119 protein-coding genes, 4 tRNA genes and 1 riboswitch (2 of these 124 only partly in view) are annotated in these 114,249 nt (G+C 52.6%); of the genes, 96 read left to right on the top strand and 27 right to left on the bottom strand.

What is annotated here, in order from left to right:
• A protein-coding gene (locus ABD920_RS12125; protein ID WP_345159329.1) for an acyl-CoA dehydrogenase family protein crosses the window boundary here: on the bottom strand, positions 1-641 show its 5' portion. Its footprint begins 499 nt before the window's first position; 641 of the gene's 1,140 nt are visible here — the first part of the coding sequence; it begins with the start codon at positions 639-641; its stop codon lies off the left edge, out of view.
• 442 nt (positions 642-1,083) lie between these two features.
• On the opposite strand from ABD920_RS12125, the gene ABD920_RS12120 reads away from it, so the two are divergent.
• The 15 genes from ABD920_RS12120 to ABD920_RS12050 all read left to right on the top strand — a co-directional run bounded on the left by ABD920_RS12120 (position 1,084) and on the right by ABD920_RS12050 (position 17,476).
• Positions 1,084-1,830 (top strand): tyrosine-protein phosphatase, encoded by a 747-nt coding sequence (locus ABD920_RS12120; protein ID WP_345159327.1) that lies wholly within the window; start codon positions 1,084-1,086, stop codon positions 1,828-1,830.
• A gap of 32 nt (positions 1,831-1,862) precedes the next feature.
• Positions 1,863-2,855 (top strand): NAD-dependent epimerase/dehydratase family protein, encoded by a 993-nt coding sequence (locus ABD920_RS12115; protein ID WP_345159325.1) that lies wholly within the window; start codon positions 1,863-1,865, stop codon positions 2,853-2,855.
• A gap of 67 nt (positions 2,856-2,922) precedes the next feature.
• The gene (locus ABD920_RS12110) at positions 2,923-4,323 is read left to right on the top strand and encodes a tetratricopeptide repeat protein (protein WP_345159321.1); all 1,401 of its coding nucleotides are present in this window, start codon (positions 2,923-2,925) and stop codon (positions 4,321-4,323) included.
• Between the two features lie 6 nt (positions 4,324-4,329).
• Positions 4,330-5,112 (top strand): phosphosulfolactate synthase, encoded by a 783-nt coding sequence (locus tag ABD920_RS12105; protein ID WP_345159320.1) that lies wholly within the window; start codon positions 4,330-4,332, stop codon positions 5,110-5,112.
• A 90-nt stretch (positions 5,113-5,202) separates the two neighbouring features.
• Positions 5,203-6,147: a polyprenyl-phosphate transporter gene (locus ABD920_RS12100; protein ID WP_345159319.1), complete on the top strand. Its 945-nt coding sequence runs from the start codon at positions 5,203-5,205 to the stop codon at positions 6,145-6,147.
• Positions 6,148-6,152: 5 nt separating this feature from the next.
• Positions 6,153-6,887 carry a shikimate dehydrogenase family protein gene (locus tag ABD920_RS12095; protein WP_345159317.1) on the top strand — a complete coding sequence of 245 codons (735 nt, stop codon included), beginning with the start codon at positions 6,153-6,155 and terminating at the stop codon, positions 6,885-6,887.
• A 217-nt stretch (positions 6,888-7,104) separates the two neighbouring features.
• Positions 7,105-7,506, top strand: a complete 402-nt coding sequence (locus ABD920_RS12090) for a YkvA family protein (protein ID WP_345159316.1) — start codon at positions 7,105-7,107, stop codon at positions 7,504-7,506.
• Positions 7,507-7,851: 345 nt separating this feature from the next.
• Positions 7,852-8,430 carry an RNA polymerase sigma factor gene (locus ABD920_RS12085; protein WP_345159314.1) on the top strand — a complete coding sequence of 193 codons (579 nt, stop codon included), beginning with the start codon at positions 7,852-7,854 and terminating at the stop codon, positions 8,428-8,430.
• A complete protein-coding gene (locus ABD920_RS12080; RefSeq protein WP_345159313.1) occupies positions 8,414-10,144 on the top strand; it encodes an outer membrane beta-barrel protein in 1,731 nt (576 codons plus the stop codon). Before ABD920_RS12085 ends, ABD920_RS12080 begins: the two co-directional genes overlap by 17 nt.
• A gap of 323 nt (positions 10,145-10,467) precedes the next feature.
• Positions 10,468-10,854, top strand: coding sequence for a hypothetical protein (locus ABD920_RS12075; protein WP_345159311.1), 387 nt, complete (start codon positions 10,468-10,470; stop codon positions 10,852-10,854).
• 522 nt (positions 10,855-11,376) lie between these two features.
• Positions 11,377-12,741, top strand: a complete 1,365-nt coding sequence (locus tag ABD920_RS12070; RefSeq protein WP_345159309.1) for a DUF4270 family protein — start codon at positions 11,377-11,379, stop codon at positions 12,739-12,741.
• Positions 12,742-12,753: 12 nt separating this feature from the next.
• Entirely contained in the window at positions 12,754-13,785 is a 1,032-nt protein-coding gene (locus ABD920_RS12065; protein WP_345159307.1) for a Kelch repeat-containing protein, read from the top strand.
• A 173-nt stretch (positions 13,786-13,958) separates the two neighbouring features.
• On the top strand, positions 13,959-15,986 hold the full coding sequence (uvrB, locus tag ABD920_RS12060) for an excinuclease ABC subunit UvrB (protein WP_345159305.1): 2,028 nt from the start codon (positions 13,959-13,961) through the stop codon (positions 15,984-15,986).
• Positions 15,987-16,214: 228 nt separating this feature from the next.
• Positions 16,215-16,748, top strand: a complete 534-nt coding sequence (locus ABD920_RS12055; RefSeq protein ID WP_345159304.1) for a GNAT family N-acetyltransferase — start codon at positions 16,215-16,217, stop codon at positions 16,746-16,748.
• 194 nt (positions 16,749-16,942) lie between these two features.
• Entirely contained in the window at positions 16,943-17,476 is a 534-nt protein-coding gene (locus ABD920_RS12050) for a hypothetical protein (RefSeq protein ID WP_345159302.1), read from the top strand.
• 110 nt (positions 17,477-17,586) lie between these two features.
• Here ABD920_RS12050 and ABD920_RS12045 read toward each other — a convergent pair whose 3' ends face one another.
• The 3 genes from ABD920_RS12045 to ABD920_RS12035 are packed head-to-tail and all read right to left on the bottom strand — an operon-like array spanning position 17,587 to position 20,506.
• The gene (locus ABD920_RS12045) at positions 17,587-18,264 is read right to left on the bottom strand and encodes a TetR/AcrR family transcriptional regulator (RefSeq protein ID WP_345159301.1); all 678 of its coding nucleotides are present in this window, start codon (positions 18,262-18,264) and stop codon (positions 17,587-17,589) included.
• The gene (locus ABD920_RS12040) at positions 18,239-18,910 is read right to left on the bottom strand and encodes a carbonic anhydrase family protein (protein ID WP_345159299.1); all 672 of its coding nucleotides are present in this window, start codon (positions 18,908-18,910) and stop codon (positions 18,239-18,241) included. The genes ABD920_RS12045 and ABD920_RS12040 overlap by 26 nt, the downstream gene beginning before the upstream one ends.
• A 30-nt stretch (positions 18,911-18,940) precedes the next feature.
• On the bottom strand, positions 18,941-20,506 hold the full coding sequence (locus ABD920_RS12035; protein WP_345159298.1) for a SulP family inorganic anion transporter: 1,566 nt from the start codon (positions 20,504-20,506) through the stop codon (positions 18,941-18,943).
• Positions 20,507-20,962: 456 nt separating this feature from the next.
• Between ABD920_RS12035 and ABD920_RS12030 the strand changes: the two genes are divergently transcribed.
• On the top strand, positions 20,963-21,913 hold the full coding sequence (locus ABD920_RS12030) for an NmrA/HSCARG family protein (protein ID WP_345159297.1): 951 nt from the start codon (positions 20,963-20,965) through the stop codon (positions 21,911-21,913).
• A gap of 137 nt (positions 21,914-22,050) precedes the next feature.
• On the opposite strand, the gene ABD920_RS12025 is transcribed toward ABD920_RS12030, so the two are convergent.
• Positions 22,051-22,650 carry a DNA-3-methyladenine glycosylase gene (locus tag ABD920_RS12025; RefSeq protein ID WP_345159296.1) on the bottom strand — a complete coding sequence of 200 codons (600 nt, stop codon included), beginning with the start codon at positions 22,648-22,650 and terminating at the stop codon, positions 22,051-22,053.
• A 126-nt stretch (positions 22,651-22,776) separates the two neighbouring features.
• Positions 22,777-22,982: riboswitch (cobalamin riboswitch) on the top strand.
• A 103-nt stretch (positions 22,983-23,085) separates the two neighbouring features.
• On the opposite strand from ABD920_RS12025, the gene ABD920_RS12020 reads away from it, so the two are divergent.
• A complete protein-coding gene (locus ABD920_RS12020) occupies positions 23,086-25,005 on the top strand; it encodes a TonB-dependent receptor plug domain-containing protein (protein WP_345159295.1) in 1,920 nt (639 codons plus the stop codon).
• A 21-nt stretch (positions 25,006-25,026) separates the two neighbouring features.
• Positions 25,027-26,136 (top strand): YncE family protein, encoded by a 1,110-nt coding sequence (locus ABD920_RS12015; RefSeq protein WP_345159293.1) that lies wholly within the window; start codon positions 25,027-25,029, stop codon positions 26,134-26,136.
• 84 nt (positions 26,137-26,220) lie between these two features.
• Here ABD920_RS12015 and ABD920_RS12010 read toward each other — a convergent pair whose 3' ends face one another.
• Positions 26,221-26,496, bottom strand: a complete 276-nt coding sequence (locus tag ABD920_RS12010; protein ID WP_345159291.1) for a hypothetical protein — start codon at positions 26,494-26,496, stop codon at positions 26,221-26,223.
• Between the two features lie 168 nt (positions 26,497-26,664).
• Between ABD920_RS12010 and ABD920_RS12005 the strand changes: the two genes are divergently transcribed.
• The 4 genes from ABD920_RS12005 to ABD920_RS11990 all read left to right on the top strand — a co-directional run bounded on the left by ABD920_RS12005 (position 26,665) and on the right by ABD920_RS11990 (position 30,502).
• Complete coding sequence (locus ABD920_RS12005) at positions 26,665-26,838, top strand: hypothetical protein (RefSeq protein ID WP_345159288.1); 174 nt, start codon at positions 26,665-26,667, stop codon at positions 26,836-26,838.
• Positions 26,839-26,893: 55 nt separating this feature from the next.
• The gene (locus ABD920_RS12000) at positions 26,894-27,118 is read left to right on the top strand and encodes a DUF2798 domain-containing protein (RefSeq protein ID WP_345159287.1); all 225 of its coding nucleotides are present in this window, start codon (positions 26,894-26,896) and stop codon (positions 27,116-27,118) included.
• A 501-nt stretch (positions 27,119-27,619) separates the two neighbouring features.
• On the top strand, positions 27,620-29,824 hold the full coding sequence (locus tag ABD920_RS11995; protein ID WP_345159285.1) for a B12-binding domain-containing radical SAM protein: 2,205 nt from the start codon (positions 27,620-27,622) through the stop codon (positions 29,822-29,824).
• Positions 29,825-30,007: 183 nt separating this feature from the next.
• Complete coding sequence (locus tag ABD920_RS11990; RefSeq protein WP_345159283.1) at positions 30,008-30,502, top strand: nuclear transport factor 2 family protein; 495 nt, start codon at positions 30,008-30,010, stop codon at positions 30,500-30,502.
• Between the two features lie 351 nt (positions 30,503-30,853).
• On the opposite strand, the gene ABD920_RS11985 is transcribed toward ABD920_RS11990, so the two are convergent.
• The 5 genes from ABD920_RS11985 to ABD920_RS11965 all read right to left on the bottom strand — a co-directional run bounded on the left by ABD920_RS11985 (position 30,854) and on the right by ABD920_RS11965 (position 35,440).
• Entirely contained in the window at positions 30,854-31,774 is a 921-nt protein-coding gene (locus ABD920_RS11985) for an SMP-30/gluconolactonase/LRE family protein (protein ID WP_345159281.1), read from the bottom strand.
• Between the two features lie 292 nt (positions 31,775-32,066).
• The gene (locus ABD920_RS11980) at positions 32,067-32,474 is read right to left on the bottom strand and encodes a DUF1801 domain-containing protein (protein WP_345159279.1); all 408 of its coding nucleotides are present in this window, start codon (positions 32,472-32,474) and stop codon (positions 32,067-32,069) included.
• 120 nt (positions 32,475-32,594) lie between these two features.
• A complete protein-coding gene (locus ABD920_RS11975) occupies positions 32,595-33,674 on the bottom strand; it encodes a ligand-binding sensor domain-containing protein (protein WP_345159277.1) in 1,080 nt (359 codons plus the stop codon).
• A gap of 260 nt (positions 33,675-33,934) precedes the next feature.
• The gene (locus ABD920_RS11970; protein WP_345159275.1) at positions 33,935-34,120 is read right to left on the bottom strand and encodes a hypothetical protein; all 186 of its coding nucleotides are present in this window, start codon (positions 34,118-34,120) and stop codon (positions 33,935-33,937) included.
• Positions 34,121-34,252: 132 nt separating this feature from the next.
• On the bottom strand, positions 34,253-35,440 hold the full coding sequence (locus ABD920_RS11965) for a THUMP-like domain-containing protein (RefSeq protein WP_345159273.1): 1,188 nt from the start codon (positions 35,438-35,440) through the stop codon (positions 34,253-34,255).
• 184 nt (positions 35,441-35,624) lie between these two features.
• On the opposite strand from ABD920_RS11965, the gene ABD920_RS11960 reads away from it, so the two are divergent.
• Both ABD920_RS11960 and ahcY read left to right on the top strand, forming a co-directional pair.
• Positions 35,625-36,311 carry a DUF4397 domain-containing protein gene (locus tag ABD920_RS11960; protein WP_345159271.1) on the top strand — a complete coding sequence of 229 codons (687 nt, stop codon included), beginning with the start codon at positions 35,625-35,627 and terminating at the stop codon, positions 36,309-36,311.
• A gap of 124 nt (positions 36,312-36,435) precedes the next feature.
• The gene (ahcY, locus tag ABD920_RS11955) at positions 36,436-37,743 is read left to right on the top strand and encodes an adenosylhomocysteinase (RefSeq protein WP_345159269.1); all 1,308 of its coding nucleotides are present in this window, start codon (positions 36,436-36,438) and stop codon (positions 37,741-37,743) included.
• Between the two features lie 88 nt (positions 37,744-37,831).
• Here the strand turns inward: ahcY and ABD920_RS11950 are convergent, their stop codons facing one another.
• The 8 genes from ABD920_RS11950 to ABD920_RS11915 all read right to left on the bottom strand — a co-directional run bounded on the left by ABD920_RS11950 (position 37,832) and on the right by ABD920_RS11915 (position 48,029).
• Entirely contained in the window at positions 37,832-38,380 is a 549-nt protein-coding gene (locus tag ABD920_RS11950) for a hypothetical protein (protein WP_345159267.1), read from the bottom strand.
• A 27-nt stretch (positions 38,381-38,407) separates the two neighbouring features.
• Entirely contained in the window at positions 38,408-39,703 is a 1,296-nt protein-coding gene (locus ABD920_RS11945; protein ID WP_345159265.1) for a hypothetical protein, read from the bottom strand.
• Positions 39,704-39,710: 7 nt separating this feature from the next.
• Positions 39,711-40,292 carry a YceI family protein gene (locus tag ABD920_RS11940; protein WP_345159264.1) on the bottom strand — a complete coding sequence of 194 codons (582 nt, stop codon included), beginning with the start codon at positions 40,290-40,292 and terminating at the stop codon, positions 39,711-39,713.
• Between the two features lie 508 nt (positions 40,293-40,800).
• On the bottom strand, positions 40,801-41,556 hold the full coding sequence (locus tag ABD920_RS11935) for a LytR/AlgR family response regulator transcription factor (protein WP_345159262.1): 756 nt from the start codon (positions 41,554-41,556) through the stop codon (positions 40,801-40,803).
• A 29-nt stretch (positions 41,557-41,585) separates the two neighbouring features.
• A complete protein-coding gene (locus ABD920_RS11930; protein WP_345159261.1) occupies positions 41,586-44,552 on the bottom strand; it encodes a ligand-binding sensor domain-containing protein in 2,967 nt (988 codons plus the stop codon).
• A 137-nt stretch (positions 44,553-44,689) separates the two neighbouring features.
• A complete protein-coding gene (locus ABD920_RS11925; protein WP_345159259.1) occupies positions 44,690-45,784 on the bottom strand; it encodes a glycosyltransferase family 4 protein in 1,095 nt (364 codons plus the stop codon).
• A 1-nt stretch (position 45,785) separates the two neighbouring features.
• Positions 45,786-46,550, bottom strand: coding sequence for a glycosyltransferase family 2 protein (locus ABD920_RS11920; protein WP_345159257.1), 765 nt, complete (start codon positions 46,548-46,550; stop codon positions 45,786-45,788).
• A gap of 192 nt (positions 46,551-46,742) precedes the next feature.
• Positions 46,743-48,029 carry a citrate synthase gene (locus ABD920_RS11915; protein ID WP_345159256.1) on the bottom strand — a complete coding sequence of 429 codons (1,287 nt, stop codon included), beginning with the start codon at positions 48,027-48,029 and terminating at the stop codon, positions 46,743-46,745.
• Positions 48,030-48,570: 541 nt separating this feature from the next.
• Here ABD920_RS11915 and ABD920_RS11910 point away from each other — a divergent pair.
• The 5 genes from ABD920_RS11910 (at position 48,571) to ABD920_RS11890 (ending at position 51,711) form a co-directional block, all read left to right on the top strand.
• Complete coding sequence (locus ABD920_RS11910) at positions 48,571-49,164, top strand: sigma-70 family RNA polymerase sigma factor (protein WP_161889970.1); 594 nt, start codon at positions 48,571-48,573, stop codon at positions 49,162-49,164.
• Between the two features lie 24 nt (positions 49,165-49,188).
• On the top strand, positions 49,189-49,470 hold the full coding sequence (locus tag ABD920_RS11905) for an anti-sigma factor (protein WP_345159253.1): 282 nt from the start codon (positions 49,189-49,191) through the stop codon (positions 49,468-49,470).
• A gap of 8 nt (positions 49,471-49,478) precedes the next feature.
• Entirely contained in the window at positions 49,479-50,063 is a 585-nt protein-coding gene (gmk, locus tag ABD920_RS11900; RefSeq protein WP_345159251.1) for a guanylate kinase, read from the top strand.
• Positions 50,060-50,632, top strand: coding sequence for a nicotinate (nicotinamide) nucleotide adenylyltransferase (gene nadD / locus ABD920_RS11895; RefSeq protein WP_345159250.1), 573 nt, complete (start codon positions 50,060-50,062; stop codon positions 50,630-50,632). Before gmk ends, nadD begins: the two co-directional genes overlap by 4 nt.
• A gap of 302 nt (positions 50,633-50,934) precedes the next feature.
• Entirely contained in the window at positions 50,935-51,711 is a 777-nt protein-coding gene (locus ABD920_RS11890; RefSeq protein ID WP_345159249.1) for a hypothetical protein, read from the top strand.
• A gap of 125 nt (positions 51,712-51,836) precedes the next feature.
• Here the strand turns inward: ABD920_RS11890 and frr are convergent, their stop codons facing one another.
• The 3 genes from frr to ABD920_RS11875 all read right to left on the bottom strand — a co-directional run bounded on the left by frr (position 51,837) and on the right by ABD920_RS11875 (position 53,818).
• A complete protein-coding gene (frr, locus tag ABD920_RS11885) occupies positions 51,837-52,400 on the bottom strand; it encodes a ribosome recycling factor (protein WP_345159247.1) in 564 nt (187 codons plus the stop codon).
• Positions 52,401-52,453: 53 nt separating this feature from the next.
• Positions 52,454-53,236, bottom strand: a complete 783-nt coding sequence (gene pyrH, locus ABD920_RS11880; protein WP_345159245.1) for a UMP kinase — start codon at positions 53,234-53,236, stop codon at positions 52,454-52,456.
• Positions 53,237-53,320: 84 nt separating this feature from the next.
• Complete coding sequence (locus ABD920_RS11875) at positions 53,321-53,818, bottom strand: biotin/lipoyl-containing protein (RefSeq protein WP_345159243.1); 498 nt, start codon at positions 53,816-53,818, stop codon at positions 53,321-53,323.
• 85 nt (positions 53,819-53,903) lie between these two features.
• Between ABD920_RS11875 and ABD920_RS11870 the strand changes: the two genes are divergently transcribed.
• The 53 genes from ABD920_RS11870 (at position 53,904) to dnaK (ending at position 94,102) form a co-directional block, all read left to right on the top strand.
• Positions 53,904-56,450 carry a M1 family metallopeptidase gene (locus tag ABD920_RS11870; RefSeq protein ID WP_345159242.1) on the top strand — a complete coding sequence of 849 codons (2,547 nt, stop codon included), beginning with the start codon at positions 53,904-53,906 and terminating at the stop codon, positions 56,448-56,450.
• Positions 56,451-56,600: 150 nt separating this feature from the next.
• Positions 56,601-56,683: transfer RNA gene (locus tag ABD920_RS11865), tRNA-Tyr, on the top strand.
• A gap of 92 nt (positions 56,684-56,775) precedes the next feature.
• A tRNA-Gly gene (locus tag ABD920_RS11860) sits at positions 56,776-56,848 on the top strand.
• Between the two features lie 116 nt (positions 56,849-56,964).
• Positions 56,965-57,036: transfer RNA gene (locus tag ABD920_RS11855), tRNA-Thr, on the top strand.
• 72 nt (positions 57,037-57,108) lie between these two features.
• Entirely contained in the window at positions 57,109-58,296 is a 1,188-nt protein-coding gene (tuf, locus tag ABD920_RS11850) for an elongation factor Tu (RefSeq protein ID WP_345159240.1), read from the top strand.
• A gap of 111 nt (positions 58,297-58,407) precedes the next feature.
• Positions 58,408-58,480: transfer RNA gene (locus ABD920_RS11845), tRNA-Trp, on the top strand.
• Positions 58,481-58,510: 30 nt separating this feature from the next.
• A complete protein-coding gene (gene secE / locus ABD920_RS11840; protein WP_345159238.1) occupies positions 58,511-58,702 on the top strand; it encodes a preprotein translocase subunit SecE in 192 nt (63 codons plus the stop codon).
• A gap of 9 nt (positions 58,703-58,711) precedes the next feature.
• Positions 58,712-59,269 carry a transcription termination/antitermination protein NusG gene (nusG, locus tag ABD920_RS11835; protein ID WP_345159236.1) on the top strand — a complete coding sequence of 186 codons (558 nt, stop codon included), beginning with the start codon at positions 58,712-58,714 and terminating at the stop codon, positions 59,267-59,269.
• Between the two features lie 12 nt (positions 59,270-59,281).
• Positions 59,282-59,725: a 50S ribosomal protein L11 gene (rplK, locus tag ABD920_RS11830; protein WP_345159234.1), complete on the top strand. Its 444-nt coding sequence runs from the start codon at positions 59,282-59,284 to the stop codon at positions 59,723-59,725.
• A gap of 15 nt (positions 59,726-59,740) precedes the next feature.
• On the top strand, positions 59,741-60,433 hold the full coding sequence (rplA, locus tag ABD920_RS11825; protein ID WP_345159232.1) for a 50S ribosomal protein L1: 693 nt from the start codon (positions 59,741-59,743) through the stop codon (positions 60,431-60,433).
• Between the two features lie 4 nt (positions 60,434-60,437).
• Positions 60,438-60,962, top strand: coding sequence for a 50S ribosomal protein L10 (gene rplJ / locus ABD920_RS11820; RefSeq protein WP_345159231.1), 525 nt, complete (start codon positions 60,438-60,440; stop codon positions 60,960-60,962).
• Positions 60,963-61,005: 43 nt separating this feature from the next.
• A complete protein-coding gene (gene rplL, locus ABD920_RS11815; RefSeq protein WP_345159230.1) occupies positions 61,006-61,386 on the top strand; it encodes a 50S ribosomal protein L7/L12 in 381 nt (126 codons plus the stop codon).
• Between the two features lie 161 nt (positions 61,387-61,547).
• The gene (rpoB, locus tag ABD920_RS11810) at positions 61,548-65,420 is read left to right on the top strand and encodes a DNA-directed RNA polymerase subunit beta (RefSeq protein WP_345159228.1); all 3,873 of its coding nucleotides are present in this window, start codon (positions 61,548-61,550) and stop codon (positions 65,418-65,420) included.
• A gap of 105 nt (positions 65,421-65,525) precedes the next feature.
• Positions 65,526-69,839: a DNA-directed RNA polymerase subunit beta' gene (gene rpoC, locus ABD920_RS11805; protein WP_345159227.1), complete on the top strand. Its 4,314-nt coding sequence runs from the start codon at positions 65,526-65,528 to the stop codon at positions 69,837-69,839.
• A gap of 8 nt (positions 69,840-69,847) precedes the next feature.
• A complete protein-coding gene (locus tag ABD920_RS11800; RefSeq protein ID WP_345159225.1) occupies positions 69,848-70,165 on the top strand; it encodes a DUF3467 domain-containing protein in 318 nt (105 codons plus the stop codon).
• A 104-nt stretch (positions 70,166-70,269) separates the two neighbouring features.
• Positions 70,270-70,680 (top strand): 30S ribosomal protein S12, encoded by a 411-nt coding sequence (rpsL, locus tag ABD920_RS11795; RefSeq protein WP_345159223.1) that lies wholly within the window; start codon positions 70,270-70,272, stop codon positions 70,678-70,680.
• A gap of 19 nt (positions 70,681-70,699) precedes the next feature.
• Positions 70,700-71,167 (top strand): 30S ribosomal protein S7, encoded by a 468-nt coding sequence (gene rpsG, locus ABD920_RS11790; RefSeq protein ID WP_161889989.1) that lies wholly within the window; start codon positions 70,700-70,702, stop codon positions 71,165-71,167.
• Between the two features lie 2 nt (positions 71,168-71,169).
• A complete protein-coding gene (gene fusA, locus ABD920_RS11785; protein WP_345159220.1) occupies positions 71,170-73,272 on the top strand; it encodes an elongation factor G in 2,103 nt (700 codons plus the stop codon).
• Between the two features lie 10 nt (positions 73,273-73,282).
• Positions 73,283-73,588, top strand: a complete 306-nt coding sequence (gene rpsJ, locus ABD920_RS11780) for a 30S ribosomal protein S10 (RefSeq protein ID WP_007654312.1) — start codon at positions 73,283-73,285, stop codon at positions 73,586-73,588.
• A gap of 184 nt (positions 73,589-73,772) precedes the next feature.
• Entirely contained in the window at positions 73,773-74,390 is a 618-nt protein-coding gene (gene rplC / locus ABD920_RS11775; protein ID WP_345159215.1) for a 50S ribosomal protein L3, read from the top strand.
• A gap of 2 nt (positions 74,391-74,392) precedes the next feature.
• Positions 74,393-75,022 (top strand): 50S ribosomal protein L4, encoded by a 630-nt coding sequence (rplD, locus tag ABD920_RS11770; protein ID WP_345159214.1) that lies wholly within the window; start codon positions 74,393-74,395, stop codon positions 75,020-75,022.
• The gene (gene rplW, locus ABD920_RS11765) at positions 75,022-75,309 is read left to right on the top strand and encodes a 50S ribosomal protein L23 (protein ID WP_345159213.1); all 288 of its coding nucleotides are present in this window, start codon (positions 75,022-75,024) and stop codon (positions 75,307-75,309) included. The genes rplD and rplW overlap by 1 nt, the downstream gene beginning before the upstream one ends.
• A gap of 10 nt (positions 75,310-75,319) precedes the next feature.
• Positions 75,320-76,147 carry a 50S ribosomal protein L2 gene (rplB, locus tag ABD920_RS11760; RefSeq protein ID WP_345159212.1) on the top strand — a complete coding sequence of 276 codons (828 nt, stop codon included), beginning with the start codon at positions 75,320-75,322 and terminating at the stop codon, positions 76,145-76,147.
• Positions 76,148-76,426 carry a 30S ribosomal protein S19 gene (rpsS, locus tag ABD920_RS11755; RefSeq protein ID WP_345159211.1) on the top strand — a complete coding sequence of 93 codons (279 nt, stop codon included), beginning with the start codon at positions 76,148-76,150 and terminating at the stop codon, positions 76,424-76,426. It begins immediately after the preceding gene.
• Positions 76,427-76,428: 2 nt separating this feature from the next.
• A complete protein-coding gene (rplV, locus tag ABD920_RS11750) occupies positions 76,429-76,821 on the top strand; it encodes a 50S ribosomal protein L22 (protein WP_345159210.1) in 393 nt (130 codons plus the stop codon).
• A gap of 3 nt (positions 76,822-76,824) precedes the next feature.
• Entirely contained in the window at positions 76,825-77,619 is a 795-nt protein-coding gene (rpsC, locus tag ABD920_RS11745) for a 30S ribosomal protein S3 (RefSeq protein ID WP_345159209.1), read from the top strand.
• A gap of 31 nt (positions 77,620-77,650) precedes the next feature.
• Entirely contained in the window at positions 77,651-78,073 is a 423-nt protein-coding gene (gene rplP / locus ABD920_RS11740) for a 50S ribosomal protein L16 (protein WP_345159208.1), read from the top strand.
• A gap of 3 nt (positions 78,074-78,076) precedes the next feature.
• Positions 78,077-78,277 carry a 50S ribosomal protein L29 gene (gene rpmC, locus ABD920_RS11735; protein WP_345159206.1) on the top strand — a complete coding sequence of 67 codons (201 nt, stop codon included), beginning with the start codon at positions 78,077-78,079 and terminating at the stop codon, positions 78,275-78,277.
• A 14-nt stretch (positions 78,278-78,291) separates the two neighbouring features.
• Entirely contained in the window at positions 78,292-78,549 is a 258-nt protein-coding gene (rpsQ, locus tag ABD920_RS11730) for a 30S ribosomal protein S17 (RefSeq protein WP_345159205.1), read from the top strand.
• A gap of 1 nt (position 78,550) precedes the next feature.
• The gene (rplN, locus tag ABD920_RS11725; protein ID WP_161890001.1) at positions 78,551-78,919 is read left to right on the top strand and encodes a 50S ribosomal protein L14; all 369 of its coding nucleotides are present in this window, start codon (positions 78,551-78,553) and stop codon (positions 78,917-78,919) included.
• An 18-nt stretch (positions 78,920-78,937) separates the two neighbouring features.
• Positions 78,938-79,261 carry a 50S ribosomal protein L24 gene (gene rplX / locus ABD920_RS11720; protein WP_345159203.1) on the top strand — a complete coding sequence of 108 codons (324 nt, stop codon included), beginning with the start codon at positions 78,938-78,940 and terminating at the stop codon, positions 79,259-79,261.
• A 1-nt stretch (position 79,262) separates the two neighbouring features.
• A complete protein-coding gene (gene rplE / locus ABD920_RS11715) occupies positions 79,263-79,817 on the top strand; it encodes a 50S ribosomal protein L5 (RefSeq protein ID WP_345159201.1) in 555 nt (184 codons plus the stop codon).
• 4 nt (positions 79,818-79,821) lie between these two features.
• Positions 79,822-80,091 (top strand): 30S ribosomal protein S14, encoded by a 270-nt coding sequence (gene rpsN, locus ABD920_RS11710; protein ID WP_345159199.1) that lies wholly within the window; start codon positions 79,822-79,824, stop codon positions 80,089-80,091.
• A gap of 91 nt (positions 80,092-80,182) precedes the next feature.
• Positions 80,183-80,581, top strand: a complete 399-nt coding sequence (gene rpsH, locus ABD920_RS11705; RefSeq protein ID WP_345159198.1) for a 30S ribosomal protein S8 — start codon at positions 80,183-80,185, stop codon at positions 80,579-80,581.
• A 15-nt stretch (positions 80,582-80,596) separates the two neighbouring features.
• Positions 80,597-81,151 carry a 50S ribosomal protein L6 gene (gene rplF, locus ABD920_RS11700; protein ID WP_345159196.1) on the top strand — a complete coding sequence of 185 codons (555 nt, stop codon included), beginning with the start codon at positions 80,597-80,599 and terminating at the stop codon, positions 81,149-81,151.
• An 8-nt stretch (positions 81,152-81,159) separates the two neighbouring features.
• On the top strand, positions 81,160-81,507 hold the full coding sequence (rplR, locus tag ABD920_RS11695) for a 50S ribosomal protein L18 (protein ID WP_345159195.1): 348 nt from the start codon (positions 81,160-81,162) through the stop codon (positions 81,505-81,507).
• 5 nt (positions 81,508-81,512) lie between these two features.
• Positions 81,513-82,031, top strand: coding sequence for a 30S ribosomal protein S5 (rpsE, locus tag ABD920_RS11690; protein ID WP_345159194.1), 519 nt, complete (start codon positions 81,513-81,515; stop codon positions 82,029-82,031).
• A gap of 5 nt (positions 82,032-82,036) precedes the next feature.
• Positions 82,037-82,219: a 50S ribosomal protein L30 gene (rpmD, locus tag ABD920_RS11685; RefSeq protein WP_345159193.1), complete on the top strand. Its 183-nt coding sequence runs from the start codon at positions 82,037-82,039 to the stop codon at positions 82,217-82,219.
• On the top strand, positions 82,219-82,665 hold the full coding sequence (gene rplO / locus ABD920_RS11680; protein WP_345159192.1) for a 50S ribosomal protein L15: 447 nt from the start codon (positions 82,219-82,221) through the stop codon (positions 82,663-82,665). The genes rpmD and rplO overlap by 1 nt, the downstream gene beginning before the upstream one ends.
• 9 nt (positions 82,666-82,674) lie before the next feature.
• A complete protein-coding gene (gene secY / locus ABD920_RS11675; RefSeq protein ID WP_345159191.1) occupies positions 82,675-83,994 on the top strand; it encodes a preprotein translocase subunit SecY in 1,320 nt (439 codons plus the stop codon).
• A gap of 3 nt (positions 83,995-83,997) precedes the next feature.
• The gene (gene map / locus ABD920_RS11670; protein WP_345159190.1) at positions 83,998-84,771 is read left to right on the top strand and encodes a type I methionyl aminopeptidase; all 774 of its coding nucleotides are present in this window, start codon (positions 83,998-84,000) and stop codon (positions 84,769-84,771) included.
• The gene (gene infA, locus ABD920_RS11665) at positions 84,772-84,990 is read left to right on the top strand and encodes a translation initiation factor IF-1 (RefSeq protein WP_018476861.1); all 219 of its coding nucleotides are present in this window, start codon (positions 84,772-84,774) and stop codon (positions 84,988-84,990) included. It abuts the gene before it with no gap.
• Between the two features lie 5 nt (positions 84,991-84,995).
• Entirely contained in the window at positions 84,996-85,112 is a 117-nt protein-coding gene (gene rpmJ, locus ABD920_RS11660) for a 50S ribosomal protein L36 (protein ID WP_045688470.1), read from the top strand.
• A 10-nt stretch (positions 85,113-85,122) separates the two neighbouring features.
• Positions 85,123-85,500, top strand: a complete 378-nt coding sequence (rpsM, locus tag ABD920_RS11655) for a 30S ribosomal protein S13 (RefSeq protein ID WP_345159184.1) — start codon at positions 85,123-85,125, stop codon at positions 85,498-85,500.
• Positions 85,501-85,509: 9 nt separating this feature from the next.
• A complete protein-coding gene (gene rpsK / locus ABD920_RS11650; protein WP_345159183.1) occupies positions 85,510-85,902 on the top strand; it encodes a 30S ribosomal protein S11 in 393 nt (130 codons plus the stop codon).
• Positions 85,903-85,922: 20 nt separating this feature from the next.
• Entirely contained in the window at positions 85,923-86,528 is a 606-nt protein-coding gene (rpsD, locus tag ABD920_RS11645) for a 30S ribosomal protein S4 (protein ID WP_345159181.1), read from the top strand.
• A 34-nt stretch (positions 86,529-86,562) separates the two neighbouring features.
• Entirely contained in the window at positions 86,563-87,552 is a 990-nt protein-coding gene (locus ABD920_RS11640; RefSeq protein WP_345159179.1) for a DNA-directed RNA polymerase subunit alpha, read from the top strand.
• Positions 87,553-87,622: 70 nt separating this feature from the next.
• A complete protein-coding gene (gene rplQ / locus ABD920_RS11635) occupies positions 87,623-88,249 on the top strand; it encodes a 50S ribosomal protein L17 (RefSeq protein ID WP_345159177.1) in 627 nt (208 codons plus the stop codon).
• Between the two features lie 75 nt (positions 88,250-88,324).
• A complete protein-coding gene (carA, locus tag ABD920_RS11630) occupies positions 88,325-89,437 on the top strand; it encodes a glutamine-hydrolyzing carbamoyl-phosphate synthase small subunit (protein WP_345159176.1) in 1,113 nt (370 codons plus the stop codon).
• 21 nt (positions 89,438-89,458) lie between these two features.
• Positions 89,459-90,736, top strand: a complete 1,278-nt coding sequence (gene eno, locus ABD920_RS11625; protein ID WP_345159175.1) for a phosphopyruvate hydratase — start codon at positions 89,459-89,461, stop codon at positions 90,734-90,736.
• 92 nt (positions 90,737-90,828) lie between these two features.
• The gene (locus ABD920_RS11620) at positions 90,829-91,125 is read left to right on the top strand and encodes an FtsB family cell division protein (RefSeq protein ID WP_345159173.1); all 297 of its coding nucleotides are present in this window, start codon (positions 90,829-90,831) and stop codon (positions 91,123-91,125) included.
• 346 nt (positions 91,126-91,471) lie between these two features.
• Positions 91,472-91,969 (top strand): DinB family protein, encoded by a 498-nt coding sequence (locus ABD920_RS11615; protein WP_345159172.1) that lies wholly within the window; start codon positions 91,472-91,474, stop codon positions 91,967-91,969.
• A gap of 267 nt (positions 91,970-92,236) precedes the next feature.
• Positions 92,237-94,102 (top strand): molecular chaperone DnaK, encoded by a 1,866-nt coding sequence (gene dnaK / locus ABD920_RS11610; RefSeq protein WP_345159170.1) that lies wholly within the window; start codon positions 92,237-92,239, stop codon positions 94,100-94,102.
• A gap of 182 nt (positions 94,103-94,284) precedes the next feature.
• Here the strand turns inward: dnaK and ABD920_RS11605 are convergent, their stop codons facing one another.
• The 5 genes from ABD920_RS11605 to ABD920_RS11585 form a co-directional block, all read right to left on the bottom strand.
• Positions 94,285-94,623, bottom strand: a complete 339-nt coding sequence (locus ABD920_RS11605) for a hypothetical protein (protein WP_345159169.1) — start codon at positions 94,621-94,623, stop codon at positions 94,285-94,287.
• Between the two features lie 5 nt (positions 94,624-94,628).
• Complete coding sequence (locus ABD920_RS11600; protein ID WP_345159167.1) at positions 94,629-95,696, bottom strand: Ldh family oxidoreductase; 1,068 nt, start codon at positions 95,694-95,696, stop codon at positions 94,629-94,631.
• A gap of 438 nt (positions 95,697-96,134) precedes the next feature.
• Positions 96,135-97,079 (bottom strand): Ppx/GppA phosphatase family protein, encoded by a 945-nt coding sequence (locus tag ABD920_RS11595; RefSeq protein WP_345159166.1) that lies wholly within the window; start codon positions 97,077-97,079, stop codon positions 96,135-96,137.
• A 160-nt stretch (positions 97,080-97,239) separates the two neighbouring features.
• Positions 97,240-97,656, bottom strand: coding sequence for a hypothetical protein (locus tag ABD920_RS11590; RefSeq protein WP_345159165.1), 417 nt, complete (start codon positions 97,654-97,656; stop codon positions 97,240-97,242).
• A 360-nt stretch (positions 97,657-98,016) separates the two neighbouring features.
• Complete coding sequence (locus tag ABD920_RS11585; RefSeq protein ID WP_345159163.1) at positions 98,017-98,910, bottom strand: class I SAM-dependent methyltransferase; 894 nt, start codon at positions 98,908-98,910, stop codon at positions 98,017-98,019.
• Between the two features lie 106 nt (positions 98,911-99,016).
• On the opposite strand from ABD920_RS11585, the gene dapF reads away from it, so the two are divergent.
• From dapF to ABD920_RS11515, 14 genes are all read left to right on the top strand, one after another.
• A complete protein-coding gene (gene dapF, locus ABD920_RS11580; RefSeq protein ID WP_345159162.1) occupies positions 99,017-99,808 on the top strand; it encodes a diaminopimelate epimerase in 792 nt (263 codons plus the stop codon).
• Between the two features lie 60 nt (positions 99,809-99,868).
• Entirely contained in the window at positions 99,869-100,348 is a 480-nt protein-coding gene (locus ABD920_RS11575; protein ID WP_345159160.1) for a GNAT family N-acetyltransferase, read from the top strand.
• 36 nt (positions 100,349-100,384) lie between these two features.
• Positions 100,385-100,822, top strand: coding sequence for a GNAT family N-acetyltransferase (locus tag ABD920_RS11570; RefSeq protein WP_345159158.1), 438 nt, complete (start codon positions 100,385-100,387; stop codon positions 100,820-100,822).
• 345 nt (positions 100,823-101,167) lie between these two features.
• Positions 101,168-104,548, top strand: coding sequence for a preprotein translocase subunit SecA (gene secA, locus ABD920_RS11565; RefSeq protein ID WP_345159156.1), 3,381 nt, complete (start codon positions 101,168-101,170; stop codon positions 104,546-104,548).
• 115 nt (positions 104,549-104,663) lie between these two features.
• Positions 104,664-105,335 (top strand): deoxyribose-phosphate aldolase, encoded by a 672-nt coding sequence (deoC, locus tag ABD920_RS11560; RefSeq protein WP_345159155.1) that lies wholly within the window; start codon positions 104,664-104,666, stop codon positions 105,333-105,335.
• A complete protein-coding gene (locus ABD920_RS11555) occupies positions 105,319-105,837 on the top strand; it encodes a sporulation protein (protein ID WP_345159153.1) in 519 nt (172 codons plus the stop codon). Before deoC ends, ABD920_RS11555 begins: the two co-directional genes overlap by 17 nt.
• Before the next feature lie 335 nt (positions 105,838-106,172).
• Positions 106,173-107,366, top strand: a complete 1,194-nt coding sequence (locus ABD920_RS11550) for a M20 metallopeptidase family protein (RefSeq protein ID WP_345159152.1) — start codon at positions 106,173-106,175, stop codon at positions 107,364-107,366.
• A 10-nt stretch (positions 107,367-107,376) separates the two neighbouring features.
• Positions 107,377-107,997, top strand: a complete 621-nt coding sequence (locus ABD920_RS11545; RefSeq protein WP_345159150.1) for a hypothetical protein — start codon at positions 107,377-107,379, stop codon at positions 107,995-107,997.
• On the top strand, positions 107,994-108,788 hold the full coding sequence (locus tag ABD920_RS11540) for a DUF2490 domain-containing protein (protein ID WP_345159148.1): 795 nt from the start codon (positions 107,994-107,996) through the stop codon (positions 108,786-108,788). Before ABD920_RS11545 ends, ABD920_RS11540 begins: the two co-directional genes overlap by 4 nt.
• A 151-nt stretch (positions 108,789-108,939) precedes the next feature.
• Positions 108,940-109,461 (top strand): Hsp20/alpha crystallin family protein, encoded by a 522-nt coding sequence (locus ABD920_RS11535; protein ID WP_345159147.1) that lies wholly within the window; start codon positions 108,940-108,942, stop codon positions 109,459-109,461.
• Between the two features lie 173 nt (positions 109,462-109,634).
• Positions 109,635-111,134 carry a Do family serine endopeptidase gene (locus ABD920_RS11530; RefSeq protein WP_345159145.1) on the top strand — a complete coding sequence of 500 codons (1,500 nt, stop codon included), beginning with the start codon at positions 109,635-109,637 and terminating at the stop codon, positions 111,132-111,134.
• A gap of 221 nt (positions 111,135-111,355) precedes the next feature.
• Positions 111,356-112,933 carry an L-piperidine-6-carboxylate dehydrogenase gene (gene amaB / locus ABD920_RS11525; protein ID WP_345159144.1) on the top strand — a complete coding sequence of 526 codons (1,578 nt, stop codon included), beginning with the start codon at positions 111,356-111,358 and terminating at the stop codon, positions 112,931-112,933.
• A gap of 526 nt (positions 112,934-113,459) precedes the next feature.
• Positions 113,460-114,017: an RNA polymerase sigma factor gene (locus ABD920_RS11520; protein WP_345159143.1), complete on the top strand. Its 558-nt coding sequence runs from the start codon at positions 113,460-113,462 to the stop codon at positions 114,015-114,017.
• Between the two features lie 30 nt (positions 114,018-114,047).
• Positions 114,048-114,249 carry the start of a hypothetical protein gene (locus ABD920_RS11515; RefSeq protein WP_345159141.1) on the top strand. The gene runs 428 nt beyond the window's last position, so only the first 202 of its 630 coding nucleotides appear in the window; its start codon is at positions 114,048-114,050; the stop codon falls past the right edge of the window.

Here is a 114,249-nt window from a genome sequence, read left to right as displayed (position 1 = left end):
AATATCAGCTCCGTCGTTTCGGAGGCGCGCATGCCCAGCTTGTCTTCCTTGCGCCCTGCGCTGAAGCCCGGGGTGCCTTTCTCGATGATGAAGGCCGACATGCCGTGCGAGTCGCCCACCTCGCCGGTGCGCACAATCACCACCGCCACGTTGCCCGACTTGCCGTGCGTGATAAAGTTCTTGGCCCCGTTAATCACCCAGTCGTCCCCGTCCTGCACGGCCACGGTGCGCATATTGCCGGCATCGGAACCTGTGTTGGGCTCGGTTAGTCCCCAGGCGCCGATCCACTCGGCGGTCGCCAGTTTGGGGAGGTATTTCTGCTTCTGCTCCTCGTTGCCGAACTGCAGGATGTGCCCGGTACACAGCGAGTTGTGCGCCGCCATCGACAATCCGATGGAGCCATCGATCCTGGAAAGCTCGGCGATGGCGGTGACGTACTCCACGTAGCCAAAGCCCGACCCGCCATATGCCGTCGGTACCAGCACGCCCATCAAACCCAGCTCACCCAGCTTCTTGAACACCTCCACCGGGAACTCCTGGCTCTCGTCCCACTCCATCATCCGGGGCTTTATATGCTTTGCACCGAAATCACGGACCATGTCCGCAATCATGCGCTGGTTTTCAGTCGTTCTTAATTCCATTTATCTTTTTGAGTGTAGCGGGTGTATAAGGTAGTATCCTGTATAACGGCTTTGTAAACCCGTAGTTTACAAAGCTATGCAAAAGGCAGCCTATTTTGGTTAATTTTTTTGTAGAATCGCAAAATACTTCTTTTATATCATGATGATATTTATATATATGTAATATATGGGCGGTTTATTATCGATATGGCAAAATTATTGAAGCTTAGCTACTCGTATTGCTGTAGGGGATTCATATATGAAATTAGGGATTAATGCACGAGTGCAGCGGGTATCGATCAGAAAAGCGGAAGCCGCCTCTTTACAGGCTTAAAGTCCTTTTGCAGAGAGAAGGGCAAGTGTGATAAGGCTTTATTTTGACAGCGCCTTTAATTTCCGTTATTTTGAAGGTTGATTACCCCGTAGCAGTCGGTGTATTGCCACAGGTGCCAAAACGTTGCAGATGATACAGTTCTTTAAGAACCTTTTTGGAGATAGTGCGCCGCTGGAAGAGTCTTTCAGTGCCCTGGGCGTGGACATGCATTCGCATATCCTGCCTGGCATCGACGACGGCTCCGAAAGCCTGGAGCGCTCGCTGGAACTGGTGCAGGCCATGAAGGACTTCGGCTACCGCAAGCTCATCATGACGCCCCACATCATGAGCGACTTCTACAAGAACACCCCCGAAATCATCCGGGGCAAACTGGACCTGCTGCGGCAGGCGGTGCAGGAGGCCGGCATTGAGATAGAGCTTGGCTGCGCCGCGGAGTATTACCTGGACGAGGGATTCCTGGAGAAGCTGGAGAACAACGAGGAACTGCTGACCTTCGGGGACAAATACCTGCTGTTCGAAACCTCGTTCTTGAACGAGCCCCTGAACCTGCGGGAGGCCATCTTCATGATGCGCTCCAAAGGCTATAAACCGGTGCTGGCGCACCCCGAGCGGTATACTTATTTTTATGGGAAGTTCGATGCCCTGGCGGCGCTGCGGGAGCAGGGCGTGCTGTTTCAGCCTAACCTCAACTCCCTCACGGGCTACTACTCGCCGGGGGCCAAAGACTATGCCGAGCGCCTGATAGAAGAAGGCCTGGTGGATTTCCTGGGCTCTGACACACACGGCCTGAAACACACCGCCAGCCTGCAGAAGGTGTTGAGCAGCAAATACCTGAGCAAGGCGCTTGCGCTGCCGCTCCGCAACAACCTACTCTAAGCTATTACATCACCATCTATACATCCACCCATATGGTATTCGTAACTGGCGGCAGCGGCCTGATCGGTACATTTTTGATCCCGGCGCTGCTGCAGCGGGGGCACCCGGTAAAAGCGCTTTACCGGGGGCAGGTACCGGCTATACCGGGCAGCGAACAGGTGCAGTGGCTGGAGGGCGATGTGCTGGACCCCGTTTTTCTGCGGGAGGCGCTGCAGGGGGTAACCTATGTGTTCCATTGCGCGGGCGTGGTGTCGTACGCCCCGCAGGACGGGGAGCTGCTGAAGCAGGTGAATATTGACGGCACCGCCAACATCGTGGACGTATGCCTGGAGCACCCGGCCATCAAGCTGTGCCACGTGAGCTCCATCGCGGCGGTGGGGCGACCGAAAAATGCGGCTTTGATCACAGAAGACAGCAAGTGGGACCCCGCAGAGGAGCACTCCGCCTACGCCAGCTCTAAGTACTGGGGCGAACTGGAGGTGTGGCGCGGCGTGGCCGAGGGGCTGGATGCCGTGATCGTGAACCCTTCCATCATCCTTGGCCCCGCCGACTGGAACCGCAGCAGCACCCAGCTCTTTAAGTACGTTTACAGCGAGCGGCCTTTCTACACCGGGGGCAGTGCCAATTTTGTGGATGTGCGGGACGTGGTAGAGGCCATGTTGCGGCTCACCTTCTCGGATATTTCAGGAGAAAGATTTATATTGAATGCAGGCCTGCTCAGCTATCAGTCATTCTTTGAGCAGGCGGCCCGCTGCTTCGGCAAAAAAGCGCCCGGCACGCGGGTGCCGTCGCTGGTGGCCGAAGCAGTGTGGCGTTTTGAGCATGCCCGCGCCTGGCTTACCGGCGCCCGGCCGCTCATCACCAAAGACACGGCCCGGGTTTCGGCGAAGCGCCACGAATTCAGCAACAGCAAAATCTGTACGGCCCTCAACTTTTCATTCAGACCGGTCTCTGAATCAATTGAATGGGTTTGCGGGCAGCTGCAGCCGGCCGCCCTGGGCATGGCGGCCGGGCCCCGGGAATAAACTATTTGCCCCGTTAAAATGTAATAAAGCATAGGCTGTTTTTAGGGCAGCTTGTTGGATATCGGAGATGAAAGAGAACTTTGAAGAACATAGCGAGGAGTTGGAACTGATACAACGCTTCGAGCGCATGCTCGGCAGCAATGAGACGGTTTTCTTCGACCTGACGGATTTTGAATATATTATTGACCACTACACCGCTAATTTTGAATACAAGAAGGCGCTGGCTGCCTGCGACTCTGCCATTGCCCAGTACCCCTTCTCCACGGAACTGCAGATAGACAAGGCGCAGCTGCTGGCCATGGCAGGCAGCTTCGAGGATGCGCTTGTGCTGATAAACCGCGTGGCGGAGGTGGACCCGGAGAACGCGGACGTGCAGCTCACGCGCGGCATCATTTTCACGCAGCGCGGCGAGTTCCGGGAGGCCATCGACCACTTCAAGAAAGCGTTGGCCTACGCCTCCGACGACCGCGACGATATATTCTTCAACATCGGGCTGGCCTACCAGACGTGGGGCAAGTTCAGCTCGGCGGTTAAGTACTACAAAAAGTGCATCGAGCTGAACCCGGAGAACGAGGCCGCCATGCAGGAGGTGTTGTATTGCCTGGAGGTGACGAACACGATGAGTGAGAACGTGGCCTTTTTCCAGCAGTTCGTGGACAACGAGCCCTACTCTTCAGTGGCATGGTTCAACCTGGGTAACATGTTCAACAAGATGGGCGCCTACGACAAAGCGATTGCCGCCTACGACTACGCCACCATCATCGACCCGAAGTTCATCACGGCTTACAACAACATGGCCAATGCGCTGGTGTTCGTAGGCGACTACCCAAAGGCGATCGAGGCCTTTAATGCGATGGTGGAGCACAGTGCGCCCTCTGCCGAGGTATACTGCAACATTGGCGAGTGTTACGAGAAACTGCAGCAGTGGGACCTCTCGCGCCGCTACTACCAGAAATCCGTGGACATGGACCCGGAGATGGACGAGGCCTGGTTTGGCATCGGGATGATCCTGGATGCGCAGAACAAGTGGCACGAGGCGGTGCATTTCTTTAAGAAGGCGGTGGACCTGTACGACGACAGCGCCGACTACTGGGTGGCGCTGGCCGCCGCGGAGTACCATGTGGGGCATGTGGTGTCGGCGCTGGAGAGCTACGAGCGCGCCGCCGATATCCGGCCGGACGACAAGGACATCTACCTCAACTGGTCCATCATCCTATATGAGCAGGGCAATTTTGAGGAGGCGACCGATATTATATTAAACGCCATCGAGATTCAGCCGAAGGAGGCTGAGTTGTACTATAGGGCGTGTGCCTATATGCTTTCGGCAGGAAAATACCGCGAAGCTTACAATTATCTGGAAAATGCGTTAGTTTTGGACTTCGATAAGCACAAGCTGCTCTTCGAGTTCTTTCCTGAACTGGAGTCGCAGCGTGCGCTATCCCGGTTAATTGATCAGTATCGCAAATAAAAGTAAATGAATTATTCGCTGAACAGCATTCCAGAGCGTGCGCCAAAGCCACGCGAACGCGGTTATACCATGGCCATGGACAAGGGCCTGAGCATACGCGAGGTAGAAGACTTTATAGAAGTTGCCGGAGAGTACGTTGACATTGTGAAACTGGGCTGGGCTACCTCATACGTGGTGCCGAACCTGCAGCGGAAGCTGGATGTGTACCGGGCTGCCGGGATACCGGTTTACTTTGGAGGCACGCTTTTCGAGGCCTTTATCGTGCGCAACCAGTTTGAGGACTACCGTCGCGTGCTCGACAAATACGAGATGACATTTGCCGAGGTGTCGGACGGCTCGCTGGAAATGGAGCACGAGGTGAAGTGCAACTATATAAAAACGCTTTCGGAGCAGGTAACGGTGCTGTCGGAGGTTGGCTCCAAGGACGATCAGAAAATCATCCCGCCCTATATGTGGATTAGGCTGATGCAGGCAGAACTGGAGGCTGGTGCCTGGAAGGTGATCGGCGAGGCCCGCGAAGGCGGCAACGTCGGCCTGTTCCGCTCTACCGGCGAGGTGCGCAGCGGCTTGGTGGAAGAAATCCTCACCAAGATCCCCTTTGAGAAAATCCTGTGGGAGGCCCCGCAGAAATCACAGCAGGTGTGGTTTATCAAGTTGCTGGGCGCGAACGTGAACCTGGGCAACATTGCGCCGAGCGAGGTGATTCCGCTGGAGACAATCCGTTTGGGCCTGCGCGGCGATACCTTCAGCCATTTCCTGGATATGGAAAAGTCGAACCTGAAAGGTTAAACTTTAAATACAATAGCATAAATTGCCCGTCGGTATGGCCGCACGGGCAATTTTGCTTTTAGCCGCCATTCGTTTGCCGTTATCATCTGTATGCAAAGACGATCATTAAAAGAATACCTCTTGCTTTTCTCGAAGGGAGTGGGAATGGGCGCCGCCGATGTGGTGCCCGGCGTGTCGGGCGGGACAATTGCCTTTATCACAGGTATATATGAGGAGCTGCTGAGCTCTATCCGCTCCGTAAACGGCGAAGCCATCAGGCTGCTCCTGCGCTTCCGGTTAATTGACTTCTGGCGGCACATCAACGGCAGTTTCCTGGTCGTGCTGCTGTCAGGGATCATGTTCTCCATTATTTCGCTCTCGCGCGTTATCCTGTTCCTGCTCGAGAACTACCCGGAGTTGCTCTGGTCCTTTTTCTTCGGGTTGATCGTTGCCTCGGCCGTGGTGGTGGGCAAAAAAATACCGCGCTGGACAGTCGGCGTCGTGCTGTTCGGGCTGATTGGCGCGGCCATTGCCTACTATGTGACCGTGGCCACCCCCACGCAGACACCGGAGGCCTACTGGTTTATTTTCCTTTCCGGCGCCATCGCCATCTGCGCCATGATTTTGCCGGGTATCTCCGGCAGTTTCCTGCTGGTGCTGCTGGCCAAGTATGAGTTTATCCTGGGGGCGGTGAAAGAGCTGCGCATCAGCATTGTGGCCGTGTTCGGACTGGGCTGCCTGGTGGGCATCCTGGCTTTCTCGCACGTGCTGAACTGGGCGCTCAAAAATTATCACAACGCCACCGTGGCCCTGCTCACCGGCTTTATGGTCGGCTCGCTGAACAAGGTGTGGCCCTGGAAGCAAACCCTGGAGACCTACACCGACCGGCATGGCGAAGTGAAGCCGCTGGTGCAGGAAAACGTGCTGCCGGGCACCTACGAAACCCTCACCGGGCACGAGTCTTACCTGTTCTACGGCATTTTGCTGGCGATCTTCGGCTTCCTGCTCGTGTATCTCATCGACCACTTTACTGACGACGATTCCCCTAAAGTATAAACAGCATGCGCAAATTCGGACTTATCGGCAAAAAGCTCGGCCACTCGTTCTCCAAAAAGTATTTCACGGAAAAGTTTGAGCGCGAGGGGATCCAGGACGCCAGTTACGAACTATATGAACTGCCGGATGCGCGGGAACTGACGGCGCTGCTGCAACGGGAGCCGGAACTGGCGGGATTGAACGTGACGGTGCCGTACAAGCAGGACGTGCTGCCCCTGCTGGATGAACTGGACACAGCTGCCGCAAAAATCGGCGCCGTGAACACCATCCGGATAAGCGAAGGGAGAACGAAAGGCTTTAACACGGACTACATCGGGTTTAAGGAGTCTCTTGAGGCGTTTTATCCTCGGCAGGAGCGGGGGCAGGCACTGGTATTGGGCACAGGCGGGGCCGCTAAGGCAGTGTGGGCGGCGCTGAATGCCTTAAACATACCCTACAGGGCTGTGTCGCGCACCCCTGGTTCCAATGAACTAAGCTACGAGCAACTGACACCGGCGCTGCTGCAGGGCTATAACCTGGTTGTCAACACCACCCCCATCGGGATGCACCCGCACACGGCGGCGGCACCGCCGTTGCCTTACGGGGCGCTCTCCGCAGCGCACTACCTCTACGACCTGGTCTATAACCCGGAGGAGACGCAGTTCCTGAAAAACGGGGCGGCGGCGGGCGCCAAAACCTGCAACGGCCTGGGCATGCTGTACCGGCAGGCTGACGCCGCCTGGGAAATCTGGAACAGTTGACAGAGGCGTTATCTCGGTGCGGATACCGCTCCCATCTCACGTTTATATATAATTCACGTTTATATATAGCTTCAGGCCATAGCCGGGAAAGCAATATATAGCGTTCTTTCACGTTATTGCTTCTTGCCTGTGCGTGAGAATCATACCACAAAATTGATATAGTACAAGTAGTGTTGGGTTCGTCTTCGTTAAAAGTACAAAACAAAGCAGGCAAACCATGACACAGCTACACGCCCTGAAGCAGAAGACACACTCCATCAACACAGAGATATACGCCCTGTACCTTGCTTACCGCGACGGGCGCGTGGCCTGGTACGTGCGCGTGCTGCTGGCGCTTACCATTGGCTACGCCATCAGTCCGGTGGACCTTGTGCCGGATATGACGGCGGTATTCGGCTATATAGATGATGTGGTGATGGCGGCGGCGGGCCTGCGCATCTCCTACAAACTGCTGCTGAAGGCCGTACGGCAGGAGGCGAGGCTGCAGGCGTACGAGGAGATGGGTGCTTCCACCAGGGCATCAGCCGTCGCCGTGAAAGTGGTGGGCTATGCCTGGCTGTTGCTGGCTACCTTGCTGCTGGTGTTCGGCTATAAACTGCTGCACCTGCATATGCTCTAACAGGCAACCCTATTTAGCATTCTACATTGCAACCCTATATAAACAGCGAAGCTTCCCGAACCGGAGGCTTCGCTGCTTATATAGGGTTTCGCATAAAAGACCTGCAGTATATGGCTCGTGCACTGCCCCTCCATCAGGCAGCAATCCTAAATTTTCAGGGATTTAGGCTGCTCCGGCAACAGCTACAAATGCCTGAATCCTGTATATTTACCTGCCAAATGCCGATGCTTATTTGTACATCCATGCATTGGCAGGGAGTGGTATAAAATTATTTTCGCGCGCTTGCAACCAATTGGCTCAGGCTGGCATCATGTGAATGTGTAGGGCAAACTAAACAGGCAGTTTTTGAAGCTTTTTACAAAACCAAAGTCAGATGAGGACAAACTCATAGAGGGGTGCATCGCGGGCAAACGCGACATGCAGCAGCTCCTGTATGACCAGTACTCAAAGAAGATGATGGCGGTTTGCCTGCGGTATGCCCCTACCACGTTCGAGGCCGAAGACATGATGCAGGAGGCGTTCGTGAAAGTGTTCACCCATATCGGGAAGTTTAAGCGGGACTGCCCGCTCGAGTACTGGATACGCAAAATCATGGTGAACACCGCCCTGAAACACCTGCGCAGCAAGCAACTGCTCACGGTGTCGCACGAGGCCGATGAGGTAAACAACCTTGCCTCCGACAACTTCAGCCTGACAGGCTACTCTCTCGACGAACTGCTCAGCATGGTGCAGAGCCTGGCCCCCCGCTACCGGATGGTGTTTAACCTGTATGCCATCGAAGGCTACAACCATAAGGAGATCGGGGAGATGCTGGACATTTCGGAGGGAACGTCTAAGTCACAGTATTCACGTGCGAGGGCCATCCTGCAGAACATGATCGCCCGCCAGGAAAATAACTACAAGGAAAATGTCATCAGCAGCTAACGATAAGCGCGGCAAACTCGAAGACGAGTTCAGGAACCGCATGTACGATGCTGAGGCGTCTCCGTCTCAGCAGCTCTGGAGCCGTATAGACCACAGCCTGACGGTGCAGGAAAACGGCGAGTATAAGAAGCGCGCGGTGTTCTATCGCCAGCTGGCCGCCGCCTGCATCGCGCTGCTTTTAGTGGCGGGCGGTGTCGGTGCCTATTATTTCGGCAGCGCCCCTGCTTCGCGGCAGCCCTTGGCCACTGTGTCTCCTGCCCCTTCTGCCAGCACTACGCCAACTGAACAAAGCACCGCAACCAATCAAGCAGGAGCCACTAAACAGGCAAAACCTACTATCGCCGGTACAAAGGCCAATCAAACCAGGCAACAGGCAACGATACCAGATACGATAACAGCGCCTCAGGGAGCTTCTGTCGGCAATCAGCCTGTCGGGCCTGCCGCCATCGCAGTTGTCCCTGCCGCCGCTCTACGCGATAAGATTAGTACAAACGCCGCAAGCAAAGATATAGAAATAACGACCTCTGAGGCATCTGGCAGCAAGCCAGCCGCCGAGAACTCGCTGGCCCTGACAACACCGCAAGCAGCAAGCCCTGCTACCGGGGCTGCAGAAACACGGCTTTCCCTTTATAAACCGATTCGGAACACCATGGCTGCGCTGGGCGCAACCGGGGAAAAGCCTGCCTTCAACACCATGGCGCCCCGCTCGTCGCTTGCTGCCCCTGCGACTACCGAAAGCATTACTGACAATTTCGTGAAGCAGAACAAGCAGGTCATGGCGCGTGCAAAGCAGCAGGAGGAAGCCCGCAAGGCGCTGGCTGTAGCCGGCAACGAAGCCGTCGCTGCCGGCAGCAAGAAGTCAGCGAAAGAGAGTAGCGCGGAAAGAAGCCGCTGGTCGCTGGGCATGGCCTACGCGCCGAGCTACTTCGACCAGAACATCGGCATCCCGAACCAGATGATGGGCGCTTCCAGCAGGCAAAGCTTTATGCCGGGGGGGCCTTCTGCCACAGCCCTGTCGTCTTTATATATGGACCAGGCCCGCGAGGAATACGACGAGAACACTGACCCCGGTTTCTCCTATGGTGTGGAGGTGAAAACGAGTTTCAGGCTGGGCAAGAAAATTAAACTGCTGACAGGGCTGGGGTTCCTGCAAAACACGTCGCGCTCGAAATCAAGCTATGTGATCCAGCAGTTCTGGGGCAATGCGTACGCAGACGCCTACGACTCCAACGGGCCGACTTCGATCTTCCTGCCTTCTATCAGCACAAACTTCGCAACCGACTCGCTGGCGGTGGCCAAAACCCCGGAGTACAAGGTAAACCACCGCTACCGCTATCTTACCGTGCCGGTGGGCCTGCAGTACGAGGGCAATATGGGCAAAGACTGGTTCTGGTATGGCGGTGCAGGGGTTGCGGCCAACATCCTGCTGCAGACAACCATCCTTACCTCTGCATCGGAGGTGACGGACGTCGAGTATGATGTGAATGAGAACTCGCCTTTTCGCAAGCTGCAGTGGTCGGGCAACGTGTCGGCTGGGGTCGGCAAGCGACTGGCCAACCATCTGTCCGTGACGCTGGGGCCCGAGGTCAGGAGCTATTTCACGACGCTGCTGGCAGAGCCGGAGAACACGCAGGCACCGCAAGGCAAGCCCTACACCATCGGCGTGAACATGGCCGTGAACTACGAACTGGGCGCAGGCAAAAAAGCCCGGTAAATTTAAACCGCCTTGCAACCCTTCGGCCAGGGGGCGGGTCATCTAACCGAGCGTACATCAGAACCTAAACCTGCCGCCGCCATGAACACCTTACGCAATACTCTATATGTGCTGCTCGTGGTGCTGCGGCAGAACCTGTACGGGTGGTATGCGCTCCTGCTGCTGCTCGTGTTTGCCCTGCTGGCCTAAGTCGGCAGCAGCAACTTTACCCGGAATATTTTTCCCGCTCAAAATAAAGCTATGAAAAAACTGTCTTTCAGGAGGTGGTGCCCGAAGGGGTACCCTTCCCGGAGGCAGCAAAAAAGCAACCTGATCAGAATAGAATGAGAAGCTTCCTCTATATCGTGCTTGTTTACCTGTGCCTGTCGCTGCTGGTGGTGAGCTGCTCGGAGAGCAACGACCCCGCGCCGGCCTGTATGCAGGCCGAGGTAGTGGGGCCGGATGCCTGTCAGCCCGGCTGGTATGTTCTGAAGCTGCAGGACGATGCCAAAGTCACCGGTAACCAAAGCAACAGCTATATCGGGCAGCTGCACGGTGGCTATGTCACCACCAGCACGTTGCCCGGGGAGTACCGGCAGGCGGGGCGCCGCCTGAGCGTGTCGCTGGAAGTGGACGATGAGCCCACGCAGATCTGCACAGCCGTGAACGTGATATATCCCACCGTGCGGGTTGTGCGCGTGTGCGCAGCCGATGATACAGGCGGGATTTAGAGATTAGACCTGCAGTTTATGTTTAGTGATTTTGTTTGTTGATTAAGAATGGTTGATTTAGCAGAAGGCCTGTCAATATTTGGCAGGCTTTTCTGCTTAAAGTGCCCTGGTGCTCAGGGGCCATATAAAACGCCATGGGAATTAAGCCAGCGGGACAGGCGGCAGGCAAAAGCTTTGGCAAATTAGTCCTTCGTAAACTGCCTGTCAGCACCTCTATAAACCGCTGCACACTCCATAACCAAAGCGCTGCGGCAGGCGGGTGCAGGTGTACAATAATTGATGAAGAAAGAAGTTTACTATAGGACATTATCTTTCTGATAGCGAAAATATAGTGTTATATTTGCGGCTGATAAAAAATAGGCTTTTCATACTGCTTAGCAGAGGTTTTAGAATGCTTCTCATCTATATGCCACAGCGGTGAGCGGTGGCGCAGGTTAAGCGCCAAATCAGGTCCGCCGCATGAATCCTGTAATCAAACCCAAGGGAGAAACTGTATCAACAGTACGAAACAATATGCAATTTTTGAAAATTAAGACGCTTCTGCTAAATAAAGTTACGCTGTTCCTTTGCTGCTGCGTGGCACTTGCCTCCTGCGAAGACCCTAACGAACTGGGGCTGGGGCTTGTGGATGATAACATCGCCGGAAAGTACACTGACACCCTGACCGTGAACGTATCTACGGTGTTGCTCGACTCCGTCGCCACATCAGGCTCCGGCAACCTGCTGGCGGGGCAGTACACAAATCCGTACAGCGGCACGGCTTTGGCCAGCACGTTCTTCCAGGTTGGCCTGGGCAGCGCCGCCTGGACCGTGGCCGAGGACGCCGCTTTCGACTCCTTGGAGCTGATCCTGTCTTACTCCGGATACAGCTACGGCGACACCACCCAGGCGACAACATTTGAGGTGCACAGGCTCACCAGCGCCATGACGCCCCGCACGCTGTCCCCGTATTTCTTCAACGAGGAGCCGTACTCTTACCTGTACGCCGAGAATTCCCTCTACAACACGAGCAATACCGCCACATCCGCAGACTCGCTGAGTTCCTTCACCATCACGCCGCGGCCATTGAGCAAAGACACTTTTGCCATCGCGCTTTCTGATGAGTTGGGGCAGGAGTGGCTGAGCCTGAAGAAGGCAGGCGACACCCGGCTGACAGACGCTACCAGTTTTCTGAACTACTTCCAGGGCCTGAAGATCTCCAGCACCGCCGGAAGCGCAGTGGTGGGTTTCCCGGTAGCATCCGCCAAAGTAAGGCTTCACTATTCGGAGACAGTAGGCGGCACCAAGACCGCCAGAACAAGAGATTTTGCGACAGTTAACCCAAGCCTGCAGTACAACCAGTTCCTGACGAACCTCGAGGGTTCAGCACTGGAGGGGCTTGTGCGTGGAGGCGAGCCCGTGCCAGCCGATCAGACGGGGAACGTAAGCGTGATGCAGGGCGGCACCGGCCTGATGATCAAAATAGAGATTCCGTACCTGGCCAGCCTGAAAGGGCAGGTGCCGCCGGACCTCATCAACAGGGCGGTGTTAGTGGTAGAGCCGTTGAGCAATACCGCGCAGTACCCTTTCCCGGTGCCTCCGACGCTGGCCCTGTACAACACCAACAGCTCGAACGCGCCCCTTGCCCCGGTTATGTTTGACAGCCAAAACGCGCTGACAGCGGATTATGCGGAGCCTAACCAGCAGAACCCCAGCGGCCGGTATGACTTTAACCTGACCCCCTACATTGTGGAGCTGCTTCGGGACGAGAACCCGGGTAACCTGACGTTGCTCCTCGGCACCCCGTCCACAACCTATCGGCAGCAGGTAGGCAGGCTGGTAGTCGGCGGATCAGAAAACCAGCAGCAGAGCATCAAATTGAAAGTTTACTACACTACCATTAAATAAGGATTGCGGGCTATGAGAAAAATCTATATAAGCATGCGCCTGTTAACGAGCCTGTGTTTGCTGTTGACCATGTGCGTGTTTACAGCGTGTGACAGCGATAACGATGTTGATTTATTCAGTAACTGGACAGAAAAGTCTGATTTTGCGGGTGAGGCACGTACCGGTGCCGTTTCCTTTACCATCAACGGGAAAGCATATGTCGGTACGGGCTCTGACGGCGAGAACCGCCTGACCGACTTCTGGCAGTACAACGCCGAAGGGGACACCTGGACCAGGCTGGCCGACTTCCCGGGCGCGGCCCGAAGCGGGGCTGTGGGCTTTGCCGCAAACGGCAAAGGCTATATTGGCACCGGCTACGACGGCACCCAGAACCTGAAAGACTTCTGGGAATATGACCCGGCTACAGACACCTGGACGCAGCTGGCAGACTTCCCGGGCACGGCACGCTACGGGGCCGTGGCGCTGGCGCTGGAGGACAAAGGCTATATAGGGGCAGGCTTCGATGGGGCTTACCTGAAAGACTTCTGGCAGTATGACCCTGCTACGGGCGCGTGGGCTGCCAAAGCAGAACTGTCCGGTGCCAGACGCGTGAACGGCTATGCCTTTGTGATGAACGGGAAAGGCTATATTGGCGGCGGCCGCAACAATGGCATCCTGGAGGCTGACATTATGGAGTACAGCCCCGCCACGGACTCGTGGAAAAACTTCAGGAACCTGACAACAATTGCCCGCGATGGCGATATAGACGAAGATTTCCCTTCTCCGCGGGCGTATGCCTCTGCTTTTGTGCTGAACAACAAAGCCTACATCGTGGGAGGGTCCTTGACGGCGACTCCGTCTAACAGTGCCGCATTAAGCGATGTATGGGAGTTTGACCCTGCCACTGATACCTGGAACCTGGTCGATAGCTTTAACCAGGCTGCCAACAGGGAGAGCGGTGTCAGTTTTGTTATCGGCAACTTCGGGTACGTCGGCCTGGGCCGTAGCGGCGCAGTGCGGAAAGATGATTTGTGGCAATTTGACATTAGCAGGAGCGACGACTAAGCATTTTTAGTGTAGATACATAAACAGTAAAGCCTGCCCTTCCTGAGCAGGCTTTGCTGTTTTAAAGACAGGGTTTTCTGCTTTCGTAATCAGCTGTGAATAGTACAAAAGCGTAAACTTACTGCCCGCTTTTCGTGTTATAGTTTATCTTTACTTATCCGCAAAATCAACGAATGGATTTTCAGCTAACATCAGAATTCAAACCGACCGGCGACCAGCCAAAAGCGATACAACAACTTACCGAAGGCATCAACAACGGGGAGCCGGCGCAGGTGCTGCTGGGAGCCACCGGTACGGGCAAGACCTTCACCATGGCCAACGTGATCCAGAACGTGGGCAAGCCGACACTGGTGCTGTGCCACAACAAGACGCTGGCGGCGCAGCTATATGGGGAGTTCAAGCAGTTCTTCCCCAACAACGCCGTGGAGTATTTCATCTCATACTACGACTATTACCAGCCCGAGGCATATATAGCCTCTTCGGATGTGTTCATCGAGAAGGACCTGGCCATTAACGAGGAAATCGAGAAGCTGCGGCTGCACACCACCTCGGCGCTGCTCTCGGGCCGCCGCGACATCGTGGTGGTGGCGTCGGTGTCGTGCATATATGGTATCGGAAACCCGGAGGAGTTCGGGAAGAATATCCTGTACCTGGCACCGGGGCAGCGTTACAGCCGCAACAACCTCTTGTATACCTTTGTGCAGATCCTGTACAGCCGCACCGAGGCGGAGTTTACACGTGGAACATTCCGGGTGAAAGGCGACACGGTGGACATCTTCCCGGCCTACGCAGACTTTGCCTACCGCCTTTACTTCTTCGGAGACGAGTTGGAGCAGATCCACCGCATCGACCCGGCCTCCGGCAAAAAGCTGTCGGACGAGAAGGCGATCTCGCTGTACCCGGCCAACCTTTTCGTGACCGGGAAAGATACCCTGCAGCAGGCGATCAGCGAGATACAGTTCGACCTGGTGGCGCAGCACGAGTATTTCCTGAAGGAGGACCGGCCGGCAGAGGCCAAGCGCATCAAAGAGCGCACCGAGTTTGACCTGGAGATGATCCGCGAGTTGGGCTATTGCTCCGGCATCGAGAACTACTCCCGCTACTTCGACCGCCGCTCCCCCGGCACACGGCCGTTCTGCCTCCTGGACTATTTCCCGGACGACTATATGATGGTGATTGATGAGAGCCACGCCACGCTGCCGCAGGTGCGTGCCATGTGGGGCGGCGACCGCTCGCGCAAGGTGGCCCTGGTAGAATATGGCTTCCGTTTGCCCGCCGCCATGGACAACCGCCCCCTCACGTTTAACGAGTTCGAAAGCATGATGCGCCAGGTGGTATATGTAAGCGCCACCCCCGGCGATTATGAGATACAGAAATCGGAAGGCGTGGTGGTGGAGCAGATTATCCGCCCGACCGGTCTCCTGGACCCTGAGATTGAGGTACGGCCCAGCACCAACCAGGTAGATGACCTGCTGGAGGAGATAGACGAACGCGTGAAGGAAGGGGCAAGGGTGCTGGTGACCACGCTTACCAAGCGCATGGCCGAGGAACTCACCAAATACCTCGACCGCCTCCACATCAAAGCCAAGTACCTGCACTCGGAGGTGAAGACGCTGGACCGGGTGGAGATTCTGCGGGAGTTGCGGCTGGGTGTGATTGACGTACTGGTGGGCGTGAACCTGCTGCGCGAGGGCCTTGACCTGCCGGAGGTAAGCCTGGTGGCGATACTGGACGCTGACAAAGAAGGCTTCCTGCGCGACCAGCGCTCGCTGATTCAGACGATGGGCCGCGCCGCCCGAAACGAGAAAGGAAAAGTGATTATGTACGCCGACCGTATGACCGGTTCGATGCAGCGCGCTATCGACGAGACCACCCGCCGCCGCGCCACGCAGCTTGCCTACAATGTGGAACACGGCATTACGCCGCGCACCATCCTGAAATCGAATGAGGAGGTTTTTGAGCAGACCGCTGTAGCCGACGCCAGGAAGAAAGAAGTGAAGATGTACGCCGGTGCAGGAGAAGTGTCGTTAGCTGCCGAGCCCGTTATACAGCTGATGAAGCGCGATGAGCTGGAAAAGCTTATCAAATCAACAGAGAAGCAGATGGAGACCGCCGCCAAAGACCTGGACTTTTTGCAGGCGGCTAAGTACCGCGATGAGATTGCGGAACTGCGGAACCTGCTGAAGACGAAGCGGGAGTAACAGCAAAGCAAAGATGAACAAAGGCACCTGAGGTATATACCTGCAGGTGCCTTTGCTTTTTTAGGACTCGCGGTGTCCGCAGGTCCCGAGAGCGTCTGGTAGTCGTTCTAAGGATGCCTGCAGGGACTGCGCACGCTGCCAGGCCGGGAAGCTGGTGCGGGTTATATATAGCGCTATTGCGAAGGCGAGGCAGGAAGTGCCTATATTCGCGAAAAAAGCCATCACCTTATGACTTCTCCTGCTTCCGATACATTTTCTTTTCGTGCCGGCATTCCTGCCGATGCCGCCCTGCTCGCCGATTTGGGCTGGCGCACGTTCGAGGAGGCCTTTGGCGCTGCAAACAGTCCGGAGGATATGGCGGCATTCAGGCCCACTATGTACAGCGTGGAGCTTCAGGCCGCTGAACTAACCGATCCAGACACAACATTTATGATAGCGGAGGCGGCAGGAGAGGCCGTGGCCTATATAAAACTGAGAAGCGCGCCTGCGCCCGAGGCCATACAGGCAAAACGACCACTCCAGATCGACCGCTTCTATATAGCGCAGCAATGGACGGGGCAGGGTTTAGGCGACAGACTAATGCAGCTCTGCCTCCAGAAAGCGCAGCAACAGGAGCACGATGTGGTGTGGCTCACGGTGTGGGAGCACAACGAGCGGGCAAAGCGGTTTTACCAGAAGTACGGGTTCAGAGAGGTAGGGGAACTGGAATTTATATTAGGCCGGGACGTGCAGCGCGATTTATATATGCAGCGGGAGGTCTAAGCTATATAGCGCTTCGTGCCGCTGATAAATATAAATCGTAGCGAAATTATTGTGCCGGATAATCAGGGAAAGGTGAGCGGTTGGTTACTCGGATTTTATATATTGAGAATAATATATAAAATTCATAAATCTACTTCATATATAGGGCAGATAGGAGGAGTAGTTCCTGCTGTCCAGTTGTTAGACGCAACTAAATGAAATATATAAAACAGTTCTTTAGGGACTTTATAGCTTTACCTAAGCACCTTTTTTTTAGAAAGTACTTTCTTCTTCCGGTAAATGTTCTATTTGTTTGGATAACTATAGGAAATATTCTTGAAATGAATTATGGAGTAGATGATTTAAAAAAGATTACTGGGAAGGTTGAATATAACGAGGTAGTTACGACAAGGATTATCAATAAGCCTTTGTATAAGGGAAGAGAACAGGAGCTACGATTAAAGCTTCACAATTACCCTGAATACTATAGGCTTACTGATAATTTCTTTATTGGTGAAGTAGCCGGAAAGTTGATGATTGGAGACTCTGTAACTGTCTACTACAGAAGTTGGTTTCAAACCCTTTTAGGGTTTGGAAGGCAAACTGATATATATCAGGTAGAGTACCATGAGAAAACATTATTTGAGCTGAGTGACAGGCAACGAAATGCTAAAGGATTAGCATTAATAGGGGCAATGGCAACACTCTTATTCTTTCCTATTTATTTACACTATAAAAGAAATGAATAGTATTGTCTAACACTACCTATAGTGCATAAATGCACCATAGCAAAGACGTTGCCCACCATATATTACCACCCATATAACCAACAGCACAATAAATACCGCAGCGCATATTGCTAACTGATAGTTTTAAACACCAGCTCCGTCAGGAATGCTACCAACTGATCCTCTTTGCTGTCTGAGATGTTGGTGAGCGAGGGGAGGTGTAGCGAGAAGAACTTCTGGTAATGCGCCGTTTCGGCCACGGTGGAAACCAGCGAAGCAGGAAACTTATAAGCAGGATTTATCTCTCTGATGATGTCCGCAACACGCTTGCAGAAGCGTTTATAGCTGAAAAAGAAGCCTTCCCTGTTGTTGTCATCCACCTCCTTGGTCAGGTACACCTTCGCCGATTCTGCCACCACGACCCTTTGCAGCGCCACCTCGTCCACGTGTGCAAAGTTCATGTCCTGCTCTATGTTGCCAGACAGGATCGTGATGGCGATCATCAGCCTTTCATCTGCGGCCAGTATATTGTTGGTGGCAAAAACAAGCCGGTACTCCAGCCAACTCCAGTACCAGGAGATCAGGTAGGAGAGCAGCATATGCTTGCTCTCAAAATACCTGTATATCGTAGCCTCCGTTGTCCCTATCTTCTCGGCCAGCTTCTTGAACGTAAAAGACTCCAGCCCCAGTTCGTCCAGAAGCAGTATACTCTGTTCCACGATCTGCCGGCCTTTCTCCGAAGATTCAGGGTTTTTCAGGTATACTTTCTCGTCTACATGAATTTTAATGTTTGCCAGCAAGCTTTTCATCAAGTATCTGATTTTTCTGCGGTGCGCGATCATAGAAATCCACGGTGCCGGTCTCCACGTTGTACATGCCCCCTACGATGCCGATCTCTTCGTTTTCGATCATCTCACGAACAATACTACTTCTATTTTGAATTTCTTCCATCATGTTGAGCACATTTCTTTCGGCTACCATGTCCACAAACGCAGGGTTGGCCGAGCTTCTGTCGCCGTTGTAGCGGAGGTCTACCATAGCCGGCTTAATCTTGTCTATAAGACCCGTCAGGTTACCCATTTTCACGTCGTCGCAGGCTCCCTTTACGGCGCCGCAAGCCGTGTGCCCTAAAACCACAATCAGCTTCGAGCCAGCTACCTTACAGGCAAACTCCATGCTCCCCAGGATGTCCTCGTTCACGATGTTGCCCGCAATCCGGACGCTGAAGATGTCGCCCAGGCCCTGGTCAAAAATAAGCTCGGCCGACGTTCTGGAGTCGATGCAGCTGAGCACAATGGCAAAAGGGTGCTGCCCCTGTGAGGTTTCGTTCACCTGCTGCAACAGGTTACGGTTAAGCTTAAGGTTGCTGACAAATCTTTTGTTGCCGTCTACCAGGAGCTGGATGGCTTTCTCTGGCGTTAGTTCCGCCTGCATTTCTTTTGTGAGGGTTCTCATATCTTTCAGTTGGTTAAAATGTTTTTGCTTTTAGAGTAAGACCTTTTCTTCCTTCAGCCTTTCCGTGTCTTCCACCTCCCTGATCTTCAGGTTGATGTTTTTACTATGGGCGGTTTCCTTAAAATCTTCGATCAGCTCCTGCACATCCGGGTCGATGTAGGCCGATTTGGAGTAGTCGATTTCCAGGTCCACGTTGTCGGGCAGCTTCCGTAAGGTCTGCAGGATGTTCCCTTTGTTCAGGAAAGAGATCTCCTCCGCCAGGATCATGTAGTATTTTTCACGGGCTCCCTCGTTTTTGTCTTTGTACAGGTAGTGCGATACTTTGTAGTTGTTGCGCAGCACATGGGCGATGGCCACCGCCATGCCGATACCGATACCGGTCAGAAGGTCCGTGAAAACAATAGCGACAATCGTGACTACGAAAGGCAGAAACTGGCTCCAGCCATTCCTGTACATGCTCTTGAACAAGGCTGGCTTGGCCAGTTTATAGCCCACAACCAGCAGAATAGCGGCAAGGCTCGCCAGCGGGATCATGTTCAGGATACCCGGGATGAGGATCACGCAGGCCAGGATGAGGATACCGTGGATAAGGGCGGAAAGCTTCGTTCGCCCGCCGGACTGGATGTTGGCAGAGCTCCTGACGATCACCTGCGTCACAGGCAAACCGCCGATCATACCGGACACCATATTGCCTACGCCCTGCGCCACCAGCTCTCGGTTGGCGGGGCTGATTCTTTTGTAAGGGTCCAGCTTGTCGGTCGCCTCCAGGCACAGCAGGGTTTCCAGGCTCGCCACCACGGCCAGCGTGCCGGCAAGAAACAATACATCGTAGGTGAGCACACGGCTGAAGTCCGGCGCTGTGAACTGCTGCCGAAAGCCGCCGAAGCTATCGGCTACCGGAAGCACCACCAGGTGGTTGGCGGCCAGCGCAAGCTGCGGGTAATAATCGCGGAAAACCACGTTGAGGAGAATCCCCAGCAGCACGACAACCAGAGGCCCCTGAATCAGCTGAAAAATTTTATGCTTCTTCGTGAGTACCTGGTCCCACAAAATAAGAATGGCCAGCGACAGCGCGCTGATGATCACTGCCCCGGGAGTGATATAATTGAAGGTATTGAACAATTCACTGAAGGTAGTGCCACCATCAGGCTCGATAAAATGAACGTCTCCTTCGTAGTCAGAATCGTATCCGAAGGCATGCGGGATCTGCTTTAATATGATGATGACGCCTATGCCTGCCAGCATCCCCTTGATAACCGAGGTCGGGAAATAGTACCCGATGCTGCCGGCCTTCAGCAGTCCCAGCGCCAGCTGTATGGCACCGGCCAGCACAACGGCAGAAAGGAAAACCTCAAAGCTTCCGAGGCCCTGTATGGCCTGCAGCACAATTACCGCCAGACCCGCTGCGGGCCCACTGACACCCAACTGGGAGCCACTGATAAGCGAGACTACGATACCCCCTACAATACCGGCAATAATGCCCGAGAACAGCGGCGCGCCTGAGGCCATGGCAATGCCCAGGCACAGCGGAACGGCCACAAGGAATACCACGATTCCTGCGGGCAGATCATTTTTAATTTCTTTCAGGCTGATCATCTTTCTACGAATGTAATATCATTTAAAACAATAGCAATACTATAGTTACACGAAGTAAAGTAATTTTGTTTAGAAGTTATACATGCTGCCTTCGTTTTTTATTAAATTATTTAGCGACAGACAGATAGGCGTCGTTCCTCCTTTGGTTGCCACAGACTGTAAAGGCGGCTGAGTTTCCTCTCACCAACCCTTTCCCCCATTAGCATCAACTATATATAGAAATCAAAGACATGCTATATGCCTTCGGGGGTAATCTCCTATATAAGGAGCAGTATTGCATCGGGTGCGCTTTCGTGGGCAGGTATCGCTGTCAACTACTACACCATAGCGTCAACTTACAGAAACACAAGGTATACGGTGTGCTGAAACTTGTGAGTAACTGCCTGTTATGAGGTGTTTTGCGTAAAGTATAGGAAGCGTAACAGAGGGCTAAACTTTATATCTTAAATCAACTCTATGCCACAGAAAAAGATTATCGTTGTATTCGGAGCAACCGGGGCCCAGGGAGGCGGTGTTGCCCATGCCATCCTGCAAGACAGGAACAGTGAATTCGCTGTGCGTGCTGTCACCAGAAACCCCGATTCAGATAAGGCGAGAGAACTTGCCGGAATGGGAGCGGAAGTAGTAGCTGCAGACATCGATGACAAGGAGAGCCTGAAGAGAGCCCTGGAGGGAGCATATGGCGCCTATATGGTCACGTTTTTCTGGGACCATTTCTCGCCAGAGAAAGAGTATGCCGAGGCGCAGAACCTGGCAGAAGCAGCCAAGGCTGCCGGGCTGCAGCATGTGATCTGGTCCACGCTGGAAGACACCCGGAAATGGGTGCCGCTGGACGATGACCGCATGCCCACGCTGCAGGGGAAATATAAAGTGCCGCACTTTGATGCGAAAGGCGAGGCAGACCAGCTGTTTACGGACCTTGGCGTGCCCACCACTTTCCTCAGGGCCTCTTTTTACTGGGACAACTTCATCCACTTCGGTAGCGGGCCAAAGAAAGGACCCGATGGCAAGCTGTACCTGACTTTCCCGATGGACGACAAAAAGATGGCGGGTATAGCGTCTGAGGACATCGGCAAATGCGCCTACGGAATCTTTAAAAGAGGAAAAGAGCTTATAGGCAAGACAATCGGTGTGGCCGGTGAGCACCTGACTGGCCAGGAGATGGCTGCGGCCATGTCGAAGGCTTTAGGGCAGGAGGTAATCTATAACAATGTGTCGCCGGATACTTTCCGCGGATTTGGCTTCCCGGGCGCAGATGACCTGGGCAATATGTTCCAGTTCTACCGCGACTTTGATGAGGCCTGCAACAGCGTACGGGATGTGAAGTTCTCAAAAGAACTCAACCCTGAACTGAAGTCGTTCGACATGTGGCTAGCCGAGAACGCACAGAAAATACCGTTGGACTGAGTTTATATTGGGGGCGGCCGCCGCTGCTATATATAAGCCTGCGCTGGTGCCCCCTAGGAACACTCCCCGAACAGGCCAGGGCTGGTTTATTATCAACGGCCTCCACTCATTTATAGATAGCAGCTTTGCTTATATCCTCATCGCTTCCTGCTCACCCACTTATTGCCCTTCAGCCAGAACCGCCAGGGAAGCTGTGCGTCCTCGCCAGCGTAGTCGATGCCGATGCGGGGACCCGTGGCTATATCCGCTGATGCTATCGGAGTGCCCCGGTCTTCCAGCCATACCGTATCCCCTGTCAGGTCTGCCCCATACAACTTTTTGTTGATGCCCAGTGCGACGCTCATCACGCCGGGTCCGGCCGTCAGGTTTGGTTTCGGTATCGCCATATTCCGGCGCAGCAGCATTTCTTCTATTCCCTCCTGTGGCTCGATGGCCCGCACGAGCACCGCGTCGGCGCTGTCCTGCCGGTTTGTGATGATGTTGAACAGGTGATAGATGCCATATACCAGGTACACGTAGGCCACGCCGCCCTCGTGGTACATGATCTCGGTGCGCTGGGTGCGGCGGTTGAGGTGCGCGTGGCAGGCCTGGTCGTTTTCCCCGGAATAAGCCTCCGTCTCCACAATCATGCCGCCTGTCAGGATACCATTTATGTTGGTGAATAAATACTTCCCTAGCAGCTCCTGCGCCACCTGCACCACATCGGGGCGGGTATAGAATGATTTCGGCAGCTTCATGTCCGTTGCTCGTGTCTCGTTGTTAGTTGTTCGTGTTTGGTTGGTACGGCGTACTGCCTGACGAGTTAGGGTCCTCCTCTCTCTTGTCCTATATATAACCCGTAATTCGGAATTCATAATTAATCCTTACCTTTGCGCCAGATTGGTGGCTTTTACTACTGCCGTGGTAAAGGCCTTAAAAGGGAAGCAGGTGTGAATCCTGCGCTGTTCCCGCAACTGTCATCTTCATAAAAGGGTTAGCCTAAACCAACGGCCACTGTGCAGCATCTGCAGCATGGGAAGGCGGGCTGACTGAAGAGAGCCAGGAGACCTGCCAGTCCGACACTGATTTGTCGTATGCTTTCGGGTAAAAAGCTGCACGGCCTCCGCTGTTATGGCGCCTGCTGTTCTCCTTCTATACCCTCTGCATGCTTCGGGACTAAAGCGACTGTGCACGTGGTATTATTCTCTTTCCGTATGTTTTGGGTGTGGATCGCCTGCTCTGTTGGGCTGGCCGCAACTGCCGTGGCGCAGCAGGACACCGCGCTGCACCGGCTGCGCACCGTGGAGGTGTTCGGCAAGCCCGCTGAGGTATATGCCGCCGGCAGCCGCGTCAGTTCTGTCGATAGCAGCTACCTGAGCACCTACGCCTCCGGCTCACTCGCAGATGCCCTGCAGGCCCGTACCCCCATCTACTTCAAGAGCTATGGCGTCAGCGGCCTTTCCTCCGTTGCTTTCCGCGGCACCAACGCCTCACAGACGGCCGTGCTCTGGAACGGGCTCAACATTGCGCCTGCCACCCTGGGCCAGTCCGATTTCTCCACGCTCCCGCTCAGCGGGATAGGGGAGGTGGCGGTGCAGCACGGCTCGGCCGGGGCCCTGTACGGCAGCGGGGCAATAGGCGGGGCGGTGCTGCTGCAGTCTCCTGTATCTACAGGCGAAGGCGTTGGGCTGGAGGTGCAGCAGGAGGCCGGGAGCTTCGGCCGCTATTTCGGCAGCGGGCGCGTCCGCTTTGGCAGTGAGAAACTGCAGGTGGGCGCCAGCGCCTACGTTCGCGTTGCCGAAAACGATTTTCCTTATAGAGACGTCTCCCGCTTCGGCACGCCCAAGGTCAAGCAGGAGCACGCCGGGCAGCAACTGCACGGGTTTACCCAGGATCTTGTATATAAACTATCCCCCAGAACACAGGTAGGCTTGCACGGCTGGTATACGTACGCCGACCGCGAACTGCAGCCGGCCATGGGGTCCGCCTATAACGAGGCGAAGCAGCAGGACGAGAACCTGCGCCTGCTGGCAGAGCTGAAACACAGCAGTGACTGGGGCCAGACGGATATAAAAGCGGCTTACTTCAAGGATTACCTCCACTACACCGACCTCGCCACCAACTCTATTGCGGATGTGCAGACGTACCAGTTGCAGGCCGGGCAAACCTATACCCGGGGAACCAGCTGGAGCCTGCGCGGGGGCTTTAACCTGCAGCATTTTGTGGCAGAGAACGACGGCTATGCCGGGCAGCAAGCGGAAAACAGGGGGGCGGCGTTCGCGCTTTTCCGTTACAACCCTGTCGCGCCACTGGCGCTGAGCCTGAACGTGCGCCAGGCTTTTGTGGAAAACCATAGCCCCTTGCCCACGCCGGCTTTAGGCTTCGACTGGAAATTTTACAACCGGAACAGGCACCAGCTTTCCCTTAAGGGCAACGCCTCGGGCAGCTACCGCGTGCCGACCCTCAACGACCGCTTCTGGATTGGGGCGGGTAACCCGGACCTGAAACCAGAGCAGGGCTGGAGCTACGAAGGCGGGCTGCGCCACCTGCTGGTGCTGGGCAACACGCTGCTGCTGGAGACGGAGGCCACCGCCTACCGCATGCTGATCGATGACTGGATCCAGTGGACGCCGGACCATACCGGTAACTGGCGCCCCGCCAATCTGCAGAAGGTGAGGTCGCAGGGCATCGAGTTTAGCAGTCAGGCCACCGCTACGGCGGGTGCCGTGCGGCTTACCGGTGCCGCCAGCTACACCTATACCTCCTCGGAGCAGGTGGCCATATATGAGGGGGCAGGCGACAAGGGCAAGCAATTGATGTACGTGCCGCTGCACAAAGCTGTATTTGCAACAACTGCCGCTTACCGCGGCTGGTCGGTGCTGGGCAACCTGAATTACACGGGCCTGCGCTATACCAGCAACTCCGGGACAAGCAGCCTGGATGCCTTCCTGCTGCTGCAGCTGGCCCTGAGCAGGAAGCTGCAGCTCCGGCAGAACACGCTCCTGCTCACCCTGCGCGCCGACAACGTGACCAACGCTGCTTACCAGACCATGGCGTACCGCGCCATGCCCCCGCGCGGCTATACCTTCAGTTTACGCTTTATCATTCCATAACTTATATCCATGCATCAGACGATGAAAAAAATTAACTTATTCCGCCGTTTCCTGGCGGCTGCCGTGCTCCTGGCCGGCTCACTCGGCTTCACGGGTTGCGACAGCGACGATGAGGAAGTAGACCCGGTAACCGAAACCGAAGTCCGCGGACCCTATGACCAGCAGGGCGTTTTTATACTGAATGAGGGGAATTTCGAGACGCCGAACGGCTCAGTCTCTTTCCTGAGCGACAGCGCCGGCCACGCGGTGGTGAACAACATCACCCAGAAAGCGAACGACAACCGCCTGCTGGGCGATGTGGTGATGGACCTGGACCTGCTGGGCGAACGCGCTTATATTGTGGCTAACAACAGCAACAAACTGGAAGTGGTAAACGCCTTTAGCTTCAAAACAGAGGGCATCGTGGACTTAAAGCAGCCGCGCCATTTCACTGTTGCCAGCTCAGACAAAGGCTATGTAACCGAGTGGGTGGAGTATGGCCAGCCCGGGCAGGTGTCCGTAATCGACCTGAATTCGCTGAAAGTGGTGAAGACCATCCCGGTGGGCCCGCAGCCGGAGGAACTCCTCGTGGTGGACGGGAAGCTATATGTCGCCATCAGCGGCGCTGACGTGGTAACCGTGATCGATGTGACTACCGACGCAGTGGAGCAAAGCATCCAGTTGACGGACGGGCCAGCGGAACTGGAGCTCGACATGAAAAACAAGCTTTGGGTGCTCGCAAAAGGAAAAACCGTTTATAACGACGACTGGAGCGTGAATTACGGGGAAACTACCCCCGGCGCGCTTGTGTCGGTAAATACGGCCAACAACACGGTTGTCAGTACCCTGACGCTCGGCAGCAACCAGGCCACGCCGGACAACCTGGCCATCTCAGGCGACGGCGGCAAACTGTACTACAATTACCAGGGAGGCACGTTTGAGCAGAGCACCAGCGCCACCAGCCTATCCACCACCCCCCTCATCAACCGAAGCTTCTACGGGCTGGGCGTTGACCCCGACAACGGCTATATATACGGCGGCGATGAAAACGGCTTCGCCGGCGACGGCACTGTCTACATCTACCAACCAGATGGCACCAAAGTGAACGAGGTAAAAGTGGGAATCGGGCCGAACGGCTTCGTTTTCAACTAAACCCTGCTCTCTCCGGTAAAGCAGCAGCGCCTGCCCCCGTAAGGAGGCAGGCGCTGCTGCTTTACTTATTTATATGGTACCTGCTTATTGCTCCTCGTCGCGCTCCACGCCTTCGCCCGTGCCGTCGCCGGCATGCACGGCGCTTCCCTCTGCATCCTCACGCTCATAGTATTTGTCTTCCAGGTCGGTGGTGTCGCTGTAGCGGGTGGTGTTGCCGGGTTCGTCACCGATCATCTCTCCCTCGTCCTTTATATCGCTCCGCTCCACGTTCACCTCGCCTGGCTGTGTCCCCGTGTCGCAGGCGGCCAGCCCGAAAACGGCGATGGCGGTTGCGCCCAACGCCAGTAAATTTGTCCTCATTTTATTCTTATTCATCTGAATCAGTTCTTTCCGGTTAAACATATCATGCGGCTGATTTCCTTACAGCCGGCCCTTTTGTGTACGTCTGCGGCGCGTTTTATGTTGAAATGGCGGCACCGCGGCGGCCACCCCTCCGTAAAGAAGAAAGAAGCATATAGAAACACAGCAATGGAAGAGAACAAACCGAAATCCCCGATGCAGGAAACCACCAAAGACGATTCATCGGATGTGGAGAGAGTGAAGCAAGACAAAAAAGGGCCGCCGCCGCAGCCCCGGACCAGCCAGGGCGGCGCTGGCAATCCGGCCCGGGAAGAGGAGGAGGCGGAAAAAGGGCACTCCTGATAAGCATATATGGCAGCCTGTTCTGTAAATTGCGCTGTCATCCCTTCTATATAGCATGAAGAAAAAAGTACTGGCACCGCAGCTCAAGCGCAGCCTGCTCCTGCTGGCCGTAATCAGCCTGCTGCTGGCCTCGGCACTGGAAATCTATGTTTTCGGCTTCACCCCTGATTTTATGGTGCGGTGGCTGCGCAGCTTCTTTGTGTTTTTTGTGCTGATCGCGGTAACGGTGCTCGCCATCGTGCCAGGCGTGAACTACGTCGTGAACAGGTTTTCAAAATAGGCAGGTGTAGCAGGCAAAGGCCGGGGTGAAGCCTGGCTGTCAGCGCCTCGGCGTATATAGCCGTCTCCTTTAAGGTGATAAAGCCACTGTCAACTGCATATGGCGCACGAAGCTGTTCTTCAGAACCTACCTTCCAGGGAGGGGAAGCTGTAGACAGTTGAAATGTAAGGCGCAAGTTCCAACGAACATGGGTATAAAAGCCTTCTTTCCAAGCCGCTGTTGCGCCTGAAGCGCCGCAACAGGTTCGGGAGATACCTGCGCAACGGGCACCTGTCCCGGCGGGAGAGCGGTGCAGGCACCGGCCCAAAGCAGCAAGGCCAGGGGCGTTACCATCCGGGATTTGTTTTCCGGCAGTAGGCATGAAGGGGATATATAAGCAGGAGGGTGAACTTGCCTTCGGCTACTGCTGTTGCAAAAGCGGCGGCTACCGACACTTGCCCTTTTATATGTAGCTTTGCCTTCCGGGCCTATTGAAAGCCCTTTTATTTTAATTAATCTACCTTGGAGAAACCATCCATCCTGCTCCTGACGCCCCCGCTCACGCAGCTCAATACGCCCTATCCGGCCACAGCCTACCTGAAAGGTTTCCTGACCGGGCGTGGCTACGAAGTAACGCAGGCCGATATGGGCATTGAGTTGGTGCTGCGCATGTTCAGCCGCCCGGGTTTGCAGCAGATCTTCAGTGCCATCGAGGCCGGGGAGTATGAGCTGTCGGATAACAGCCTACGGATGCTACGCCTCAAAAAAGAGTACCTGCAAACGATAGAGCCGGTCATCCGCTTTCTGCAGAACAAAGACAGTACCCTGGCCCAGCAGATCAGCTACAGCCGCTTTCTACCGGAAGCGTCGCGCTTCGACCAGGTGGAGGACATCGACTGGGCCTTTGGCAGCATGGGCATCTCGGACAGGGCCCGCTACCTCGCCACATTATATTTAGAGGACCTCGGCGACCTGATCAAGGAAACCATATGCCCGTACTTCGCTTTCAGCCGCTATGCTGAGAGCTTGGCCATGTCGGCCACGCACTTCGACCCGCTGGAGGAGGCGCTGCAAACAGGCCCCAACCTGGTAGACCAACTGCTGCTGGAGCTGCTGGAGGAGCGGCTCCAGGCGGTGAAACCTGATGTGGTGGGTTTTTCCATTCCTTTCCCCGGTAACCTATATGGGGGGCTGCGGATGGCGCAGTATATCAAGCAAAAATATCCCCATATAAAAACGATGATGGGCGGCGGCTACCCCAATACAGAGCTGCGCAGCCTGCGCGAGCCACGCCTGTTTCAGTACATCGATTTCGTGACGCTGGACGATGGCGAGGGCCCCTGGCTGAAACTGCTGGAGCACCTGCAGGGGCAGCGGCCGCAGGACCAGTTGCAGCGCACGTTCCTGCTACAGGAGGGCGAGGTGGTATATATAAACAACTGCCCTGAAGCCAACGTGCCGCACACCGAAATCGGCACGCCCGATTACAGCGATTTGCCTTTGGCCGATTACCTCTCGGTGATCGACGTCATCAACCCGATGCACCGCCTCTGGAGCGACGGCCGCTGGAACAAACTCACCATTGCGCACGGCTGCTACTGGAAGCGCTGCTCTTTCTGCGACATCACCCTCGACTATATAAACCGCTACGAGGTGGCCCCGGCCGCGCTGCTGGTAGACCGCATCGAGCAGATTATTGCGCAGACAGGGCAAACGGGTTTTCACTTCGTAGACGAAGCGGCCCCGCCGGCCCCGCTCCGCGACATGGCCATCGAACTGATCCGAAGGGGCGTGAAGATCTCGTGGTGGGGCAACATCCGCTTTGAGAAGACGTTCTCCCCGGATCTGTGCCGCCTGCTGGCCGCCTCGGGTTGTATTGCCGTGTCGGGTGGTTTGGAGGTGGCCTCCGACAGGCTGCTGGCGCTGATGGAGAAGGGCGTGAGCATCGAGCAGGTGGCGCGCGTAACGGACGCGTTCACGCAGGCCGGCATCATGGTGCACGCCTACCTTATGTATGGCTTCCCGACGCAAACGGCCCAGGAAACCATCGATTCGCTGGAGGTTGTGCGGCAGTTGTTTGTGAACAACGTGATCCAATCCGGTTTCTGGCACCGCTTCAGCATGACGGCGCACAGCCCCGTGGGGAAGAACCCGGAGAAGTACGGCGTGGTGAAAGTAGGGCCGGAGGAAGGCCCGTTCGCTAACAACGACCTTTGGCACGACGACCCCACCGGCACCGACCACGAGCTGTTCGGGCCGGGCTTGGCAAAGGCCATCTATAATTACATGCACGGCGTGGGGCTGGAGCAGCCGCTTTCGTTTTGGTTCGACTTCAAGGTTCCACGTGTGAAAACCAAGCCGGACCTGATCTATAACGCCATTCAGCAAGCGCCCAAGCCTGATGCGGACCGCCGCAATGCCCGGGTGTTGTGGCTGGGCAACCAGCCGGAGCTGGAGTTCACGATGATGGCGAAGAAAGGGCAGACGATTGAGCGCTGCGTCCTCACCTTCTACGAGAAAGGCGAGGACTTTCAGGTGAAGACAACGGCCAGCATCGGCCAGTGGCTTTTCGATGTGCTGCAGCAGGTAAGCACCGACAGCACAGAAACCGTGCTGCTGAAACAACTGGAGGCCTCTTTCCCGGCAGACGCCCACCTGCGCTTCACTGAGTTCCTGAGCTCGCCGAGTTGGTTTGAGCTGCGCGAGAAGGGAATGCTGCTTTTGTGATGTAAGGTGCAAAGCAAAAAAGGCGGAGGCTATATATAACCATATATAGCCTCCGCCTTTTTTATTGTTTTCAGCAGGAACAACAAGCCCCTGTTTGCGCTGCAAAATATCTCTACCAAACGGCTTTGCACTGCGACGTAAATTCGATAACTTCATTCCCGTTCAAAACGAAAGCCGTTCTTCATGAAGCTCAATATCTATCCCGCAGTAGCGCTCCTCTTTCTGGCAGGGAGCTGTTCAGACAATGCCTCCACCGCAGTGCAGGACACACCGGAAGCCCAGGAAACAGCCATGAGCCAGGAAGCACCTGCAACCGGTATCAGCGAAGACAAGACACAGGAAGTGCTGGATCACCATTGGGAGGCTTTTAGCCAGAACGACATGGAGGCCGTGATGGCCGATTACACCGAAGAATCCGTTTTGATAACGCCGGATAGAACGTATGCAGGGTTGGAGGAGATACGGACCAACTTTGAAAATGCGTTCAAGGCTTTCCCAAAGGACCAGACTACTTTCCAGTTAAATAAATCTGTGGTTGAGGGGGACGTGGCCTATATCCTCTGGCAGGCGAAAACACCGGCGTTCAACCTCTCCTACGCCACCGACACCTTCATCATCAGGGACGGCAAAATCATCAGCCAGACCTATGCCGGAGTTGCAGACGCGGCGCAAGAATAGACAGCACGCCCGCAGTTTACTCTAAATTAAGCAAGGACTAACTCCCCTCCTTATTTTCAAGGAGGGGCAGGGGTGGTTTTACACGTTCCTATATAAGTGGTTACTTTGCCCCTTCTATCCCACGCTGGCGCGATTTTGTAACCCGTGCCTCTCTATATAGCTGTGTGGTTTGCAATGCGTGAGGCCGGAGGCTCAGGGAGAGGAAGTCATGAGCGAGGACGCCTGCGCCATATAACGGCTATATATAAACACAGGCAGATGAAGCCCGTGTGGGGCAATCCTGCCGCTAAGGCTGACGCGCCCTCCTTCTTTTCAGGGAGCAGCAGTTTTTTCGCGCTTATATATAGATGGCTACTTCACGCCTTTCACGTTCATCTTTAAGCCATATACGCTGTCCATGGCTGTAATAAAAAGCGTTTTTCGGTCTTTGCCTCCAAACGTCACGTTTGCCGTCCACCCCTCATCGATGGGAATGTGGGCGATCTGCTCCCCTTTTTTATTGAAAACGGTCACGCCCTTTCCGGTGAGGTAGATATTCCCCCGGTTATCGATGGTCATGCCATCTGACCCCATGGGTGCAAACAGGGTTTTGTTCGCTAAACTGCCATCTTTCCGGATATCGTACACATAGGTTTTGCTTGCTCCGATATCAGCTACGTACAGCTTCTTCCCGTCCGACGTTCCTACAATACCGTTGGGCTGCGTAAGCTCTTCGTCTGCCCGTGTCAGGCGCTGCCGATCAGGACTGAGGTAGTACAGGTGCTGGCCATCCTGCTGCATTTCCGGGTTGCGGGTCCAGTAGTCTCTTTTGTAGAGCGGGTCAGTTATATACATCCCGCCGTCTGGGGCAATCCAGAGATCATTAGGGCCATTGAGCAGTTTCCCTTCATAATCTTTTATAAGCACCGTGTGGTTGCCGGATTTATCAAAGGACCAGAGCTGGTTGTCCTGGTCGGCGGCGGCGATGAGGTTGCCTGCCTTATCGATGTACAGGCCGTTGGAGCGCCCGGTTTTTTCAGCGAAAGTGCTCAGGTCGCCGGTGCCCGCCGACCAGCGGATGATCTTGTCGTTGGGCTGGTCGGTGAAGTACACGTTGCCTTCCGCGTCTGCGGCCGGACCCTCGGTAAAAGAGTAGCCATCGCCCAGCAATTCTACCTGCGCGCCCTTGGCGACGATCGATTTTGTGTCTGTGATTTGAGCGGAAAGCAGTGCCGGCCAGAAAAGGACCAGGGCGGCGCTTAGGCATGCTGCGATTTTTTTGGGATGCTTCATATGGAGTATGAATTCTTTAATGTTGTTCAACGTGCTTGTACGTAATTCGTGCGAAGCGTAAGGTATATAGCAAGGTAAAAGGCTTATTTCTTTCTAATTTCATAACTAAGACATTCCCTGAGCCGCCAACATGGGGGTAAATAACGAATAATGGCATTTCAGGGGAGACATTGAAAGCTAATTTTGCTTAGCGGTTAGGGTATTGCCGAAGGCGGGGATACTTAGAACTACAGTTAAATAGCATTACGACTGTTGATTTACTTCCGTCAGACCCGCTTTAGGCAACACTACGTTAGCAGTCCGTTGTTTTTGCCTTTGTTGCTTTCATCCATCTATTCACGATGTATTCCAGTTGCGATGCAGATTTCTCTATACCGTTTATATCCTTAAAAGAGGCCACTGCTCTATCATTCTCTTTCCAAACTAGAAGTCCCGAATCGTCAGCAATGATTTTTTCCTTAGGTTGAGGTAGTTTCTTAACGCCTCTGTGGAAAATTAATTGAATTTGCTTTGGCGGATGGATTCTCATTGTTATTCGGTCTTCGTTCTCAAAACAATAATTTGGTCCATTCCACTTTATGTTTTCTGTTATTCTATTATCAGCGTTTAAAATTATCAGTCGTAACTGTTCTATTTCGGCTCTTAAAGAGTGATGCAAGTCGTCCAGAAATTTAGTTACTTCAATGTTCAGGTTGCCCATATCGTATTTTTCGGGTTTTGATTTGAGGTGCTCCTGGGCATACTACAATGGCGGTCAACCGTGTTCGTGCAGCCGATGTGCGAGGCGTAGCCGCAGCATGCAGTATATAGGCAGGATCTTTTACTTCTGAGTAATTTTTATCAATCCAACGTCACCTGCTGCTACCCATACGGTGTTTGAATCATCTACTTTAATATCTGATATAAATGTACGGGGGAAGTTTCCATTCTCAGAAGAAAGCACTGTCCACTTCTTCCCGTTATATTTGTAAAGGGTGTAGTTACAGGCAGGGCAAGACTGGTCAATGGAGGTTGCAATCCAAATATTATCCTTCTTGTCATATGCAGAAGCAGTGATGCGGTTTGAGAGCGTTAGCTTTGGGTTGGCAGGCGATATGTCAGTCCATGAGCTATTGCCGTCAAAAGTCTGCATGTACCCTTGCAGGTTATCCTCTTTGCTAAAGAACATAGCGGCTGGTGAAGTAAGAATAAGTTTGTTTGTGCTTGAAAAAGAGATGTCGTCTACGAGGTTGTACTTGATGGGAGAGTTTGACTTGTCGTACAATTGCCATTCTTCCTCCTGCACTTTTATCAATCCTCCTTTTCCTTGAAACATACCAAGCCCGAGCCAGACAACGTTGTTCCTGTCTGTCGCCATGGTTGTAATAAAATAATGGGGCATTATACTGTTTTCATCATTGAAAAACTGCCAGTTTATACCATCGAACAGATATAACCCGGACTTCTCCATCTCCTTACTTGTAGCGCTTACCCACACCCTGTTCAGGTTGTCAGCAGTGAGAGACACAACGTATGTACCTTTCATGCCAGAGTTGGAGGCGTTGTAAGTCTTCCACGTTTGCTGGTCAAGCATGGCGACCCCTCTCTTTGTGCCAATCCAAATCCTGTTCAGGTTATCTACTGAAATGGATGAAACAGAATCATTCGGAAGAGGGGAGTTACTGGTGTTATACTGAGTCCAATGAGTTCCATCATACTTCACAACCCCCTTATCAAATGTTCCAATCCAGATGTTAGAGCTATTGTCGATAGCAAGAACATTCACAAAATCTGTTGGTAAGCCCGAATTGCTGGTATTGAACAATTGATAGTTAACAGACTCTTTTTCAACTGCATCTTTTTCGCATGAAGAGAGAACTAACATCAGAAGTAATAGCAGTGGAACAATGCTCAGTTTCATAAAATTATATATTAGCCAACTTGTAGATATACGGAGTCATTACGTTTAGCCAACCAACTGTAGGCAGGTAACCGTAACTGAGCTACCGAATATACTATATATAAGGGGTATTATAAATCTGCTAAGTATTTTTCTGTGATATAAGCAGTAGCAGCGCCAGATACTGAACTATACACACATCGCATAAATTACAGCAGGGCAAAAAAAAAGCAGCCACAACGCTTACGCTGTGGCTGCTTCCTGCTTGGGTCGCACAAGTGCTATTTCTTATTTTTCTTGGTCTCTTTATCTTGAGCGTTGTCGGTGCGGGCCTGTGGCGTCTTGTCCTTCGGCATCGGGGTGTTTGTCACGTCCCGCTCCAGGCTGTTGCCAGTGTCTGATTTATCTCCTTTGCTCTTATCTGTCAGTTCAGAATTCTTTTTCTGGTTCTCTTTATCTGTGCTCATAGCTTTGGTGTTTAAGTTTGGTGAAATCCATTTTTTCGGCAAGCCCCGTTCCGGCATCTTCAGAGCTGGCACGGGCACCTGCGTTTTATACTACGGATGCCTGCCGTGCTTGTTTAGGATTCCCTTGCGGGCTTAAGCTTTCCGGCAGATGAGTACAATGGGTTTTTGGTGCATATCGGTGGTGAAGAAGAGGTAGGTCTGGCCGCCTTCCCGGATGCCGGTCTTCCGCCGGATCTCCGCCACGGATTCCGGGAAGTTGCGCACCGTAATGTTGGCCTGCTTGCCCGGAAGCTGCCTCAGCAGCTCCTTTTTGTTGTAACGGCTCACGGCCATGCACTCGAAACTGCGCCCTGGGAAGTCTGGCACCAGCGTGGCCGAGGTATACAGATGGCTGTTGGGGTGCAGCTTGTGCAGGTGCAGGTGTTGCCCCAGGTAGCGGTAAGCGCCCGCTTTCAGGATCGCGGCATTCGGCTCATATATATATAACTCCGGGTCTGCGTACGAAACAGGGGCGGCCTCTTCGTCTGCTTTTGTGAAACACAGCTGCTGCGCTGTGCCTGTTGGCAAAAGGTTCACGGCGGTGCGGGCGGCGTGCGCTGGTTGCGGGGCGTCCGGCTGCAGCAGGTAAAGCACCTCTTTCACCTCGTTCTGCACCGCCACCACCCACACCTTCGCCACGCACTGCAGTTGCGCCAGCGCCAGGTCGATGTCCAGCATCGGCGAGGTTTTCAGCAGCACCGCGTTGGCTTTCGAGAACAGGAGGGGGAGCAGGTGCAGCACATCCGGCTCGCAGTCCTGCAGCAGGTGCAGTTTCTCGTTGGCGCCGCCCCGTCGCGCAGGGTCTATATAGAGCACGTCCGCTTTCCCTGTAAAGTTTTCCAGGAACGCCTCTGCCGTGGTAGCGAGGCTTTGGATGTTGTGCGCCCGCAGCAGCCCGAAATTGTATCGGGCGATCTCCTGCAACTCCGGGTTCTGTTCTATATGAATGACCTCAGCAAAGCGGCGGGCAAAGTGAAAGCTGTCTACCCCAAACCCGCCAGTCAAGTCGATTAAAAGTTTTCCTGAAAGCAGGGAGGCCTTGTAAGCGGCGGCTGTCTCCGAGGAGCTCTGCTCCACCGACAGCGCCACCGGGAACACCACCTCCGGGTGCTGTGCCCACGTCGGGAGCTTCTGGGCGGCTTTTTGGCGGGCCTTTATCTGCTGCACCAGTTCCGGGAGCGGCAGGTGCGGGTACCTTTTTGCCTGCAGCATCAGGGCAGGGGCCTCCTCGTGCCGGTGCTCCTGCATAAAGGCTATCTCCTGGGGACTAAATGTGCGCATAGAGTATGGGGCAGCCGCTGTGGCAGCTGTGGATGATCACCTCCTAAAGATAGGCGATTTTAGGGGGGAGTGTCAATACAAGAAATATTTGTTTAATATTTTTGTAAAAATGTTAAACAAATATAAGCACTACAGGTTGGTAAGGTATTATCAATCAATTATAAACTTAAAAAAATTTATTGCTATGAAAAGATGGATGAAACTAATGTTGCTGGTTGTGTTGCCAGCCACCGTGCTTGTAAGCTGCGACGAGGACGATGAAGAAGTAGTACTGGACAATGCCGATGTGATGGTGGTGCATGCCTCGCCCGACGCACCCGGGGTTGACCTGCTCGTGAACGACACCAAAGTGAACAATGCCCCTCTTACATACCCCAACAATACCGGTTACCTGAGTGTGCCTTCCGGCACGCAGAACATCAAGGTGAACGCTGCCGGCACCTCTACCACTGTGATAGAGGCTGACCTGGACCTGGAACCAGACGGTGACTATACTGTATTCGCGATCAACACACTGTCTGACATAGAGGCGCTGGTGCTGGAAGACGATCTTTCTGACCCGGCCGATGGCATGGCACACGTGCGTTTTGTGCACCTTTCCCCGGATGCGCCCGCAGTGGATATAGCCGTGCAGGGCGGACCGGTGCTGTTCAGCAACAGTAGCTTTAAGGACGCTTCAGACTTTATGCCTGTGGCCGCCGGCACTTACACGCTGGAAGTGCGCCCGGCGGGTTCTACTGATGTCGTGCTCACCATACCGGATGTCACCCTGACAGACGATGCCATTTACACCGTGTTTGCAAAAGGCTTCCTTATGCCGCCGGCAGGCAATATGAACGAACTCGGAGCTGAGATTATCCGCAACGACTAGTTTCTCTGAGCAATAAGTGTAAGCTGCAGTGTGTGCTATCTTGCTACACGCTGCAGCTTACTTATTTGATGTTGAGCAACAAATTGTTTAATTTTGAGTTTTCAATACAGGAAAACACGCGAACATGATTGATACAGAATTAAAGTACAAAGTAAAGGATATTTCCCTTGCCGCCTGGGGCCGCAAAGAAATAAGACTGGCAGAGGCTGAAATGCCGGGTCTGATGGCTATCCGCGAGGAGTTTGGGCCAAGCAAGCCGCTTGCAGGTGCCCGCATCGCCGGCTGTCTGCACATGACGATCCAGACCGCCGTGCTGATCGAGACACTGGTGGAACTGGGCGCCGAGGTGACCTGGTCTTCCTGCAACATCTTCTCTACACAGGACCATGCCGCCGCCGCCATTGCCGCTGCCGGCATATCGGTATATGCCTGGAAAGGGATGACTGCCGAGGAGTTCGACTGGTGCATTGAGCAGACGCTGTTCTTTGGAGACGAGCGCAAGCCGCTGAATATGATCCTGGACGACGGTGGTGACCTGACCAACATGGTGCTGGACAACTACCCGGAACTGGCTGGTGGCATCAAGGGCCTCTCTGAAGAGACCACCACGGGTGTGCACAGGCTGTACGAGCGCATGAAGAACGGCACGCTGACCATGCCTGCCATCAACGTGAACGATTCTGTTACCAAGTCGAAGTTCGATAACAAGTACGGCTGTAAAGAGTCTTTAGTAGACGCGATCCGTCGTGCCACGGACGTGATGATGGCCGGTAAAGTAGCTGTTGTGGCTGGTTACGGTGACGTTGGCAAAGGTTCTGCCGCCTCGCTCAGAGGTGCCGGTGCGCGTGTGATCGTGACCGAGATCGACCCGATTTGTGCGTTGCAGGCTGCGATGGACGGTTTTGCGGTGAAGCGCATGGAGGATGCCGTGAAAGAGGCTGACATCGTGGTAACGGCTACCGGTAACAAAGACATCATCCGGGAGCAGGAGTTCCGCTCGCTGAAGGACAAGGCCATCGTGTGTAATATCGGCCACTTCGACAACGAGATCGACATGGCCTGGCTGAATAAGAACTACGGCAATACCAAAGACGAAATCAAGCCGCAGGTAGACCTGTATAATATCGAAGGCAAAGACGTGATTGTGCTGGCGGAAGGCCGCCTGGTGAACCTTGGCTGCGCCACTGGCCACCCGTCTTTCGTGATGTCTAACTCCTTCTCGAACCAGACGCTGGCCCAGTTGGAGCTTTGGACGAACGCAGATGCCTATGAGAACAAGGTATATACGCTGCCAAAGCACCTCGACGAGAAAGTTGCCCGCCTGCACCTGTCGAAGATCGGTGTGGAACTGGACGAGCTTCGTCCGGACCAGGCAAGCTATATAGGTGTGGAAGTAGAAGGCCCTTACAAGCCGGAGTACTACAGATACTAAGCCTCAGGCTATATATAAAGAAGAAGGCCGGTGCAATTACTGCACCGGCCTTCTTCTTTATAGGGGTATTCATTCTGTATATATAGGACTATTGTAAATGCGCCAGCAGCAGTTCTACGTTCACTTGCATCTCTTCCTCTACTTTCACCAGCCCTCCCAACTTGTGTGGGGTTGCCAGTGCGAAGTCAGAGAAGCTCAGGCAGAGCGTGGTGCTCAGCTTGTTTCCTGCGTGGCTGGCGAAGTTCACCCCCCGCAGCACCTGCGTCTTTCCCGCCAGTTGCAACCGAAGGGTGCCTTTTAGCTGCTGCCCCTCCTGCACCAGTTCCAGCATTTCTACCCTTACCAGCGGGTATTCCCCGGCTTTGAGGGTGCGCTGAAAGTCGCGGGTGAGGAGCAGGTTGCCGCAGCCAAAGCCTTTCACCGGCAGGCGCAGCATCAGCCCTTCGCCCTGCGCCACCTGGCGGTTGATGAACAAGGTGTCGCCTTGCCGGCTGCTGCTATAGGTGCAGTTGATGTTACCCATCGAAGTGGCGGCCTTCACCGTGATGCGCTCACCGAGCACCACCAGGTAGCTTTCTTTGGCTGCCCGGCCTGGGAAGAGCGACAGCAACGCCAACATTAACTGCACCAGTAGCATGAGCTTGTTCTTAAACTTGTTTCTGATTTAGAAGGCAATCACGCCCTCCACCATCACACCATGGAACTCGCCGCCGTTGCGGATGTCGGTGACCGCGAAGTTATTATACTCCTGGTTCACGTATTCCGCTTTGGCCAGAATGTTCCTGGTCACGAACCAGCCGGCGCCGAGGGCAGTGCGCTGAATATTGGCCTTTGTGCCTGCCACGGGCAATTTGCCGCTCACTTTGTTATAGCGTCCGCCAACGTAGTAGTTCTCCCTGGCACCGAAGCGGTAAATCAGGTCTGTGCCGATCTGGTCCCAGGTTCTCTCGCTGGTTTCGTTGGCTGCCTTGCCCCTGGCTCTTTCAAAGTTGCCGAAGAACTCCAGTCCGCCGTATTTCACGAAAGGGTTCAGCACCACAGCCGTAATGTTGTCTGTCAGGCCGGGGTTCAGGCGGCCGGAGGTGAACTGGCTGCTAAGGGTGGCCTGTTCGTTCTCCATCACCAGGTTGTACCGGGAGCCTGCTCTGTCGCCGCCATAGAGCGTGTTTCGTACAGAGCTGTTCGTTGTGTAGACAGAACCTGTCAGGCGCACCCGCAGCTGCTCGCTCAGGCTGTTGTCGTATCCCACCTTGCCATAGAAAGACGGGGCTCTGTCTTTTGGCTTGGTCAGGCCACCCTGTATCTCGCCACCGGTTATACCGGCCACTGCCAGGAAGCCGCTCTTCTGGAAAGTCACGTCAGCGCCGATCTCCGTGGCAAAGGCATCCATAATGTAGTTTCCGACAAAGGGGTTGTGCAGGGCCTGCGCGTTGTCGCTCCTCCTGTAGTGCGCATCGCCGTAGTTGATCTCCATGTGGCCTACGCGCAGCGTCAGGTTCTCCATGAGCTTGTCTGCCAGCGGGCTGTTCAGAAAGCCGAGTTTGTCTATTTGCAGGTATCCGCCCTTTACCCACGTCTCGGAGTGGTGTTTGGAAGAGAGATACGTGATCAGGTTGAGCCGGATACCGTCAGCCAAAAGCACATCCAGGTTCAGGTTCGCATTGGCCAGGTTAAAGCCGTAGCCGATCTCAATGAGCTTGTTGACATCTTTTTCGTTGGCATCGAAGCTGGCTGTCGCCGTGTTGCTGTGCTCCAGGGCCTGAAACTGCTGGGCAAAGCTGCCGCCCAGCCTCACCTTGATGCCGTCGAAGGTGGCGGTGTCCTCTTTTGCGGTTTCGAAGGTGTTGATGCCCCGCTGGTCGTAAGGTCTCCAGTATGGCATGTCTCCGAGGGTGATCTGCGCATTGGCGCTGAGCTGTAGCCCAGCCAGCAAGCCAAGGGAAAGTAATAGTTTTTTCATGATCGTATTATGAATTGAGAAGGTTGAAGATCGCTTTGAATGAAATGGTTACTTTATCGTCTGTTTTGATGGTGCCCAGCATGGCAGTAGGAGGCGTAATGTTGAAATCCGTCATCTTAAAGTTCGTCTCCCCCTCCAGGTTCACGGCGTCACCCTTCACCAGGTACTTCACCAGGAAGGTGACTGGTCTGGTGGTGCCTGCCACGGTGAGGTTACCCGTTGCGCTGGCCTTGTTGCCACCCAGGTTCTTGAATGAAGTGAGCTTGAAGCTTATGTTTGGATTCTTCTCCGCTTTAAGGGATTTATAAGCGATCCCGTCCATCTGGCCCTTGCCGCTTTTCAGGGCGGTGGCTTTCATGGTCACCTCGCCCATGCGGATAGCCTGAATGCTTTGGTTCCCGATAGAAATGTCAGCTTTGCCGGTTGCCGCCGTCGCCACCATCTCCCAATCGTGGATGGTAGAGCCGCCTGATACTTTCAACTCGGGCGTCCCGGCCAGTTGGTAGAGGCTCTGGGCACTCAGGGAGAGGCTCAGGCCCAGGATGAGCCCTGCTATCCCTGTGGTTCTTAAAAGTGTAATAATCTTCATGGCCGTGTGTTTTATATTGATGTCCCAAAGGTATGGGCGCTGGCCAGGAAGAAATATGAGCGGTATCATGTTAATAAATGACATTGCACACTTATATATAACACACTTATATATAATACGGTATGAATGTATATGGAGAGGCGGAGGAGAAGTGGCAGCTATGCCCGGACAAAATGGCGATTGCAGGGAGAGTATTAGGTAGTTGTACCCGCTTCCTATCTTTTTGCTTCCATAGTAGAAACGCCGCCCCCTTTAGCTCAGAGGGATGAAGCCATCTACGGATGCAGGCGACTTGGCATTTTACAGCCAATTATATATAGCAGCCTCTTGGTGATAACTGAAGAGCGGCTGTGGCAGGAGAGAAGGTGAAAGGCACCATGCGATGCAGGCTGTTGTTATAACAACGACATGGGGCGGCATAAAAAATCCACAGACTCCGTCATGTCGCGTATGAGAGTGCCTGTGGCAGATGCCGGATGCGGTTTACGTTTGCGGGGTAGTTATCCTGTCATATAATGTTGAAGCGGGACATGAGCATTTTCTTGTAAGACTTACCGATCGGGATATCGCCTTTGGCAAATACCACGGAGTTCTCCTCCAGCGCCTCAATCTTGTCGAGGTTGGCGATATAGGAGCGGTGCACCCGCACAAAGTTCTGAGACGGCAGCTTCTGCTCCATATCCTTCAGGGTGGAGGAGACAAGGTACTTCTGCTCTGCCGTCACGATAAAGGAGTAGTTGTCATAGGCTTCCACCCACAGGATATCGCTGTAATGCACCTTGATGATCCGGTGCTTCACTTTCACGAAGATATAGTCGGTGGCAACTTCCTGGTCTTTCGGATTAGGGTGTGCCCCATTCCCGTTTCCGTTCCCGTTCGGTTCTTTGTGGCTGTTACCGTGCTTGTAGAGGGCGATCTCAATGGCTGAGCGCAGGCTCTTCTCATCAAAGGGCTTTACCAGGAAGGCGTCAGGCTCGGTTTTCTTCGCGCGGTCTATGGTGGCCCGGTCGGCGTAAGCGGTCAGGTATATAAAGGGGATGTTGAACTCCTCTTTTATACGAGAGCCGATATCCACGCCGTCGGCCTCGCCGCGCAGGTTAATATCTAAGAGCACCAGGTCAGGCTGGGTTTCCCGGATCATGTCTATTGTGTCTTCACCCGAGTCTATTGCGCACGTTTCGTAACCTAAGTCTTCTAGGGTTGCCGCAATATCCTCTGCAATGATGACCTCATCTTCCGAGATAAGAATTTTAGGTTTTGTCATAGCATTAAGTTCTTACGTGAAATATAGAATTATGGTGCCAAAACAAAATACAATATTGATTTAGTGCCATTGTTATTGATGAATTTAATGTCCCCCTGCAGTTTCCTGCTCAGTGATGTGACCAGTTTCAGGCCGAAAGACTTGCTTGTATGCGGATCAAAACGGATGGGCATCCCCTGGCCGTTGTCGCTGACAGTCAGGGTGTACTGGGCCGCATCGTGCTGCGCGAGTTCGATGCGAAGCACGCCTGTCCGCCCATCCGGGAAAGCGTACTTCAAGGAGTTAGAAACAAGCTCGTTTACAATTAATCCCAACGTAATGGCCGAGTCAATGTTTACCTTTATCTGCGGCATGTGCAGCTCGAGGGCAATGCGCCTGGTACTGACCCCGTAGGCGGCGTAAAGGCTCTCGCATATTTCCTCAAAATACTCCTCCAGGTCAATGCAGTCCAGCTCGGCGTGCTGGTAGAGGCGCTCGTGCAGGATAGACATGGAGCGCACCCTGCTCCGGATGGCCTGCATCACCTCGGCGGCCTGCGGGTCCTGCACATGGCGGGCCTGCAGGTTCAGCATGCTGATCACGATCTGCAGGTTGTTCTTCACCCGGTGGTGGATCTCCTGCAGCAGCATCTCCTTCTCGCGGTTCTTCCGCTCCAGCAGGCGCGTGCGGTGGCTTACCCGCATCTCCAGCAGCGAGTTCATCTTCACCAGGCTCCGCTCGCGCAGGCGCACCACGCTCAGCACCGACCCCGCAATCACCAGCAGCAGCACGCCGATAAACCACTCGCGCCGCCAGATGGGGGGCACAATGGAGAAGGTGTAAACCACAGGCTCGGCGGCCCAGAAGCCATCGTTGTTGCGGGCCAGCAGCTCAAAGGTATAGGTGCCGGGCGAGAGGTTGGCGTAGGTCGTGAACGACTGCTCCACGGGCGGCGACCACTGCTCATCAAACCCCACCAGCCTGTACCTGTACCGCACCTGCTCCGGACCCGAGAGGCAGATGGCATGGAAGTCGAAGGACAGGTAGTTCTGCGTATAGGGCAGCCGCAAGTTAGTTGGGAGCCCCGTCACGCTGTCGGTCGTGTAGCCGAGGGCGTTCCAGTCGGTGGGCTTGGAGTACAGCATCACCTCCGTGAGCATCACCTTGGGGTAGGTGGCGTTGCGGCGGTCCATCTTCGGGAGGTACTGGGTAAGGCCCTTGGTGGTGCCAAACCACATGGTGCCGTCCGGCGACTGCGCCATGGCGTTGTCGCATACCTCCAGGCCCCTGAACCCGTTCTGGCTGGCATAGGTCCTGTAATTCAGCTTCCCGTTCCTCCGCAGTTGCGGCAGCCGTATTTTCAGCAGGTTGCGGCTGGTGGCCACCCACAGGTTGTCGTGTCTGTCCGCGAACAGCGTATTTATGGCGACCGTGGGCAGGCCGTCCTTGGCCGCAAAAAGGCGCGCGCCGTTACTGCCCAGCATCAGGATGCCCTGGTTGAAACCCGCAAAGTACAGGTTCCCGAGTTTGTCCTCTGTTATGGAGTTTACCTCCGTAAAACTGATTCCCTGAAGCCCGGGCGGTGGAATGAGCTCCTGGCCCTCCACTTTATATATACTTTCTTCGGTGCCTACCCATATCCTGTTCTTACTGTCGCGGAAGACGCAGTTCGTTTTGAACGGGATCCCTGTGGGGGAGGCAACAGGCACAAAGACACTGTCGCGGAAATAGGCCAGACCGCCTGCCGTGGCAAACCACATGGTGCCTGCCGTGTCGGCGGTGGCCTGGAAAACCTCTGAGGAAGGGAGGCCTGCCGCGACGGTGAAGTGCAGGACGGTATCGGGCCTTAGTAACCAGGCGCCGTTGCTGCTGCTCACCCAGGTTTCTTTCCTGTTCTTGGGGTATATGCCGTAGAGGGTGGTGCCCTCGGGCCATGGAGTGTTGGTGCGCCAGTCAGGCCGGTTCCTGCGCATGCTGGCCAGCTTGCCCTCGTCAGTGCCCATCCACATAGTGCCGCTGCTGTCGCAGGCAAGGGCTGTGATACGCGGCTCGCTCATATCCCCGAAATCGAAATAATGCACAAACCAGGGCGACTTATACTGCTGCAGGCCATAGCCGTTCGTGCCGATCCATATGTTGCCCTCGGTGTCGGAGGCGAGGGAACTGATGCGGGGGGTGCGGAGGCCGTGGCGGCGGGTGATGTGCGTGTACCGCTTTCCGTCGTATTTAAGCAGCCCGTTGCGGACAAGGCCCACCCACACATTGCCGTGGCGGTCGTGGGTAAAGCCGGAGACGGCGGGGGTGGATACAACCCGCGGTAGCGTTGGCGCGTCCAAGGCGCCTTCCTGTATTTTTGCCGGACCCATGTCGGTCCCGATCCAGAGCGTGCCGTCCGGGCCGATCGAAAGGGCGGTGATGCTGTTGCCCGGAAGCGCGCTGTTATATATAGTGAAGCGGCTAGCCTGGGCTCCTGCCACTTTATATAGGCCGTTTTCCCTTGTGCCTGCCCACAGCGCCCCGTCTGCTGTGTGGCGGATGGCGGTGTAGGCCTCTTTCGGCAGGGCGGCATATAGCTCGAACGCGCCTGCGGTGCCGAAGTAAGCACCCTGGCTTGTGGCCAGCCACATGCGGCCGAGCGAATCTTCGGAGATCGCGTTTACGGGGCCGGCCGGCAACCCCTGCTTCGCGCCCACTTGCTGAAAGCTGGAGCCGTTGTACAGCACCACACCGGCATCTGCCGTGCCTATCCACAGGCGCCCCTGGCTGTCCTGGAAAAGCGTGGAGATGTTGTGGCTGGGCAGGCCGTCCTGTTCGGTATAGGTATGGAAGTTGATGCCGTCGAAGCGGCTGAGCCCCCCGCGGGTTCCCAGCCAAAGAAAGCCCTGGTGGTCCTGCAGGATGGCGGTGATCTGTGACTGCGGCAAGCCCTGCTCCAGCGTCCAGCTACGGAAATTATACTGCTGCGCCTGCGTGAAGCGGGCAGCGAACAGGAGGCAAAGCAGCAGTAGACAGCGCACAAGATACATCAGGGACTCACACGTTTACCCCCCGTTGAGGCTGCAGCAGGTGAATGCGCCATATCAGAGGTGTTAGGGTAAAGTTATGCTTACGAAAGCGCAGGCGAAAAGTGAACGCAGGAAATAGTTTTAAAGTTTTAGCCAACCCCTAAAACTTCCTTGTAAACAGCAAGAGTTCTGATGGCAGTCTGCTCCTGCGTAAACGTTAGCACCAGCTTATATGCCTGCTCAGTGAGGTAATCGCGTAGCTGCGGATCAGCGAGCACCCGCTGCACATGGTCGGCTAAAGCCACTGCCTCCCTGACGGGGGCCAGCAGCCCGGTCTGCCCATGCCGCACAATCTCCGGAATCCCGCCGGTGCTGGTGGCCACCACCGGCACTCTGTTGGCAAAGGCATCCAGAATGGTGCTGCCTATGCCCTCTTTCACAGTTGTGAACAGGAAAACATCCAGCTCGGGCAGGACCTGTTTCGCATTTTTGAGGAAGCCCGTGAAAACGACATCCTCCCGGAGGCCCAGCTTTACCGCCTGCGCCTTCAGCACTGCCTCCAGCGGACCGCTGCCGATTGCAAAATACCGGGCTTTGATGCCTCTCTCCTTCAGCAGCTTCGCCGTTTCAAGAAAAGTAAAGTAGTCTTTGTGCCGGTCAAGCGCCGATATGTTTCCAATCAACTTTACGCCCTGCGGCACCTGGTAAGTGCTTCGGAGAAAATTACGGGTTGGGCTGGCGGCGGCTTTTTCAAGGTCGATGCCGCTGTAGACGGTCACGCACTTGCTGCCGTCCTGTATGCTTGCCGCCATTTGCCGGCGCACGCTGTCTGACACGCACAGGATGCGCTTGATGCCGCTGTAGTTGTATTTGAAGGTGGAGAAGGGGTTGCGGCCGATGCTGAACTCCACGCGGCGGCTCAAAACAAGGGCAGCCCTGGCGCCCAGCACATGGGAAAGCACGCCGAGGGTGTGGGCGAGGCTGGAGTGCATGTGTGCCAGCTGGATGTGGTGCCGGTTTATATATACTTTCAGCTTGCGGGCATCCCCAAAGAGCGCCAGCTTTGAAAAGGAGAGGGAAAGGTGCGGGATGTTGAACTGCTTGCAGTGCGCCTCAAAGGCAGAGCCGCGCCGGCAGGCCACGTAGCTCTCCACCTGGTGCTGCTGCAGTTCAGCGATCAGGTACGCCACCTGCTGCTCACCGCCGCGCCATGTTTTTTCCGATACCAGGTGCAGTACACGCATGTTAGTTCGCCGCTTGGTTTTCTTCCTGCAGCCGCCATATCTTCAGGTAGCGCATAAACACGCTGCTGGCCGCCAGATAGGCAATGATAAACCCGATGCGGCCATCCAGAATGCCCAGCTTCAGGAAATACTGCTTCAGGAAACGGACCAGCGGCTTCACGGCCAGGTGAAAGAGCGTGACGCTTCCTGTTTTTTTCGCTTTGTCCTGCGCCGACAGCCAGCTGTACTGGTTCCACTTGTCGAGGAAGTGCGGCAGGTTACGGTAGGTATAGTGCAGCATCCGGTGGCGGAGTTTGCCGATGTTGCCGCCGGGCACCACCAGCTCTTCGTGCACCTGCTTGTCGGAGTAGCGGCACTGGCTCTTGTCGAAGAGGCGCACCACCGCGTCGTTTTGCCAGCCGCTGTACCGCACCTGCCTGCCCATGAAAAAGTTTTTGCGCCGGATTTTGTAGGCCGGCAGCTTCGGCGGAGACTTCAGCAGTTGCGTCAGCTCCTGCTGCAGGTCGGCAGGAATGCGCTCATCGGCGTCCAGCATCAGCACCCACGGCTGCATGGCCTGCGCGATGGCCCAGTTGCGCTGCCGGGAGTAGTCGTCGAACGGGCGCTGCAGAATCCTGACCGGGTACCGGCGTGCTATCTGCAGGGTTTCGTCGGTGCTGTAGGAGTCCACCAGCAGCACCTCATCCGCCCACAACAGCGACTCGATGGCTCCTGCTATAAACTGCGCTTCATCCTTGCATATTATGATGGCGCTTACACCCGGCATAGGAGAGGAAATATATAATTATATATAAAAAGTGTTTTTTATAGAAAGCAAGAGCCACGGGCTGCACAGCAAGGCGGACCTATATATAAAGGAGTGTGGGCTGTGGTAAGAGAGAAAGCCCTATATAGGAAGAAGGTGCTCCGGGGCGAGCATGACCGCCTCGAAGCACCTTCCGTTATCCAACTGTTGAGATTACCTGTTCTCCATCGGAACGTAGTCGCGCTCCGTCTCTCCTATATATACCTGGCGCGGACGGCCGATCGGCTCTTTGTTCTCACGCATCTCTTTCCACTGCGCGATCCAGCCCGGCAGGCGGCCAAGGGCAAACATCACCGTAAACATATTGGTCGGGATGCCGATGGCGCGGTAAATGATGCCGGAGTAGAAGTCTACGTTCGGGTACAGCTTGCGCTCCACAAAGTACGGATCGCTCAGGGCGGCTTCCTCCAGTTCTTTGGCGATGTTCAGGATCGGGTCCTTCACACCCAGGGCGGCCAGCACATCGTCCGCCGACTTCTTGATGATCTTCGCGCGCGGGTCGAAGTTTTTATATACACGGTGCCCGAAGCCCATCAAACGGAACGGGTCGTTCTTGTCTTTCGCCTTCTCAATGTACTTCTTCGAGTCGCCGCCGTCTGCCTTTATGGCTTCCAGCATCTCGATCACGGCCTGGTTGGCGCCGCCGTGCAGCGGCCCCCAGAGCGCGCTTATGCCCGCAGAAACCGAGGAGTAAAGGCTGGCGTGGGCCGAGCCGACCAGACGCACGGTTGAGGTAGAGCAGTTTTGCTCGTGGTCAGCGTGCAGGATCAGCAGTTTGTTCAGCGCATCCACCACCACAGGGTCTACCTCATAATCCTCGGTAGGGTACGCAAACATCATGTGCAGGAAGTTGGAGCAGTAGTCCAGCTTGTTTTTCGGGTAGATGACCGGATGACCGATGGAGTTCTTGTAAGACCAGGCGGCAATCGTCGAGATCTTGGCCATCAGGCGGATGATAGAGAGGTCTATCTCCTCCGGCGACTGGTTCGACTTAAGTGACTCCGGGTAAAAGGCCGTAAGAGAGCTGATCAACGCGGAAAGGATGCCCATCGGGTGTGCCGTGTACGGGAAGCCGTCCAGGATCTTGCGCATGTCTTCGTTCACCAGCGTGTGGCGCTTTATCCTGTCGCTGAAATCCTCGAGCTCTGCTGCGGTAGGGAGAGAGCCATATATAAGCAGGTATGATACCTCAATAAAGCTCGATTTCCCGGCAAGTTGCTCTATCGGGTACCCTCTGTAGCGAAGAATACCTGTTTCACCGTCCAGAAAAGTGATCGCACTGGTGGTGGCACCGGTGTTTTTATATCCTGCGTCCAGTGTGATATAACCAGACTGTGCGCGCAACGATGAGATGTCAATGGACTTTTCATCCTCGGTACCCACTACTACTGGCATTTTATAGGATTTACCCTCTAAAATAATTTCAGCAATTTCTGACATGTTTATTTTTAGTTAATGTCCCGTGTTGTGTCTCTTACTATGAAGCGAAATTATAGAAAAATGTTCTAAAATGAAATCAGGCGGCGCCATTATATCTGGCATGCACTGCGTTAATAAGATCCTATCTGCCTGCAAGCTAGTAAACGGCTTTGGGGGAAAAAGTTAGTTCGCTGGTGTAATTTCCCCCGAAGTGTCGCCTCTTCCGCCCTTGGCCGGCGTTTTGCCGCCACTGCCGGGCCGCCCGGCGCGGCAGCCCGGGGTGAAACTAAGGGGTGAGCCAGGCGGTATAACAAGTAGGCAGGCATGCGGAAGAAGGCTTTTGAGGGGGCATTTGGGCCTGTGGCTACCCCGACAGTGAAGCGTACCGCCTGCCGGGGTAGCCACCGGCCGGGTGCGGCGGCGGCGAAAACCGCTGGGAAACACCTGTAGCCAGTCACGCGTACTGCAACCCTAGGGCGTGAAGCGCGGTATGTAATTAAAATTTATATATTTGCGTATAATACGCGACAGAGGATTACACTTAAGTACAAATTCCAGGTAGATGAGCGAGCAAACGGGTAAACAACTGAGTAAGGAGGAGAAGGACGCGCGGTTCGAGGCCGAGCTGCTGCCTGTGCTCGACCCCCTGTACAACTTTGCCTACAGGCTCACCTTAGACGAGGATGACGCCAATGATCTGGTGCAGGAGACCTATCTGAAGGCCTACCGTTTTTTCGACTACTTCGAGCAAGGAACTAATGCAAAAGCATGGCTGTTCCGAATCCTGAAGAACTCCTTCATCAACGAGTTCCGGAAGAAGAGCAAGCAGCCTGCCAAAGTTGACTACAGCGAGGTAGAGGGCTATTACAATTCTGAAGACGTGGAGGGCGAGAGCGGGGTGGCCACCACCACCGACATGCGCACCGAAAGCGTGCAGGACCTGATCGGCGATGAGGTGGCGAGCGCCCTGAACGCCCTGCCAGTCGACTTCAGGACAGTCATCATCCTTTGCGACCTCGAGGGATTCACCTACGAGGAAATGGCCAAGATACTGGACATCCCGATTGGAACTGTACGCTCACGATTGCACCGCGCCCGGAACTCTTTGAAGGAGAAGTTGGAGAAATACGCCAAAACCATGGGTTATAATAGTTAGAGCATTTAAAGAGTTTGAGTGAAGATGGAATCGAAATTTACAGAAGTATATCAAAACGCACCGGCCGAGGGCAAAGAGACCGAGTGTGAGAAAGTGTCGCTGTTGCTGGACCTCATGATTGACGGGGAGGCCTCCTCCGAAGACCAGCAGTACTTTAACAGTCACATCGAAGACTGCGTCACCTGCTTCGAAAGCCATCAGAAACAAAAGCTCCTCAAAGGCCTCGTCAGCGGCCACCTCAAGCGCGTGATTGTGCCGGAAAGCCTGGCGCACCTCATCAAAGCGAAGATTCAAGAAACGGTATAGCCCCCCTAATGCAAGGTAAGATCATCATCTTTTCGGCACCGTCCGGTGCCGGTAAAACCACTATTGTAAAGCACCTGCTCCGCACCAACCCGAAACTGAGCTTTTCCATATCGGCATGCACCCGCGACAAGCGCGGCCGCACCGAGGAAAACGGCAAGGACTACTACTTCATCACACCAGAGGATTTCAAGAAAAGGATCGCAAACGATGAGTTTGTGGAGTGGGAGGAAGTGTACGAGGGGGCCTTCTACGGCACGCTGAAGTCGGAGATCGAGCGCATCTGGAAAAGCGGCAAGCACGTGATCCTGGATGTGGACGTGAAAGGCGGGCTGAGCATCAAGCATTTTTACAAAGAGCGGGCCCTGGCGGTGTTCGTGAAGCCGCCCTCCATCGAGGAACTGGCCAACCGCCTGACCGCCCGCAACACCGACTCAGCCTCCAGCATCAGCAGCCGGGTGTTCAAAGCCAAGTTCGAGCTTGGGTTCGAGGACCAGTTCGATAGAGTGATCGTGAACGACGACCTGGACAGGGCATGCGCCGAGGCGGAGAAGCTGGTAAATGAGTTTCTGAAGTCTGAGCCTGCGATCGTATGAAGGTCGGGCTGCTGTTTGGCTCCTTTAACCCCATTCATATCGGCCACCTGATACTGGCCAACTTCATGGCCACCAACACCGACCTCAACGTGGTGTGGCTGGTCGTGTCGCCGCAGAACCCCTTCAAGCCCAGCAACACGCTGCTGCACGAGTTCGACCGGCTGCAGATGGTTACCCTGGCGATAGAGGACAACCTGAACCTGGGCGTTTCCAACATCGAGTTCAGCATGCCCAGGCCAAGCTACACCATCGACACGCTCACGTACCTGCAGGAGAAGTACCCGAGCTATGAGTTCGTGCTGATCATGGGCGAGGACAACCTGCCGCTGTTCCCGAAGTGGAAGAACTCGGAGCGCATCCTGGAGTACCACCGGGTATACGTGTATCCCCGTTCCGGCTCCATCACCACCGAGCTGCCCGACATGCCAAACGTGACGTTCGTCAAAGCGCCGGTACTGGACATTTCCGCAACTTTCATTCGCCAGTGCGTCAAACAGGAGAAAAGCACTAAGTACATGCTGCCGGATGCGGTAGCCGAGTATATAAAAGTGCACAAGCTGTACCAATAGCGCAGGGCAAAACCTGTCAGACGAAACCACGCGAATCCACCCCATATATAAAAAGGCGCTGCCAAGAATCCGGCAACGCCTTTTTATATATGGGGTGGTGTTCATTTTATATAGCTATATAAGCTTAAAGTTGATTCCATATCGGAGCCGTCATGGCTGAGGCGCCGCCCGGTTACAGGTGGAAATCATCTGGTATATAACAGTCCGGCTATGGTAAAAGGCGCTTCCTGCGCCTTAAAAAAATAATTAGGTTGATTCCGGTTTTATATTGAAATTGACTAACCTAAACCAACATTGAGCGCATGAAACTACTAGCCGTTTTCCTGAAGCCTGCCGTTCTGGTGGCGTTGCTGCTGCTGTTCCAGATGTGCCAGCCCAACGGGCAGGAGAACCCGCCGATGGAAGGCTTCAACGAGGCTGGCTCCGACCCAGAGGCCATTCAGCTGGCTGACTCTGTGATGGCAGCGCAGGGCGGGCGCAAAAACTGGGACGATACGCGCTATATAACCTGGAATTTCTTCGGCAACCGGAAGCTGCTTTGGGACAAGGCCACCGGCAACGTGCGGGTAGATTACCTGAAAGAAGATAAAAAGGTGCTGGTGAATATAAATACCGGCGAAGGCAAGGTATACAAGGAGGGCGCGGAAGTAACGCAGCCCGACTCGGTGGCAAAGTACGTGCAGCAGGCGAAGGAAGCCTGGATAAACGATTCGTACTGGCTGGTGATGCCTTTTAAACTCAAGGACTCCGGCGTGACGCTGAAATACCTCGGGGAAGAAACCACGCAGGCGGGCAAGCTGGCCGATGTGCTGCAGCTGACCTTCGAAAACGTGGGCGTGACGCCCGAGAACAGGTACAAAGTATATATAGACAAAGAGACGAACCTGGTTTCGCAGTGGGCCTACTTCAAAAACGCCAACGACCCGGAGCCTGCCTTTGTAATGCCTTGGCAGGATTACCAGACCTACGGGAAACTAAAGCTCTCCGGCGACCGCGGGCAGGCCCACATAACGGATATAAAAGTGCTGGATGACGTCCCGGAATCAGCATTCACCTCTTTTGAGGCTGTAAACCTGTAAGCAATTTCAAGACATATAGCAGCCTCGCTGCATTTATACCACCAGTTATATATAAACAGGACGCCCTGCAGAATCAATCTGCAGGGCGTCCTGTTTATATATAAAAGCGCCTTGTGCCAGAGCCTTTAGATGGTCATGATCTCCGCTTCCTTCTTCGACAGCAGCTCGTCCACTTTCACGATGTAGGTGTCGGTCAGCTTCTGCACTTTTGCCTCGGCGTCGCGCACGGCGTCTTCCGAGGTGCCTTCTTTCTGGAGTTTCCGCAGGGCGTCGTTGATGTCTTTGCGGATATTGCGGATGCTGATCTTGCCGCCCTCCGTCTCGTTTTTCACCTGCTTCACCAGCTCGCGGCGGCGCTCCTCCGTCAGGGCCGGGATGTTCAGGCGGACTGCATCGGCCTCCTGCTGCGGGTTTAGCCCCAGGTCGCTGTTCTTGATCGCTTTGGAAATCTCGCCCAGCATGTTTTTCTCCCAGGGCTTGATGAGCAGCGTGCGCGCATCAGGCGTGGCCACGTTGGCCACCTGCGAGAGCGGCGTGGGTGTACCATAATAATCAACACGAAGATGTTCGATCATGGCAGGAGAGGCTTTGCCTGCGCGTATCTTCGTTAACTCAGCATGCGTGTGCTGCACCGCCTTGTCCATCGACTCCTGTGCTTCGCTGAGGTAAAACTGGATTTCTTCCGTCATATCAAATTTACGTTTTGTAGTTCCGAAATAATTAGGGCAAAAATACGAAATTTCTATTTTTTGTTAGGGTGCAGCGACTGGTTTGCCTGTATCTGGTCTATCGTCTCATGCAGCGTCTCGGCAATGTCATCCATGGTTACCAGCGTGCCCACTTCCTCCCCGTTCACCAGGCGCTTCAGGTTGCCGGGCGTGTTCATGTCGAATACGATGATGGAGAGGCCGTTTTCCTTGCAGAGGGTAAAAGCCGTCATGTCCATCACGTTCAGCCCTTTCTCGAACACGTCCTTAAAGGAGATGTTGCGGTAGAAAACAGCATCCGGGTCTTTCTCCGGGTCTGCGGAGTAGATGCCGTCCACGCGCGTGCCTTTCAGCACCACATCCGCCTCAATCTCGATGGCGCGCAACGATGCGGCCGTGTCGGTGGTGAAGTATGGGTTGCCGGTGCCCGCCCCAAAGATAACCACACGGCCCTTCTCGAGGTGGCGCACCGCACGGCGGCGTATATAGGGTTCGCACACCTGCTGAATGTTGATGCCTGAAAGAAGGCGCGTATAAACGCCAAGTTTCTCAAGGGCGCTCTGCAGCGCCATGCTGTTGATCACCGTGGCCAGCATGCCCATATAGTCTCCCTGCACGCGGTCCAGCCCGACCTGCTCGGCCTGCACACCCCTGAAGATATTGCCTCCGCCTATTACCACAGCCACTTCCACACCCAGCCGCACAGCCTCCTTTATCTCCTCCGCATACTGCAGCAGCCTGTTAGAGTCGATCCCGTACTGTTGGTCGCCCATGAGCGCCTCGCCGCTGAGCTTTAGCAAAATTCGTTTATACTTCACGGTATATATCTGTAATGGTTATAAATTTTCGTCTACACAACAAAGCGACTCCCGTGGCAGCCGCTTTCCCTTTAACCCAGTGCCTTAAAACAGGAGCAGCACCTGGCCCTTCTCCACGTTCTGTTTTTCCTGCACCTTCACCTCCTTCACCACGCCGTCTCCCGGCGATTTGAGGATGTTCTCCATCTTCATGGCCTCCAGAATCATGATCGGGTCGCCTTTTTTCACCTCCTGCCCCGGCTTCACCTTTATCTCCAGTATCAGCCCCGGCATAGGTGCCTTTACGTCGTTCACTTTGTGGGCGTTGGCGTTACTCATGCCCAGCTTGTCGAGCAGCAGGTCGAAGCGGTCTCTCACGCTCACGGTCTGCTCCCTGCCGTTGATCTTGAAGGTAAAAGTTTTCTCTTCGTAGTTCGCGGCCACTACTTCTGCCGTATACGACCGGGCATCCTTTATGATATGATAGGTGTTGGGGCCGACACGGGAGATGTCCCAGTTAAAAGGTGCGTCGTTTACCAGTATGGTGCCTTTTTGAATATCAACCTGCCATGTTTTGTCGTTAGCGGTTTTTACCTGGAGCATCTTTATCCGAGTGGTTTTGACCTTAAAGTTAGTTGATTTCTCAGAGTAATTTTAGAACTTCACCTCAAAATTAAAACATTCTACCATGAATCATAGGTTTTTGAGCATTGCAGGCCTGGCTGCCGCTATGGCTTTTACAGGTGGCTGCAGTGCCGGCAAAGTAGTTCCGGACGCAAGCGCTCCCCCGGTTGCCGTAGTGGAACCGGCCCCCGCGCCCGCCGACTCCGTGCCCGCGTGGGCACCCCGGAAATACGAATTTAACCCCTCGCGCACCAAAAAGCACAACCTGCTGCACACCAAGCTGCGCGTGCGCTTCGATTGGCAAAAGCAGTATCTGCAGGGCACTGCCGAACTCCGGCTCAAGCCCTACTTCTACCCGCAGGACACCCTGGTGCTGGACGCCAAAGGCATGGAGATACACAGCGTGAGCCTGCTGAAAGGCGGAGACGGCGCACCCCTGAAATACGAGTACGATGGCAAGGAACTCGCCATCAACCTGAACAAAGCCTACACCCGCGCCGAGGAGTACGTGGTGGAGATTAACTATACCGCCCGGCCCAACGAGCTGCCTGCCGGCGGCAGCGACGCCATCACCTCCGACAAGGGCCTCTACTTCATCAACCCGCTAGGGGAGGAGCCCCGGAAGCCGACGCAGATATGGACGCAGGGGGAGACAGAGGCCAGCTCCGCCTGGTTCCCGACCATTGACGCGCCGAACGAGCGAATGACGCAGGAGCTATATATAACCGTCGACCCGAAGTTCACCACGCTCTCAAACGGGGAGTTTATGTACTCCAGGCAAAACGCCGACGGCACTAAAACAGACTACTGGAAGCAGGAACTGCCGCATGCCCCTTACCTGGCCATGATGGCGATCGGGGAGTTTGCCGTGGTGGAGGACCAGTGGCGCGGGAAGCCCGTGAACTATTATGTGGAGCCGGCCTACAAAAGCACGGCAAAGAAGGTTTTCGGCAACACGCCCGAGATGATGGAGTTCTTCTCCACCAAGCTAGGAGTGGCTTACCCGTGGGCGAAGTACGCGCAGGTGGTGGTGCGCGATTACGTGTCCGGGGCGATGGAGAACACCTCCGCCTCTGTGTTTATGGAAGACCTGCAGCTGAACGAGCGTGAGCTGCTGGACAAGAACTGGGACGGCATTATCGCCCACGAGCTGTTCCACCAGTGGTTCGGCGATTACGTTACCACCGAATCGTGGGCGAACCTGCCGCTGAACGAGTCTTTCGCCAACTATTCGGAATACCTGTGGGCAGAGCACAAGTTCGGGGCCGATGAGGCCGCTTACCTGCAGATGGACGAGATGGGCCAGTACCTGGACGAGGCGGAGACAAAGCGCGTGCCGCTCATCCGGTACCACTACAACAGCCGCGAGGACATGTTCGACAGCCACTCCTATGCCAAAGGGGGCCGGGTGCTGCACATGCTGCGCAACATCGTGGGAGACGACGCCTGGTGGGCATCGCTTAACCTGTACCTGACCCGCAACAAATTCTCGGATGTAGAGGTGGCGGAACTGCGCATGGCCTTCGAGGACGTGACCGGGATGGACCTGATGTGGTTCTTCGACCAGTGGTTTATGAACGCAGGGCACCCCGAACTCAAAGTGGAGGACAGCTACCAGAGCGGGCAGCTGACACTGCGTGTGACGCAAAAACAGGACACGGCGTATGCCCCCCTATATAAACTGCCGCTAGAGATAGCCGTGTGGGCCGGCGGCAAGAAAACGGTATACCCTGTCACCATCGACGAAGCAGAGGAAACATTCATGTTCAAGGTGGCATCGGAGCCACAACTGGTGCTGTTCGATGCGGAGCAGCAGCTGTTGGGTGTGGTAGAGCACCAGAAGACGGACGCAGAGATGGTTTTCCAGTTCAGGAACGTGGACCAACTGGCGCCTAAACTGGAGGCCATGGCAGCCCTGGAGGAGAAACTGCAGGACCCTGCGGTGCTGCAAATGTACCAGGCTGCCCTGAAGGATGACTACTGGCGTATCAGAAGCGCCGCCGTCACGCGTTTAAGCGGGCTGAAGGAAGGACAGGCAGCTGCGGTGGAGCCGGTCATCAGGCAAATGGCGCAGCAGGATAAGCGGGGAGCCGTGCGCGCAGATGCCATACTGGCCCTGGCAGGCTGGGGGGGAGAGAAGTACAAAGCGGTGTTTGAGCAGGCGATGCGCGACAGCTCCTACGAGGCATCGGCCGCAGGCATACTGGCCTATGCAGGAACAGGCGCCCCCGACGCAAAGCAAAAATTAGCGCAGTTCGAAAACGAAACAAACGAGGAGGTGGCGCTGGCGCTGGCTACCTATTATGCGGTGCAGGGCGGGCCGGAGAAGTATGACTGGTTTACGGGCCAACTGAAGCAAGCCAGCGGCGGCCAGTTATATTACTTGCTGCAAAGCTTCGGGGCGTACCTGGCCAGCAATAGCCAGACAAACACGCCGGAGACCATCGCGCTACTGGGGGACTTAGCCCGGAACAGCAGCCAGTATTACGTGCGGGCCGCAGCCTATCAGGCACTTATGGTGATGTCGGAGAAGCCGGAGGTGAAGGCTTTGCTGGACGAAATACGCCAGAATGAGAAGGATGAGCGCCTGCTGCAGCTATATGGCGGGTAGGCGCCCGTAAAATAATTCGCTTTTTTTTTAAGGAATATTTGACTGGAAAGAAAAAGGGCTTAATTTTGCATCTCTTTAGAACAAGCGGGGCTTCAGAGCCAGGCGGATTTAGGGAAAGTTTTACTGATTTATTTCAGGTCGGTAAAAATCGGGGAGATTCCAGAGCGGCCAAATGGAACGGACTGTAACTCCGTTAGCGTAAGCTTTCGCAGGTTCGAATCCTGCTCTCCCCACTGTTTAATGCAATAATAAGCGAATAACTGGACGAGTGAAGCAGTGTTTGTGATCCTTTATTCACTCAATCAGTTATATCGAAAGTAAAGAAGCGGGAGTAGCTCAGTTGGTAGAGCGATAGCCTTCCAAGCTATAGGCCGCGAGTTCGACCCTCGTCTCCCGCTCACTTAAGTAAGAGATTGCGACTTATTAATTTACGGATTAACTGGAGAAGGAAATTCATGCAGATGAGCTTCCTTTTTACTGTAAATAGGGTTGTAATTCTCTGGTGAACTTAGAAGCCGACGTAGCTCAGGGGTAGAGTGCTTCCTTGGTAAGGAAGAGGTCGTGGGTTCAATTCCCATCGTTGGCTCAAAGTCCGTTACGTGTAATTAAAAAGCGCGACATAAACTTAAACGTTTTAACCTTAATTTAATATCATACAATGGCTAAAGAAACATTTGACCGTTCCAAACCGCACGTAAATATCGGTACTATTGGTCACGTTGACCACGGCAAAACTACTTTGACTGCTGCTATCACGACTGTGCTGGCTAAAAAAGGTCTTGCTAAGCTTCGTGACTTCTCTTCAATTGACAACGCTCCTGAAGAAAAAGAAAGAGGTATTACTATCAATACATCACACGTAGAATACGCTACAGAAAACCGTCACTATGCACACGTAGACTGCCCGGGCCACGCTGACTATGTGAAGAACATGGTTACGGGTGCTGCCCAGATGGACGGTGCTATCCTGGTGGTTGCTGCTACTGACGGCCCGATGCCGCAGACGCGCGAGCACATTCTGCTTGCCCGCCAGGTAGGTGTTCCTCAGTTGGTTGTGTTCATGAACAAAGTGGACATGGTGGATGATCCTGAGCTTCTTGAGCTTGTGGAGATGGAAATCCGTGAACTGCTTTCTTTCTATGATTTCGACGGCGATAATATCCCTGTAATTCAGGGTTCTGCCCTTGGTGGCCTGAATGGCGACGAGAAGTGGGTTAAAACTATCGAAGAGCTGATGGCTGCTGTTGATAGCTTTATTCCAATTCCAGCTCGTTTAACTGATCTTCCATTCCTGATGCCGGTTGAGGACGTGTTCTCCATCACGGGTCGTGGTACAGTTGCTACTGGCCGTATCGAGCGCGGTGTGATCAACTCTGGCGAGCAGGTTGATATCTTGGGTATGGGTGCTGAGAACCTGAAGTCAGTTGTTACGGGTGTGGAAATGTTCCGTAAGATCCTCGACAGAGGCGAGGCTGGTGACAACGTAGGTCTGTTGCTGCGTGGTATTGAGAAAACCGATATCCGTCGTGGTATGGTTATCTGCAAGCCTGGTTCAGTGAAGCCGCACCAAGAGTTCAAGGCTGAGGTATACGTTCTTTCCAAGGAAGAAGGTGGCCGTCACACGCCATTCTTCAACAAGTACCGTCCACAGTTCTACCTGAGAACCACTGACGTTACAGGTGAGATCCATCTGCCAGAAGGCGTAGAAATGGTAATGCCAGGTGATAACATCACCATCACCGTGAAGCTGATCAACAAAGTAGCCATGGAGAAAGGCCTTCGTTTTGCGATCCGTGAGGGTGGTAGAACAGTAGGTGCCGGCCAGGTAACTGAAATCCTTGACTAATAATCTATGAATCAACCCCGTTCTCGGAAAGTTTTTCGGGAATGGGTTTGATATCATAATTAATTTAAATAAATTTGCACTCCATTTGAAAAAGATGGCGTGCATTTTTTTACGGGTGTAGCTCAATTGGTAGAGTAGTGGTCTCCAAAACCATTGGCTGGGAGTTCGAGTCTCTCCACCCGTGCAATTTTTTCACCCTCAGTAAAGCGAAGCGATGAGCAAAGTAACAACCTATATAAACGATACAGTTGAGGAAATGAGAGACAAAGTCTCTTGGCCTACTTATGCAGAATTGCAGAGAAGTTCTGTGCTGGTATTGATAGGTTCTTTGATATTCGCGCTGGTGGTTGGTGCCATGGATTTTGTTTTTGATTCCGGCCTGACATGGTTTTACAACCAGTTTTAAATTAGGAGCATGGCTGATTTAAAGTGGTATGTAGTACGCGCCGTGAGTGGCCAGGAGAAAAAGGCGAAAGCTTACCTGGAGAATGAGATCATGCGACAGGGCCTCGGGGAGTATGTGCCGCAGGTGCTGATCCCAGCCGAGAAGGTATATGAAATGCGGGGCGGGAAAAAAAGGATCAGGGAGCGCAGCTTCTTCCCGGGCTATGTGCTGATACATGCCGACCTGTCCCACGGTGAGGCAGAGCACATCATCATCAGTACCCCGGGTGTAATCGGTTTCCTGGGGACAAATGACGGCTCAGCAAGCAAAAAAGCGGTTCCGCTGCGCCAGTCGGAGGTAAACAGGATACTGGGTACCGTAGACGAGGCAGAAGAGCAGGCGGAGGTGCTGGATACGCCGTTTGTTGTGGGCGAGACAGTGAAAGTGATGGACGGTCCGTTCAGTGGCTTCTCCGGCACAGTGGAAGAAGTGTTTGAAGAGCGTAAGAAGCTCAACGTAATGGTGAAGATCTTCGGGCGGAATACGCCGGTGGAGCTGAACTATATGCAGGTAGAGAAAGAATCGTAGTAAAATTATATAATGGCAAAGGAAATAAAAGGTTATCTGAAAATTCAGGTAAAGGGAGGTGCCGCGAACCCATCGCCACCGATTGGACCTGCACTTGGTTCTAAAGGACTTAACATCATGGAGTTTTGCAAGCAGTTTAACGCAAGAACCCAGGATAAGCCCGGACAGGTGTTACCAGTACTAATCACAATCTATACAGACAAGTCTTTTGATTTTGTTATCAAAACGCCACCTGCTCCTGTATTGTTATTAGATGCTGCTAAAATCAAGGGCGGTTCAAAAGAGCCGAACAGAAATAAAGTAGGATCTGTGACGTGGGACCAGATCAGGGAAATTGCTGAGATCAAGATGCCAGATTTGAACGCTTTTAAAGTGGAGGCTGCTATGAAACAAGTAGCAGGCACTGCAAGAAGCATGGGCATCACCGTCTCTGGCAATGCTCCGTGGAACGCATAATAAGTTAAAGGACAAATGGCGAAGATTTCAAAAAAGAGGAAAGCTGCTTTAGAAAAGGCTGACCTGACAAAAGAGTATTCTTTAACAGATGCCGCTTCAGTAGTAAAGGACATTACCTTCACCAAATTTGATGCATCTGTAGACATAGATGTGCGCCTGGGGGTAGATCCCCGCAAGGCAGATCAGATGGTGCGTGGTATCGTTACGCTGCCGCACGGCACAGGTAAGGATGTGAAAGTGCTTGCGCTCGTAACCCCTGACAAAGAGCAGGAAGCGAAGGATGCCGGTGCAGACTTTGTAGGTTTGGATGACTATATCCAGAAAATCGAGAAGGGATGGACAGACGTGGACGTGATCATCACGATGCCTGCCGTAATGGCCAAAGTAGGACGTTTGGGTAGAATCCTGGGACCGCGTAACCTGATGCCAAACCCGAAGTCCGGTACAGTGACGCAGGATGTTGCCAAAGCGGTGAAAGAAGTGAAAGCCGGTAAAATCGACTTCAAAGTCGACAAGTTCGGTATCATCCACACCAGTGTAGGTAAGTCATCTTTCTCTGCTGAGCAGCTGGCTGCAAACGCGGCTGAGGTAATCCAGACGCTGAACCGTTTGAAGCCTGCTTCCGCTAAGGGCACATATATCAGAAGCATTACCATGTCAAGCACGATGAGCCCGGGCGTAATCGTTGACAAGAACGCAACAATCTAATAACATGACCAGGGAAGAAAAAGAGATAATCGTAAATGAACTGAGCGAGAAGTTCGCCAATACGAACTACTTCTACATAACAGATGCTTCTACCATGAGCGTAGCCAGCATCAACCAGTTCAGGAGAATGTGCTTTGACCGCGGTCTTGAGTACAAAGTATACAAGAACACACTCATCCAAAAAGCACTTGAAACGCTTGAGGCTGACACAACTGCACTTGAAGGTGTTTTGAAAGGCGCTTCCGGTATCCTGTTCTCTGCGGAGTCAGGCAATGCCCCTGCAAAACTCATCAAAGATTTCAGAAAGAAAGGCAATACGCTGCCCCTCCTGAAAGGTGCATACATTGATGCAGGTTTATATATAGGCGAAAACCAATTGGAGGCACTCTCTAATGTTAAGTCTAAGGCTGAACTCATCGGTGACATTATCAGTTTACTACAGTCTCCTGCGAAGAACGTTGTTTCTGCGCTTCAGAGCAGCGGTGGTAAGTTGGCCGGTATCCTGAAAACCTTATCGGAAAAAGAATAATCTAAAAACGTAATCAATAAGTAACTTTTAATTTCAATAAAAAATGGCAGATTTGAAAGCATTCGCTGAGCAGTTAGTAAACTTAACTGTTAAGGAAGTTAGTGAACTAGCTACTATTCTGAAGGACGAGTACGGTATCGAGCCAGCTGCTGCAGCCCCAATGATGGTAGCAGGTGGTGGTGGCGCCGAAGCAGGAGCCGCTGCAGAAGAAAAAACTTCTTTTGATGTAGTCCTGAAGGCAGCAGGTGCCTCTAAGTTAGCAGTTGTGAAACTGGTAAAAGAGTTAACTGGTCTTGGTCTGAAAGAAGCGAAAGAATTAGTTGATGGCGCTCCGAAGGCACTGAAAGAAGGTGTATCGAAGGACGAGGCAGACTCACTGAAGAAATCTTTGGAAGAAGCTGGTGCTGAAGTGGAGGTTAAATAATCCCACAACCTCAACATACCGATAACAGGTAGACCTGGCAGTTTCGTCAGGTCTTTTCCTGTTTGTACATGGGTTCAAGTTTTCTTGGATCCTTTTTTTGCCCACAGTTGTTTTGGACTCTGTGTGTATAATATTTGATTACTAACTAAAATTCCAAGGCTTTGGCTAACAATAGAACGACAGAGCGAATTAATTTCGCCTCTATTAATCCGGTCATTGACTATCCTGACTTCTTAGATGTTCAGCTTCAGTCATTTCAGGACTTCTTTCAGTTGGAGACCCCAGCGGAGAATAGGGCTCAGGAAGGTTTGTTCAAGGTATTCGCCGAGAACTTCCCTATATCAGACTCGAGAGAGAACTTCGTGCTGGAGTTTATCGACTACCATATAGACCCTCCTAAATACTCTGTGGATGAAAGCATCGACAGGGGTTTGACATACTCCGTACCGCTTAAAGCAAAGCTTCGCCTGATCTGCAACGATGAGGACAACGAGGACTTTGAGACAATTGAGCAGGAAGTGTTTCTGGGGAACATCCCCTATATGACGGAGAAAGGCTCTTTCGTGATCAATGGCGCCGAGCGTGTCATCGTATCGCAGTTGCACCGGTCTCCGGGTGTGTTCTTTGCACAGAGCAAGCACACAAACGGCACGAAGCTGTATTCTGCCAGGATTATTCCTTTTAAGGGTTCATGGGTAGAGTTTGCAACGGACGTGAACAACGTGATGTACGCGTACATCGACCGTAAGAAGAAATTCCCGGTTACAACGCTGCTGCGCGCTATTGGCTACGGTACGGACAAGGACATCCTGGACCTGTTCGGGCTTTCAGAAGAAGTGCCTGCTGATAAGAAAACACTGAAAGACGCGATCGGAAGAAAGCTTGCTGCACGCGTGCTGAGAACATGGACTGAGGATTTCGTGGACGAGGACACCGGTGAAGTAGTTTCAATTGACCGGAACGAGGTAATCCTTGAGCGTGACTCCGAGATTTCGGCGGATGACATCGATGTTATCGTGGACTCAGGCGTGAAATCCATTATTCTGCACCGCGAGAACGTGAACATCGCTGATTACGCGATCATATATAACACGCTTCAGAAAGACAACTCCAACTCGGAGCAGGAAGCAGTAGAGCAGATCTACCGCCAGCTGCGGAACACAGAGGCACCGGATGTTGAGACAGCCCGTGATATCATCCAGAAGCTGTTCTTCTCTGACAAGCGCTATGACCTGGGCGAAGTTGGCCGTTACAGGATCAACAAAAAGCTTGGTCTTGACACGAACTGGGATGCGAAGGTGCTGACGAACGAGGACATTGTGCTCATCGTGAAGTACCTGATTGGTCTGATCAACTCGAAGGCGGTCGTGGATGACATTGACCACCTGAGCAACCGCCGTGTCAGAACGGTGGGCGAGCAGCTTTACGCACAGTTCGGTGTTGGTCTGGCCCGTATGGCCCGCACCATCAAAGAGCGTATGAACGTGCGCGACAACGAAGACTTCAAGCCGGTTGATTTGATCAACGCGCGCACGCTTTCTTCGGTGATCAACTCGTTCTTCGGCACAAACCAGCTGTCTCAGTTTATGGACCAGACGAACCCGCTGGCTGAAGTGACGCACAAGCGTCGTGTATCAGCTCTGGGGCCAGGCGGTCTGTCAAGAGAGCGTGCCGGTTTCGAGGTACGAGACGTTCACTACACGCACTACGGCCGACTGTGTACTATTGAGACACCGGAAGGTCCGAATATTGGTTTGATTTCTTCGCTGTGTGTACACGCCCGCGTGAACCACATGGGCTTTATCGAGACGCCTTACAGAAAGGTAATTGAAGGTAAAGTAGTAGTAGACGGTACTGTTGAATACCTGACTGCCGAGGAAGAAGACACCCACCACATCGCACAGGCAAACGCCCTGATCGATGACAACGGTAACTTCCTGAACGAGCGTGTGAAAGGCCGTTTTGAAGGTGACTTCCCGGTAGAAGAGCCAGGCACCTATACCTATATGGACGTGGCCCCGAACCAGATTGTATCGGTGGCGGCCTCTATGATTCCATTCCTGGAGCACGATGATGCCAACCGTGCCCTGATGGGTTCGAACATGCAGCGCCAGGCGGTTCCGCTTCTGAAGCCGCAGGCTCCGATTGTAGGTACCGGTCTGGAAAGAAGAGCAGCAATTGACTCAAGAGCACTTGTGATTGCCGAAGGCGAAGGTGTGATTGACTTTGTTGACTCCACCAAGATCGTTGTGAAATATGACCTGAGCGAGGATGAGAAACTTGTTTCCTTCAACGCCGAGTATGTTGACTATAAACTGATCAAGTTCAGGAGAACGAACCAGGATACCTGCATCAACCTCTCCCCAATCGTGAAGAAAGGGCAGCGGGTAACAAAAGGCCAGCCGCTTTGCGAAGGTTATGCCACCAACAACGGTGAACTGGCCCTTGGTCGTAACCTGCAGGTGGCGTTCATGCCATGGCAGGGATATAACTTCGAGGATGCCATCGTTATCTCCGAGAAAGTAGTGCGTGACGATGTGTTCACGTCTATCCACATCGAGGAGTTTGAACTGGAAGTGCGTGAGACGAAGCGCGGTGAGGAGGAATTGACTTCTGAAATCCCGAACGTGAGCGAGGAAGCGGTACGAAACCTGGATGAGAACGGGATAATCCGCATCGGTGCCGAGGTGAAGGAAGGAGACATCCTGATCGGTAAGATCACGCCGAAGGGTGAGACGGACCCGACGCCGGAGGAAAAACTGCTGCGTGCCATCTTTGGAGACAAAGCCGGTGATGTGAAAGACGCCTCGCTTAAGGCGCCGCCCTCACTCAATGGCGTGGTGATCGAGACAAAGCTGTTCTCGCGCCCTAAGAAGGACAAGAACCTGCGGGCTAAGTCTAAGAAAGAGGTAGAAGAGCTGAAGGTAAAGTACAGCAAGGAGCTCATCAACATCAAGAACGTGATGGCTGAGAAACTCGTGGCTTTGCTCGAAGGCAAAACTTCACAGGGAGTAAAACACAAATTCGGTGATGAGATTCTGACGAAAGGATCAAAGTTCTCGAGAAAGAACATCATCGAGGCGCTGTTCCCCGAGAAGAACCCTTACAAGGACGAAAGCAATTACGCTGTTCCGGAAGAAGTGAATATGTTCAAGGACCTGATCCTGGAGAACTGGACAGCTGACGAGAAAACGAACAGCATGCTGGTGGAGCTTGTGAAGAACTACAACAAGCGCCGCAACATCGTATCGGCACACTTCAAGCGTGAGCGTTTCACGCTGGAGGTAGGAGACGAGTTGCCGGCCGGTATTGTGCAGCTTGCCAAAGTATATATAGCCAAGAAGCGCAAGCTGAAAGTGGGTGATAAGATGGCAGGCCGCCACGGTAACAAAGGTGTGGTAGCCAGAATCGTCCGTGAGGAGGACATGCCGTTCCTGGAGGACGGAACCCCGATGGACATCGTGCTGAACCCGCTGGGTGTGCCTTCGAGGATGAACATCGGCCAGATATATGAGACAGTACTTGGATGGGCCGGTCTGAAATTGGGCAGAACATATGCGACGCCGATTTTCGACGGAGCCACGGAAGAGCAGGTTTCTGCTGAACTGGCCGAGGCCGGTCTTCCGGTATTCGGGCGATCTTACCTGTTCGACGGCTTGTCCGGTGACAGATTCGACCAGCCAGTGACAGTGGGAGTGATTTATATGCTGAAACTGGGTCACCTGGTGGATGATAAGATGCACGCCCGTTCCATCGGACCTTACTCACTCATCACGCAGCAGCCATTGGGCGGTAAAGCCCAGTTCGGTGGCCAGCGTTTCGGTGAGATGGAGGTGTGGGCACTGGAGGCATTCGGTGCTTCAAACGTACTGCAGGAAATACTTACAGTAAAGTCAGATGACGTGATTGGCCGCGCGAAAGCCTACGAGGCAATCGTGAAGGGCGACGTGTTGCCAAAGCCAAATATCCCGGAATCGTTCAACGTATTGATTCACGAACTAAGAGGTCTGGCGCTGGAAATCACGCTGGAGTAATAAAGTAAGAGCTAAGCGCGGAGGCAGAAGCCGAAGCGCTTAGCGCACTTTAAGCTGGTGTAGCTGTAATGCAAATTCATTGTACTGACATTATTATAATATAATATGGCATTTGCGAAAAATAAAAAGCTTTCTCAGGACTTCTCAAAAGTAACGATCTCTTTGGCTTCCCCGGAATCCATTCTGGAGCGTTCCAACGGAGAGGTGACAAAGCCTGAGACCATTAACTATAGAACTTACAAGCCGGAAATGGGCGGTTTATTCTGCGAGAGAATATTCGGACCTGTGAAGGATTGGGAATGCCACTGCGGAAAATATAAGAGAATCAGATATAAGGGCATCATCTGCGACCGTTGTGGCGTGGAGGTGACCGAGAAAAAAGTGCGCCGCGAGCGCATGGGCCATATCGAGCTGGTGGTTCCGGTGGCGCATATCTGGTACTTCAAATCACTTCCGAACAAAATTGGATATCTGCTGGGCCTGCCAACCAAGAAGCTCGACCAGATTATCTATTACGAACGATATGCAGTAATCCAGCCTGGTATTCTGGCAGAAGACGGTGTGAACACACTGGACTTCCTGACCGAGGATGAGTACCTGGATATGATTGACAAGCTTCCGCGCGAGAACCAGGTGTTGGATAACAACGACCCGAACAAGTTCATTGCGAAGATGGGGGCCGAGGCGCTGCAAATGCTGCTGGAGCGCACTAATTTAGATGACCTGTCATACGAACTGCGCCATGCCGCCGCACACGAGACCTCACAGCAGCGTAAGGCTGAAGCGTTGAAGCGTTTGCGCGTGGTAGAAGCATTCCGTGATGCTGCAACACGCATTGAGAACAGACCCGAGTGGATGATCATCCGCATGGTGCCTGTTATACCGCCGGAACTTCGTCCGCTTGTTCCGTTGGATGGTGGCCGTTTCGCTACCTCTGACCTGAACGACCTGTACCGACGCGTAATTATCCGGAACAACCGTCTGAAGCGTCTGATCGAGATCAAGGCCCCTGAAGTAATTCTCCGTAACGAGAAGCGCATGCTGCAGGAAGCGGTGGATTCCCTGTTCGACAACTCACGTAAAGTGAACGCTGTCCGTGCAGAAGGAAACCGTGCGCTGAAGTCACTTTCTGATATGCTGAAAGGTAAGCAGGGGCGTTTCCGTCAGAACCTGCTCGGTAAGCGTGTGGACTACTCCGGCCGTTCGGTGATTGTGGTTGGCCCTGAGCTGAAGCTGCACGAGTGTGGCCTGCCGAAGAACATGGCAGCCGAGCTCTTCAAGCCATTCATCATCCGCAAATTGATCGAAAGAGGCATCGTGAAAACGGTGAAGTCCGCGAAGAAAATAGTAGACCGCAAGGACCCGGTTGTTTGGGATATCCTGGAGAATGTGCTGAAAGGCCACCCGGTACTCCTGAACCGCGCCCCTACGCTCCACCGATTGGGTATCCAGGCATTCCAGCCAAAACTGATCGAGGGAAAAGCGATTCAGCTGCACCCACTTGTGTGTACAGCCTTCAACGCTGACTTTGACGGTGACCAGATGGCGGTGCACGTTCCACTGGGACCTGCTGCTGTACTGGAAGCCTCGATGCTGATGCTGGCGTCGCACAACATCCTGAACCCGGCGAACGGTGCCCCGATTGCGGTGCCTTCTCAGGACATGGTACTTGGTTTATACTACGTGTCCAAAGGAAAGCGCAGCACAGAGAATGAGAAGATACCAGGGGAAGGCATGAGCTTCTACTCTCCGGAGGAAGTGATCATTGCCATCAACGAAGGGCGTCTTTCGAAGCAGGCCTATATAAAAGTAAGAACAACTATCCGAAACGAGCAGGGCGACCTGGTGAACAAATCCATTGAGACTGTAGCCGGCCGCGTGATATTCAACCAGTTTGTACCGGAGGAAGTGGGGTATATAGATGAACTGTTGACGAAGAAAAAGCTGCAGCAGATCATCTCCCGCGTGTTCAAGGAAACAGGTATGGCGCGTGCCGCCCAGTTCCTGGACGATATCAAAACCTTGGGCTTCCAGTCTGCCTACAAAGGTGGTCTTTCCATGGGTCTGGGTGACATCCAGATACCAAAAGAGAAGGATATCCTGGTAGCGCAGGCCAAGAAGGATGTGGATGCTGTATGGCAGAACTACTCTATGGGTCTGATCACGGACAATGAGCGCTACAATCAGGTTATCGATATATGGACGCGTATCAACAACCAGATCACGGAAACGTTGATGCGCCGCCTGGAGAACGACGACCAGGGCTTTAACTCCATCTTCATGATGATGCACTCCGGAGCCCGTGGTTCCAGAGAGCAGATCCGTCAGTTGGGTGGTATGCGAGGTCTGATGGCGAAGCCGCAGAAGTCACTGCAAGGCTCCGTAGGTGAGATTATCGAGAACCCGATCCTTTCTAATTTTAAGGAAGGTCTGGATGTAATCGAGTACTTTATCTCGACACACGGTGCCCGTAAAGGTCTTGCTGATACGGCCCTTAAAACGGCTGATGCCGGTTACCTGACCCGACGTCTGGTAGACGTGTCGCAGGACGTAATCGTGAACGAGACGGATTGCGGTACGCTGCGAGGGCTGGAAGTAAGTGCACTGAAAGACAACGAGGATATCGTAGAGTCGCTGTCAGAGCGTATTCTGGGCCGTGTAACGGTGCATGATGTATATGACCCGATTTCCAATGCGCTACTAGCAGAGTCAGGAGCGGAGATCACAGAAGAAATAGCACGTGCCATCGAGGAAACAGCCATTGAGTTTGTGGAGATCCGCTCGGTACTGACGTGTGAGTCCAAGCGCGGAATCTGCGCCAAGTGCTACGGCCGTAACCTGGCAACAGGCTTTATGGTGCAGAAAGGGGAGGCTGTCGGTGTAATTGCCGCACAGTCCATCGGTGAGCCGGGAACACAGCTGACACTCCGCACCTTCCACGTGGGTGGTACAGCGTCTAACATTGCGGTAGATGCCACCATCCTTGCCAAGTTCGGCGGTAAGATCGAATTCGAGGATGTACGCTCGCTGGACACGGTGAACAACGAAGGAGAGCCGGTGAAAGTAGTGATGGGTCGCTCAGGCGAAGTAAGGGTTGTAGACCCGAACACAGGCAAGCTACTCATCAGCAACCACGTTCCTTACGGCTCGTTCCTGCACGTAAACGACGGGCAGATGGTAGAGAAAGGCGCGCAGCTCTGTAACTGGGATCCATATAATGCGGTGATCCTTTCTGAGTTTGACGGTGAAATCGCGTACGAGGCCATTATTGAAGGCATCACGTACCGCGAGGAGTCGGATGAGCAGACGGGCTACCGTGAAAAGGTAATCATCGACACCAAAGACAAGACGCAGAACCCCGCTATCCTGGTGAATCCGAAGAACGGTGAGCCGAAAGGCTATAACATTCCGGTAGGAGCACACTTAACAGTGGAGAACGGCGAGAAGATCAAAGCTGGACAGATCCTGGTGAAGATCCCGCGCGCCATTGGCAAGACGCGTGACATCACGGGTGGTCTGCCGCGTGTGACGGAGCTGTTCGAGGCGCGTAACCCGTCTAACCCTGCCGTTGTGTCTGAGATTGACGGGGTGGTAACCTATGGTAGCGTGAAGCGCGGTAACCGTGAAATCTACATTGAGTCGAAAGACGGGGTGAAGAAGAAATACATGGTGCCGCTTTCCAAGCACATCCTCGTGCAGGACAATGACTTCGTGCGTGCGGGTATGCCGCTGTCGGATGGCGCGATCACGCCGTCAGACATCCTGAATATTCAGGGACCGGGTGCCGTTCAGGAATACCTGGTGAATGAGATACAGGAAGTATACCGTCTGCAAGGTGTGAAGATCAACGACAAGCACATTGAAGTTGTGGTTCGCCAGATGATGCAGAAGGTGATCGTAGTGGATGCGGGAGATACCAGCTTCCTGGAAAACCAGGTGGTGGATAAGATTGCATTCATGGAAGAGAACGACCGCATCATCGATATGAAAGTGGTGGAAGAATCCGGTGACTCTGCAAGCCTGAAGCCAGGACAGATCGTAACGGCCAGAAGGCTGCGTGACGAGAACTCCAGCCTGAAGCGCCGCGACCTGAAAGTGGTGACCGTGCGCGATGCATCACCGTCCGTGTCAAGGCCAACGCTGCAGGGTATTACGCAGGCTTCCCTGGGTACGCAAAGCTTTATCTCCGCGGCCTCCTTCCAGGAAACGACGAAGGTGCTGAGCGAAGCGGCTATCAAAGGAAAAGCAGACGAACTGCTGGGTCTGAAAGAAAACGTGATTGTGGGCCACCTGATCCCTGCCGGTACTGGACTGAGAGAATACCAGAAACTGATAGTGGGCAGCCAGGAGGAGTACGATGCGTTGGTAGACTCTAAAAAAGCGACTACCAAGCGACAGCAGGAGTTACAAAACAGATAAATTGAAAAATGGCAGAGGATCAGCAAAAACAAAATCAGATAAGCATTGAGTTGTCGGAAGAAGTAGCGGAGGGCGAATACGCCAACCTGGCTATGATTGCGCACTCCAGCAGCGAATTTGTAATTGATTTTATAAGGTTGATGCCAGGTTTGCCAAAAGCAAAAGTCAAGTCAAGAGTCGTTATCACGCCAGAGCACGCCAAAAGGTTATTGGTGGCTCTGGCCGATAACGTCAAAAAGTTTGAAGACAGCTTTGGCGAGATAAAGCATGCACAGGAGGCCCCGTCCTTCCCGATGAACTTCGGGGGAACGGTAGGGGAAGCCTAAGGTGCTAATAATTAATGAATTAAAATTTTGAATTTGCAAGTGTATTTATATACCTTTGCAGTCCGAATTTTTGAGTAGAAAAATCTATAATTAACAGATTGTAAATGCCTACTATACAGCAATTAGTAAGAAAGGGAAGAGAGAAATTAACGTCAAAATCAAAATCTCCTGCCCTAGATTCATGCCCACAGCGTCGTGGGGTATGTACAAGAGTATATACCACAACGCCTAAGAAGCCAAACTCTGCCATGCGTAAAGTTGCCAGGGTAAGATTAACGAACGGTAAAGAAGTCAACGCCTATATCCCGGGTGAAGGCCACAACCTGCAGGAGCACTCCATCGTGCTGATCAGGGGAGGCCGAGTGAAAGACCTTCCGGGAGTGCGTTACCACATCGTGCGTGGTGCGTTGGACACTGCCGGTGTTAGCGGGCGTCTTCAGTCACGTTCTAAGTACGGTGCGAAGAGACCTAAACCAGGACAGGCTCCAGCCGCTACAAAAGGTAAAAAGAAATAATCCATAGTGTACTAATACAATGAGAAAAGCAAAGCCGAAAAGTAGAATACTCCTTCCTGATCCTAAATATAAAGAGACATTGGTAACACGTTTCGTTAACTACATGATGGAAGACGGAAAGAAAAGTGTTGCCTATGGTATCTTCTATGATGCTGTAGAAATAGTAGAGTCAAGAACAAAAGAAAACGGTCTTGAGATGTGGAAGAAGGCGTTGAACAACGTCATGCCAAGCGTCGAAGTGAAAAGCCGTAGGGTAGGAGGTGCTACATTCCAAGTGCCGACTGAGGTTCGTCCGGACCGCAGAGTATCTCTAGGTATCAAATGGATGATATCTTATGCTCGCAAGAGAGGTGAGAAAACGATGAAAGACAGATTAGCAGGAGAGATTGTTGCTGCTGCTAAAGGGGAAGGTGCCGCCGTTAAGAAGAAAGACGACACGCACAGAATGGCAGAAGCGAACAAAGCGTTCTCACACTTTAGATTCTAAGAATGGCAAGAGACTTAAGATACACACGAAATATTGGTATTGCTGCACACATTGATGCAGGAAAAACCACTACGACAGAGCGTATATTATATTATGCAGGCGTAAGCCACAAGATTGGTGAAGTTCATGATGGCGCTGCAACCATGGACTGGATGGAGCAGGAGCAGGAGCGTGGTATTACCATCACTTCTGCGGCTACAACCGTAACATGGCCATACAGAGGCAACAGTTACCACATCAACATCATCGACACGCCGGGCCACGTTGACTTTACAGTGGAGGTAAACCGCTCGCTGCGCGTGTTGGACGGACTTGTGTTCCTGTTCAGTGCGGTAGACGGTGTAGAGCCACAGTCAGAGACAAACTGGCGCCTGGCTGACAACTACAAAGTTGCCCGTATCGGATTCGTTAACAAGATGGACCGTTCCGGCGCTGACTTCCTGGCAGTATGTAAGCAGGTAAAGGAAATGCTGGGCAGCAACGCCGTAGCGCTTCAGTTACCTATTGGAGGGGAAGACAACTTCAAAGGAGTGGTTGACCTGGTGAACAACCGTGGTATTATCTGGAATGAGGAAGATAAGGGCATGACCTTTACCGAGATTCCGATCCCGGATGACATGGTAGAAGAAGCTGCTGAATACAGGGAGAAACTTCTGGAAGCCGTTGCAGACTACGATGAGAAACTGATGGAGAAGTACTTCGAAGATCCGGAGTCAATCACTGAAGACGAGATCATCGCTGCCCTGCGTGCCGCTACCATAGATATGGCCATTGTGCCGATGCTGTGTGGCTCATCTTTCAAGAACAAAGGGGTGCAGACCATGCTGGATTATGTGATGGCGCTTTGCCCTTCTCCGATGGACAAGGAAAGCATCAAAGGCATTAACCCGGACACAGGTGCTGAAGTAGCACGCAAGCCAAGTGAAACGGAGCCGTTTGCAGGTCTTGCCTTTAAAATCGCAACTGACCCTTACGTAGGGCGCCTTTGCTTTGTGCGCGCCTATTCAGGTGTGCTGGAGTCAGGATCCTATATATATAACACCCGCTCCGGGAACAAGGAGCGTATCTCCCGTATCTTCCAGATGCATGCGAACAAGCAGAACCAGATCGACAGACTGGCAGCTGGTGATATCGCGGCGGTAGTAGGTTTCAAGGACATCAAAACCGGAGACACACTATGCGATCAAAGCCATAAGATCGTGTTTGAATCCATGGACTTCCCAGAGCCGGTAATTGGATATGCGATTGAGCCTAAGACACAGGCTGACTCTGACAAGATGGGTATGGCGATAGCCAAACTGATCGAGGAAGACCCTACGCTGAAGGTAAACACAGATGAGGAAACAGGTCAGACTATTCTGAGAGGAATGGGCGAACTTCACCTGGAGATCATCATCGACCGGATGAAGCGCGAGTTTAAGGTTGAGTTGAACCAGGGTGCTCCGCAGGTAGCATACAAAGAGACCATCACGAAGACGGTAGAGCACAGAGAGGTGTTCAAGAAGCAGTCAGGTGGTCGTGGTAAGTTTGCCGACATCGTGTTCAACATGGGCCCGCGTGAGGATGGCAAGCAAGGACTTGAGTTTGAGAACGCAATTGTAGGTGGTGTGATTCCTAAGGAATTCATACCTGCGATACAGAAAGGATTTGAAGAAGCGATGAAGAACGGTATTCTTGCCGGCTTCCCGATCGACTCCATGAAAGTGCGCGTATTCCATGGCTCATTCCACGATGTGGACTCTGATGCACTGTCTTTTGAACTGGCAGCACGGCAAGGTTTCAAAGAAGCAGGAAAGCAGTGCGCTCCTAAGCTTCTCGAGCCAATCATGTCAGTAGACGTGGTGACGCCGGATGAGTACACAGGACCGGTGACAGGTGACTTGAACAGAAGAAGAGGCCTGATGAAAGGAATGGACACGAAAGGCACTGCAAGTGTGGTGCGAGCTGACGTGCCGCTTTCTGAACTGTTCGGTTACGTGACGGACCTTCGTACGATTACTTCTGGTAGAGCTACAGCTTCTCTTACTTTCTCTCATTATGAGCAAGTACCGCAGAACTTAGCAGACGCTATCATTGCCAAATTAAAAGGAACTGCAGCTAAATAGTAGTAAAATAATGAATCAGAAAATAAGAATAAAGCTTAAGTCTTACGATCACAACCTGGTTGACAAATCTTCTGAGAAGATTGTTAAAGCTGTAAAAGCTACCGGTGCCATTGTAAGCGGACCAATTCCTCTTCCTACAGAAAAGGACAAATTCACTGTACTGCGCTCACCACACGTGAACAAGAAGTCGCGTGAGCAGTTCCAACTTTGCACTTACAAGCGCCTGGTAGATATATACTCTACAAGCTCTAAGACAGTAGATGCCCTGATGAAACTGGAGTTGCCAAGTGGCGTGGATGTAGAGATCAAAGTTTGATAAATTACAGAACTATATAAAAAAAGAGAACCGGGAAACTAGTTCTCTTTTTTTATAACTGCATGATTCATAAATAATTTAGATGAATGTTATTGAAACAAAAAATTATTTTATAACTTTGCACTCCCTTAGAAAACTGAGGGCAAACCATATATTATAATCCATCTTTTAAAAAACAAGTTGAATGCCTGGAATTATCGGTAAAAAAATCGGAATGACAAGCCTCTTCACAGCAGATGGTAAATACACGCCAGTAACGGTTATTCAGGCCGGCCCATGTGTAGTTACTCAAGTGAAGACAGTCGAAACTGATGGCTACGAAGCTGTACAGCTTGGCTATGGCGAGAAGAAGCTGAAGAGAGTAACGATGGCAGAAGCCGGACATTACAAGAAAGCGAATACGGCTCCGAAGAAAAAAGTAGCTGAGTTTAACACGGAAGGAATCTCTGTTAATCTGGGAGACACCATCGATGTAAATCTATTCATAGAGGGTGAGTTCGTGGACGTAGTTGGGACCTCAAAAGGCAAGGGTTTCCAGGGCGTTGTGAAGCGCCATAACTTTGCCGGTGTTGGTGGCCAGACGCACGGTCAGCACAACAGGGCAAGGCACCCAGGATCCATCGGAGCATGCTCATGGCCATCCAGGGTATTCAAAGGGATGCGCATGGCTGGCAGAATGGGCGGTAACCGTGTTAAGATCGAGAACTTGACGGTATTGCGCATTGTGGCGGACAGGAACCTATTGGTTGTTAGTGGCTCTGTACCAGGTGCCAAAAATTCTTACGTGTTAATTGAGAAATAAAAATGGAGCTTTCTGTATTAAATATCAAAGGTGAGGATACAGGCAGAAAGGTAACACTTTCTGATGCTGTGTTTGGTTTAGAGCCGAACGAGCATGCAATGTATCTTGACGTGAAGCAGTACCTGGCTAACCAGAGACAGGGAACGCATAAATCAAAAGAGCGCAACGAAGTAGCGGGATCTACCAAGAAGATCAAGAAGCAAAAAGGTACAGGCGGTGCCCGGGCCGGATCAATTAAGTCACCTTTGTTTGTAGGTGGTGGTCGTGTGTTCGGACCCAAGCCAAGGAACTACAGCTTTAAGCTGAACAAGAAGCTTAAGAGAACAGCCCGCCTTTCTGCCCTGTCTTTGCTGGCACGCGACAACCGTGTAGCCCTTGTGGAAGCCTTCAACCTGGATGCGCCTAAGACAAGTGCATTCAAGGGTATCCTGAATAACCTGCAGGTAACGGGCAAAACCCTTATCCTGCTGCCGGCAGCTGATAAGAACGTTGTTCTTTCCGGCCGTAACCTGCCGAAAGTGAAAATCTCTACTGCAAGCGATGTAAATACATATGACCTGTTGAACACAGAGAAACTGTTGCTGGTAGAAGAGTCAGTAAATGTATTAGAAACCCTCTTTAGCGCGAAATAATGAACGTTCTGAAAAGACCAATTATCACTGAAAAATTTGCTGCCCTGAACGAGGTTGGCAAATATGCTTTTGAGGTAAACAAAAACGCCAATAAAGTAGAGATCAGAAAGCAGATCGAGAAGCAGTACGGCGTAACAGTGGAGAAAGTAGCCACCATGCGCTCACTCGGAAAAGTGAAGACTAAGTACACAAAGTCAGGCGCTGTTTCCGGTCGTACTTCTCTGATCAAGAAAGCAATTGTGACCCTAAAAGAGGGTGACGTTATAGACTTTTACAGCGGTATATAATTAAGTTAAAATGGCTTTAAAAAAGTTAAGACCAACAACACCAGGTCAAAGATTTAGAGTAGCCCCGGCCTTCGATGAGATAACGGCATCTACCCCAGAAAAATCTTTGTTGGCACCTATCAAAAAATCTGGTGGACGCAACGACTCAGGTAAAATGACCATGCGCTATACTGGCGGTGGGCACAAGAAGAAATACCGGGTTATCGATTTCAAGCGTACCAAGTTTGGCGTACCGGCCACAGTTAAGACGATCGAGTACGATCCGAACAGAACTGCCCGTATCGCCCTGCTGCATTACGTTGACGGCGAGAAAGCATATATCATTGCTCCCGCCGGATTGCAAGTAGGCACTGTGGTTACCTCAGGCCCGGGCGTAGCCCCAGAGGTTGGTAACTGCCTACCTTTATCTGATATTCCTCTTGGTACTATCATTCACAACATCGAGCTACAGCCTGGTGCAGGTGCAATCCTAGCCCGCAGCGCAGGATCTTATGCGCAGCTGGTAGCCCGTGAAGGTCGTTACGCTACAATCAAACTTCCTTCAGGCGAGTTGAGAATGGTATTAGTGAATTGTTCAGCTACAGTTGGTACTGTTTCGAATGCTGACCATATGAACGTGAATCTTGGAAAAGCCGGACGCAACAGATGGTTAGGCAAGCGCCCACGCGTACGTGGTGTTGCCATGAACCCTGTCGATCACCCAATGGGTGGTGGAGAAGGTAAGTCTTCAGGTGGTCACCCACGCTCACGCACAGGTCTGTATTCAAAGGGTTACAAGACCAGAAACAAGAATAAGTATTCTGAACAGCTTATAGTTAACAGAGGAAAGAAGAAATAAATGGCTAGATCATTAAAAAAAGGGCCTTACATTGACTTTAGGCTCGAGAAGAAAGTGACTGTAATGAATGACGCCGGCAAAAAGTCTGTTATCAAGACTTGGTCGCGCAGATCGATGATTTCCCCGGACTTCGTAGGTCATACCTTCGCAGTACACAATGGCAATAAATTTATTCCGGTATATGTGACGGAGAACATGGTAGGGCACAAGCTCGGTGAGTTTGCCCCAACCAGAAACTTCAGAGGTCACGTTGCTAAAAAAGATAAAGGCAAGCGATAACCATGGAAGCAGTAGCAAAACTAAATAACGTGCCTACTTCTCCTCGTAAAATGAGATTAGTAGCAGGCTTGATCCGTGGCAAGAGCGTATCAAGAGCCCTTAGCTTACTGAAGTTCGAGCCGAACTCCGGTTCTGAGAGACTTGAGAAGCTCCTTTTATCAGCCTTGTCTAACTGGCAGCTGAAGAACGAGGACGCCCGCATCGAAGAGGCTAACCTTTTTGTAAAAGAGATCTTTGTGAACGAAGGCAAAATGCTGAAGCGCCTGCGCCCGGCCCCACAAGGCAGGGGACACCGCATCAGGAAGAGATCGAACCATGTAACGGTGATCATCGACAGCCTGACAGAAGAGCAAATTGAACAGCAATCAAAGAAATCTAAAAAAGCCAGCAAGTAAGATATGGGACAGAAAGTAAATCCAATCGGTTTTCGACTCGGCATTATCAAAGGTTGGGATTCTAACTGGTACGGCGGCAAAGATTTCGCTGAGAAGCTGATCGAGGACGAGAAAATCAGAAAATATATATTAGCGCGTATTCCTAAGGGAGGCATTTCTAAAATCATCATTGAAAGAACGCTAAAGCGCATCACCATCACCGTAAACACTGCCCGACCAGGCGTTGTGATCGGTAAGGGGGGACAGGAAGTAGACAAGATCAAGGAGGAGCTCAAGAAGCTGACGAACAAAGATATTCAGATTAATATCTTTGAGATCAAGCGTCCTGAGCTGGACGCAAAGCTGGTAGGCGAGTCCATCGCACAGCAGTTGCAGGCCCGTATCTCCTTCCGCCGTGCCATGAAGCAGGCAATCGCTTCTGCTCTACGAGTAGGTGCAGAAGGGATCAAGGTCCAGGTTTCAGGTCGCTTAGGCGGTGCTGAAATGGCGAGAACGGAGCATTACAAGGAGGGGAGAACTCCGCTGCACACGCTCCGTGCTGATATCGACTACGCCCTGTCTGAAGCGCAGACTGTATATGGCAAGCTTGGCATCAAGGTGTGGATCTTCAAAGGAGAGGTTTACGGCAAGCGAGACCTTACCCCGAACGCTGGCTTAGAGAGCGGCAAAGGAGGGCCAGGTGGACCACAGGGTGGTGAAAGAGGTGACAGAGGTGACAGACGTGGCGGCAACCGTAAGAAAACGGACGGTGCACCAGGTGCGCCTGGAGGGCCAAAGCGCAACAAGCGCCGTCAGTAATCGATTGTTAACATTATTACGATTTTAGAAAATGTTACAGCCTAAAAGGACTAAATATAGAAAAATGCAAAAAGGCCGCGTGAAGGGTCTGGCTCATAGAGGCAGCACCATTTCATTTGGCTCATTTGCGATAAAATCGCTGGAAGCGACATGGATTACCAGCCGGCAGATTGAGGCCGCCCGTATCGCCATGACAAGAGCTATGAAGCGTGAAGGACAAGTGTGGATCCGCATCTTCCCTGACAAGCCTATCACCAAGAAGCCTGCAGAGGTTCGTATGGGTAAGGGTAAGGGTTCTCCGGAGTATTGGGTAGCCGTGGTGAAGCCAGGCACCATCATGTTCGAATCGGATGGCGTTTCTTTAGAGGTTGCTAAAGAATCGTTGCGATTAGCTGCTCAGAAGCTGCCAGTAAAAACAAAGTTTGTAGTACGTAGAGATTACGTTGAGAAATAGAAAATGAAAAATTCAGATATCAAAGCTTTGTCTTCAGAAGAGCTGAAAGAAAGGCTAAACACTGAGCGCTCCAACATGCAGAATCTACGATTTGCACATGCCATATCTCCGTTGGAGAACCCAATGAAAATCCGTGAGGCCAAGCGTACCATTGCTCGCCTGAATACGGAAATCCGTAGTCGTGAAACTCAAGCTAACTCTTAATTACCTATTAAGTCATGGAAGAGAGAAATCTAAGAAAAGAAAGAAGTGGTAAGGTTGTTAGCAACAAGATGAACAAGTCTATCACGGTATTGGTGGAGAGTAAAATGAAGCACCCGATCTACGGGAAGTTTCTGAACAAATCCAACAAATTTATGGCTCACGACGAGAACAACGATTGCAACATCGGAGACTTTGTTCGCATTCAGGAGACGCGTCCGCTTAGCAAGAATAAGAACTGGCGTTTAGTAGAAATCATAGAAAGAGCGAAATAAGATGATACAGCAGGAATCAAGACTAAGTGTAGCTGATAACAGCGGTGCCAAAGAAGTGCTTTGCATCCGCGTGTTGGGTGGTACTGGTAAGAAATACGCTTCTATCGGAGATAAGATAGTAGTGACTGTGAAATCAGCTCTTTCTTCCGGGAACATAAAAAAAGGGACTGTTTCGAAAGCAGTTATTGTAAGAACAAAGAAAGAGGTTAGAAGAAAAGACGGCTCCTATATCCGTTTTGACGACAATGCAGCCGTTCTTCTAAATGCAAACAATGAGCCGCGCGGTACCCGTATCTTCGGACCTGTGGCCCGCGAACTTCGTGAAAAGCAGTTCATGAAGATTGTTTCGTTAGCACCTGAAGTTCTATAACATATAATTCAGATTAAAATGAATAAGAAAAAACTTCATGTAAAGACTGGCGATACAGTTAAGGTTATTGCCGGAGACGAGCGCGGCAAAACAGGCCGTATTATCGCTGTGAATGCAGAAAAGCAGAGAGTGACTATAGAAGGCCTAAACTTAGTGACAAAACATGCTAAGCCAAGCGCCAAAAACCCACAGGGTGGCATCAGCCAGATAGAAGCTCCGGTACACGTTAGCAATGTCGCTATTGTTGATCCTAAGACAGGCGCAACGACAAAGACTGCTAAAAGAAAGAACAGCGAAGGTAAAACAGAGCGTTACTCTAAAAAGACAGGAGAGGTTATCTAAGATGGCAACTACAAGATTTAAAGAAAAATACGAGAATGAGGTAGTGCCTGCCTTGAAGGAGAAGTTCCAGTACAAGAACATCATGCAGGTGCCTAAACTCACTAAGATCTCCATCAACAAAGGCATCGGTGCTGCCGTGTCCGACAAGAAACTGGTGGATATAGGGGTTGACGAACTTACTACGATTACGGGGCAGAAGGCAGTTTCCACGATTGCCAAAAAGTCAGTGTCGAACTTTAAGCTGCGTGAAGGCATGCCAATAGGCGCGCGTGTAACGTTGCGTGGTGAGAAAATGTACGAGTTCCTGGACCGGTTGGTAACCATTGCCTTGCCGCGTGTGCGCGACTTCAGAGGTATAAATGAGAAAGGCTTTGACGGCCGTGGTAACTATACCCTTGGCATCAAGGAGCAGATCATTTTCCCGGAAATCAGCATCGACAAGATCAAGTCGATCACCGGTATGGACATCACCTTTGTGACTACCGCACAGACAGACGAGGAAAGCTATGAACTGTTGAAAGCTTTCGGCATGCCTTTCGTAAACGACAAGAAATAAGAAAATGGCTAAAGAATCAGTAAAAGCTAGAGAGCTTAAAAGACAGAAGATGGTAGCTAAATACGCTACGAAAAGAGCCGCATTGAAAGCGAACGGAGACTATGAGGGATTAGACAAGTTGCCGCGCAATGCCTCGCCTGTAAGGCTGCATAACCGTTGCAAGCTTTCCGGACGCCCGAGAGGATATATGAGGAAATTCGGTATTTCCCGTGTAATGTTCAGAGACCTTGCTTCTGCTGGTAAAATTCCTGGTGTTACAAAGTCAAGCTGGTAATTTTTTTCTTACACTGTAAGAAAAGAAAAAAGATATTCGTATCTTTGCCCCTCGCTTAGATAAAAGCATTCATTATTATATAGTTTCCATAATGAACACAGATCCAATTGCAGATTATTTAACTAGAGTGCGTAACGCTATCAAAGCGAACCATCGGATAGTTGAAATACCGTCTAGCAACATAAAAAAAGAGATTACCAAGGTATTGTACGACAAAGGGTACATCCAGAGTTATAAATTCGATGACGCTGCTGTGCAAGGTACAATCAAGATAGCGCTGAAATACAACCCGAACACAAAGCAGTCTGCTATTGTGAAAATTGACAGGGTGAGTAAGCCAGGGCTGCGCAAATACGTCGGAAGTGAAAACCTGCCCCGAGTTCTTAACGGCTTGGGTGTTGCTATATTGTCAACTTCTAAAGGCGTAATGACAGAGAAGGAAGCCAAGTCGCTGAATATCGGTGGCGAGGTATTATGTTATGTTTATTAATTAGGAGGATAGACAATGTCACGAATAGGAAAATTGCCAATCAGCCTGCCTAACACTATTGAAGTAACTGTTGCCGCTAACAATGTGGTTACCGTGAAAGGGCCGAAAGGATCTCTTTCTACTCCTGTAGATAAGGATATAATTGTGAAGCAGCAGGACAACCAGCTTGTTGTGGAGCGCCCAACAGAGCAGAAGCGCCACAAGGCCATGCACGGTTTATATCGTTCGCTTATCAACAACATGGTGATTGGTGTAAGCGAAGGCTATAAAGAGCAACTGGAATTAGTAGGTGTTGGTTACAAAGCCACCATGCAGGGAGGAATCCTGGAACTGTCGCTTGGTTATTCACATAACATATTCCTGGCTATGCCCTCTGAGGTAACAGCAACTGCTGTCACTGAAAAAGGTAAGTCCCCGGTTATTACGCTGGAGTCTAACGACAAGCAATTGCTGGGCCAGGTAGCTGCAAAAATCAGGTCACTGCGCAAGGTTGAGCCATACAAAGGGAAAGGTATCCGCTTTGTAGGTGAAGTAATCAGAAGAAAAGCTGGTAAGACAGCGTCTAAATAATCATCATCATGTCTACTAAAAAGGGTTTAAGAAGACTACGAATAAAAAGGAGCATCAGGAACAAAATCTCTGGTACTTCTGAAAGGCCAAGATTATCTGTGTTTCGCAGCAACAAAGCGATATACGCACAGCTGATCGATGATACTACTGGTGTGACACTAGCAGCTGCCTCTTCCATAAAGCTTGATGATGCCAAGGCAAATGTAGAAACTGCCGGCAGAGTTGGTAAAGAGATCGCAGAGAAAGCGCTTTCAAAGGGCATTTCTGAAGTAGTGTTCGACCGCTCTGGCTACCTGTATCACGGTAAAGTAAAATCATTGGCAGAAGGCGCGCGTGAAGGCGGCCTTAAATTCTAAAAATTATGTTGAAGAATAATATACGAAGTGTAAAGGCGAGCGAGATTGAGCTGAAAGAGCGCGTTGTAGCCATTAACCGTGTTGCCAAGGTAGTAAAAGGAGGTAGAAGGTTTTCATTTGCCGCCATTGTTGTTGTAGGTGACGGAAACGGCGTGGTAGGTTACGGACTTGGCAAAGCCAACGAGGTAACTGACGCTATTGCGAAAGGCATCGACGATGCAAAGAAGAACCTGGTGAAGGTTCCGATTTACCACAGTACAGTGCCGCACCCGATGGAAGGTAAGTTCTCAGGTGGTTTTGTATTGATCAAGCCAGCTGCTGCCGGTACAGGTGTAATTGCAGGCGGTGCGATGCGTGCAGTACTTGAGAGTGCTGGCATCAAAGATGTACTTTGTAAGTCAAAAGGGTCTTCAAACCCGCACAATGTGGTGAAGGCGACGTTTGACGCTCTTTCTAAAATGCGTGATCCTTTGGCTGTTGCGCAGCAACGCGGGGTTAATTTACAGAAAGTATTCAACGGATAATTGAAATGGCTAAGGTAACAATCACACAGGTCAAAAGTATCATTGGCCGTCCCAAAGATCAGAAGGCGACCATGAAGGCGCTTGGTCTTGGAAAAATAAGCAGATCAGTGTCTGTTGAGAACACTCCTCAGATCACTGGTATGATAAATAAGGTTCATAGTTTAGTAGAAGTTAAAGACTTTCAATAATGTACTTAAATTCTTTACAACCTGCAGAAGGTGCTGTTAAAACCAGAAAGAGAATAGGTAGAGGTACTGGATCTGGTAGAGGTGGTACTTCTACACGGGGTCATAAAGGTGCCAAATCCCGTTCTGGTTATTCACAGAAGTCCGGCTTTGAAGGTGGTCAGATGCCACTTCAGAGACGCGTGCCTAAGTTTGGCTTCAAAAACATTAACCGTGTTGAGTACAAAGCCATCAATTTAGATGTATTACAGTCTTTAGTTGAGTCAAGCAACGAAACTGTGCTGAATTTTGATTTCTTCAAGTCGCATGGTCTGGTTCAGAAAAACGACAAAGTTAAGATATTGGGCAGAGGGGAGTTGAACAAAGCTGTGGAAGTACATGCACATGCCTTCTCTGGATCTGCTTCAGCATCCATAGAAAAAGCTGGCGGTAAAACAGTAGCGCTCTAAAAGATCGGTATGAAGAAGTTTATAACAACTATTAAGAACATTTTTGCTATTGAAGATCTGAGGGTGAGGATCCTAAACACGGTTTTCTTCATAGCTATTTTCAGATTAGGTTCTTTTGTTGTTTTACCTGGTGTTGACCCTAACCAACTGCAGGCTAACACGAGTGGCCTGTTTGGTTTGTTAGACACATTCCTGGGTGGGGCGTTCAGCAATGCCTCCATCTTTGCACTGGGTATAATGCCTTACATATCGGCTTCGATTGTATTGCAACTTCTGACCATTGCTGTTCCTTATTTCCAGAAAATGCAGAAGGAGGGTGAGTCTGGTAGAAAGAAAATCAACCAAATCACCCGAGTTCTTACCATTGTGATTACCCTCGCCCAGGCGGTTGGCTTCGTGGCTACCATTAATGCGGAAGCGATTGTTATCTCTCAAACCCTCTTCACCATCACGTCAATGATCGTGCTCACATCAGGCACAATCTTCTGTATGTGGCTGGGAGAGCGGATCACTGATAAAGGTATCGGTAACGGTATCTCAATGCTGATCATGATAGGGATTATATCACGTTTTCCGAGTGCCATTATTTTTGAAGCTACCTCCAAGCAGCTCAACGGAGCCTTGCTGTTCCTGTTCGAACTGATTGTGCTGTTCTTTGTAGTAATGTCTGTTGTCATGCTGACACAGGCCATCAGAAGGATACCTGTACAATATGCCAAGCAGGTGGGCGGAAGCTCTCTGTATAGCGGTCAGCGCCAGTTTATTCCGCTGAAAGTGAATGCTGCCGGTGTCATGCCCATCATTTTTGCACAGTCGCTGATGTTCCTGCCCTCCATGATCGCATCGATCTGGGCAGACTCTAACGACACGGCCAATTATATCGGCTCTACCTTCTCTGACTTTACTTCATGGCAGTATAATGTAGTGTTCGGTGTGCTGATTTTAGTTTTTACTTATTTCTACACGGCTATCAGCGTTAACCCGAACCAGATCGCCGATGATTTAAAAAGAAGCGGTGGTTTTGTTCCAGGTATAAAACCCGGCCTTGCCACGTCAGAATATATTGATACCATCCTGACAAGAATCACTTTACCTGGTGCTATCTATCTTGCCCTTGTTGCCATCTTTCCTTCAATTGCGATGCTGTTAGGTGTGACTAGGGAGTTTTCCCAGTTCTTCGGCGGTACTTCGCTTATAATCATGGTAGGTGTTGTGCTGGATACCCTCCAGCAAGTGGAAAGTTATCTGCTGATGAGACACTACGATGGCATGATGAAATCAGGTAAGCTGCGAGGCAGAACTGAGAACATAGCGATGGCATCTTCTTAATCAATGATCATATATAAAACGGAAGAAGAAATAGAGCTTATTCGCCAGAGTGCTTTGATTTTAAGCAAAGCACATGGCGAAATTGCTCGTCTAATCAAGGAAGGCGTTTCTACCCTCACGCTTGATAAGCGTGCAGAGGAATTCATCCGGGACAGCGGGGGCAAGCCTTCCTTTAAAAACTACAATGGTTTCCCCTTTAGCCTGTGTATATCAGTAAACGCTACTGTTGTACATGGCTTTCCTAGTAAATACACATTGAACGATGGAGATATAATTTCTGTTGATGCGGGTGTTTATTACCAAGGGTTTCACAGCGACTGTGCCTACACGCATGCAGTCGGCAATGTTTCGGAAGAGGTAAATGACCTCTTGAAAGTGACAAAAGAGTCACTGTACAAAGGTATAGAGAAAGCAACAGTTGGTTCCAGAATGGGCGACGTGAGCTACACGATACAAGAGCATGCGGAGAAGCATGGGTATGGCGTGGTGAGAGAGCTTGTAGGCCACGGCATTGGCCAGAACCTGCATGAATCTCCTGAAGTGCCGAACTATGGACGGCGTGGGCAAGGCGTTAAACTCCAGAATGGCTTAGTGATTGCCATCGAGCCCATGATAAATTTAGGCACGCGGCACATTGTGCAGGAAGATGATGGCTGGACGATCAGGACGAGAGACAATAAGCCCTCGGCCCACTTTGAGCACACAGTGGTTGTGCGAAAAGAAAAGGCTGAGATTATAACAACATTTGATTATATAGAACAAGCAAAAAAATCATAAATGGCAAAACAGTCGTCCATAGAACAAGACGGAACTATCATTGAGGCTTTGTCTAACGCCATGTTTAGAGTTGAGCTTGAAAACGGTCATCAGGTGGTTGCTCATATATCCGGTAAGATGAGGATGAACTACATTAAGATTTTACCAGGTGACAGGGTGAAATTGGAAATGTCGCCTTACGACCTGACAAAAGGCAGAATTGTTTACAGATATAAATAAATACAATGAAAGTCAAAGCATCAGTTAAAAAGAGGAGTGTTGACTGTAAGATCATCCGCCGCAAGGGGAAGCTTTATGTCATCAACAAAAAGAATCCAAGATATAAACAAAGACAAGGATAATTAAATTAGTATGGCTAGAATAGCAGGAGTAGATATTCCGGATAACAAAAGAGGCGAAATCGCATTGACCTATATCTTCGGTATCGGTCGTAACCTTTCGCAGCGTATTCTTAACAAAGCCGGGGTGGATCTTGACAAGAAGGTAAAAGACTGGACTGAAGACGAAGCCGGTGAGATCAGAAGTATTATAGCAGCTGAACACAAAACCGAAGGTGTGCTGAGATCTGAAGTGCAACTGCACATCAAGCGTCTTATGGACATCGGTAGTTACCGAGGGTTAAGACACCGTAAGGGTTTGCCAGTGCGCGGACAGCGTACCAAAAACAACTCACGCACCAGAAAAGGAAAGCGTAAGACTGTTGCAAATAAGAAGAAAGCTGCTAAATAATAATTGATCATGGCTCAGAAAAGAAAAGATAAAGCTAAGAAGCGTGTCGTAGTTGTTGAATCAGTTGGGCAGGTACACATCAAGGCTTCTTTCAATAACATCATTATATCAGTAACCAACAACGTAGGTCAGGTTATATCTTGGGCTTCTGCTGGTAAAATGGGCTTCAAAGGTTCCAAAAAGAACACACCGTACGCAGCGCAGATGGCCGCCGGCGATTGCGCCAAGGTTGCTTATGACCTGGGTATGCGCAAAGCCGAAGTGTTTGTAAAAGGTCCGGGTGCAGGAAGAGAGTCTGCTATCCGCACTGTGCAAAACACAGGTATTGAGGTAACTTCTATCAAGGATGTTACGCCGCTGCCGCACAACGGATGTCGTCCTCCAAAACGCAGAAGAGTTTAATTTTAAAATTAAGTTAAGAAATGGCAAGATATACTGGTCCTAAAAGCAAAATCTCCCGACGATTTAACGAAGAGATTTTCGGCCCAAGCAAAGCACTTAAAAAGAAAGCTTACCCTCCCGGAATGCACGGCCGCGGTCGTCGTAAAAAGCAATCGGAATACGCTGTTCAGTTAGCTGAGAAGCAGAAGGCCAAATACATCTATGGTATTCTGGAGAAGCAATTCGCTAACATCTTTGAGAAAGCTCACAGAAAAGGTGGCATCACCGGAGAGAACCTGTTAGCATTACTGGAGTCGAGGTTAGATAACACTGTTTACCGTTTAGGTATAGCCCCAACCAGGAGAGCCGCTCGCCAGCTTGTACTGCACAAGCACGTTTTAGTGAACGGCGACATCGTGAACATCCCTTCATTCAGCCTGAAGATCGGAGATGTGGTAGCAGTAAGAGAGAAATCCAAGTCTCTCGAGGCCATCACCACCTCCCTTACTGTGCGCAACGCACGTCAGTTTAGCTGGTTAGAGTGGAATGCTTCTGAGATGTCTGGCAAGTACATCGCTACTCCTGAGAGAGATCAGATTCCTGAGAAAATCCAGGAGCAGCTGATCGTCGAGCTTTACTCTAAGTAAGCCTAATCAATTTCTAACCTTTAACACTGCAAGTATGTCAATATTAGCATTTCAAATGCCAGAGAAAGTTGTGATGGAAAAAGCCGACGACTTTCATGGGCTATTTGAATTCAAGCCGCTTGAAAAAGGTTACGGTGTAACCATCGGTAATGCTTTGCGCAGAATTCTTCTTTCTTCATTAGAGGGATATGCCATCACAAGCATCCGCATAGGTGGTGTATTGCATGAGTTCTCGTCTGTTGAAGGAGTGGTTGAGGATGTATCTGATGTGATCCTTAACTTAAAGATGGTTCGCTTTAGAAAAATAAGCGAAGTACTGGACGAAAAAATCACTGTTAACCTCAGTGGTCAGGATACTTTCAAGGCTGGCGATATAAACAAGTTCACTTCGAGCTATGAAGTGCTGAACCCTGAGCTGGTGATATGCCACCTCGACAGCAGCATCAACTTCGAAGTGGAGCTGACGATTCAGAAGGGGCGCGGTTACGTGCCTGCTGAAGAGAACAAGCCGGTGGAGCAGGTATTCGGGCAGATTTCAATCGACGCCATCTATACACCTATCAAGAACGTGAAGTTTAGTGTTGAGAACACTCGTGTGGAGCAAAAGACCGACTACGAGAAACTTGTTCTGGACATACAGACTGACGGCTCTATACATCCGGAGGATGCCCTGAAAGGCGCCGCAAATATCTTGATACAGCACTTCATGCTGTTCTCAGACAATACCATGACTTTTGAAACAGCCAAGCCTGAAGAAGAGGAGGCTGTGGACGAGGAACTGCTCCATATGCGCAAAGTCCTGAAGACTTCTCTACAGGATATGGACTTATCGGTTCGCGCTTACAACTGCCTGAAGGCTGCTGACATCAAAACACTTGGTGACCTGGTGCAGCTGGATATACAGGATATGATGAAGTTCAGGAACTTCGGTAAGAAGTCGCTGACAGAGCTTGAGAACCTGGTACAGGAGAAGGGCTTAACTTTCGGAATGGACCTTTCTAAGTATAAATTAGAAGAAGATTAATTCATCTACGGCATAATTCCCGATCCCTTCGCAGGTTGATCGACGGTATGCACGTGCACAATTCAAAATAATGAGACACGGTAAAAAAGTAAATCACTTAGGAAGAACCGCTTCACACCGCAAGGCAATGCTGTCTAACATGGCATCATCCTTAATCCTGCACAAGCGCGTTTCAACTACAGTAGCGAAGGCCAAAGCACTGCGTAAGTATGTGGAGCCTCTGCTGACAAAATCTAAAAGCGACACAACACACTCCAGAAGAACCTGCTTTGCTTACCTGCAGAACAAGGAGTCAGTAAAGGAGCTTTTTGATGAAGTATCCACTAAAGTAGCAAACAGGCCGGGTGGATATACCCGTATCCTGAAAACTGGTTACAGGCTGGGTGACAACGCAGAAATGTGTGTGATTGAGCTGGTTGACTACAATGAGGATATGCTGGCGAAAGACACTTCTACTTCTACAGGTGCCAAGCGCACGCGCCGCCGTGGTGGTAGCAAGAAGAGTGATGCCGCTGCTGCTGCAACAGATGCTACAGCTGCTCCTAAAGCAAAAGATAAGGCTGCTGCTCCTGCTGCAACTGCCGCTGCCGAACCAGCTACTCCTGCGAAAGAGGAAGCTGCTCCTGAGGCAACTGACGCTGCGGATGCTCCTGCAGAATCTACTGATTCTAAAGATGAGACTAAAGATGCTCAATAAGCATTTTTCGTAAATATTTCTAAGGGACATGACGTAAGTCGTGTCCCTTTTTTATTTTTGTAACAAAACAGTCATATGAAAAAGCAAACTTCAACAGAAGCGATACTTCTTTTAGAAGATGGCACCGTTTATAAGGGCAAGAGCCTGGGGCGTATTGGTACATCCGGTGGCGAACTGTGCTTTAATACCGGGATGACGGGCTATCAGGAAATTTTCACCGACCCTTCTTATTTCGGTCAAATGGTGGTTACTACCGTCTCGCATGTGGGCAACTACGGTGTGCAGCACCAGGAGGTGGAGTCAAACCGCATACAGATCAGCGGCCTGGTGTGCAAAGACTTTTCGCACCACTTCTCCAGGAAAACCGCCGAGGGTTCTTTGCAGGATTATTTCGAGAAAGCAGGGGTGGTGGGTATCTGTGAGATAGACACCCGCGCGCTGGTGCGCCACATCCGGGATAAAGGCGCTATGAACGCAATTGTCTCCTCTGAAACAACGGACATGGAGGAGTTGCGTAAAAAGTTGGCAGAGGTGCCGCACATGGCCGGTCTCGAGCTGGCTTCAAAGGTAAGTACACCGGCCATATATGAGCAGAAGCCAGACGAGGTGAAATACAGAGTTGCGGTGCTTGACCTTGGCGTAAAGCAAAACAGCCTTAAAAACCTGGTGGCGCGTGGCTGCGAAGTAAAAGTGTACCCGTACAACACACCGTTCGAGGAAATGGAGCAATGGAACCCGGATGGCTATTTTATCTCGAATGGCCCCGGCGACCCGGCAGCGACAACCATAGCGGTGAACAGCGTGAAGCAGATGCTGCAGAAAAACCGGCCGCTGTTTGGCATTTGCATGGGCCACCAGATGCTGGCGCAGGCCAACGGGGTCGCCACCTATAAAATGCACAACGGCCACCGCGGGCTGAACCACCCTGTGAAGAACCTGCGAACCGGCCGCTCCGAAATCACCAGCCAGAACCACGGCTTTGTGGTGGACGCTGAGCAACTCCGCAATCACCCGGAAGTGGAGGTTACGCACATCAACCTGAACGATAACACCATCGAAGGCATCCGCATGAAATCGAAGCCAGCCTTCTCGGTGCAGTATCACCCGGAGTCATCCCCAGGGCCGCACGACTCGGAGTACCTGTTCGACGACTTTATCGCGCTTTTAGAACAAAGTAAAATCAAGTAAAACTATAGTTAAAAACAAACCATGAGCTTAATCACAGACATTAAAGCCAGACAAATCTTCGACTCAAGAGGAAATCCTACTGTAGAGGTAGATGTATTTACAGAATACGGTGCGCTCGGTCGCGCCGCTGTGCCATCCGGTGCGTCTACGGGCGTGCACGAGGCGGTGGAGCTGCGCGATAACGACAAGAGCATGTACATGGGCAAAGGCGTGCTGCAGGCCGTGAAGAACGTGAACGAGAAAATTGCCGAAGAGCTGGTGGGCTTCCAGGTATATGATCAGAACCTGCTCGACAAAATAATGATAGAGCTGGATGGCTCCGGGAACAAAGGCAACTTAGGCGCGAACGCCATCCTGGGCGTGTCGCTGGCGATTGCCCGTGCGGCCGCGCAGGAGCTGAACATGCCGCTTTACCGCTACGTGGGTGGGGTAAACGCCAACACGCTGCCGGTGCCGATGATGAACATCCTCAATGGCGGTAGCCACGCGGACAACGCCATCGACTTCCAGGAGTTCATGATCATGCCTGTGGGCGCGGAGTCATTCTCGGAGGCGCTGCGCATGGGCTCTGAGGTGTTCCATCACCTGAAGAACGTACTGAAGAAAAAAGGACTGTCTACAAACGTAGGCGATGAGGGCGGTTTTGCCCCGAACATCGCGTCTAACGTAGAGGCCATCGAAGTGGTGCTGCAGGCAATCGAGACAGCCGGCTACAAGCCAGGCGACGATATGATGATCGCCATGGACGCTGCCAGCTCTGAGTTCTACGATGCCTCTTCCGGCCAATATCACTTCAAGAAATCAACAGGCGATAAGCTGACCTCTTCGGAGATGGTGAGCTACTGGAGCGAGTGGGTAAGCAAGTACCCGATCATATCGCTGGAAGACAGCATGGCCGAGGATGACTGGAAAGGCTGGAAAGAGCTGACCGAGAAAATCGGCAGCAAAGTGCAGCTGGTAGGCGACGACTTGTTCGTGACAAACGTGGATCGTCTGCAGCAGGGCATCGACCAGAACATTGCCAACGCGATCCTCATCAAGGTAAACCAGATCGGTACCCTGACGGAGACCATCGACGCGATAAACCTGGGCCGTCGCCACGGCTATAAGAGTGTGATGAGCCACCGTTCCGGCGAGACAGAGGACAATACCATCGCGGACCTTGCCGTAGCCCTGAACACCGGGCAGATCAAAACCGGTTCTGCTTCCCGCTCCGACCGTATGGCCAAGTACAACCAACTGCTCCGCATAGAGGAGGAGCTGGGCGAGGTGGCATACTTCCCGGGCAGAAAGTTTTAAGAAGCGTAAAGCATAAAATAATTATGGCTAAGGCTGTGGGTTATCTGACTCACAGCCTTATTTTTGTATAGAGACCCTTACCCCTTACCGCTATGTACAAACGCATTCCTAAAATCTTCCGAAATTTCTACTTCATCACCTCTTTCCTGTTTTTAGTCTGGATGCTGTTTTTCGATTCAAACGATTTTATCACGCAGTACCAGATGAACAAAACCCTGATGAACCTGGAGGAGGAGAAGGAGCATTACCTGACGAAAATGGAGGAAGTGCAGAAAGACCGGAAAGAACTCATGAGCGACCCGAAGCTGCTGGAGAAATTCGCCCGCGAAAAATACCTGATGAAGCGCCCCAACGAAGACGTGTTCATTATTGTGCCGCAGGAAGAGTAGCAAATGTACCTGTACTCTTGACTACAACTACAATCAAAACTGTCCATACGCAGCAGAAATCAATATTAGAAAGGTTGGTAGAAAGATAAGGCATCGGACGCTCGGAAAGTTGGAGATTGTCATCATGGCTGGCGTGCCGAATACCTTTTTATGCGTAGTTGGGAGTTATCAGAGGTGCAGAAACGCCGCTAACAAGGCTGTCGCTTAGCCAGTCATCATTTCCCTCTACTTATTTCGTTTACCGCCATTGGTATATGTGGAAATTCAAAGAATATTTTGCTATATATGTTAGTTGTATACTAAAATAATTAGTAATATTGCTTTGTAAACCAAACAAAGTAAACCTATGAAAATCATTGACCTGCTCCTGAAGGAATTAGAGCAAGAAGCTACTACAACGCGCAAGATGTTGGCTGTTGTACCAGACGATAAATATGACTGGAAGCCGCATCCTAAAAGTATGACTGTGAAAGAACTGTCATTGCACATTGCGGATTTGCCTACTTGGATAACGCTGGCCACTACAACCGATTACCTCGACTTTGCGGCAGACCCGTATAACCCGGGTGATGTAAGCAACACAGCGGAGTTGCAATCGCTTTTCGAGAAAAACCTTGCTAAAGCAAAAGCTGATCTGGAGCAGGCTACCGAAGCTAAACTGGAAGAAGCCTGGAGCCTGCGCAATGGCGAAGAGGTATATATGACTTTAACAAAGTATGAAACTATTCGCCACGCCCTTGCCCAGACTATCCATCACCGGGCGCAGCTGGGGGTGTTTTTGCGGCTGCTTAACATCCCGATTCCCGGCAGTTACGGACCAAGCGCCGACGAAATGGGCTTATAGATAAACAGAAGAACCGGAGCTAACTTAAAAGCTCCGGTTCTTTTTTCTGGCTATAGCAAGGCTTGCCGACAATTCTTTTCGCAGACTGTGGTGCCTGTCCCGCCCCTATCCTGTGGGACGTATCGCTTGAGCTATCCTTTCCTATTTCTGGATGTAGGGCAGTACCTCGGCGGGATGTGAACCTCCGGTTAAGCTGCTCAAAATTTCGTAACTTTGTGCCCATGTGCCACCGCTATACCGTGGTGGCCTCACGTAATAAAAGATACTATGGCAAAAGTTGCAATAAACCTTTCTACTGGCGCGCTTCAGCAGGCCGAAGTGATAGTAGGCATAGATTTAGGAACGACCAACAGCTTGGTGGCCTATATCCATCCTGAAGACAAGAGACCCATCGCCATCAACGACCAGGGCCGCGGGACCATCGTGCCGTCAGTGGTGCATTTCACGCCAAATGGCGAAACGATTGTGGGCACCGAGGCGAAAGAATACCTCATCACCGATCCGGCCAACACCATCTACTCCGTAAAGCGCCTGCTGGGTAAATCCTATAAAGACCTGGGCGATCACAAAGACTATTTCGGTTACAAGATCATAGACGACGACAGCGAGGGGCTGGTGAAAGTACGCGTGCAGGACAGGTTTTATTCCCCCATCGAGCTGTCGGCGGACATACTGAAGGAACTGCGCGAGCGGGCGGAGCATTCCCTGAAAACACCCGTGAACCGGGCCGTGATCACGGTGCCCGCCTACTTCAACGACTCGCAGCGGCAGGCCACCCGCGATGCCGGCAAGCTGGCCGGGCTGGAGGTGCTGCGCATCGTGAACGAGCCCACCGCGGCCGCGCTGGCCTATGGCATCGGCATCGACCCGAACGAGGAGAAAACAGTGGCGGTATATGACTTGGGCGGCGGCACGTACGATATCTCAATCCTGAGCATCCACCAGGGCATCTTCGAGGTGCTGTCTACGAATGGCGACACGTACCTCGGCGGCGACGATTTTGACCGGGCTATCATCAACCACTGGATTCAGGAGAATGAGCTGATCGCCGATACGGTGAACCAGGATAAGAACCTGTCGCAGGAGCTGCGCCTGAAGGCGGAAGAGGCTAAAATAGCGCTGAGTGCGCAGGAGGTATATACCAGCAGCATCAACGGCACCATTGAGTGCCATATAGAGCGCCACACGTTCGAGACCCTGATTGCCCCGATTGTGGCAAGAACGATCCAGAGCTGCCGCCAGGCAATGCGCGACGCAAAGCTGACGCCGGAGCAGATAGACGCCGTGATCATGGTGGGCGGCTCTACGCGGGTGCCGATGGTATACGAGGCCGTGTCAGAGTTTTTCGGGAAGCGGGCGAACAACTCGCTGAACCCGGACGAGGTGGTAGCGCTGGGCGCCGCCATCCAGGCCGACATTCTGGCCGGGAACAGGAAGGATATCCTGTTGCTGGACGTCACGCCGCTCACGCTGGGCATCGAGACCATGGGCGGCCTCATGGACCCGATCATCCCCCGGAACTCTAAAATACCCACCAAAGCAGGTCGCCAGTACACCACCTCGGTAGACGGGCAGGTGAACATGAAGATATCTGTGTACCAGGGCGAGCGGGACCTGGTGAAAGAGAACCGAAAGCTGGCAGAGTTCGACCTGAAGGGCATACCGGCCATGCCGGCAGGTTTCCCGAAGGTGGATGTGAACTTTATCCTGAACGCAGACGGTATCCTGAAGGTGGAGGCCATAGAGCTCCGCTCCGGCACGCGCCAGGAAGTGGAGGTGAAGCCGCAGTATGGCCTGACCGATGCGCAGGTGGAGCAGATGCTGATGGACTCTATCACGCACGCCAAAGACGACGTGACGGCGCGGATGCAGATTGAAGCACGCAGCACCGCCGAGCAGATGCTGTACCAGGTAGAGCGCTTCGTGGAGAAGAATGGGGAACACCTGACGGAGGAGGAGATCACGCTGACGCACAAGAACCTGCAGCACCTGCGGGATGTGCTGGCCGCAGGCGGCGACAAGGACGCCATCTACGGTGCCGTGGATGTGCTGGAGGCGCAGACAAGTCCTTTTGCCGAGCGCGTGATGCAGATTTCTATTAAGAAAGCTATGTCCGGTAAGAAGATAGAATAAGATTGCCATTTTTATATATGGCTTTATATATGAAAAGCGCCGGCAGGTAAACTGCCGGCGCTTTTGCTTTTACTGCAGGTGCGGAACTTATCGTGTCCAACCAGCCTTGCCCCTCCTTGGACAAGGAGGGGCAAGGCTGGTTGGATTGATATGCGAAACCTATTCGATACTGGTATTACGTCTCAATTCAACACGCCCAGTACGAACTGCAGCAGGTTGTAGTTGAAGTAGAGCAGCGTGACGGCTACAATCACCCCTACCATCACGTTGGCGTAAGGCGCGTCTTTTTCCTGCACCTCCCGCACACCCCAGTAGGTGTACGCCACCAGCGCCAGCAGGGCATATAGCAGCAGCAGCACCGGTATTGCCAGCAACACCTCGACCGATGCAAATCTCCAAAAATAGTTCAGACCCAGCCACAGCACGTTCAGGAACCAGGATACCACCATCATCAGGATGCTTCTGTTGGCCGAGCCTACGCCTATCCCCCTAAAAAACCTGGCCGTAGCGGTGTCTGCCATATATGCTAAAATTGTATGCTGAACCGCTTGGCAAGTTGCTCCAGGTCGCGCTCCACGGGTGGCAGCAGCGGGATGCCCTTCTTCAGGCGCTTCTCCGTCATCTCCCGCTCCGGGTCTCCTGGAATCAGAACGGCTTTCTCGCCTTTTTTCACTTTCGCATTTCGGAAGGCTGTGATCCAGTTGTCCATATGCTCCTTAAACTCATCAGCCGGCCGGAACGCATCGATGCGCATGGCTCCTAGGAAATGGCCGATACCCTCACCCGGCAAGTTGTCTGCGACTGGCAGGAAACTGACAAACGGCGGCACCCACGGGCCATAATTAGCGCCGGACAGCACAGCCGAAAAAATATCGACAATAGCGGCAAGCGCGTAGCCTTTGTGGCTGCCGTGCGTTCTGTCGCTGCCCAGCGGAAGCAAAGCGCCGCCATCCTTCAGTTCGTTGGCGTTGGTCGAGCGTTCCCCCTCTTTTGTCTGTATCCAGCCCACAGGTGCCTTTTTCTCTTTCCGCTGCAGAATCTCCAGCTTGCCGTTGGCGGCAGAGGCGGTCGCGAAGTCGGCTACGAAAGGCGGCTGCCTTTGAGTTGGCACGGCTACTGCTATAGGGTTGGTGCCCAGCATGCGGTCTGTGGAGAAAGTGGGGGCCACCAGCGGCGAGGCATTGGTCATGGCGATGCCAATCATATCCGACGACAGGGCCTCCATGGCATGGTAGCCGGCAATGCCAAAGTGGTTCGAGTTTTTCACCGACACCCAGCCCGTGCCTACCTTGGCTGCCTTCTCAATGGCAATGTCCATGGCCTTGGGAGCGATCACCAGTCCCAGCCCGGCGTCCCCGTCAACGGTGGCGGTGCTGGGGGTTTCGTGCACAATGCGCATGTTCGGCTTCGGGTTGATGCGGCCGGCCTCCCACAGGCGCACATAGCCGCTCAGGCGGGCCACGCCATGTGAATCCACGCCCCGTAAATCGGCCTCTAAGAGTACTTCGGCAGCCAGTTTGGCATCGTTGGGCGGGCAGCCCATCTGCAGGAAAACCTCTTGGGTGAAGTTGAAGAGTTGTTTGTAGGAATGCATAAATATAATTCTCCGGTAGAGCCGGCAAATTAACAAAATATCAAACCAAAGCCCGATTTATATATCCCCTTGTGAGCGAGGCAGTGTATGAGTGGGGGAAATTCTGATAATGTATCATGCCTGAATTGAAAAGGACTCCCTCCTTGGACATCATCTTGTAGGGGGAAAACAGGCAGCCATTCAAACTGAAGCAGCGGCTATAGATCAAGATTATATATCGCCAGTTTTAGCGAAGCGGTCAAGGTGGTGGTCTATGGTAGCCATTTTGTAAAGGCCTTCCTGTAAAATGCGTTTGCCTTTACAAACTGGCCTCCTATATAGCCACATTTGCGCGGTCGCTATACTTGCGGCATGCAATATATATCTTTCCCTACAAGAGGGGTTTAGGCAAGGAGGGGCAGGGGTGGATGTATATAGAGCGGAAGAAAATAAGGATCATTACAACCCCTCCTCCTGCAGCACCTTTTGCAGCACGCCTTCCTTCAGCGCGTACGCCGACACCCGGATTTCCTGCAGGTGATACTGCTCCAGCACAAAGTCCACGGCGATGCTGGCCAGCACGATCATATCCACGCGCATCTCCAGCATGCCCGGTATGGCAAGCCGTTCTTCATGGTTCTTGCGCAGCAGGTCCTGGTGGATCTGGTAGAAATCATATATGGCTACAGCTGAAGCGGCTGGCTGTTTTTGCTGGCGGCTGGTGTCGCCTTTGCGGAGGGCATCGATGTCGCAGAGCGTGTCGAAAGTGCCGGAGGAGCCAACCAAAACGGACGGTTTATATATGGCCACGGCTTCGGTAAGCGGCTGCAGCTTGTCCTGCAGGAAGGCTTTCTCTGCTGCTATGTTTTCCGGGGAAATGGGGTCCTGCTGAAAGAACTTATCCATCAGGCGCTGCGCCCCGATTTCAAAGCTGCGCTTCCAGAAGATCTCCTGTTTGTTACAGAGGATAAACTCGACGCTGCCGCCGCCAATGTCCATCACCAGCGCCGTCTTTTCGTCCAGCACGCCCGCAGCCCGCACACCGTAATATATAAACTCGGCTTCCCGGTCGCCGTCGATCACCTCTACCCGGATGTCGGTTTGCTTGTAGATGTCTTTGATGAAGTCGTCGCCATTGGCCGCGTTACGCACCATGCTGGTGGCCATGGCCCGCACCGTATCCACTTCGTGCTCATCGATCTGCTTCCTGAAATCCCGGAGTGTCCTGAGCGCCCGCTCATATGCCGCGGGTGCGATGGAGCCGTTGCTGATGCCGCCCTGCCCTAGCCGCACGGGTGCGGTAGTTCTGATAAGTTCCTGCTGCTTTCCGCTTTCATCCACTTCCGTGATGAGCAGGTGAAACGTGTTGGTGCCCATGTCGATGAGTGCAAAGCGTTTGGTCATAAGGGGAGGATATATGGGATATATAAAGTAGCGTACGGGGTTTAGTTATGTTGTCAGACGGAGGTTTATTTACAAGTTACTAACTACTATTAGTCACGGCTAATATATACTCCAGCCATGGCTTCAGTTAGATAGCGCATAAAACTTTTCATTTCGATATTCATTTGTTGCTGTACCAGTTCAAAAATTTATTAATCATATCATCTGCAAATTGATTGACCGCTTTAATATTAGAGATAAATTCTTCAGTAAGTTCAAAATCAATAGAGTTATTAAAATGTAATCTGTTCCGAGTTTTATTTATTTGAGATATAAACTCCAACTTACTACTATCAATTTCATAGTGGTTTAAGTAATTAAACGATTTAGTCAATTCACTATAGCCTAAGGTTGTTTCTCTAATAGCTTGATGTTGTATTACTTTAAATTCTTCTTCTATTTGAAATGGTTGGATTTTGTCGATTTCATCAAGCCTAATTGGCCGCCTGAACTGTTCTTTGGCTAATCTAGTAAAAGCAGGAATGCCACCATTCAATTTATGAACGCATATCCCCTTCATCATGAGTTCTGCTTTCATATAATTCTCGAAAAAAATAAGAATTTTGATGGAGTCAATTAGGTATTCAAAAAAGAATTCAGATATGACAGGTGAGTCAGAATGAATTCTACCGTACCCAAGACCGTAGTGAATGTCTTCAAGTATGTTAATTTCCTTTATGACTTTAGCTCTCTTAAGTGTTTCTGCTCCAAATAGAACTAATGAGCAAGCTGTTTTATGTATCTCTATGGCCGAAGAGTATATCCAAAGATTCATTTGAGTTTGTTAAATGTGGTAAATAACTATTATACATATTTACTATGCCTATAAATCATATGTAGATGAATAAACGATATCAAGCTACTGTACATTCTACATATGGATAGCTATATAAATAGTCTACCTCCCCACCGAACTAAACCTGAAAAACGTCCCCAACGGCAGCTTTCGGTTGCCGCTGTCGTGGAGATATAACTCCCCCAGTTCCTCGTGCTGCACCTGCTCCCCGAAGGTGTCGCGCATCAGGTTGTCCAGGATCATGGCGGAGAAGCCGATGGAGTAGAGGTTGATGAGCAGGAAATAATCGGTCTTGTCCAGCAGCTCGCGGCACAGTTTGATCATCTCGTTCAGTTCGTTCTCCAGTTGCCACTTTTCGCCGTTCGGGCCGCGGCCGTAGGAGGGTGGGTCCAGGATGATGCCGTTGTAGGTGTTGCCGCGCTTCACCTCGCGGCGCGCGAACTTCATGGCGTCTTCCACCACCCAGCGCACGTTGTCGAGGTTGCTGGCCTCCATGTTGTCGCGGGCCCAGAAGTTGACCTGCTTCACCGAGTCGAGGTGCGTGATGTCAGCCCCGGCGGCTTTGGCGGCCAGCGAGGCGGCCCCGGTATAGGCAAACATGTTAAGTACCTTGGGCTGCGGAGTCTTCAGTTTGCGGGTGGTGTCATATATAAACCGCCAGTTGCTGTCCTGTTCCGGGAACAGGCCCACGTGCTTGAAAGAGGACAGTCCCAGCCGGAAACGCAGCTTCAGGTCGTTGTATATATAGCCGATGTGCCACTGCTCGGGCATTCCTTTCTTCAGCTGCCACTGGCCTTTTTCGGTGCTGTTCTTGTCGCGGGTAAACACCGCCTGCGCCATCCGCTGCCACTCCTGCTCCGGCAGGTGCTTGTCCCAAATGGCCTGAGGCTCAGGGCGCGCCACATAATATGGACCGAAACGCTCCAGTTTCTCGAAATTTCCGGAATCTATTAATTCATAGTCGGCCCAGTTTTCTGTTGTAAGAAAGGAATACATATCTTTGTGGTTTATTTCTGACTGTGTGTCGGTTGGCGGCAAAAGTACGACTATCCGCTGAGCCTAAAAAATTGCACGCAGTCGCTGATTTTTTTGTTACACCTATATGGCAATAACCTTTTATAAGTACCAGGGCACGGGCAATGACTTCGTGATGGTCGATAATCGTAAACACAATTTCCCCACAGACGACGAGGCGCTGGTGAAGCAACTCTGCGACCGGCGCACCGGCGTGGGCGCCGACGGGCTCATCCTGCTGCAGGACCACCCCGACTACGACTTCGAGATGGTGTATTATAACGCCGACGGCCGGGTAGGGTCTATGTGCGGCAACGGCGCGCGTTGCGCCGTGCGCTTTGCGCGGCAACTGGGCGTGATCGAGGACGTGGCCTGTTTCCTGGCCGCCGACGGCGAGCACCAGGCCAGCGTGGAGCGCGACCTCATCCAACTGAAGATGCACGACGTGAAATCAGTGGAGCAGATCGGGCAGGACTATTACCTGAACACCGGCTCGCCGCATTATGTGCGCTTCGTGGAGAATGTGCAGGAGCTGGACGTATATAAAGAGGGCCGCGCCATCCGCTACAACGACCGCTTCGCTGCCGTGGGCACGAACGTCAACTTTGTGGAGCGAATCTCAGAAGATGAGATTTTTGTGCGCACCTACGAGCGGGGCGTGGAAGACGAAACGCTCTCCTGTGGCACGGGCGTAACCGCCGCTGCGCTGGTGGCCGGTCTGCAAGGCTTCAAAAGCCCGGTGAAAGTGAAGACGCTGGGCGGTGAACTGGAGGTGGCCTTTGAGCAAACCGGCGACGGGTTTAAATATATTTTCCTGATCGGGCCTGCCAAGCAGGTTTTCTCCGGCTCCGTCCCTTTGCCGCAAATACAACAGATATAAAGCAACCCTAAACTCCAGGCCTGCGTGTTTCTAAGTTCCGAAAATACCTATCTGAGAGCTTTGGAGCCAACGGACCTGGAATTCCTGTATGGCCTCGAAAACGACACCGCCGTCTGGCACGTCGGCAACACCCTCACGCCCTACTCGCGGGCGGTGCTGAAAACCTACCTCGAAAACGCCACCCTCGATATATACACGGTAAAGCAGCTGCGCCTGGTGATATGCAACCCGGCGCACGAAGCTGTCGGGGCCATCGACCTCTTCGACTTCGACCCGCTGCACCAGCGGGCAGGTGTGGGCGTGGTGGTGATGGCCCCGCACCGGGGCAACGGGCATGCCGGCGAGGCGCTCCAACTGCTGCTTAATTACTGCCAGAACACGCTGCAACTGCACCAGGTCTACTGCACCGTTACGGCCACTAACCTCGCCAGCATCAACCTTTTCCAGAAAGCGGAGTTTGAAAAAGTCGGTATCCGGAGAGATTGGCTGCACACCCCCGACGGCTGGCAGGATGTGGTGGAGTTTCAGCGGGTGTTTTAGGCGATTACACGCCTTCATTTTGGTAACTAAGCCGCAATGATTTTCAGAAAAGCTATAGAAGCAGATATAGACGGGATGTTCCGGGTGCGGATGGCCGTGCGCGAAAACAGGTTGTCAGACCCGGCGAAGGTGACCCACGCCATATGCCGCGAGATGCTGCAGGAGAAAGGCGCTGGCTGGGTTTGCGAGGCCGAAGGGGAAGTGGTAGGCTTCGCCATCGTGGACCTGACACAGGCGAATATATGGGCGCTGTTTGTGGACCCGCTATTCGAGAAGAGAGGGATTGGCAGAAAGCTGCATGACCTGATGGTGGCCTGGAGCTTTGCTGCCGGGCAAGACGGGCTGTGGCTGTCAACAGGCCCCGGTACCCGTGCCGAAGCGTTTTACAGAAAAGCAGGCTGGGCAGCGACGGGGGTAGAAGAGAACGGCGAGATCAGGTTTGAGCTGAGAAGGAATGCTGTTAAAGGGCATTAAAAGCCTCCAAACGAAAAGTCTGCACGGGGATGATTCTATAGAATCTGGCTCTATATGGATCGGGGTGAGTAGCCAAGCCGATTCTCTGCATGATCAGCGAAAAACAATTCGCGGCCAAGTCCGAACTTCTGCCACTATGCCACATGTTAAAGGTAGTGGCACAGCCTTTTACACGGCAGGAGAAGGAATAGAGAAATCGCAAGCCCTTGTCGGTAAATTTGGCAGGTGCGCCATAGGACTGTTATTCTGGTACTGTTTTAGCGCAGTACATCAAATATGTCGGAAAAACAGCTTATTTTTGACGATATTGCGAACAGAGGATTTTTATAAAAGAGATACATACAGATGTTTGATTTTTTCGGTAAAACCGTTGCGAAACTATTCGGAACCAAATCCGACAGAGATATTAAAGAGGTTGTACCCTACGTATCCAAAATAAATGAAGAATATGTGAAGCTGAGCAGCCTCTCCGATGACGAGCTTCGCCAGAAAACGGCGGAAATCAAAGGCATCATAGATGAGCGGCTGAAGCCCACTGACGATAAAATCGCTGCCTTGCACAAGCGCGTCGCTGAAGAGACAAACCTGAACATCGTACAGAAAGAGAGTATTTTCTCCGAGATAGACGAACTGGAGAAGGAGCGGAACAAGGAGTTGGAAGGCGTGCTGATGGAGGTGCTGCCGACGGGTTTTGCCGTTGTGAAGGAAACTGCCCGCCGCTGGAAGGAAAACGGGCAAATGGTGGTGACCGCCACCGACGAGGACCGTGCGCTGGCCGCCCGCAAGCCAAACGTGCAGATTGAAGGCGACAAGGCCATCTGGTTGAACAGGTGGATGGCTGCCGGGAGCGAGATCACCTGGGACATGCTGCACTACGATGTGCAGCTGATCGGTGGGGTGGTGCTGCACCAGGGCAAGATTGCCGAGATGGCGACAGGTGAAGGTAAAACACTGGTGGCAACCCTTCCTGCTTATTTAAATGCCCTTGCCAAGCGCGGGGTGCACGTGGTGACCGTGAACGACTACCTGGCCAAGCGTGACTCGGAGTGGATGGCGCCGCTGTTCGAGTTCCATGGCCTGTCTATCGATTGCATCGACAAGCACCAGCCCAATTCCGAATCCCGCCGCAAGGCCTACCGCGCCGACATCACCTACGGCACCAACAACGAGTTCGGCTTCGATTACCTGCGCGACAACATGAGCCGGGAGCCGCAGGACCTGGTGCAGCGCAAGCACCATTACGCGATGGTCGATGAGGTAGACTCCGTGTTGATTGACGATGCCCGTACGCCGCTGATCATCTCCGGCCCCGTGCCACGCGGCGACGAACACGAATTCTATCAGCTGAAGCCACGCATTGCGATGCTGGTGGAGGCGCAGCGCAAAGTTGTGTCCGGTTTCCTGACGGAGGCGAAGCGCCTGATCAAGGAAGGCAATACCCAGGACGGCGGATTGTCGCTGTTCCGCGCCTACCGTGGTTTGCCTAAGAGCAAGCCGCTGATCAAGTTCCTGAGCGAGACCGGTAACCGCGCCATCATGCAGAAAACCGAGAACCACTTCCTGCAGGATAATTCCCGCATGATGCCGGAAGCCGATGAGCCGCTTTACTTCACCATCGACGAGAAGCACAACCAGATTGAGCTGACGGAGAAAGGCATTGACCTGATCACGGGCCAGGGCGAAGACCCGAACTTCTACATCATGCCGGATATCGGCATGGAGATCGCCAACATCGAGAACGATAAATCGCGCTCGCATGAAGAGCAGCTCCATGCCAAAGAGCAACTGATCGCCGACTTCCAGGAGAAATCAAAGCGCATCCACACCATTAACCAGTTGCTGAAGGCCTATACCCTGTTCGAGAAAGACACGGAGTATATCGTGACGCCAGACCACAAAGTAAAGATTGTGGATGAGCAGACAGGCCGTGTGATGGAGGGCCGCCGCTATTCAGATGGCCTGCACCAGGCCATCGAGGCGAAGGAGAACGTGAAGGTGGAGGATGCCACCCAGACATACGCCACCGTTACACTGCAGAACTACTTCCGCATGTACCACAAGCTGTCTGGCATGACGGGTACGGCCGAGACAGAGGCCGGCGAGTTCTGGGATATATATAAGCTGGACGTGGTGGTGATTCCTACCAACAAGCCCATCCAGCGAAAAGACGAGCACGACAAGGTATATAAAACCGTCCGTGAGAAATACAACGCCGTAGCCGACGAAATCGTGGAGCTGACCGAGATAGGCCGCCCGGTGCTGGTGGGTACCACGTCGGTGGAAATTTCGGAGCTGCTGAGCCGCATGCTCACGCTGCGCAAGATCAGGCACCAGGTACTGAACGCCAAAATGCACCAGAAAGAGGCGGAGATCGTGGCCGAGGCCGGAAAGCCCGGCACCGTAACCATTGCCACCAACATGGCCGGCCGTGGTACCGATATCAAGCTTGCCCCTGAATCGAAAGCCGCCGGTGGCCTGGCCATTGTGGGTACAGAGCGCCACGAGTCGCGCCGCGTAGACCGCCAGTTGCGTGGTCGTGCCGGCCGCCAGGGAGACCCGGGCTCTTCGCAGTTCTTCGTTTCTCTGGAGGATAACCTGATGCGCCTGTTCGGCTCTGACCGCATCGCCCGCCTCATGGACCGCATGGGGCTGGAGGAAGGCGAGGTGATCCAGCACTCCATGATCACCAACTCCATTGAGCGTGCGCAGAAGAAAGTGGAGGAAAACAACTTCGGGCAGCGCAAGCGCCTGCTGGAGTACGATGACGTGATGAACGCACAGCGCGAGGTGGTGTACAAGCGCCGCCGCAACGCCCTGTACGGAGAGCGCCTCGAACTTGATATCTGGAACATGATCTACGATATCAGCGAGGACGTGGTGGTGAGCTACAAGAACATCAACGATTACGAGAACTTCCAGCTGCATGTGCTGCGCGTGTTCGGTATCGAGGCGTCTATCACAGAAGAGGAGTTCAGGAGCGTGCAGGCCAACCAGCTGGCCGAGCGCCTGTACAACCAGGCCCTGAACCATTATATAGAGAAGAACAAGCAGATCGGACAGCAGGCGTATCCGATCATCTCCGACATTCACCAGAACCGCGGGCCGATGATCGAGAACGTGGCCGTGCCATTTACCGATGGCAAGCGCCAGTTGGCCGCCGTGGCGAACCTTACGAAAGCGTATGAGTCGCATGGGGCGGAGCTGATCCGCGCGATGGAGAAAATCATCACGCTGGGCACCATCGATCAGGCCTGGACGGAGCACCTGCGTGAGATGGACAACCTGAAGCAGAGCGTGCAGAATGCGGTGTATGAGCAGAAAGATCCGCTGTTGATCTATAAGTTTGAGTCGTTTGAGCTGTTTAAACGTATGATAGGCAAGGTGAACGAGCAGACGATCCAGTTCCTGTTCCATGCCTATATACCGGTTCAGGCCCCGTCGCCGCAGATGCAGCAGCCCATAAAGCCGCCGATGGCCCCGAAACCGCCGGTACTGAAAGAGCAGAAGCAGGAAGTGCACTCATCGCTGGAAGACCAGGCGGGGCATACCACGGCGCAAACGCCGGAGCCGGAAAGAATCATGCCGGCTCACTCGCACAAGGTGGCCGGCCGCAACGACCGCGTGAACGTGCAGTACATGGACGGGCGCGTGCTGAAGGACGTGAAGTTCAAAACAGTGGAAGACGACCTGATCCACAACCGCTGCGTGCTGCTCGAGGAGAAATAGCGCTAGCTTAGTCGGCATATATAGTGCTGGCCGTATGAAATAAATTATAAGAGTGTAAAGGATGTAACATGAGGGCAAGCCCTATGTTATGTCCTTTATCTTTTAACTGTTAACTATGCTTGCAGAAGAGCTTGCTGCCTATATAGACCACACGCAACTTCGCCCGGACGCCACCGCGGCGCAGGTGGCGCAACTGTGCGACGAGGCCCGGCAATATGGCTTTGTGGCAGTGTGCGTGGCCCCCTGCTACGTGCAGCTGGCCAAGGAGCGCTTGGGGCCGGGATCGCTGGTGAAGGTGGCGACGGTCGTGGGTTTCCCGCTCGGTTACCAGCACGCCAAGGTCAAGTTCCTGGAGACGCACCAAGCCATTGCCGATGGCGCGAATGAAATAGATGTGGTGATGAATATCTCTGCCTTTAAGTCAGAGAAATACGAGGAGGTGGAGAGCGAGCTGGGCGACCTAGCTAAATTATGCCATATGCACGAGGCAGAATTGAAGGTGATCATCGAGACGGCCCTGCTGACGCCGGAGGAAATCGAGAAAGCGTGCGGGATCTGTGTGGCCGCAGAAACGGATTACGTGAAAACCTCCACCGGCTTTGCCGCGCGCGGCGCCTCCCTGGATGATATAAAGCTGATGCGCCGCGTGCTCCCCAGCCATATGAAGATCAAGGCCTCCGGCGGTATAAAAACCATTGCCGATGCCGAAGCGTTAATCAAGGCTGGTGCCGACAGGTTAGGCTGTTCTGCCAGTGTTAAAATCGTATCCCATGAACAGATTTCTTAGTCTCCTCCTCTCGCTGGCCTTGGTGTTTGGCACGGCCTGTGCCTCTATAAAAGACAGGATTGGTGGAGGAGGTGCCGATAAAAAAGCAGCTGCCCGAGCGGAGGTAACAGAAGACCTGAGCATATACCGCCCCAGATACCCGACAGCAGACGCCACTGCGCCCGCCGCCAGCGTGAAGCCGACGCACCATGTGAACGACAGGGTGGCGGTGCTGATGGATACGGTGGCCAGCGTGAACAAGAACATTAAGTATGCCCAGGGCTACCGTATACTGGCTTACAACGGCTCGGAGCGCCAGACGGTGATGAACCTGCGCAAATCCATCATTGCGCGCGTGCCGGAGGAGAAAGACTACCTGACCTACCAGCAGCCGAACTTCAGGCTGAAGGTAGGAGATTTTTTCAGCCGCATCGAGGCGCAGCAGGTGCTGAACCAGCTCGCCGACCTCATCCCGAATGCGCAGATCGTGCAGGAGCAGATCAACATCAACAAATCCTACTAAAGGAAGCCGACAGAGGTAGCAGGGCAATGGATCCTGCATTCGTGTGCTTTCTTGTTGCGCGCTATATATAAATCACAAAAAGACGTTGCGGCCGTAATGATGGGCGCAACGTCTTTTATTTTTTAGTACCTTTCCTTACGTTTCGCGTTTCCGGGTTCCGGTTGAATTTAAATACACCCATTGCCCGGGGCAGGAGCACGCTGGGGATATATAAATTTCTTCCGGAACGGCAGCGCTATATATATAGCTGATCTGATACCTGACGCAAAATCATATATAAACAGGCTGTCTGTCTGTGGGAGGAACGTGAATTTACATATTAAAGAGACTGTACATTGCAAACCGTAGCCAAAGTAAAAGAACTCGCCCATGCCTATGCGCCCGACACGGTGCAGGTGCGCCGCCATATACATGCCAATCCGGAGCTTTCTTTTGAGGAGCACCAAACGGCCGCCTATGTGAGACAGGTGCTGGAAAGCTATGGCCTAAAGCCGGTAGCCATGGCTGAAACGGGCTTGGTGGCGCTGGTGAAAGGCAGAAACCCGGAAAAGAAAACCATTGCGCTGCGCGCCGACCTGGATGCCCTGCCCATTGTGGAGGCAAACGAGGTGGCTTATAAATCGAAGCGTGCAGGCGTGATGCATGCCTGCGGGCACGATGTGCACACGGCCTCGCTGCTGGGCGCGGCCCGCATCCTGCAGGACCTGCGCGACGAGTTTGAAGGCACCGTCAAGCTGATCTTTCAGCCGGGGGAGGAGAAGTTTCCGGGCGGCGCTTCCATCATGATCAGGGAGGGCGTGCTGCAGAACCCGGCCCCGGAGCAGATTGTGGGGCAGCACGTGTTCCCGATGCTGCCGGCGGGCAAAGTCGGTTTCCGGTCCGGGATGTATATGGCCAGCGCCGACGAGATTTATATCACCGTGAAAGGCAAGGGCGGCCACGCGGCCATGCCGGAGCTGAACGTAGACACCGTGCTGATCGCCTCCCACCTGATCGTGGCGATGCAGCAGATCGTGAGCCGCCACGCCAGCCCGAAGGTGCCGTCGGTGCTCTCGTTCGGCAAAGTGGAGGCCAGGGGAGCCACAAACGTGATTCCGGACGAGGTGAAGATTGAGGGCACCTTCCGGACGATGAACGAGGCGTGGCGCAAAGAGGCGCACCAACGCATTCGGAAACTGGCGAAGGGTCTTTGCGAAAGCATGGGCGGCACCTGCGAGATCGACATCAAGAACGGCTACCCTTTCCTGCTCAACGACCCGGACCTGACGGAGCGCGCACGCGCCGCCGCCGAAGCCTATCTTGGCGCAGAAAACGTGGTAGACCTGGACCTGTGGATGGGAGCGGAGGATTTTGCGTATTATTCGCAGCAGGTGCCCGCCTGTTTCTACCGCCTCGGCACCCGCAACGAGGCACGCGGCATCATCTCCTCGGTACACACGCCTACGTTCGATATTGACGAAGCCGCGCTGGAGACAGGCATGGGGCTGATGGCTTACGTGGCGCTGCAGGAACTGGAGGCGAACAGGTAGCTTCGGGGGGATGGAGGCTGCCGGAAACCACCTGACCTATCGGTTGGCAACGGGGTTGCTGGGCAGCAAACGCACGCTGCGCCTCAGCCCGGCCTACCTGGAGTACGAGAACAGGGAGTTCGACGAAAAACGCTTCACCAGGGTCAGCAAAGAGGACATCCTGGATATAAAGCACAGCATGAGCTGGATTATATGGTACCGGTTTTACGTTGGCTGCGATTTCAGGATTGACATACGGACAAGGGAAAACGGCATCCTCAAGATCAGGTTCGTCAGTTACTTCGGGCAGAACAGCACCTACCAGGATGCCTATGACAGCATCACCGACTATATGTGGGAGCACTACTTCAGCGATATAGAGGAGGCCTATATGCAGGAGTTCGCCGAGAAGCAGGATTTGCGGCTTTGCGGCGTGTGGTTAACGGCGGATGGCGCCTACTTTGCAAGTGACGGGCAGCTGACGGAGTGGCCGGACGTGGCGGTGAAAGAGTACGAGGAATATTTTGCCCTCTACAACAGGCGCAACCCGGAGCAGAACAAAAGAATAGAATTTGATGAATGGGAGAGCCATATCCTCTTCAGTGTGATAAGCCTGCTTGGGCAAAAGAACGGACAAACCGAGACCGAATGAAAAAACTTTACTTTTTAATGCTGCTGGCATTGCCCCTCCTGGCGCAGGCCCAAAGCAAGGTTAGCAGCCCCGCCGCCATATGGCCGGAACTGCAGGTAAGCTACGGGGTGGGCGATGACGGGCTGCTGTTTCTCCGGAATCAGTACCGCGTTAATACCGATGGGCGCTACAACGACCTTACATCAAGCGGCCCGCTGAGCGGGTTTGAGCGCATAGAGTTGTCGCTCGGATACGAGCATGCCCTGTCAGAGCACTGGCGGGGCGGGACCATGTTCCGGTATGCCGCCGAGGATTTCCCGAAAAGCTCCTTCTACAGCCTGTTCCTGCGCCACAGCGGCAACATCCGCGGCCTGTTTTTCAACAAGCAGGTGATGGCAGAGTATATGAACCAGCAGGACCAGAACGCGCTGGGCCGTTTCAGGCTGTCCGCCGATCTGGGCAAGCGCATCCCGCTGCGGGGCAGGTTTCTGACGCCAAGCCTGAGTTACGAAGCTATGCTGCTGGCAGACTTCAGCGAGGAGGAAGGCGTGCACAACCAGGAGCGCCGGGTAGACCGTACGCGGCTGCGCCTGAACCTGACCTGGGAGCTGACGGAAAAGCTGCGGGTTACGCCCTATTTTATGCGCCAGACTGACTATTACTATGTGCTGGTGCCGCCGGTATACGATGAGCAGGAGCAACTGGTGGAAGAAGGCTATACCACCAAGCGGAACCGCATTTCGCCGGTAGTGGGGCTGGAGATCAAGTACACCTTTAACAAGGCGCCTGACACTGCCAGTATTACCTATTAACTTATACTAACTGCTAAACAGTCAGTAATATAGTAGATTGAATTATATATAAAGTGACAGTTTTTCATGAAATAGCTGTATAAAGCAGCTGGCACATTTTTTACTCCCTTGCTTAGTAAAGAAGTTTAACTAAATAAAAAGGAGGTATAAAATGGCACTGAGCAGGTATAACGGCATACAGGAGAATATGCCGAATTCGTTTAGTTCTATGTTAGACAGGTTCTTCAATGAGTCTGTAAACACGCGCAGTCTATCAGACTTTACCCCGCGTGCGGATGCCAGCGAAACAGACAAGGGATTTGAGGTGGAACTGGCGCTGCCAGGCGTGAAGCCTGAGGACTTACAGATCGATTTCCAGGAAGGCAAACTGACGGTATCCGGGGAGCGTAAGTTCGAGCGAAAAGAGGACGGACGCCGTTATCACATGATCGAGACGCAGTACGGGGCCTTCAGCAGATCGTTTTACCTGCCTGACAAGGTGGACCCTGACAAGATCTCGGCGCACTTCGAGGACGGCGTGCTGCAGGTATTCGTGCCGAAAGACGTGCATAAAACCATGAAGCGGCAGATCAACATCTCCTCCGGTTCCGGCAACAAGGGCAAAGTGAAGCCGGTAGAGCAAAGGGGTACAGCAAACGTTGATAACGGCAAATCAAAAAAAGCCGAGGCATAAAACTGAGCAAGCTTGAATGAAAGAGGGAGGCCATGAGTTTGGCCTCCTTTTTGTTAACAAACATATATGAATATGATACTTATCTCCTTTATTCATACTATCGTATACTAAAGAGGCGTTATTATACATATATAAAATCGTTAATATATACTTCAAAGCATAAATCCTATTACATGAAGACTAAACAGTTTATTCTTGGTGTTGCGCTCTCTGCCGTTATGGGCGGTGGAGTGGCGGTGGGCAGCTACAAACTGTTGGAAGATGAGAAAGTAGTTTCTACAGAACAACAGCAGTACCCCAACGTGCGCTATACAAGCGAGATGCGCAGCAGCAATACCATCGTGCCCGAGGGCCTGAACTTTGTGAAGGCAGCACAGGTGTCGACCCCGGCAGTAGTACACGTAAAGACAGAGTACAGCGGCAATAGCGGAGGCGAGCGCTACAGCGGCCCCATGGACCCCTTCCTGCGGGAGTTCTTTGGCGACGGCAGCGGCTTTGGCGAACGTGTGCCCCGCGGTCCGCAGATGGGCTCCGGCTCCGGCGTGATCATTGCCTCTAACGGCTATATCGTCACCAACAACCACGTGATCGACAAGGCCGACAAGATTGAAGTGGTGATGGATGACAAGCGCAGCATGACCGCGACACTCGTGGGGACAGACCCGACTACCGATATTGCCCTTTTGAAAGTAGACGCCGACAAACTTCCTACTGTCCGCTACGGTAACTCCGACGATTTGCAGATAGGCGAGTGGGTGCTGGCAGTGGGCAACCCGATGAACCTGACCTCTACCGTGACGGCCGGTATCGTGAGCGCCAAAGGCCGTAACATCAACATTCTGCGCACCAGCGCCAACGACATGAGCATTGAGTCTTTCATACAGACGGATGCTGCCGTGAACCCGGGCAACTCAGGCGGCGCCCTGGTGAACCTTAACGGTGACCTGGTGGGCATCAACACGGCCATCGCCTCCCAAACCGGGTCCTTTGCCGGATACTCCTTTGCCGTGCCGTCTTCTATCGTAAGCAAAGTGGTAGATGACCTCCTGAAGTACGGTGAGGTGCAGCGCGCTTTGCTCGGTGCCAGAATCAGTGAGATAGATGCTGAGCTTGCCAAAGAGAAGAATATCAAAACCATGAATGGGGTGTACATCATAGACGTGTCTGAGAACAGCGGGGCCAAAGAGGCCGGCCTGCAGGGAGGAGACGTGATCACAGCGATCAATGATGTGAATGTACCCAAGTCTTCCCGGTTGCTGGAGCAGATCGCTCGCTACCGCCCCGGCGACAAAGTAAAGGTGACGTACCTGCGCGACGGCAAGGAAAAGACCGCAAAGGTGACGCTGAAGAACCTGAACAACAGCACAGAGCTTGTGAAGCGCAGTAAGGCGGAGCCTATCACATTTGACGGGGCAACCTTTGAGCCGGTAAGCAGACAGGAAATGTCGAAGCTGGGCATTACCGGTGGTGCAAAAATCGATGGTGTGGCCAAGAGCAAGTTCCGTGAAACAGGTATGAAAGATGGCTTTATCATCACCAAGATCGACAAATACCCGGTGGAGGAACCGTCCGATGTGGAGAAGCTTCTGAAGAACTTCGATAGCGGCGTAGTCTACATAGCGGGTGTATACCCGGATGGCCTGAAAGCCTACTACCCGATCGGTAAAGAATAAGCCGCCCTATATGGCTGACAATGATAGAAAGCTTCTGCAACCTTGCAGAAGCTTTTTTATTTTTTAGCTTTGTATAGGGCCCTGAAAAGCAGGCTGCGCAAGCAATATATAAGCAGATGGCACCGTATTTTATACGGGCTCGTTGCTGCTTCAGCACGGGGCCTGCCTGGCCAAAGGAACACGTCAACGCAACTCATCTCCGAACTTACAGATAATTCTATATGAAACAGACCATAGACGCACTTCCGCTGAATAAGGAAATAAACGATGTGCTGCACCAGCTCGGTGTAAAGGAACACAACCCTGCCTACAGCACCGGCCTAGCCTGGGGCGGACAGCAGGACCGTACCACCCGCAGCATCCTGTCTCCCGCTGACGGGCACCTGATCGCTACAGTGAACGTGGCTACCGCCGAGGATTATGAGCAGGTGGTGCTGGCGGCGCAGGAGGCTTTCAAGGCCTGGCGCAAGGTGCCTGCACCCAAGCGGGGCGACATCGTTCGCCAGATCGGGGACAAGCTCCGGCAGCACAAAGAGGCGCTGGGCAAGCTGGTGAGCTACGAAATGGGCAAAATTCTGCAGGAAGGCCTAGGGGAGGTGCAGGAGATGATCGACATCTGCGACTTTGCCGTCGGGCTGTCGCGGCAATTGCATGGCTTTACGATGCACTCGGAGCGGCCGCAGCACCGCATGTACGAGCAGTACCACCCGCTGGGCATTGTCGGTGTAATATCTGCCTTCAACTTTCCGGTGGCTGTCTGGAGCTGGAACGCGATGCTGGCAGCGGTGTGCGGGGATGTGATCATCTGGAAGCCTTCTGAGAAAACCCCCCTCACCGGCATCGCCTGCCAGCACATCATCCGCGACGTGCTGGCGGAGAACGATTTGCCGGAGGGCGTCTTTAACCTCATCATCGGGGATGCAGAGATCGGGAGCCTCATGAGCCACGATCACCGGGTGCCGCTCATATCCGCCACCGGCTCCACGCGCATGGGCAAGAAAGTAGGGGAGGCCGTGGGCGCGCGTCTGGGCAAGTCGCTGCTGGAGCTTGGCGGTAACAACGCCATCATCATGACGGAGCATGCCGATATCGATATGGCGATTGTAGCCATTGTGTTCGGGGCGGTGGGCACCTGCGGCCAGCGCTGCACCTCCACCCGCCGCCTGATTGTGCACGAGAACATATATGAGCAGGTGAAAGAACGCCTCCTGAAGATATACCCGAACCTCCCGATCGGTCACCCCCTGGACAGCACCACGCTGGTTGGCCCACTGATTGACAAAGATGCGGTGGCGGCTTTTAAGAACGCGCTGGAAAAAGTGCAGCAGGAAGGCGGCAGGCTGCTGACAGGTGGAGACATCCTGAGCGGCGCAGGCTATGAAACCGGCACCTACGTCACTCCTGCCATTGTGGAAGCCGAGAACGGGTATGAGATGGTGCAGGAAGAGACATTCGCTCCCATTTTATACCTGATCAGGTACAGCGGCGAGGTAGAGAACGCCATCGAGATTCAGAACGGTGTGCGGCAAGGCTTGTCGTCCGCTATCTTCTCCACCAATCTGCTGGAGACGGAGGCTTTCCTGGCGCACTGGGGTTCTGATTGCGGCATCGCCAACGTGAACATCGGGACATCCGGTGCCGAGATCGGAGGCGCCTTCGGGGGCGAGAAAGACACCGGCGGCGGCCGGGAGTCCGGATCGGATGCCTGGAAAGTATATATGCGCCGGCAGACAAACACGATCAACTATGGCCGGGATCTGCCACTGGCCCAGGGCATCCAGTTCAACATCATGGATTAACCCAGTTTGTGTAGCGGACACAGTTATTTACCCGCAATTTACCCTGTTGGGCGTAGGCAGCAAGAGAGCTGCCCGGTTATAGCGCATATATGAGTAAAAAAGAGCCAGCTTTGGGAACAAGGCTGGCTCTTCTGCTTATTATTTTTCGCATCTTCGCCAAAATCAGATGGTTATCCACAAGTGTGCATATATATGATGTGGATATGTGGAGAAAATATATCGCGGCTTGCGTTGTGATGGCTGTTAAAGCGCCATCAACAAGCCTCATTTATATATATAAGCGATATAAGTTCGCTTAACCTGTAGAGGGTGAAGTAGATGCGTTTATTTTGTGTTATTCACATATAGCTGTGGAAAGTGTGGATAAATGGCCAAACGAAAAGCTCCTGAAAAATATTTTGCAAATGCATGCAACCTTGCGCTTTTCCGGATGTCTTTAGTGAGCAAGTAGGAAGGAGAGGATGAAAGCAGCATAAAAAGCCGTGAAAGCGCAGCAACATTATTGCAAACGCTAAAATAGAACACTTTGGAGACACTCGGTTATCAGGACGTAAATCATCACGTGATTGATCGCTGCAAAAGCGGCGACAACAGAGCCCAGTATGAGCTGTACAAGCTTTACTCCAAAGCGATGTTCAACGTGTGCATGCGCATCACCAACGACTATGCGGAGGCGCAGGATGTGCTGCAGGATGCTTTTGTGAGTGCCTTCAAAAATTTGCATGCCTACAAGGCCGAGGCTTCGTTCGGGAGCTGGCTCAAGAAGATCGTTGTCAATGCCTCCATCAACGCCATCCGGAAGCGCCGCTCCGAGCTGGTGCCCCTGGACGAGCGCGTGACGGGGGAGATGGCGGACGAAGCGAATGAAGACGACTCGGAGTGGCAGGTGGAAAAGGTGCGGCGGGCCATACAGCAGCTCCCGGACGGTTACCGCGTGGTGCTGAGCCTGTACCTGCTGGAGGGATATGACCATGGGGAGATCGGCGAGGTGCTGGGTATCACAGAATCAACCTCCAAATCGCAGTATAGCCGGGCCAAGAAGAAGCTGCTGGAGATTATGAAAGAGCCGCAGTTTGCGGTCTGATAGTACAGGGATATATGAGTAAAATTTACCATGGAAGATAAACTGAAGAAGTTCGCAGAGGAGCATCGGGATGAGTTCGATGTGTTTGAGCCCCGGCCAGAGCTGTGGCAGCATATCTGCCAGGATCTGACGGAGAAACGCAAGGAGGCCAAGGTTATCAGCATTAAGTTCGGCGAGAGTGCCAGCTTCAGCGCCAATGTCCTGTTCATGCGGGTGGCGGCGGCCATCGTGC

It is taken from the genome of Pontibacter saemangeumensis (assembly GCF_039541895.1).
In the GTDB taxonomy this organism is placed as follows: Bacteria; Bacteroidota; Bacteroidia; order Cytophagales; family Hymenobacteraceae; genus Pontibacter; species Pontibacter saemangeumensis.
The sequence above is the reverse complement of the archived record's forward strand: the minus strand, read 5'-3'. Positions and strand labels throughout refer to the sequence as shown.

Coding starts and splice junctions, on each gene's coding strand:
- ABD920_RS12120 (WP_345159327.1), top strand. CDS start 1,084: ATGATACAGTTCTTTAAGAACCTTTTTGGAGATAGTGCGCCGCTGGAA.
- ABD920_RS12115 (WP_345159325.1), top strand. CDS start 1,863: ATGGTATTCGTAACTGGCGGCAGCGGCCTGATCGGTACATTTTTGATC.
- ABD920_RS12110 (WP_345159321.1), top strand. CDS start 2,923: ATGAAAGAGAACTTTGAAGAACATAGCGAGGAGTTGGAACTGATACAA.
- ABD920_RS12105 (WP_345159320.1), top strand. CDS start 4,330: ATGAATTATTCGCTGAACAGCATTCCAGAGCGTGCGCCAAAGCCACGC.
- ABD920_RS12100 (WP_345159319.1), top strand. CDS start 5,203: ATGCAAAGACGATCATTAAAAGAATACCTCTTGCTTTTCTCGAAGGGA.
- ABD920_RS12095 (WP_345159317.1), top strand. CDS start 6,153: ATGCGCAAATTCGGACTTATCGGCAAAAAGCTCGGCCACTCGTTCTCC.
- ABD920_RS12090 (WP_345159316.1), top strand. CDS start 7,105: ATGACACAGCTACACGCCCTGAAGCAGAAGACACACTCCATCAACACA.
- ABD920_RS12080 (WP_345159313.1), top strand. CDS start 8,414: ATGTCATCAGCAGCTAACGATAAGCGCGGCAAACTCGAAGACGAGTTC.
- ABD920_RS12075 (WP_345159311.1), top strand. CDS start 10,468: ATGAGAAGCTTCCTCTATATCGTGCTTGTTTACCTGTGCCTGTCGCTG.
- ABD920_RS12065 (WP_345159307.1), top strand. CDS start 12,754: ATGAGAAAAATCTATATAAGCATGCGCCTGTTAACGAGCCTGTGTTTG.
- uvrB (WP_345159305.1), top strand. CDS start 13,959: ATGGATTTTCAGCTAACATCAGAATTCAAACCGACCGGCGACCAGCCA.
- ABD920_RS12055 (WP_345159304.1), top strand. CDS start 16,215: ATGACTTCTCCTGCTTCCGATACATTTTCTTTTCGTGCCGGCATTCCT.
- ABD920_RS12050 (WP_345159302.1), top strand. CDS start 16,943: ATGAAATATATAAAACAGTTCTTTAGGGACTTTATAGCTTTACCTAAG.
- ABD920_RS12045 (WP_345159301.1), bottom strand. CDS start 18,264: ATGAAAAGCTTGCTGGCAAACATTAAAATTCATGTAGACGAGAAAGTA.
- ABD920_RS12040 (WP_345159299.1), bottom strand. CDS start 18,910: ATGAGAACCCTCACAAAAGAAATGCAGGCGGAACTAACGCCAGAGAAA.
- ABD920_RS12035 (WP_345159298.1), bottom strand. CDS start 20,506: ATGATCAGCCTGAAAGAAATTAAAAATGATCTGCCCGCAGGAATCGTG.
- ABD920_RS12030 (WP_345159297.1), top strand. CDS start 20,963: ATGCCACAGAAAAAGATTATCGTTGTATTCGGAGCAACCGGGGCCCAG.
- ABD920_RS12025 (WP_345159296.1), bottom strand. CDS start 22,650: ATGAAGCTGCCGAAATCATTCTATACCCGCCCCGATGTGGTGCAGGTG.
- ABD920_RS12015 (WP_345159293.1), top strand. CDS start 25,027: ATGAAAAAAATTAACTTATTCCGCCGTTTCCTGGCGGCTGCCGTGCTC.
- ABD920_RS12010 (WP_345159291.1), bottom strand. CDS start 26,496: ATGAGGACAAATTTACTGGCGTTGGGCGCAACCGCCATCGCCGTTTTC.
- ABD920_RS12005 (WP_345159288.1), top strand. CDS start 26,665: ATGGAAGAGAACAAACCGAAATCCCCGATGCAGGAAACCACCAAAGAC.
- ABD920_RS12000 (WP_345159287.1), top strand. CDS start 26,894: ATGAAGAAAAAAGTACTGGCACCGCAGCTCAAGCGCAGCCTGCTCCTG.
- ABD920_RS11990 (WP_345159283.1), top strand. CDS start 30,008: ATGAAGCTCAATATCTATCCCGCAGTAGCGCTCCTCTTTCTGGCAGGG.
- ABD920_RS11985 (WP_345159281.1), bottom strand. CDS start 31,774: ATGAAGCATCCCAAAAAAATCGCAGCATGCCTAAGCGCCGCCCTGGTC.
- ABD920_RS11980 (WP_345159279.1), bottom strand. CDS start 32,474: ATGGGCAACCTGAACATTGAAGTAACTAAATTTCTGGACGACTTGCAT.
- ABD920_RS11975 (WP_345159277.1), bottom strand. CDS start 33,674: ATGAAACTGAGCATTGTTCCACTGCTATTACTTCTGATGTTAGTTCTC.
- ABD920_RS11970 (WP_345159275.1), bottom strand. CDS start 34,120: ATGAGCACAGATAAAGAGAACCAGAAAAAGAATTCTGAACTGACAGAT.
- ABD920_RS11965 (WP_345159273.1), bottom strand. CDS start 35,440: ATGCGCACATTTAGTCCCCAGGAGATAGCCTTTATGCAGGAGCACCGG.
- ABD920_RS11960 (WP_345159271.1), top strand. CDS start 35,625: ATGAAAAGATGGATGAAACTAATGTTGCTGGTTGTGTTGCCAGCCACC.
- ahcY (WP_345159269.1), top strand. CDS start 36,436: ATGATTGATACAGAATTAAAGTACAAAGTAAAGGATATTTCCCTTGCC.
- ABD920_RS11950 (WP_345159267.1), bottom strand. CDS start 38,380: ATGCTACTGGTGCAGTTAATGTTGGCGTTGCTGTCGCTCTTCCCAGGC.
- ABD920_RS11945 (WP_345159265.1), bottom strand. CDS start 39,703: ATGAAAAAACTATTACTTTCCCTTGGCTTGCTGGCTGGGCTACAGCTC.
- ABD920_RS11940 (WP_345159264.1), bottom strand. CDS start 40,292: ATGAAGATTATTACACTTTTAAGAACCACAGGGATAGCAGGGCTCATC.
- ABD920_RS11935 (WP_345159262.1), bottom strand. CDS start 41,556: ATGACAAAACCTAAAATTCTTATCTCGGAAGATGAGGTCATCATTGCA.
- ABD920_RS11925 (WP_345159259.1), bottom strand. CDS start 45,784: ATGCGTGTACTGCACCTGGTATCGGAAAAAACATGGCGCGGCGGTGAG.
- ABD920_RS11920 (WP_345159257.1), bottom strand. CDS start 46,550: ATGCCGGGTGTAAGCGCCATCATAATATGCAAGGATGAAGCGCAGTTT.
- ABD920_RS11915 (WP_345159256.1), bottom strand. CDS start 48,029: ATGTCAGAAATTGCTGAAATTATTTTAGAGGGTAAATCCTATAAAATG.
- ABD920_RS11910 (WP_161889970.1), top strand. CDS start 48,571: ATGAGCGAGCAAACGGGTAAACAACTGAGTAAGGAGGAGAAGGACGCG.
- ABD920_RS11905 (WP_345159253.1), top strand. CDS start 49,189: ATGGAATCGAAATTTACAGAAGTATATCAAAACGCACCGGCCGAGGGC.
- gmk (WP_345159251.1), top strand. CDS start 49,479: ATGCAAGGTAAGATCATCATCTTTTCGGCACCGTCCGGTGCCGGTAAA.
- nadD (WP_345159250.1), top strand. CDS start 50,060: ATGAAGGTCGGGCTGCTGTTTGGCTCCTTTAACCCCATTCATATCGGC.
- ABD920_RS11890 (WP_345159249.1), top strand. CDS start 50,935: ATGAAACTACTAGCCGTTTTCCTGAAGCCTGCCGTTCTGGTGGCGTTG.
- frr (WP_345159247.1), bottom strand. CDS start 52,400: ATGACGGAAGAAATCCAGTTTTACCTCAGCGAAGCACAGGAGTCGATG.
- ABD920_RS11875 (WP_345159243.1), bottom strand. CDS start 53,818: ATGCTCCAGGTAAAAACCGCTAACGACAAAACATGGCAGGTTGATATT.
- ABD920_RS11870 (WP_345159242.1), top strand. CDS start 53,904: ATGAATCATAGGTTTTTGAGCATTGCAGGCCTGGCTGCCGCTATGGCT.
- tuf (WP_345159240.1), top strand. CDS start 57,109: ATGGCTAAAGAAACATTTGACCGTTCCAAACCGCACGTAAATATCGGT.
- secE (WP_345159238.1), top strand. CDS start 58,511: ATGAGCAAAGTAACAACCTATATAAACGATACAGTTGAGGAAATGAGA.
- nusG (WP_345159236.1), top strand. CDS start 58,712: ATGGCTGATTTAAAGTGGTATGTAGTACGCGCCGTGAGTGGCCAGGAG.
- rplK (WP_345159234.1), top strand. CDS start 59,282: ATGGCAAAGGAAATAAAAGGTTATCTGAAAATTCAGGTAAAGGGAGGT.
- rplA (WP_345159232.1), top strand. CDS start 59,741: ATGGCGAAGATTTCAAAAAAGAGGAAAGCTGCTTTAGAAAAGGCTGAC.
- rplJ (WP_345159231.1), top strand. CDS start 60,438: ATGACCAGGGAAGAAAAAGAGATAATCGTAAATGAACTGAGCGAGAAG.
- rplL (WP_345159230.1), top strand. CDS start 61,006: ATGGCAGATTTGAAAGCATTCGCTGAGCAGTTAGTAAACTTAACTGTT.
- rpoC (WP_345159227.1), top strand. CDS start 65,526: ATGGCATTTGCGAAAAATAAAAAGCTTTCTCAGGACTTCTCAAAAGTA.
- ABD920_RS11800 (WP_345159225.1), top strand. CDS start 69,848: ATGGCAGAGGATCAGCAAAAACAAAATCAGATAAGCATTGAGTTGTCG.
- rpsL (WP_345159223.1), top strand. CDS start 70,270: ATGCCTACTATACAGCAATTAGTAAGAAAGGGAAGAGAGAAATTAACG.
- rpsG (WP_161889989.1), top strand. CDS start 70,700: ATGAGAAAAGCAAAGCCGAAAAGTAGAATACTCCTTCCTGATCCTAAA.
- fusA (WP_345159220.1), top strand. CDS start 71,170: ATGGCAAGAGACTTAAGATACACACGAAATATTGGTATTGCTGCACAC.
- rpsJ (WP_007654312.1), top strand. CDS start 73,283: ATGAATCAGAAAATAAGAATAAAGCTTAAGTCTTACGATCACAACCTG.
- rplC (WP_345159215.1), top strand. CDS start 73,773: ATGCCTGGAATTATCGGTAAAAAAATCGGAATGACAAGCCTCTTCACA.
- rplD (WP_345159214.1), top strand. CDS start 74,393: ATGGAGCTTTCTGTATTAAATATCAAAGGTGAGGATACAGGCAGAAAG.
- rplW (WP_345159213.1), top strand. CDS start 75,022: ATGAACGTTCTGAAAAGACCAATTATCACTGAAAAATTTGCTGCCCTG.
- rplB (WP_345159212.1), top strand. CDS start 75,320: ATGGCTTTAAAAAAGTTAAGACCAACAACACCAGGTCAAAGATTTAGA.
- rpsS (WP_345159211.1), top strand. CDS start 76,148: ATGGCTAGATCATTAAAAAAAGGGCCTTACATTGACTTTAGGCTCGAG.
- rplV (WP_345159210.1), top strand. CDS start 76,429: ATGGAAGCAGTAGCAAAACTAAATAACGTGCCTACTTCTCCTCGTAAA.
- rpsC (WP_345159209.1), top strand. CDS start 76,825: ATGGGACAGAAAGTAAATCCAATCGGTTTTCGACTCGGCATTATCAAA.
- rplP (WP_345159208.1), top strand. CDS start 77,651: ATGTTACAGCCTAAAAGGACTAAATATAGAAAAATGCAAAAAGGCCGC.
- rpmC (WP_345159206.1), top strand. CDS start 78,077: ATGAAAAATTCAGATATCAAAGCTTTGTCTTCAGAAGAGCTGAAAGAA.
- rpsQ (WP_345159205.1), top strand. CDS start 78,292: ATGGAAGAGAGAAATCTAAGAAAAGAAAGAAGTGGTAAGGTTGTTAGC.
- rplN (WP_161890001.1), top strand. CDS start 78,551: ATGATACAGCAGGAATCAAGACTAAGTGTAGCTGATAACAGCGGTGCC.
- rplX (WP_345159203.1), top strand. CDS start 78,938: ATGAATAAGAAAAAACTTCATGTAAAGACTGGCGATACAGTTAAGGTT.
- rplE (WP_345159201.1), top strand. CDS start 79,263: ATGGCAACTACAAGATTTAAAGAAAAATACGAGAATGAGGTAGTGCCT.
- rpsN (WP_345159199.1), top strand. CDS start 79,822: ATGGCTAAAGAATCAGTAAAAGCTAGAGAGCTTAAAAGACAGAAGATG.
- rpsH (WP_345159198.1), top strand. CDS start 80,183: ATGAACACAGATCCAATTGCAGATTATTTAACTAGAGTGCGTAACGCT.
- rplF (WP_345159196.1), top strand. CDS start 80,597: ATGTCACGAATAGGAAAATTGCCAATCAGCCTGCCTAACACTATTGAA.
- rplR (WP_345159195.1), top strand. CDS start 81,160: ATGTCTACTAAAAAGGGTTTAAGAAGACTACGAATAAAAAGGAGCATC.
- rpsE (WP_345159194.1), top strand. CDS start 81,513: ATGTTGAAGAATAATATACGAAGTGTAAAGGCGAGCGAGATTGAGCTG.
- rpmD (WP_345159193.1), top strand. CDS start 82,037: ATGGCTAAGGTAACAATCACACAGGTCAAAAGTATCATTGGCCGTCCC.
- rplO (WP_345159192.1), top strand. CDS start 82,219: ATGTACTTAAATTCTTTACAACCTGCAGAAGGTGCTGTTAAAACCAGA.
- secY (WP_345159191.1), top strand. CDS start 82,675: ATGAAGAAGTTTATAACAACTATTAAGAACATTTTTGCTATTGAAGAT.
- map (WP_345159190.1), top strand. CDS start 83,998: ATGATCATATATAAAACGGAAGAAGAAATAGAGCTTATTCGCCAGAGT.
- infA (WP_018476861.1), top strand. CDS start 84,772: ATGGCAAAACAGTCGTCCATAGAACAAGACGGAACTATCATTGAGGCT.
- rpmJ (WP_045688470.1), top strand. CDS start 84,996: ATGAAAGTCAAAGCATCAGTTAAAAAGAGGAGTGTTGACTGTAAGATC.
- rpsM (WP_345159184.1), top strand. CDS start 85,123: ATGGCTAGAATAGCAGGAGTAGATATTCCGGATAACAAAAGAGGCGAA.
- rpsK (WP_345159183.1), top strand. CDS start 85,510: ATGGCTCAGAAAAGAAAAGATAAAGCTAAGAAGCGTGTCGTAGTTGTT.
- rpsD (WP_345159181.1), top strand. CDS start 85,923: ATGGCAAGATATACTGGTCCTAAAAGCAAAATCTCCCGACGATTTAAC.
- ABD920_RS11640 (WP_345159179.1), top strand. CDS start 86,563: ATGTCAATATTAGCATTTCAAATGCCAGAGAAAGTTGTGATGGAAAAA.
- rplQ (WP_345159177.1), top strand. CDS start 87,623: ATGAGACACGGTAAAAAAGTAAATCACTTAGGAAGAACCGCTTCACAC.
- carA (WP_345159176.1), top strand. CDS start 88,325: ATGAAAAAGCAAACTTCAACAGAAGCGATACTTCTTTTAGAAGATGGC.
- eno (WP_345159175.1), top strand. CDS start 89,459: ATGAGCTTAATCACAGACATTAAAGCCAGACAAATCTTCGACTCAAGA.
- ABD920_RS11620 (WP_345159173.1), top strand. CDS start 90,829: ATGTACAAACGCATTCCTAAAATCTTCCGAAATTTCTACTTCATCACC.
- ABD920_RS11615 (WP_345159172.1), top strand. CDS start 91,472: ATGAAAATCATTGACCTGCTCCTGAAGGAATTAGAGCAAGAAGCTACT.
- dnaK (WP_345159170.1), top strand. CDS start 92,237: ATGGCAAAAGTTGCAATAAACCTTTCTACTGGCGCGCTTCAGCAGGCC.
- ABD920_RS11605 (WP_345159169.1), bottom strand. CDS start 94,623: ATGGCAGACACCGCTACGGCCAGGTTTTTTAGGGGGATAGGCGTAGGC.
- ABD920_RS11600 (WP_345159167.1), bottom strand. CDS start 95,696: ATGCATTCCTACAAACAACTCTTCAACTTCACCCAAGAGGTTTTCCTG.
- ABD920_RS11595 (WP_345159166.1), bottom strand. CDS start 97,079: ATGACCAAACGCTTTGCACTCATCGACATGGGCACCAACACGTTTCAC.
- ABD920_RS11590 (WP_345159165.1), bottom strand. CDS start 97,656: ATGAAAGCAGAACTCATGATGAAGGGGATATGCGTTCATAAATTGAAT.
- ABD920_RS11585 (WP_345159163.1), bottom strand. CDS start 98,910: ATGTATTCCTTTCTTACAACAGAAAACTGGGCCGACTATGAATTAATA.
- dapF (WP_345159162.1), top strand. CDS start 99,017: ATGGCAATAACCTTTTATAAGTACCAGGGCACGGGCAATGACTTCGTG.
- ABD920_RS11570 (WP_345159158.1), top strand. CDS start 100,385: ATGATTTTCAGAAAAGCTATAGAAGCAGATATAGACGGGATGTTCCGG.
- secA (WP_345159156.1), top strand. CDS start 101,168: ATGTTTGATTTTTTCGGTAAAACCGTTGCGAAACTATTCGGAACCAAA.
- deoC (WP_345159155.1), top strand. CDS start 104,664: ATGCTTGCAGAAGAGCTTGCTGCCTATATAGACCACACGCAACTTCGC.
- ABD920_RS11555 (WP_345159153.1), top strand. CDS start 105,319: ATGAACAGATTTCTTAGTCTCCTCCTCTCGCTGGCCTTGGTGTTTGGC.
- ABD920_RS11545 (WP_345159150.1), top strand. CDS start 107,377: ATGGAGGCTGCCGGAAACCACCTGACCTATCGGTTGGCAACGGGGTTG.
- ABD920_RS11540 (WP_345159148.1), top strand. CDS start 107,994: ATGAAAAAACTTTACTTTTTAATGCTGCTGGCATTGCCCCTCCTGGCG.
- ABD920_RS11535 (WP_345159147.1), top strand. CDS start 108,940: ATGGCACTGAGCAGGTATAACGGCATACAGGAGAATATGCCGAATTCG.
- ABD920_RS11530 (WP_345159145.1), top strand. CDS start 109,635: ATGAAGACTAAACAGTTTATTCTTGGTGTTGCGCTCTCTGCCGTTATG.
- amaB (WP_345159144.1), top strand. CDS start 111,356: ATGAAACAGACCATAGACGCACTTCCGCTGAATAAGGAAATAAACGAT.